Annotated in this window: 101 protein-coding genes, 1 tRNA gene and 4 pseudogenes (1 of these 106 running past the window's edge); 60 read left to right on the top strand and 46 right to left on the bottom strand. The window is 72.6% G+C overall.

Going from position 1 to position 113111, the window contains the following annotated elements; genetic code table 11:
• The 3 genes from ACZ4V6_RS12730 to ACZ4V6_RS12720 all read right to left on the bottom strand — a co-directional run.
• Window positions 1–28, bottom strand: partial view of a class F sortase gene (locus ACZ4V6_RS12730; RefSeq protein ID WP_467825877.1) — the beginning only. The gene continues 380 nt to the left of window position 1, outside the view; 28 of the gene's 408 nt are visible here — the first part of the coding sequence; its start codon is at window positions 26–28; the stop codon falls past the left edge of the window.
• A gap of 220 nt (window positions 29–248) precedes the next feature.
• Window positions 249–1094, bottom strand: coding sequence for a DUF4397 domain-containing protein (locus tag ACZ4V6_RS12725; protein ID WP_467825875.1), 846 nt, complete (start codon window positions 1092–1094; stop codon window positions 249–251).
• Between the two features lie 104 nt (window positions 1095–1198).
• Window positions 1199–1807, bottom strand: a complete 609-nt coding sequence (locus tag ACZ4V6_RS12720) for a sigma-70 family RNA polymerase sigma factor (protein WP_467825873.1) — start codon at window positions 1805–1807, stop codon at window positions 1199–1201.
• Between the two features lie 160 nt (window positions 1808–1967).
• Between ACZ4V6_RS12720 and ACZ4V6_RS12715 the strand changes: the two genes are divergently transcribed.
• The 4 genes from ACZ4V6_RS12715 (at window position 1968) to ACZ4V6_RS12700 (ending at window position 6735) form a co-directional block, all read left to right on the top strand.
• The gene (locus tag ACZ4V6_RS12715; protein ID WP_467825870.1) at window positions 1968–2963 is read left to right on the top strand and encodes a MerR family transcriptional regulator; all 996 of its coding nucleotides are present in this window, start codon (window positions 1968–1970) and stop codon (window positions 2961–2963) included.
• A gap of 282 nt (window positions 2964–3245) precedes the next feature.
• Window positions 3246–4469 carry a lycopene cyclase family protein gene (locus ACZ4V6_RS12710; RefSeq protein WP_467825868.1) on the top strand — a complete coding sequence of 408 codons (1224 nt, stop codon included), beginning with the start codon at window positions 3246–3248 and terminating at the stop codon, window positions 4467–4469.
• Entirely contained in the window at window positions 4466–5200 is a 735-nt protein-coding gene (locus tag ACZ4V6_RS12705; protein WP_467825866.1) for a methyltransferase domain-containing protein, read from the top strand. The genes ACZ4V6_RS12710 and ACZ4V6_RS12705 overlap by 4 nt, the downstream gene beginning before the upstream one ends.
• Window positions 5197–6735 carry an FAD-dependent oxidoreductase gene (locus ACZ4V6_RS12700; RefSeq protein ID WP_467825863.1) on the top strand — a complete coding sequence of 513 codons (1539 nt, stop codon included), beginning with the start codon at window positions 5197–5199 and terminating at the stop codon, window positions 6733–6735. Before ACZ4V6_RS12705 ends, ACZ4V6_RS12700 begins: the two co-directional genes overlap by 4 nt.
• Window positions 6736–7458: 723 nt before the next feature.
• Here ACZ4V6_RS12700 and ACZ4V6_RS12695 read toward each other — a convergent pair.
• The 6 genes from ACZ4V6_RS12695 to ACZ4V6_RS12670 form a co-directional block, all read right to left on the bottom strand.
• The gene (locus tag ACZ4V6_RS12695; protein WP_467825861.1) at window positions 7459–8466 is read right to left on the bottom strand and encodes a DUF5914 domain-containing protein; all 1008 of its coding nucleotides are present in this window, start codon (window positions 8464–8466) and stop codon (window positions 7459–7461) included.
• Window positions 8463–9461, bottom strand: a complete 999-nt coding sequence (locus ACZ4V6_RS12690) for a phytoene/squalene synthase family protein (RefSeq protein WP_467825859.1) — start codon at window positions 9459–9461, stop codon at window positions 8463–8465. Before ACZ4V6_RS12690 ends, ACZ4V6_RS12695 begins: the two co-directional genes overlap by 4 nt.
• Window positions 9448–11022, bottom strand: coding sequence for a phytoene desaturase family protein (crtI, locus tag ACZ4V6_RS12685; protein ID WP_467825856.1), 1575 nt, complete (start codon window positions 11020–11022; stop codon window positions 9448–9450). Before crtI ends, ACZ4V6_RS12690 begins: the two co-directional genes overlap by 14 nt.
• Window positions 11019–12164 carry a polyprenyl synthetase family protein gene (locus ACZ4V6_RS12680; RefSeq protein WP_467825853.1) on the bottom strand — a complete coding sequence of 382 codons (1146 nt, stop codon included), beginning with the start codon at window positions 12162–12164 and terminating at the stop codon, window positions 11019–11021. The genes crtI and ACZ4V6_RS12680 overlap by 4 nt, the downstream gene beginning before the upstream one ends.
• Window positions 12165–12609: 445 nt before the next feature.
• Window positions 12610–14184, bottom strand: coding sequence for an SDR family oxidoreductase (locus ACZ4V6_RS12675; RefSeq protein WP_467825851.1), 1575 nt, complete (start codon window positions 14182–14184; stop codon window positions 12610–12612).
• A gap of 434 nt (window positions 14185–14618) precedes the next feature.
• Window positions 14619–15509 (bottom strand): SDR family oxidoreductase, encoded by an 891-nt coding sequence (locus ACZ4V6_RS12670; RefSeq protein WP_467825848.1) that lies wholly within the window; start codon window positions 15507–15509, stop codon window positions 14619–14621.
• A gap of 225 nt (window positions 15510–15734) precedes the next feature.
• Between ACZ4V6_RS12670 and ACZ4V6_RS12665 the strand changes: the two genes are divergently transcribed.
• Together ACZ4V6_RS12665 and ACZ4V6_RS12660 are read left to right on the top strand one after the other, a co-directional pair.
• A complete protein-coding gene (locus tag ACZ4V6_RS12665; protein WP_467825846.1) occupies window positions 15735–17582 on the top strand; it encodes a GmrSD restriction endonuclease domain-containing protein in 1848 nt (615 codons plus the stop codon).
• Between the two features lie 67 nt (window positions 17583–17649).
• Window positions 17650–18279: a hypothetical protein gene (locus ACZ4V6_RS12660; protein ID WP_467825842.1), complete on the top strand. Its 630-nt coding sequence runs from the start codon at window positions 17650–17652 to the stop codon at window positions 18277–18279.
• Window positions 18280–18310: 31 nt separating this feature from the next.
• Here ACZ4V6_RS12660 and ACZ4V6_RS12655 read toward each other — a convergent pair.
• Together ACZ4V6_RS12655 and ACZ4V6_RS12650 are read right to left on the bottom strand one after the other, a co-directional pair.
• A pseudogene (locus ACZ4V6_RS12655) lies at window positions 18311–18637 on the bottom strand (DNA-binding protein); the annotation flags it as partial.
• Window positions 18609–18719 (bottom strand): annotated as a pseudogene (locus ACZ4V6_RS12650) (CopG family transcriptional regulator); the annotation flags it as partial. The pseudogenes ACZ4V6_RS12655 and ACZ4V6_RS12650, both read right to left, overlap by 29 nt.
• On the opposite strand from ACZ4V6_RS12650, the gene ACZ4V6_RS12645 reads away from it, so the two are divergent.
• Entirely contained in the window at window positions 18700–19443 is a 744-nt protein-coding gene (locus ACZ4V6_RS12645; RefSeq protein WP_467825839.1) for a DUF6083 domain-containing protein, read from the top strand. The pseudogene ACZ4V6_RS12650 and the gene ACZ4V6_RS12645 overlap by 20 nt on opposite strands.
• 556 nt (window positions 19444–19999) lie before the next feature.
• Here the strand turns inward: ACZ4V6_RS12645 and ACZ4V6_RS12640 are convergent.
• Window positions 20000–20071, bottom strand: a tRNA-Arg gene (locus ACZ4V6_RS12640).
• A gap of 162 nt (window positions 20072–20233) precedes the next feature.
• Here ACZ4V6_RS12640 and ACZ4V6_RS12635 point away from each other — a divergent pair.
• From ACZ4V6_RS12635 to ACZ4V6_RS12515, 25 genes are all read left to right on the top strand, one after another.
• Window positions 20234–20737, top strand: coding sequence for a response regulator (locus ACZ4V6_RS12635; RefSeq protein WP_467826487.1), 504 nt, complete (start codon window positions 20234–20236; stop codon window positions 20735–20737).
• Window positions 20738–20830: 93 nt separating this feature from the next.
• Window positions 20831–21895 carry an ArgS-related anticodon-binding protein NrtL gene (gene nrtL, locus ACZ4V6_RS12630; protein WP_467825837.1) on the top strand — a complete coding sequence of 355 codons (1065 nt, stop codon included), beginning with the start codon at window positions 20831–20833 and terminating at the stop codon, window positions 21893–21895.
• Window positions 21896–21913: 18 nt separating this feature from the next.
• Window positions 21914–23305, top strand: coding sequence for a diaminopimelate decarboxylase (gene lysA / locus ACZ4V6_RS12625; RefSeq protein ID WP_467825834.1), 1392 nt, complete (start codon window positions 21914–21916; stop codon window positions 23303–23305).
• Between the two features lie 150 nt (window positions 23306–23455).
• Window positions 23456–24748: a homoserine dehydrogenase gene (locus ACZ4V6_RS12620; RefSeq protein ID WP_077796619.1), complete on the top strand. Its 1293-nt coding sequence runs from the start codon at window positions 23456–23458 to the stop codon at window positions 24746–24748.
• A 6-nt stretch (window positions 24749–24754) separates the two neighbouring features.
• Window positions 24755–25813 carry a threonine synthase gene (gene thrC, locus ACZ4V6_RS12615; protein WP_467825832.1) on the top strand — a complete coding sequence of 353 codons (1059 nt, stop codon included), beginning with the start codon at window positions 24755–24757 and terminating at the stop codon, window positions 25811–25813.
• A gap of 390 nt (window positions 25814–26203) precedes the next feature.
• Window positions 26204–27133, top strand: coding sequence for a homoserine kinase (gene thrB, locus ACZ4V6_RS12610; RefSeq protein WP_467825830.1), 930 nt, complete (start codon window positions 26204–26206; stop codon window positions 27131–27133).
• 409 nt (window positions 27134–27542) lie between these two features.
• Window positions 27543–29600: a transcription termination factor Rho gene (rho, locus tag ACZ4V6_RS12605; protein ID WP_467825828.1), complete on the top strand. Its 2058-nt coding sequence runs from the start codon at window positions 27543–27545 to the stop codon at window positions 29598–29600.
• 451 nt (window positions 29601–30051) lie between these two features.
• Entirely contained in the window at window positions 30052–31197 is a 1146-nt protein-coding gene (locus ACZ4V6_RS12600) for an LCP family protein (protein WP_467825825.1), read from the top strand.
• Window positions 31198–31362: 165 nt separating this feature from the next.
• Window positions 31363–31587, top strand: a complete 225-nt coding sequence (gene rpmE / locus ACZ4V6_RS12595) for a 50S ribosomal protein L31 (protein WP_019326867.1) — start codon at window positions 31363–31365, stop codon at window positions 31585–31587.
• Window positions 31588–31693: 106 nt separating this feature from the next.
• Window positions 31694–32770, top strand: coding sequence for a peptide chain release factor 1 (gene prfA / locus ACZ4V6_RS12590; protein WP_467825822.1), 1077 nt, complete (start codon window positions 31694–31696; stop codon window positions 32768–32770).
• A 51-nt stretch (window positions 32771–32821) separates the two neighbouring features.
• Window positions 32822–33667 (top strand): peptide chain release factor N(5)-glutamine methyltransferase, encoded by an 846-nt coding sequence (prmC, locus tag ACZ4V6_RS12585; RefSeq protein ID WP_467825820.1) that lies wholly within the window; start codon window positions 32822–32824, stop codon window positions 33665–33667.
• Window positions 33668–33717: 50 nt separating this feature from the next.
• Window positions 33718–34365 carry an L-threonylcarbamoyladenylate synthase gene (locus ACZ4V6_RS12580; protein WP_467825817.1) on the top strand — a complete coding sequence of 216 codons (648 nt, stop codon included), beginning with the start codon at window positions 33718–33720 and terminating at the stop codon, window positions 34363–34365.
• On the top strand, window positions 34362–35039 hold the full coding sequence (locus ACZ4V6_RS12575) for an arsenate reductase/protein-tyrosine-phosphatase family protein (protein WP_467825815.1): 678 nt from the start codon (window positions 34362–34364) through the stop codon (window positions 35037–35039). Before ACZ4V6_RS12580 ends, ACZ4V6_RS12575 begins: the two co-directional genes overlap by 4 nt.
• A 126-nt stretch (window positions 35040–35165) precedes the next feature.
• A complete protein-coding gene (locus ACZ4V6_RS12570; protein ID WP_467825813.1) occupies window positions 35166–36419 on the top strand; it encodes a serine hydroxymethyltransferase in 1254 nt (417 codons plus the stop codon).
• A gap of 130 nt (window positions 36420–36549) precedes the next feature.
• Window positions 36550–37845 carry an MraY family glycosyltransferase gene (locus ACZ4V6_RS12565; protein ID WP_467825810.1) on the top strand — a complete coding sequence of 432 codons (1296 nt, stop codon included), beginning with the start codon at window positions 36550–36552 and terminating at the stop codon, window positions 37843–37845.
• A 287-nt stretch (window positions 37846–38132) separates the two neighbouring features.
• Window positions 38133–38567, top strand: coding sequence for a hypothetical protein (locus ACZ4V6_RS12560; protein WP_467825808.1), 435 nt, complete (start codon window positions 38133–38135; stop codon window positions 38565–38567).
• 225 nt (window positions 38568–38792) lie between these two features.
• Entirely contained in the window at window positions 38793–39614 is an 822-nt protein-coding gene (gene atpB, locus ACZ4V6_RS12555; RefSeq protein ID WP_467825806.1) for a F0F1 ATP synthase subunit A, read from the top strand.
• Window positions 39615–39688: 74 nt separating this feature from the next.
• Entirely contained in the window at window positions 39689–39919 is a 231-nt protein-coding gene (gene atpE, locus ACZ4V6_RS12550; protein WP_024884520.1) for an ATP synthase F0 subunit C, read from the top strand.
• A 41-nt stretch (window positions 39920–39960) separates the two neighbouring features.
• Window positions 39961–40515, top strand: coding sequence for a F0F1 ATP synthase subunit B (locus tag ACZ4V6_RS12545; RefSeq protein WP_467825803.1), 555 nt, complete (start codon window positions 39961–39963; stop codon window positions 40513–40515).
• Complete coding sequence (locus ACZ4V6_RS12540; RefSeq protein WP_467825800.1) at window positions 40512–41327, top strand: F0F1 ATP synthase subunit delta; 816 nt, start codon at window positions 40512–40514, stop codon at window positions 41325–41327. The genes ACZ4V6_RS12545 and ACZ4V6_RS12540 overlap by 4 nt, the downstream gene beginning before the upstream one ends.
• A gap of 155 nt (window positions 41328–41482) precedes the next feature.
• Window positions 41483–43072: a F0F1 ATP synthase subunit alpha gene (gene atpA, locus ACZ4V6_RS12535; RefSeq protein WP_467825798.1), complete on the top strand. Its 1590-nt coding sequence runs from the start codon at window positions 41483–41485 to the stop codon at window positions 43070–43072.
• 21 nt (window positions 43073–43093) lie between these two features.
• The gene (locus tag ACZ4V6_RS12530; protein WP_467825795.1) at window positions 43094–44011 is read left to right on the top strand and encodes a F0F1 ATP synthase subunit gamma; all 918 of its coding nucleotides are present in this window, start codon (window positions 43094–43096) and stop codon (window positions 44009–44011) included.
• Window positions 44011–45459, top strand: a complete 1449-nt coding sequence (atpD, locus tag ACZ4V6_RS12525; RefSeq protein WP_077796636.1) for a F0F1 ATP synthase subunit beta — start codon at window positions 44011–44013, stop codon at window positions 45457–45459. Before ACZ4V6_RS12530 ends, atpD begins: the two co-directional genes overlap by 1 nt.
• A 130-nt stretch (window positions 45460–45589) precedes the next feature.
• Window positions 45590–45964 carry a F0F1 ATP synthase subunit epsilon gene (locus ACZ4V6_RS12520; RefSeq protein ID WP_019326852.1) on the top strand — a complete coding sequence of 125 codons (375 nt, stop codon included), beginning with the start codon at window positions 45590–45592 and terminating at the stop codon, window positions 45962–45964.
• A gap of 129 nt (window positions 45965–46093) precedes the next feature.
• A complete protein-coding gene (locus tag ACZ4V6_RS12515; RefSeq protein WP_467825792.1) occupies window positions 46094–46543 on the top strand; it encodes a DUF2550 domain-containing protein in 450 nt (149 codons plus the stop codon).
• On the opposite strand, the pseudogene ACZ4V6_RS12510 reads toward ACZ4V6_RS12515, so the two are convergent.
• Window positions 46530–46850: pseudogene (locus ACZ4V6_RS12510) on the bottom strand (glycosyl hydrolase family 18 protein); the annotation flags it as partial. The gene ACZ4V6_RS12515 and the pseudogene ACZ4V6_RS12510 sit on opposite strands and share 14 nt — an antisense overlap.
• Before the next feature lies 1 nt (window position 46851).
• On the opposite strand from ACZ4V6_RS12510, the pseudogene ACZ4V6_RS12505 reads away from it, so the two are divergent.
• Window positions 46852–46926 (top strand): annotated as a pseudogene (locus tag ACZ4V6_RS12505) (DUF2550 domain-containing protein); the annotation flags it as partial.
• Between the two features lie 13 nt (window positions 46927–46939).
• Here the strand turns inward: ACZ4V6_RS12505 and ACZ4V6_RS12500 are convergent.
• From ACZ4V6_RS12500 to ACZ4V6_RS12490, 3 genes are all read right to left on the bottom strand, one after another.
• On the bottom strand, window positions 46940–48769 hold the full coding sequence (locus ACZ4V6_RS12500) for a glycosyl hydrolase family 18 protein (protein ID WP_467825790.1): 1830 nt from the start codon (window positions 48767–48769) through the stop codon (window positions 46940–46942).
• Window positions 48770–48892: 123 nt separating this feature from the next.
• On the bottom strand, window positions 48893–49534 hold the full coding sequence (locus ACZ4V6_RS12495) for a response regulator (RefSeq protein WP_467825787.1): 642 nt from the start codon (window positions 49532–49534) through the stop codon (window positions 48893–48895).
• Complete coding sequence (locus ACZ4V6_RS12490; RefSeq protein WP_467825785.1) at window positions 49531–50724, bottom strand: sensor histidine kinase; 1194 nt, start codon at window positions 50722–50724, stop codon at window positions 49531–49533. The genes ACZ4V6_RS12495 and ACZ4V6_RS12490 overlap by 4 nt, the downstream gene beginning before the upstream one ends.
• A 152-nt stretch (window positions 50725–50876) precedes the next feature.
• Between ACZ4V6_RS12490 and ACZ4V6_RS12485 the strand changes: the two genes are divergently transcribed.
• Both ACZ4V6_RS12485 and ACZ4V6_RS12480 read left to right on the top strand, forming a co-directional pair.
• Entirely contained in the window at window positions 50877–51461 is a 585-nt protein-coding gene (locus ACZ4V6_RS12485; protein ID WP_467825783.1) for a hypothetical protein, read from the top strand.
• Complete coding sequence (locus ACZ4V6_RS12480) at window positions 51458–51646, top strand: DUF5708 family protein (protein WP_467825782.1); 189 nt, start codon at window positions 51458–51460, stop codon at window positions 51644–51646. Before ACZ4V6_RS12485 ends, ACZ4V6_RS12480 begins: the two co-directional genes overlap by 4 nt.
• Here the strand turns inward: ACZ4V6_RS12480 and ACZ4V6_RS12475 are convergent.
• From ACZ4V6_RS12475 to ACZ4V6_RS12465, 3 genes are read right to left on the bottom strand one after another with little or no spacing between them, the layout of a single operon-like run.
• Window positions 51643–52215 (bottom strand): cob(I)yrinic acid a,c-diamide adenosyltransferase, encoded by a 573-nt coding sequence (locus tag ACZ4V6_RS12475; protein ID WP_467825779.1) that lies wholly within the window; start codon window positions 52213–52215, stop codon window positions 51643–51645. The genes ACZ4V6_RS12480 and ACZ4V6_RS12475 overlap by 4 nt on opposite strands.
• 13 nt (window positions 52216–52228) lie before the next feature.
• The gene (locus tag ACZ4V6_RS12470; protein ID WP_467825776.1) at window positions 52229–52978 is read right to left on the bottom strand and encodes an ABC transporter permease; all 750 of its coding nucleotides are present in this window, start codon (window positions 52976–52978) and stop codon (window positions 52229–52231) included.
• A 24-nt stretch (window positions 52979–53002) separates the two neighbouring features.
• On the bottom strand, window positions 53003–53785 hold the full coding sequence (locus ACZ4V6_RS12465; protein ID WP_467825773.1) for an ATP-binding cassette domain-containing protein: 783 nt from the start codon (window positions 53783–53785) through the stop codon (window positions 53003–53005).
• A 79-nt stretch (window positions 53786–53864) separates the two neighbouring features.
• On the opposite strand from ACZ4V6_RS12465, the gene ACZ4V6_RS12460 reads away from it, so the two are divergent.
• From ACZ4V6_RS12460 to ACZ4V6_RS12445, 4 genes are all read left to right on the top strand, one after another.
• Window positions 53865–54506: a TetR/AcrR family transcriptional regulator gene (locus tag ACZ4V6_RS12460; RefSeq protein ID WP_467825771.1), complete on the top strand. Its 642-nt coding sequence runs from the start codon at window positions 53865–53867 to the stop codon at window positions 54504–54506.
• A 136-nt stretch (window positions 54507–54642) separates the two neighbouring features.
• Window positions 54643–55491 (top strand): 3-hydroxyacyl-CoA dehydrogenase family protein, encoded by an 849-nt coding sequence (locus tag ACZ4V6_RS12455; RefSeq protein ID WP_467825769.1) that lies wholly within the window; start codon window positions 54643–54645, stop codon window positions 55489–55491.
• A 203-nt stretch (window positions 55492–55694) separates the two neighbouring features.
• Complete coding sequence (locus ACZ4V6_RS12450; protein ID WP_003973611.1) at window positions 55695–56018, top strand: STAS domain-containing protein; 324 nt, start codon at window positions 55695–55697, stop codon at window positions 56016–56018.
• Between the two features lie 273 nt (window positions 56019–56291).
• Entirely contained in the window at window positions 56292–58937 is a 2646-nt protein-coding gene (locus ACZ4V6_RS12445) for an ATP-binding protein (protein ID WP_467825766.1), read from the top strand.
• Window positions 58938–59015: 78 nt separating this feature from the next.
• On the opposite strand, the gene nucS is transcribed toward ACZ4V6_RS12445, so the two are convergent.
• On the bottom strand, window positions 59016–59687 hold the full coding sequence (gene nucS / locus ACZ4V6_RS12440) for an endonuclease NucS (protein WP_467825763.1): 672 nt from the start codon (window positions 59685–59687) through the stop codon (window positions 59016–59018).
• Window positions 59688–59967: 280 nt separating this feature from the next.
• On the opposite strand from nucS, the gene ACZ4V6_RS12435 reads away from it, so the two are divergent.
• Window positions 59968–60360, top strand: coding sequence for an SCO5389 family protein (locus ACZ4V6_RS12435; protein ID WP_077796651.1), 393 nt, complete (start codon window positions 59968–59970; stop codon window positions 60358–60360).
• A gap of 112 nt (window positions 60361–60472) precedes the next feature.
• On the opposite strand, the gene ACZ4V6_RS12430 is transcribed toward ACZ4V6_RS12435, so the two are convergent.
• Window positions 60473–61501: an LLM class flavin-dependent oxidoreductase gene (locus ACZ4V6_RS12430; RefSeq protein ID WP_467825760.1), complete on the bottom strand. Its 1029-nt coding sequence runs from the start codon at window positions 61499–61501 to the stop codon at window positions 60473–60475.
• A gap of 201 nt (window positions 61502–61702) precedes the next feature.
• On the opposite strand from ACZ4V6_RS12430, the gene ACZ4V6_RS12425 reads away from it, so the two are divergent.
• Window positions 61703–62035, top strand: a complete 333-nt coding sequence (locus tag ACZ4V6_RS12425) for an ATP/GTP-binding protein (RefSeq protein ID WP_467825758.1) — start codon at window positions 61703–61705, stop codon at window positions 62033–62035.
• 7 nt (window positions 62036–62042) lie between these two features.
• Here the strand turns inward: ACZ4V6_RS12425 and ACZ4V6_RS12420 are convergent, their stop codons facing one another.
• From ACZ4V6_RS12420 to mce, 7 genes are all read right to left on the bottom strand, one after another.
• Window positions 62043–62912 (bottom strand): ABC transporter permease, encoded by an 870-nt coding sequence (locus ACZ4V6_RS12420; RefSeq protein ID WP_467825755.1) that lies wholly within the window; start codon window positions 62910–62912, stop codon window positions 62043–62045.
• Window positions 62909–64177, bottom strand: a complete 1269-nt coding sequence (locus ACZ4V6_RS12415; RefSeq protein ID WP_467825753.1) for an ABC transporter ATP-binding protein — start codon at window positions 64175–64177, stop codon at window positions 62909–62911. The genes ACZ4V6_RS12420 and ACZ4V6_RS12415 overlap by 4 nt, the downstream gene beginning before the upstream one ends.
• Window positions 64178–64304: 127 nt before the next feature.
• Complete coding sequence (locus ACZ4V6_RS12410; protein WP_467825750.1) at window positions 64305–65081, bottom strand: ABC transporter permease; 777 nt, start codon at window positions 65079–65081, stop codon at window positions 64305–64307.
• Entirely contained in the window at window positions 65078–66070 is a 993-nt protein-coding gene (locus tag ACZ4V6_RS12405; protein ID WP_467825748.1) for an ABC transporter ATP-binding protein, read from the bottom strand. Before ACZ4V6_RS12405 ends, ACZ4V6_RS12410 begins: the two co-directional genes overlap by 4 nt.
• A 97-nt stretch (window positions 66071–66167) precedes the next feature.
• Entirely contained in the window at window positions 66168–67103 is a 936-nt protein-coding gene (locus ACZ4V6_RS12400; protein ID WP_467825745.1) for a cellulose-binding protein, read from the bottom strand.
• Between the two features lie 207 nt (window positions 67104–67310).
• Complete coding sequence (gene scy / locus ACZ4V6_RS12395; protein ID WP_467825743.1) at window positions 67311–71258, bottom strand: polarized growth protein Scy; 3948 nt, start codon at window positions 71256–71258, stop codon at window positions 67311–67313.
• A gap of 235 nt (window positions 71259–71493) precedes the next feature.
• Window positions 71494–71934 (bottom strand): methylmalonyl-CoA epimerase, encoded by a 441-nt coding sequence (gene mce, locus ACZ4V6_RS12390; protein ID WP_059301486.1) that lies wholly within the window; start codon window positions 71932–71934, stop codon window positions 71494–71496.
• A 149-nt stretch (window positions 71935–72083) separates the two neighbouring features.
• On the opposite strand from mce, the gene ACZ4V6_RS12385 reads away from it, so the two are divergent.
• From ACZ4V6_RS12385 to ACZ4V6_RS12375, 3 genes are all read left to right on the top strand, one after another.
• Window positions 72084–73289 (top strand): acetyl-CoA C-acetyltransferase, encoded by a 1206-nt coding sequence (locus tag ACZ4V6_RS12385; protein WP_467825740.1) that lies wholly within the window; start codon window positions 72084–72086, stop codon window positions 73287–73289.
• A 44-nt stretch (window positions 73290–73333) separates the two neighbouring features.
• On the top strand, window positions 73334–74290 hold the full coding sequence (gene meaB, locus ACZ4V6_RS12380) for a methylmalonyl Co-A mutase-associated GTPase MeaB (protein WP_467825738.1): 957 nt from the start codon (window positions 73334–73336) through the stop codon (window positions 74288–74290).
• Window positions 74291–74462: 172 nt separating this feature from the next.
• Window positions 74463–75773: an MFS transporter gene (locus ACZ4V6_RS12375; RefSeq protein ID WP_467825737.1), complete on the top strand. Its 1311-nt coding sequence runs from the start codon at window positions 74463–74465 to the stop codon at window positions 75771–75773.
• On the opposite strand, the gene ACZ4V6_RS12370 is transcribed toward ACZ4V6_RS12375, so the two are convergent.
• Complete coding sequence (locus ACZ4V6_RS12370) at window positions 75698–76381, bottom strand: PepSY domain-containing protein (RefSeq protein ID WP_467825734.1); 684 nt, start codon at window positions 76379–76381, stop codon at window positions 75698–75700. The genes ACZ4V6_RS12375 and ACZ4V6_RS12370 overlap by 76 nt on opposite strands.
• A gap of 125 nt (window positions 76382–76506) precedes the next feature.
• Between ACZ4V6_RS12370 and ACZ4V6_RS12365 the strand changes: the two genes are divergently transcribed.
• Window positions 76507–77172: a response regulator transcription factor gene (locus ACZ4V6_RS12365; RefSeq protein WP_467825733.1), complete on the top strand. Its 666-nt coding sequence runs from the start codon at window positions 76507–76509 to the stop codon at window positions 77170–77172.
• The gene (locus ACZ4V6_RS12360) at window positions 77169–78590 is read left to right on the top strand and encodes an ATP-binding protein (RefSeq protein ID WP_467825730.1); all 1422 of its coding nucleotides are present in this window, start codon (window positions 77169–77171) and stop codon (window positions 78588–78590) included. Before ACZ4V6_RS12365 ends, ACZ4V6_RS12360 begins: the two co-directional genes overlap by 4 nt.
• 24 nt (window positions 78591–78614) lie before the next feature.
• On the opposite strand, the gene ACZ4V6_RS12355 is transcribed toward ACZ4V6_RS12360, so the two are convergent.
• From ACZ4V6_RS12355 to ACZ4V6_RS12340, 4 genes are all read right to left on the bottom strand, one after another.
• Window positions 78615–79091 (bottom strand): MarR family winged helix-turn-helix transcriptional regulator, encoded by a 477-nt coding sequence (locus tag ACZ4V6_RS12355; protein ID WP_467825727.1) that lies wholly within the window; start codon window positions 79089–79091, stop codon window positions 78615–78617.
• Window positions 79092–79193: 102 nt separating this feature from the next.
• Complete coding sequence (locus tag ACZ4V6_RS12350) at window positions 79194–79970, bottom strand: AIM24 family protein (RefSeq protein WP_467825724.1); 777 nt, start codon at window positions 79968–79970, stop codon at window positions 79194–79196.
• Window positions 79967–80617, bottom strand: coding sequence for an AIM24 family protein (locus tag ACZ4V6_RS12345; RefSeq protein ID WP_467825722.1), 651 nt, complete (start codon window positions 80615–80617; stop codon window positions 79967–79969). Before ACZ4V6_RS12345 ends, ACZ4V6_RS12350 begins: the two co-directional genes overlap by 4 nt.
• A gap of 1 nt (window position 80618) precedes the next feature.
• Complete coding sequence (locus ACZ4V6_RS12340; protein ID WP_467826485.1) at window positions 80619–81251, bottom strand: AIM24 family protein; 633 nt, start codon at window positions 81249–81251, stop codon at window positions 80619–80621.
• Window positions 81252–81478: 227 nt separating this feature from the next.
• Here ACZ4V6_RS12340 and ACZ4V6_RS12335 point away from each other — a divergent pair, with 227 nt between their 5' ends.
• The 5 genes from ACZ4V6_RS12335 to ACZ4V6_RS12315 all read left to right on the top strand — a co-directional run bounded on the left by ACZ4V6_RS12335 (window position 81479) and on the right by ACZ4V6_RS12315 (window position 84871).
• A complete protein-coding gene (locus ACZ4V6_RS12335) occupies window positions 81479–81823 on the top strand; it encodes a DUF3817 domain-containing protein (protein ID WP_467825719.1) in 345 nt (114 codons plus the stop codon).
• Window positions 81820–82113 (top strand): MTH1187 family thiamine-binding protein, encoded by a 294-nt coding sequence (locus ACZ4V6_RS12330; RefSeq protein ID WP_030187368.1) that lies wholly within the window; start codon window positions 81820–81822, stop codon window positions 82111–82113. Before ACZ4V6_RS12335 ends, ACZ4V6_RS12330 begins: the two co-directional genes overlap by 4 nt.
• 77 nt (window positions 82114–82190) lie before the next feature.
• Window positions 82191–82700 carry a MarR family winged helix-turn-helix transcriptional regulator gene (locus ACZ4V6_RS12325; protein WP_467825716.1) on the top strand — a complete coding sequence of 170 codons (510 nt, stop codon included), beginning with the start codon at window positions 82191–82193 and terminating at the stop codon, window positions 82698–82700.
• 56 nt (window positions 82701–82756) lie between these two features.
• Window positions 82757–83095, top strand: coding sequence for a DUF3817 domain-containing protein (locus tag ACZ4V6_RS12320; protein ID WP_467825714.1), 339 nt, complete (start codon window positions 82757–82759; stop codon window positions 83093–83095).
• A 75-nt stretch (window positions 83096–83170) separates the two neighbouring features.
• A complete protein-coding gene (locus ACZ4V6_RS12315) occupies window positions 83171–84871 on the top strand; it encodes an acyl-CoA mutase large subunit family protein (RefSeq protein ID WP_467825712.1) in 1701 nt (566 codons plus the stop codon).
• A 30-nt stretch (window positions 84872–84901) separates the two neighbouring features.
• Here the strand turns inward: ACZ4V6_RS12315 and ACZ4V6_RS12310 are convergent, their stop codons facing one another.
• Window positions 84902–85543 carry a TetR/AcrR family transcriptional regulator gene (locus ACZ4V6_RS12310; protein WP_467825709.1) on the bottom strand — a complete coding sequence of 214 codons (642 nt, stop codon included), beginning with the start codon at window positions 85541–85543 and terminating at the stop codon, window positions 84902–84904.
• A 250-nt stretch (window positions 85544–85793) separates the two neighbouring features.
• Here ACZ4V6_RS12310 and ACZ4V6_RS12305 point away from each other — a divergent pair, with 250 nt between their 5' ends.
• From ACZ4V6_RS12305 to ACZ4V6_RS12290, 4 genes are all read left to right on the top strand, one after another.
• Window positions 85794–86771 (top strand): tetratricopeptide repeat protein, encoded by a 978-nt coding sequence (locus ACZ4V6_RS12305; protein WP_467825706.1) that lies wholly within the window; start codon window positions 85794–85796, stop codon window positions 86769–86771.
• 654 nt (window positions 86772–87425) lie between these two features.
• Window positions 87426–88058 carry a DUF6230 family protein gene (locus tag ACZ4V6_RS12300; RefSeq protein ID WP_361574547.1) on the top strand — a complete coding sequence of 211 codons (633 nt, stop codon included), beginning with the start codon at window positions 87426–87428 and terminating at the stop codon, window positions 88056–88058.
• Window positions 88059–88175: 117 nt separating this feature from the next.
• Window positions 88176–88781 (top strand): DUF6114 domain-containing protein, encoded by a 606-nt coding sequence (locus ACZ4V6_RS12295; RefSeq protein ID WP_467825702.1) that lies wholly within the window; start codon window positions 88176–88178, stop codon window positions 88779–88781.
• Complete coding sequence (locus tag ACZ4V6_RS12290; RefSeq protein ID WP_467825699.1) at window positions 88771–90210, top strand: hypothetical protein; 1440 nt, start codon at window positions 88771–88773, stop codon at window positions 90208–90210. The genes ACZ4V6_RS12295 and ACZ4V6_RS12290 overlap by 11 nt, the downstream gene beginning before the upstream one ends.
• Window positions 90211–90299: 89 nt before the next feature.
• On the opposite strand, the gene pyk is transcribed toward ACZ4V6_RS12290, so the two are convergent.
• From pyk to pta, 3 genes are all read right to left on the bottom strand, one after another.
• Entirely contained in the window at window positions 90300–91730 is a 1431-nt protein-coding gene (gene pyk / locus ACZ4V6_RS12285) for a pyruvate kinase (protein WP_467825697.1), read from the bottom strand.
• 73 nt (window positions 91731–91803) lie between these two features.
• Window positions 91804–93021 (bottom strand): acetate kinase, encoded by a 1218-nt coding sequence (locus ACZ4V6_RS12280; protein ID WP_467825695.1) that lies wholly within the window; start codon window positions 93019–93021, stop codon window positions 91804–91806.
• A complete protein-coding gene (gene pta, locus ACZ4V6_RS12275) occupies window positions 93018–95111 on the bottom strand; it encodes a phosphate acetyltransferase (RefSeq protein WP_467825692.1) in 2094 nt (697 codons plus the stop codon). Before pta ends, ACZ4V6_RS12280 begins: the two co-directional genes overlap by 4 nt.
• 255 nt (window positions 95112–95366) lie before the next feature.
• Here pta and ACZ4V6_RS12270 point away from each other — a divergent pair, with 255 nt between their 5' ends.
• Window positions 95367–96392 (top strand): ATP-dependent 6-phosphofructokinase, encoded by a 1026-nt coding sequence (locus ACZ4V6_RS12270; protein WP_467825689.1) that lies wholly within the window; start codon window positions 95367–95369, stop codon window positions 96390–96392.
• 25 nt (window positions 96393–96417) lie between these two features.
• Here the strand turns inward: ACZ4V6_RS12270 and ACZ4V6_RS12265 are convergent, their stop codons facing one another.
• The 6 genes from ACZ4V6_RS12265 to ACZ4V6_RS12240 form a co-directional block, all read right to left on the bottom strand.
• On the bottom strand, window positions 96418–97134 hold the full coding sequence (locus ACZ4V6_RS12265; protein WP_467825686.1) for a helix-turn-helix domain-containing protein: 717 nt from the start codon (window positions 97132–97134) through the stop codon (window positions 96418–96420).
• A 90-nt stretch (window positions 97135–97224) separates the two neighbouring features.
• Window positions 97225–98073 (bottom strand): carbohydrate ABC transporter permease, encoded by an 849-nt coding sequence (locus ACZ4V6_RS12260; protein ID WP_467825684.1) that lies wholly within the window; start codon window positions 98071–98073, stop codon window positions 97225–97227.
• Between the two features lie 6 nt (window positions 98074–98079).
• Window positions 98080–99024 carry a carbohydrate ABC transporter permease gene (locus ACZ4V6_RS12255; protein ID WP_467825682.1) on the bottom strand — a complete coding sequence of 315 codons (945 nt, stop codon included), beginning with the start codon at window positions 99022–99024 and terminating at the stop codon, window positions 98080–98082.
• A complete protein-coding gene (locus ACZ4V6_RS12250; protein ID WP_467825679.1) occupies window positions 99021–100391 on the bottom strand; it encodes an extracellular solute-binding protein in 1371 nt (456 codons plus the stop codon). The genes ACZ4V6_RS12255 and ACZ4V6_RS12250 overlap by 4 nt, the downstream gene beginning before the upstream one ends.
• Before the next feature lie 109 nt (window positions 100392–100500).
• A complete protein-coding gene (locus ACZ4V6_RS12245; protein WP_467825677.1) occupies window positions 100501–101199 on the bottom strand; it encodes a response regulator in 699 nt (232 codons plus the stop codon).
• The gene (locus ACZ4V6_RS12240; RefSeq protein ID WP_467825674.1) at window positions 101196–102863 is read right to left on the bottom strand and encodes a sensor histidine kinase; all 1668 of its coding nucleotides are present in this window, start codon (window positions 102861–102863) and stop codon (window positions 101196–101198) included. Before ACZ4V6_RS12240 ends, ACZ4V6_RS12245 begins: the two co-directional genes overlap by 4 nt.
• A gap of 124 nt (window positions 102864–102987) precedes the next feature.
• Here ACZ4V6_RS12240 and ACZ4V6_RS12235 point away from each other — a divergent pair, with 124 nt between their 5' ends.
• From ACZ4V6_RS12235 to ACZ4V6_RS12220, 4 genes are all read left to right on the top strand, one after another.
• Window positions 102988–104400, top strand: coding sequence for a cation:dicarboxylate symporter family transporter (locus ACZ4V6_RS12235; RefSeq protein WP_467826483.1), 1413 nt, complete (start codon window positions 102988–102990; stop codon window positions 104398–104400).
• Window positions 104401–104513: 113 nt separating this feature from the next.
• Window positions 104514–104942 carry a MerR family transcriptional regulator gene (locus ACZ4V6_RS12230; protein WP_467825671.1) on the top strand — a complete coding sequence of 143 codons (429 nt, stop codon included), beginning with the start codon at window positions 104514–104516 and terminating at the stop codon, window positions 104940–104942.
• Window positions 104939–105271 carry a thioredoxin family protein gene (locus tag ACZ4V6_RS12225; RefSeq protein ID WP_467825669.1) on the top strand — a complete coding sequence of 111 codons (333 nt, stop codon included), beginning with the start codon at window positions 104939–104941 and terminating at the stop codon, window positions 105269–105271. Before ACZ4V6_RS12230 ends, ACZ4V6_RS12225 begins: the two co-directional genes overlap by 4 nt.
• Before the next feature lie 121 nt (window positions 105272–105392).
• A complete protein-coding gene (locus ACZ4V6_RS12220; protein WP_467825666.1) occupies window positions 105393–107660 on the top strand; it encodes a HelD family protein in 2268 nt (755 codons plus the stop codon).
• 3 nt (window positions 107661–107663) lie between these two features.
• Here the strand turns inward: ACZ4V6_RS12220 and glgB are convergent, their stop codons facing one another.
• From glgB to treS, 3 genes are all read right to left on the bottom strand, one after another.
• Window positions 107664–110231, bottom strand: coding sequence for a 1,4-alpha-glucan branching enzyme (gene glgB / locus ACZ4V6_RS12215; protein ID WP_467825664.1), 2568 nt, complete (start codon window positions 110229–110231; stop codon window positions 107664–107666).
• A 40-nt stretch (window positions 110232–110271) separates the two neighbouring features.
• The gene (locus ACZ4V6_RS12210; protein ID WP_467825661.1) at window positions 110272–111678 is read right to left on the bottom strand and encodes a maltokinase N-terminal cap-like domain-containing protein; all 1407 of its coding nucleotides are present in this window, start codon (window positions 111676–111678) and stop codon (window positions 110272–110274) included.
• A gap of 88 nt (window positions 111679–111766) precedes the next feature.
• Window positions 111767–113111, bottom strand: a 1345-nt coding sequence (gene treS, locus ACZ4V6_RS12205; RefSeq protein WP_467825659.1) for a maltose alpha-D-glucosyltransferase, incomplete at its 5' end; no start/stop codon positions are given.

Here is a 113111-nt window from a genome sequence, read left to right as displayed (position 1 = left end):
CCGGGCGGACCGGGGCGTCGAGGCCCACGGAGGGCACCAGGACGCGCCGGGGAGGACTCGTGCGCGGTGGGGGAGTGGAACGCGCCGGGCCTGCACGGGAGGGCCCCTCGGACGCGGCGGCGGGAGCGGCCCGGGCCGGCCCGAAGTCGCGCGGTGACGGCTGCGGTGGCGACGGGGCGGCGCCGAACGCGACGGCCGCCGCGAGGGCGGCGGCCGCCACGACGGGACCGGTGGGCCGCCGTGCCGCGTCAGTCACGCCGGCCCGCGGCCCGGCGGATCACCAGCACGCCCGTGAGGGTGACCACGCCGGTCGCCGCCGCCCAGGCCTGCCACTGGTCCGAGGAGTTGGTGAAGGCCGCGGCCGCGGCGGCGCCGCCGCCCGCGTGCACGCCCTTCGGCGCCGACTCCATGCCGCTGAGCGTCTGGGTCGCCGGCGCGAGGTTCTTGTCGGCCGCGCTGCCCCAGGCGTAGACGATGGTGTCCGCGCCCTCCTCGAGCCGGAGGTCCGCGGGGCCGATCGCCACGGTGTCGGTGCCGGCCGGCACCACCTCGGCCGAGACCGTGCCGGCGTCGACCACGGCGGTGTCCTGGTCGGGGTTCTCCAGCCCCGTGAAGACGGTCCGGCCGTCCGCCCGGACGTCCACGGCCGGTGCGGCGGCGACGTGGCGCACCGTCAGCCGCGCCTTGCCGGCGTCGACCTGGGAGACGTCGTCGACGAAGGACGTCAGTTCGGGCTCGCCGTCGGCGGAGAGGTGGGCGGCGATCGTGGCGTTCGCTCCTGCCGGCACCTTGATCTGCTTCTCGGCGGCCGGGGTGCCGCCGGGGCCCTGGCCGGCCGGGAAGACCTCGATGTCGTAGGTGCCGGCGTCCAGCGGCCGCGGATCGGTCACCGTGCCGGGTTCGAAGCCGCTCAGCAGCTTGTCGCCGTTGGCGTAGACGTCGGCGGTCAGTCCGGGGACGCCGTGGAAGACCGACACCTCGGCGGTGTCGCCGCCGGCGGCCGAGGGGGCGGCCACGACGGGGGCTGCGACGGTGAGCACGAGGGCGCAGGCACCGGCCGACGCGCCGAGGACGAGGGGGGTCCGGGTGGCCATGGGAATCATCCCTCCGTGGCGGCTGCGTCGTTCGCGCAGTCTCGTCAGTGGTTCGTGCGCGGGCGCCGTCGCGGATGCGCGCGGCGGCGCCCGCCGTGCGGTGCCTACGCCGCGTCCTCGTCGGCGCGGCCCCGTCCGACGGCCTCGCGCAGCCGGAGCAGGCCGCGCCGGGTGTGGCTCTTGACGGTGCCGAGGGGCAGGCCGGTGCGCTCGGCGATCTGGGCCTGGGTGAGGTCCTGGTAGAAGGCCAGGCACAGCACCTCGCGCTGGCCGTGCGGCAGCCGGGACAGCGCGTCGACCAGGAGCACGCGGTCCAGGACCTCGTCCGGCGCGCCGTCGTCGTGCCGATGCGCGTCGGCGTCGTGCCCGGCGGTGTCGGTCAGGGTGAGGCGTCTGGTCCGGGCGGCGAGCGCGTCGACGATCTTGCGGCGGGTGATGCCGACCAGCCAGCCGCCGAGCGGTCCCTGCTCGGGACGGTAGCCGCTCCGTCCGCGCCAGGCGCCGAGGAAGACCTGCTGGGTCACGTCCTCCGCCTCGTGCGCGTCGCCGAGCGAGCGCGTGGCCATGCCGTGCACGAGCGAGCCCCAGCGCCGGTACACGGCCGCGAAGGCGTGTTCGTCGGCGGCGAGCAGGCCACGGGCGAGTTCCTCCTCGTACCGGGTCTCCTGCGCGGCGGGAGCGGGAGCGCCGGTGCGCCGGGTGTTCGTGGCCATGACCTGTTCCTCCTGCCGTCTGCGCCGAACGTGGCGGAGGGCCGCCCGCGAAGCGGGTGGCGACGGCGCGTGCGCCGTCGCCACCGGCTCGTGCGGTCCACTCTTCCGATGTGAAACGACGCAGGCAACATGCGTCGCTTGTGCGTCGTATGCTGGGGCCGTGGACGGAAACGGCGAGGCCGACGCGGCGGGCGCGGGACCCGGCGGAGGGCTGACCACGGGAGAGGTGGCGCGGCGTCTGGGGGTGGCGCCGACGACGGTGCGGTCCTGGGACCGCCGCTACGGCCTCGGCCCGGCCGCCCGCACCGACGGCCGGCACCGCCGCTGGACCGCCGGGGACGTGGCCCGGCTGGAACGGATGTGCGCCCTGACGGCCACCGGACTGCCACCGGCCGAGGCCGCACGCCTGGCCCTCGGCGGGGCGGACGCCGGCACGCCCCCGCCCGCGGCGGGCGGCGCCCCCGTCGCGCCGCCCGCGGCCCGGGCGCGCAGCCGGGCCGCGACGGGGCTGCGGCTCGGTGACGCGCGCCAGGAGTGCAAGGGGATCGCCCGCGCGGCCCTGCGCCTGGACGCGACCGCCCTCGACGAGCTGCTGAGCGGCGTGATCGAGGAGTACGGCCTGGTCGCCGCCTGGACGGAGGTGATCGTGCCGACGCTCCAGGCGGTCGGCCGCAAGTGGGAGAGCTCCGGAGAGAGGTACGTCGAGGTCGAGCACTTCCTGTCCTGGCACGTCTCCGGCGCGCTGCGGCGCCACACGCCCCGGGCGCCGGCCGGTCCTCCCGGCGCCGTCACCGTGCTCGCCTGCGTCCCCGCCGAGAACCACACGCTGCCGCTCGAGGTGCTGGCCGCCGTACTGGCCGAACGGGGCCTGCCCGTGCGGATGTTCGGCGGCTCGCTGCCCGTGGAGTCCCTCGTGGCCGCGGTCCGCAGGACCGGGCCGGCCGCGGTGGCCCTGTGGGCGCAGTCCCGGACCACGGCCAGCCGGCCGCTGGCCCAGTACATCGCGGCGCTCGAGTGGGGGGTGCGCGGCGCCCGCAGGAGGCCGGTCGTGCTCACCCTCGGACCCGGCTGGGCCGGACAGACCTCGCCCGGATCGCCGCACCCTCCCGGGCTGGCGGAGGCCGTGGCCGTGATCGAGTCCGTCGTCCGCGGGTGAGGCGACGCCGTCGCCGGGTACGCGCGCCCGGTGGCGTTCCGCCCGCCGCACGGGACGCGCCCCGGTGGACGCCGTGCGCACGCGGCGATCCGGCATCCGGGTGAGAGCCGGCCGGATCGCGGAAGCCGCATCCGGCGGCGCCCGGCACGGGGAACAGACGATGAGGACGGACAGCCGGTGACCTTCCAGCGAGGGGGAGCGAAGAGTGGACCTCACGGAGCCGGAGACCGGCCCGCCGCGCACCGCCCCGGACGGGGCCCCCGTCGGTGAACGGCGCGTCGGGTGAGCCGGCGCCCCCGCACCGCCGCGGAGCCGTGCGACGTGGTCATCGTCGGCGGCGGCGCGGCCGGACTCAGCCTGGCCCTCCGGCTCACCGCCCCCGCCTCCCCCGCCGTCACCCTCGTGGAGGCCCCCGACGGACCGCTGCGCCCCGGCGAGCGGACCTGGTGCTACTGGGACCACGGCACCGACGACCTCGACGAGGCGGTCAGCGCCTCCTGGGCCAGGCTCCGGGTGCACGGCGCCGACGGCCGTGCGGTCACCGTGCACCCGGAGCCGCTGACCTACCGCATGCTCCGGTCCACGGACTTCGAACGGCTCGTGCACTCCCGCCTCGCCCGCTCCCCGCACGTACGGGTGCTGCGCGCGACGGCCGACACGGTGCGCAACACGGCCGGCGGCGCGGAGGTGCGGTGCACGGACCCCGACGGGCGGCCCCTGACACTGCGGGCGCGGCACGTCTTCGACTCCCGGCCCGGACGCACGCTCCCCCCGGCCCGCACGCGGCTCCTCCAGCACTTCCGCGGCTGGTTCGTGCACACGGCCACGGACCGGTTCGACCCCGGCACGGCCGACCTGATGGACTTCCGGGTGCCGCAGCCCCGCCACGGGCTCGCCTTCGGCTACGTCCTGCCCACGGCGCCCGACCGCGCCCTCGTCGAGTACACCGAGTTCTCCCGCACACCGCTGACCACCGGGGCGTACGAGGCGGCGCTCGCCCACTACTGCCGCGACGTCCTGCGGCTCGGCGCGTTCACGGTCGAGTCGGCGGAGCAGGGGGTCATCCCCATGACCGACGCCCGCTTCGCCCGGCGCGTCGGACCGGCCGTCCACCGCATCGGCACCGCCGGCGGCGCCACCCGCCCAGCGACCGGCTACACCTTCGCCGCCGTCCAGCGGCAGAGCCGCGCCATCGCCGCCGCCCTGCACGCCGGGCACGCGGACGTCCCCCCGCCGCACGGCCGGCGGGCCCTCGCGATGGACGCCGTGATGCTGCGGGCCCTGGACACCGGACGCATCGACGGGCCCCGCTTCTTCACCGGCCTGTTCCGCCGCGTCCCGCCCGAACGCCTGCTGCGCTTCCTCGACGGCGACACCACCCCCTGGGAGGAATGGAGCATCGGCCTGCGCACCCCCGTGGGCCCCATGCTCCGCACCGCCGTCGAACTGCCCTTCCTGCCCCGCCGCCCGCCGCCCGCCCCACGAACCGGAGAAGGCCACCGATGACACTGCTGCGCGACCACGACCTGGCACGCGCCTTCGACCACGCCTCCCACACCTACGACCGCCTCACGGCCCTCAACCCCGGCTACCGCACCGGCCTGCTGCGCTCGGCCCGCCGCCTGCGGCTGCCCCGGGCCGGGGCCGGCCTGCACGTGCTGGACCTCGGCTGCGGCACCGGCGCGTCCACCGCGGCCCTCCTGCGGGCCGCGCCGCGCGCCCGCATCACGGCCGTCGACGCCTCCGCCGGAATGCTGCGCCGCGCCCTGGCCAAGCCGTGGCCCGAGCGCGTGCGGTTCCGGCACCTGACCGCCGAAGAGGCCACGACGACGGACGAGGGACCGTACGACGCCGTGTTCGCCGCCTACCTGTTCCGCAACGTCACCGACCCCGACAAGGTCCTCGGCGCCGTCCGCTCGCTGCTGCGGCCGGGCGGGCGGCTCGCCGTCCACGAGTACAGCCTCAGCGGCTCGGCCGCCCACCGCGCCCTGTGGACGACGGTGTGCCACGGCGTGATCATCCCCGCGGGCACCCTGAGCGGCGACCGCGCCCTCTACCGGCACCTGTGGCGCAGCGTCCTCGACTTCGACACCGCCCCCGCCTTCACCGGGCGCCTGGCCGGCGCCGGCTTCACCGGCGTCCGCGTCGTCCCCGTCGCGGGATGGCAGACCGGCATCGTGCACACCTTCACGGCACGCAACGGCACCGCCGGCCCGGCCGCGGAGGACGCCCGATGACCGCCCGCCGCGGCCGCGACCGCAAGGCCGAGATCCTCACGCCCCCGCCGGGCCGGGCCCGCTTCGCCCCCGGCGACGCGCCCCGGGTCGCCGTGGCCGGCGGCGGCATCGCCGGCCTCGCGGCGGCGACCCTGCTGGCCGAGCGGGGCGCCCGCGTGACCCTCCACGAGCGCGAGGAGTCGCTGGGCGGACGCCTCGCCGGCTGGCCCACCCGGCTCTCCGACGGGACCGGGGTGACCATGAGCCGCGGCTTCCACGCCTTCTTCCGCCAGTACTACAACCTGCGCGGCCTGCTGCGGCGCACCGATCCCGGCCTCGACCGCCTCCGCCCGCTGCCCGACTACCCGCTGCGGCACAGCGGCGGACTGACCGACAGCTTCGCCCGCGTCCCGCGCACCCCGCCCCTCAGCGCGCTCGGCTTCGTCGCCCTCAGCCCCACCTTCGGCTGGCGCGACCTCGCCGGCATGGACGCCCGCGCCGCCCTGCCGCTCCTCGACGTCCGCGTACCGCAGGTCTACGAACGCTTCGACGGCACCAGCGCCACGGACTTCCTGGAACGCGTCCGCTTCCCCGAGGCCGCCCACCACCTGGCCTTCGAGGTGTTCTCCCGCAGCTTCTTCGCCGACCCGCGCGAACTGTCCGCCGCGGAACTGCTGCTGATGTTCCACATCTACTTCCTCGGCTCCGCCGAGGGCCTGCTCTTCGACGTCCCCGACGAGCCCTTCCCGCAGGCCCTCTGGGAGCCCCTCGGCGACTACCTCCGGCGCCTCGGCGCCGACATCCGCACCGGTACGCCCGTGCGCGGTGTTCACCCCGACGACGACGGGGGCGTCCAGGTGCGCACGGACGGCACCCTGGAGCGGTACGACGCCGCGGTCCTCGCCCTCGACCCCGGGGCCCTGCGCGGCGTGATCGCCGCGTCCCCCGACCTCGGCACCGAGACCTGGCGGGACGACGTCGCCGCCCTGACCACCGCACCGCCCTTCCTGGTCTCCCGGCTGTGGCTGGACCGGCCGGTCCGCGCCGACCGCCCCGGCTTCCTCGGCACCAGCGGCTACGACGGCCTGGACAACGTCAGCGTCCTCGACCGCTACGAGGGCGAGGCCGCCCGCTGGGCCGCCCGCACCGGCGGCTCCGTCGTCGAACTGCACGCCTACGCCGTCGCCGCCGGATCGGCGCCCCGGACGGTGCAGAACCGCCTCGTCGACAGCCTGCACCGGGTGTACCCGGAGACCCGGCGGGCCCGGATCGTGGACATCCGGCACGAGTGGCGCGCCGACTGCCCGTTCTTCCCCGTCGGCTCCCACGCCCGGCGGCCCACCGTCGCCACACCCCACCCGAAGGTGACCCTGGCCGGCGACGCGATCCGCAGCGACCTGCCCGTGGCCCTGATGGAACGCGCGGCCACCACCGGGTTCCTGGCGGCCGGACGCCTCCTCGCGGACTGGGGCGTACGCGGCCAGACCCTGTGGACGGTGCCCCGGGCCGGCCGGTCCGCGGCGCTGCGCGCCCTCGGCGGCATCGGCACCGGCTGAACACCGCCCCCGCGCGCCTGCGGGCACCGGGACCGGCTGATCCCCGCCCTTCGCCCTCAGCGGTCCCGGGACGGGGTCGGGCCGTCTCCGTCCCCCAGTGGCAGCGGACCGGCTGAGCACGTCCCCGCGCCCTCTGCGGCGTCGGGAGCGACTGGCCACCGCCCCCGCGCGCCTGCGGGCGCCGGGACCGGCTGATCCCCGCCCTTCGCCCTCAGCGGTCCCGGGACGGGGTCGGGCCGTCCCCGTGCCCCCCCGGTGGCAGCGGACCGGCTGAGCACGTCCCCGTGCCCTCTGCGGCGTCGGGAGCGACTGGCCACCGCCCCCGCGCGCCTGCGGGCGCCGGGACCGGCTGATCCCCGCCCTTCGCCCTCAGCGGTCCCGGGACGGGGTCGGGCCGTCTCCGTCCCCCAGTGGCAGCGGACCGGCTGAGCACGTCCCCGTGCCCTCTGCGGCGTCGGGAGCGACTGGCCACCGCCCCCGCGCGCCTGCGGGCACCGGGACCGGCTGATCCCCGCCCTTCGCCCTCAGCGGTCCCGGGACGGGGTCGGGCCGTCCCCGTGCCCCCCCGGTGGCAGCGGACCGGCTGAGCACGTCCCCGTGCCCTCTGCGGCGTCGGGAGCGACTGGCCACCGCCCCCGCGCGCCCCTGCGGCAGCGGGAGTGGCTGGGCACCGCCCCGTGTCCTCAGCGACACCGGGACGGGCTGCGCACCGTCCCCGCGTCCTCAGCCGGGGAAGCGGCCCGTGCCGCGCAGCGCCCAGCGCCGCTCCGCGTACGCGAGGTCGTCGCGCCACAGCCGGCCGGCGGTCCGGCGCATCAGCGGTCGCAGCACGGGCGCCGCGGCCCGCGCCAGGGCGAAGCCGCGCCGGTCCGAGGCGGCGACGACCGCCTCCACGACGGCGGTCCGGGGCCGGCCGGCGCCCGCGGCCGTCAGCGGCGTGGCGTGGGTCTCCACCACCGACGTACGGCCCTCCCCCTCGGTGATGCGCATGACGACCGTGCGGGGCCCGGGCGCGGTGAACTCCGCCCGCACCGGCACCACCAGACGGTCCGTCACCCGGAAGGAGACGTCGACGACGAAGACGTCGTCGTCCTCGCCCCGCGGCGGCCGGGCGACGGACAGGTCGACGAACGAGTAGGGGTGGAACCAGGAGCCGTGCCACGGGTCGAGCCGGTTGGCGACCACGTCCTCCGGCTCGCACCGCCCGACGGCCGTGAAGACGGCGTCCACCCCGCTGCCCGCGGCCGGCCGCGCCGGGACCACGGGGAGGTCCGTCGGCTCCTCACCGCCCACCGCGTCCAGCCGCACCCACACCAGCACCCCGTCGTCGTGCACCGGGTAGGGGTCCCACCCGGCGAACGGCCCCCCCTCCAGGGCCAGTCCGTGCCAGTGACACACCAGCGTCCCGCACACCACCCGGCTGTCCCGCAGGGGGGCGCCGAGGTGCGGACAGACCCCGGGGCCCGCCCGCAGCCCGCCGGTGTCCGTCCGCCACAGCACGACCTCCTCACCGCCCACCGTCCTGCCGAAGGGCCGGCCGCCGGCGCGCACCTCGCGGGAGGAGCCCACCACGAACCAGTTGCCCGACGGACGGGCCGAGGCCCGCTTCAGCGCCTCGGCGATCAGCGCCGGACGGGCCTGACGCCAGGTCGGCGTCTGCTGCGCCCAGTCCGACCGGCGGCGTCGCCGCAGCGGCGGTGTCCAGCGGGCCCGGTCAGGCCGGTCACTCATCCCACGGATCCCTTCGTCTCGAGCGGGGCGGCGTCCGGACGCGGCGCCCGGCCTCCGGTGCGGGCCGCGCGCCGGCGCGCGACGGCGATCTGCACGGCCCCGGCCGCCGCCACGGCCGCGCGGCGCCGGCGCGGCACCACCGCCCGGCGGTGCAGGACCGCGTACCCCTGGTCCGCGATGGCGTCCAGGATGCCGCCGTAGAGGGCGAACGCCGTCGCGATGCAGGGGCGCGTGCGCGGGTCGAGCATGGGGATGCCCGCCTCCGCGGCCCGGTACTCGCTCCTCGCCAGGGCCTCCGCGGCGACGAGGGCCGCCCGCACGCGCGGGTCGTCGCGGCCCGTGCGCCGGCTCCACTCCAGCAGCGGCCGGTCCACGCCGTGGGCGGCGAGCAGGTCCGCCGGCAGGTAGATCCGGCCCCGGTCCAGGTCCTCGCCGACGTCCCGCAGGAAGTTGGTGAGCTGGAAGGCCACCCCGAGGGCCGCCGCGTGCGGCGCGGCCTCCTCGCGGGGGACGACCGTCCCCAGCACGGGCAGCATCTGGAGCCCGATCACCGCGGCCGAACCGTGCATGTAGCCCCGCAGGTCGGCATAGGTCGGATAGTCCGTGACGTGCAGGTCGCTGCGCATCGAGGCCATGAAGTCCGCGAACAGCCCGGGCTCGATCGCGTACCGCTCGGCGGTGTCGGCCACCGCCCGCACCACGGGCTCGTCGCCCGCACCGGTGCGCAGCCCGCGGGCGAGGTCGCCCTCCAGACGCCGCAGCAGCCGGTCGCGTTCCGCGGGCGTCCGGTCCCGGCCGAGGTCGTCCACGATGTCGTCCGCCCAGCGGGCGAACCCGTACAGGGCGTGCACGGCCGGCCGCCGCTCCACCGGGAGCAGGCGGGTGGCCAGGAAGTAGCTCTTGCCGTGGCGGGCGTTGAGCCTGCGGCACGCGGAGTAGGCGGCACGCAGGGCGGGGTCGGTGATGCCCGCGGCGTCCAGTTCACGTCGCGTCATGCGTGCCCTCCGCGGTCGGGGCGAGGGTCCGGGCGCCGTGCCGCGCCGGACGGACGGGGGCGCGACGGGCGGCGGCGGTCCCGCCTCCGGTCACGCGGGCGGCGGCGAGCTTGCCGCTGATCAGCACCGTCGGCACGCCCACGCCGGGGGTGGTGCCGCAGCCCGCCAGCACCACGTTCTCCAGGCCGCGCACCAGGTTGCGCGGGCGGAACGGGCCGGTCTGGGCGAAGGTGTGGGAGACCGAGAAGGGGCTGCCCGCCGCGTGCCCCTGCGCCGCCCAGTCCAGGGGCGTCACCAGCAGCTCCTCCTCGACGCTCGCCGCGAAGCCGTCCAGACCGCGGCGCTCCAGCTCCGCGACCAGGCCGTCGCGGTAGCGCGGCCCCAGGTCCCGCCACTCGGCGCCGGAGGGGCCCACGTCGGTGTTCGGGCACGGCGCCAGGACGTAGTGCAGGTGCCGGCCGGGCGGCGCCAGGCCGGGGTCGTGCGCCGTCGGCCGGGTGATCAGCAGGGAGGGATCGCTCATCAGCCGTCCCGAACGGGTCAGCTCGTCGAAGGTGCGCTCCCAGGCGGCGCCGAAGGACAGGGTGTGGTGGGCGAGACCGGGCCAGGTGCGGTCGGTCCCGGCGTGCAGGATCACGGCGGACGGGGAGTGCCGCAGCCGCACCGGGCGCCGGGGCGCGCGGCCCATGAGCGCGTGCGCCGCGGGCAGTTCGCAGGTCAGCACCACCGCGTCGCAGGCGAGGCGCTCACCCGACGCCAGGCGCACCGCGCGGACCCGGCCCCCCGACCGCTCCAGCGACGTCACCTCCGCCGACCAGCGGAACTCCGCGCCCGCCGCGCCCGCCGCGTCCGCCATCCCCCGGGGCAGCGCGTACATGCCGCCCTTGGGGAACCACACACCGGCCACCGTGTCCATGTAGGCGATCACCGCGTACGCCGCGAGGGCCCTGGCCGGGGCCACTCCGGCGTACAGGGCCTGGAAGGAGAAGACGCGGCGCAGCCGGGGATCGGTGAGGAAGCGGCCGATGCGCCGGTCCAGCCGCCCGAAACCGCCCAGCGCCGCCAGCCGCGCCAGATCCGGGTGCAGCAGCTGGAAGGGGGAGTCGAAGTTCGTGTCGATGAAGCGCCGCATCTGCGCCCGGTACAGCCGCTCCAGCCACTCCCGCAGCCTCCGGTAGCCGGCCGCCTCCGCCGCCCCCGCGAACCGCTCGACCTCGGCCTCCATCGCCTCGCCGTCGGTGTGCACGTCGAGCGCGGCGCCGTCCGCGAACGACGCCCGGTACGCGGGGTGCAGGGCCGTCAGCTCCACGTGCCGGTGCAGGCTGTCGCCCACGGCGGCGAACGCCTCGTCGGCCAGGTGCGGCATGGTCAGGACCGTGGGCCCGGTGTCCACCTCGTAGCCGCCCAGCCGCACCCGGCCCGCCCGGCCGCCCGGCCCGGGATCCCGTTCGACGACCGTCACGCGGCGGCCGGCGCCCAGCAGGTGCAGCGCGCAGGCGAGTCCGGACAGCCCGGCGCCCACCACCACCACGTGGTCCGTGGCGCCCGGCACGGTCCTCACGCCGCCTCCCCGGTGCGCCGCGGCGCGGTCCCGGCCGCCCGTTCCACCAGCGCCGCGAACTCCCGCCGCACCGGCGGCGGGGCACCGGTCCCCTCGAAGTGCCGCAGGCTCGCCGAGGCCAGCTCCGAGATCCTGGACTCGACGACGGCCCGGGCGCCCGTGCGCTCCAGCGCGGCCCGCATCCGGCGCACCGTGTCGTCGCCGGACGCGGCGGACCCGCCCGGGGCGAGCGCCTCCGCGGCCTCCCGGTCACCGGACGCACCGGCCAGCCGGGAGCCGACGGCGAGCAGGCAGGTGAGCTTGCGGGTGCGCAGGTCGTCGTCGGCCGGCTTGCCCGTCACGGCCGGGTCGCCGAAGGCGCCGAGGAGGTCGTCGCGGAGCTGGAAGGCGAGCCCCGCACACCGCCCCGCGGAGCGCAGGGCGTCCAGGACCGGGCCCTCGGCCCCGGCCAGGGACGCACCCAGGGCCAGCGGCCGCTCCACGGTGTAGAGGGCGCTCTTGAGGGTGGCGATGGTCATCGCCTCCTCCACACCGGACGCGCCCGTGGCCTGCGCGTGGATGTCCCGGTACTGCCCGGCGACCATCTCGGTCCGCATCGCCTGCCACTCCCGGTGCAGCCGCGGGCCGTGCGGCGAGCCCAGCGCCGTCTCCGTCATCAGGTCGTCCGCCCAGGCCAGCGCGAGGTCACCGGCGAGCACCGCCCCGGAGACCGCGAACGCCTCGGGCGAGCCCGTCATGCGCGCGGCCTCGTGCATGCGGGCGAGGTCCACGTGCACCGCCGGCGCGCCGCGGCGCAGCGGCGACCCGTCCATCACGTCGTCGTGGATGAGGGCGCACGCCTGCACCAGTTCGAGGGCCGCGCCCGTGCGCAGCACCGCCGTGGCGTCCCCCGCCCCGCCCGCGGCACGCCACCCGCACCACGCGAACGCCGTGCGCAGCCGCTTCCCGCCCCGCAGCACCAGCGCCGCGACCCGGCCCGCGACGTCACGGGCGAACACCGGATCGGTGTCCCGGGCCCGTCCCAGCGCGTCGTCGAGGAGGCGTCCCAGCTCCGCCTCGACGGCCCGGGCCGCGTCGCGCGCCGTCCGTGGACCGTCGGCCCGTCCGACCTGTTCGGCCACCGTGGGCCGCAGTCCCAGCATGCACAACCCCTTGTCGCTCTCGATCACCCGCACAGCAGTGCTTCGGCTGAGTGCCCTTCTATGGATGCGCCGATCCCCGTCACGCGGACGGGTCGCCGGGGCGAGGGTCACTCCACCGGCCCAGCAGCAGACACCTCATGGCGGTGCGTCACCCCGCCTCCGACCCGCTCGACGTACTCGGCGGGGCCGAGCAGGACGGGGCCGGGCGGGGGGCGACAGCGGGCCGTGGCTCATCACCGGGCCGGCGGCGGGCACGGCGTCCCCGCAGGGGCCGGAGGCCGCCGGCCGGTGGGCGAGGAACCGCTCGAGCGCCGCCCGCGCCCCGGCACGGGTCGCCGGTGCCGTGGCCCGGGTCCCGCCGGCCCCCGGCATGACGTGTCCCTCCCTTCCCGTCGCCACCGCGGCCGCACCCGGACGGGACGTGCGCGCCGGCGCCGGAGGTCCTTCACCGCCGGAGGTCCTTCACCGGGCGGCCGCGCCCGGTGCGGCCGGCGCGCCGTGTCCGGCCGTGCGCGCTCATGCCCTTGGCGGCGGCCTGCGCGATGTTGCGGGCCATCCCGCCGAAGACGACGGCGTGGAACGGCGACACGCTCCACCAGTAGGCGTGGCCGAGCAGTCCCCGCGGGTGGAACAGCGCGCGCTGGCGGTACCGGGTGCGGCCGTCGTCGTCCGTCTCGGCGTACATCTCCAGCCAGGCCAAACCGGGCAGCCGCATCTCGGCCCGCAGCCGCAGCAGCCGGCCCGGCTCGATCTCCTCGACCCGCCAGAAGTCCAGCGAGTCACCGACCCGCAGGCGCTCGGCGTCACGCCGGCCGCGGCGCAGGCCGACCCCGCCGACGAACCGGTCCAGCCACCCCCGCACCGCCCAGGCGAGCGGGAAGGAGTACCAGCCGTTGTCGCCGCCGATGCCCTCGATCACCTTCCACAGCGCGGTGCGGGACGCCTCGACCGTCAGCTCCCGGTCGTCCTGGTACAGGCTGCCGCCGGCCCAGTCGGGGTCGGTGGGCAGCGGGTCGCTGGGCGCGCCGGGCACGGAGGCCGACGACCACCGGGTGTCCACCTGGGCCTGCCGGACCCTGCGCAGGGCCAGCCCCAGGGCCTCGTCGAAGGGCAGCGGCCGCCCCGGCGGGTCGGGCACGTACCGGGCGATGTCGTGCTCGTGGCACACCACCTCGTGGCGCAGCGACTCCGTCAGCGGCCGGGCGATGGACGCGGGCACCGGGGTGACGAGGCCGACCCAGTGGCTGGAGAGCCGCGGGGTGAGGACCGGCACGGGCACGATGACCCGGTGCCGGAGCCCGGCGACGACGGCGTAGCGGCGCATCATCTCCCGGTAGGTCAGCACGTCCGGCCCCCCGATGTCGAAGGCGCGGTCGACGTCGGCCGGCATGGTCGCCGAACCGGCCAGGTAGCGCAGCACGTCGCGGACCCCGATCGGCTGGATCCGCGTGTGCACCCAGCTGGGGGTCACCATGACGGGCAGGCGCTCGGTCAGGTACCGCAGCATCTCGAACGACGCCGACCCCGACCCGATGACGACCGCCGCCCGCAGCACCGTGGCGGGCACCGGGCCGTCGAGGAAGATGCGCCCCACCTCCGCCCGGGAGCGCAGGTGCGGCGAGAGGGCACGCTCGGGCACCCCCCGCGGGATGAGACCGCCCAGGTAGACGATCCGCCGCACCCCGGCGGCGTGCGCCTGCTCGGCGAAGACCCGCGCGGCGCGACGGTCCGTGTCCTCGAACCCGGAGCCGGTCCCCAGCGCGTGCACCAGGTAGTAGGCGACGTCCACGCCGCGCATGGCACCGGCGACGGAATCGGCGTCCGTGACGTCGCCGCGCACCGCCTCGACGTCCCGGGACCAGGGGTGGTCGCGGAGCTTGCCGGGGGAGCGGGCCAGGCAGCGCACCCGGTGACCGGCCTCCAGGAGCTCGGGCACCAGCCGCCCGCCGATGTAGCCGGAGGCGCCGGTGACCAGGCACAGCAGTCCTTCGCCGCTCCGCGGACCCTCAGTGGCTGCCACGGGTGCTCCTTTCACGGGGGTGGTTCTCCGGGTGCGGTTTTCCCGGGGGTGGTGCTTCGGATCCGGTCCTTCCGGTCCCGGTCCTTCCGGTCCCGGTCCTTCCGGTCCCGGTCCTTCCGGCCCTGGTCCTTCCGGCCCTGGTCCTTCCGGTCCCGGTCCTTCCGGGAGCCGGTTCTCACGGGGCGGTGCGAACCGCGCGTCGGTCCGATCATCGCCGCGCCGGTGCGCCCCCGCCCGCCGTGCTCAGCCGGCCGGCGGCGCCGAGGGGAGGACGCGAACCGCCCGGCCCGACCGCCGTCGCCGGTGGAGGCGGACGGGCCGGCCGTCCACGCCACCACTTCACCGCCCGCCGGCCCGACGGATGCACCCGCCACCCGGACGCCCGGCCCGGCCCGGCCCCGGACACGCCGCGGCGTGCCCCTGGACCAAGCGGGTTAACCGCGCCCGGGGCGGGAGGCCCCCCGGCCGTCCCGGCCACCGGCACCGAGCAGACCCGTCGCCCGGAACGGTTCGGCCGCGTCCAGCCGGGGCAGCTCACGCCGCGACAGCATCGTCACCACCGAGGGCATCGCGGCACGGACCACCTGGCCCGCCCACAGCCAGCGAGGCACGTACACCGAGGGGCGGCGCCGCTCGACCGCGGTGACCAGCCGGCCCGCCACGTACTCCACGGGGTACATCCTGCGCGCCGGCGGCGGCATGTGACCGCGCAGCTCACGCAGCACCGGGTGGGCGTCGGCGTCACGGACCATGTCGGTGTCGGTCCAGTTGATGTAGGCGACGCCGACACCCACACGCCGGTGCGCCACCTCGGCCCGCAGGGCGTGCGCGAACGACTCGACGCCCGCCTTCGAAGCGCAGTACGCGCTCATCATCGGCGCCGCGCCGATGGAGGCCAGCGAGGCGACCTGGAGGAAGTACCCGGACGTGTCGAACAGGTCCCCGAGGAACGTCCGGGCGGTCGCGGCACTGCCCACCAGGTTCACCTCGACCACCCGCCGCCACACGGCGGGGTCGGACTCGGCGAACGGGCCGCCCTCGGCCACCCCCGCGTTGGCGACCACCACGGACACGGGCCCGAGCCGCGCCCGGACGTCCGCCCCCGCCCGGGCCAGCGCCCGGTCGTCCGTGACGTCGGCCTCCCAGCACCCGCCGACCCCCGGCAGCGAGTCCTGCACCAGCCGGAGCGTCCGCTCCGTGCGCCCCAGCAGCGCCACCTTCGCCCCGCGCGCGGACAGCTCCCGCGCCAACGCGGCCCCCAGCCCGCGGGCCGCCCCGGTCACGACGGCGGTCCTCCCGCGCAGCGGACTCTCGCTGACCGGCATCCGACGGCTCCTCTCCGGGGCGGCGTCCGTCCTGCTCAGCGTAAGCACGGGCGACCGGCCCCGCACGCCACCGAAATGATCGAAAAGGGACCCCGGGACGCGGCGCATCGGGCAGGGTGGAAGTCGCACCCGACGGCGCCGGGCGGGGGCGTCACCGCAGCCGACGAGCGGCCCGTCCCGGTGACCGAGCGCCGGCGGACGCGTTGTGCTGCACAAGGAGGAGATGTGGCGACCGAGACGTTCAGTATCGACAAGCGGCCCCTGCGGGACCTGCTGCGGCAGATCGAGGCGGGGAAGATCCAGTTGCCGGAGTTCCAGCGCGGCTGGGTCTGGCCCTGGCCCAACATCGCGAGTCTGCTGGCCTCGGTGTCCCTCAACTACCCGGTCGGCACGGTGATGCTGCTCAAGGGCGGCGGGGACGTCCGCTTCAAGTACCGGCCGATCGAGGGAGCGGCCCCCGGCGAGCAGGCGCAGCCGGAGTCACTGGTCCTCGACGGCCAGCAGCGCCTCACCTCGCTGTTCCAGTCGCTCGCGATGGACAGCCCCGTCGACACCCAGGACGAGCGCAAGCGCAGGGTGGGCGGCTGGTTCTACGTCGACATGGTCAAGGCCCTCGACGAGAACGAGGACCGGGAGGACGCGATCCGCTTCATCCCGTCCACGCGCAAGGTGGTCAACTTCCGCGGCGAGGTCGTGGAGGACTACTCGACACCGGAGTCGGAGTACAACCACCGCCTCTTCCCGCTGCGGAGCCTCTTCGACAACTCCTGGGGCGACGGCTACGCCCGCCACTGGGGCTTCGCACCGGAGGCGATGGAACTCTGGTACGGCTTCCGGGACGGCTTCATCCTCCCCTTCGAGCTGTACCACTTCCCGGTCATCGAACTCGGCAAGGACACCCCGCGCCAGGCCGTGTGCCAGGTCTTCGAGAAGGTCAACACGGGCGGAGTCACCCTCACCGTCTTCGAGTTGCTCACCGCGACGTACGCCGCCGACGAGTTCGACCTGCGTCGGCACTGGGACGAGTGCCGCGCCGCCTGGGAGGCACCCGAGTACGCCATCCTGCGGGAGGTCTCCAACACCGACTTCCTCCAGGCGGTCACCCTCCTCGCCACCGCCGAGCGCCGCCGGCAGGAGGAGGAGGCCGGCACGGACGAGGAACGCCTGCCGCGCATCGGCTGCAAGCGCAAGGACATGCTCGTGCTGAGCCTGGAGGACTACCGGCGCTACGCCCCCGGCGTCGTCGCCGGCTTCAAGGCCGCAGCGAAGTTCCTGCGCCAGCAGTTCGTCTTCGACACCCGCTTCCTCCCGTACGGAACCCAGCTCATCCCCCTGGCGGCGGTCTTCGCCCTCGCCGGCAAGGACGCGGAGACCGCCGGAGCACAGGAGAAGCTGGCCCGCTGGTACTGGTGCGGCGTCTTCGGCGAGCTCTACGGCGGCACGACCGAGACCCGCTTCAACCTCGACCTCCCCGACGTCGTCGAATGGATCCGCGGATCGTCCCGCGAACCCCGGACCGTCACGCAGGCCCAGTTCGCGGCGAGCCGTCTGCTGACCCTGCGGACCCGGCAGAGCGCCGCGTACAAGGGCATCTACGCCCTCCTGCTCAAAGCGGGCGCTGCGGACTGGCGGACGGGGGAGAAGGCGGAGGTCAGCGTCTACTTCGACGAGGCGATGGACATCCACCACATCTTCCCGCAGGCCTGGTGCCAGAAGAACGGCCACGACCGCTCCGTCTACAACTCCATCGTCAACAAGACCCCGTTGACCGCACGCACCAACCGCATCATCGGCGGCCACGCCCCGTCCGAGTACCTGCACCGCCTCGCCAAGGCCGCCGAGACCAGCCCGGAGGGCGTCGAACAGCGCATCAGGACCCACCTGGCGGACCCCGCCCTGATGCGAGCCGACGACTTCGACGCCTTCTTCGAGCAACGGCGCAAGGTGCTCCAGGACCACATCGCCGCGGCGATGGGCAAGCCGGTGGTGGACGACCACATCCCGGGCCAGCGCACGGAGACGGACCGGACCACCGGCACAACGGTCGTGACGGCCACCGCCGACAGCAACTGACGGCCACGGTCCCGGCGTTGCCGGCACGGCAATGCCATGCCGGCAACGCCGGTGATGGGGTGACCCGGTGCAACCGTCGCTTCCCCGGTCCCCGTCCGGACCCAGCGGACCGTACGCCCCACACCCCCGGGCGGGCGCCCCGGACCCGGCACACCCGCCGTACGCGCACCCTGCGTACACCCAGCCGTCGCCCCGGCCCGCCGCCCCGCCGCCGGCGGAGCTGTCCGCCCTGTGGGAGCCCGGCCCTCCGCGCTCGAAGGCCGGACGACGCTTCCGCTTCGCCCTGACGGTGCTGTACTTCCCGTTCCACGTGGTGCTGTGGCTGGCCATCACGGCCTTCGTGGTGGCCTACGGCCTGGTGATGGAGGTCGTCTGCGGAATCCTCCCCTTCCTCGAACGCCCGGTACTGAGCCTCCTGGACCGGACGATCGGCCTCTTCCCCGCCCGCCCCCGCTGGTGGACGTCCTGGGGTGAACTCCGACGCGAGGACGATCCGGCCTTCCACCGGGAGCGCATAGAGAAGCAGCTCCGGAAGCAGAAGCCCGAACGGCGCACGACGCTCGTCAGAACCCACCGGCACCGCTGCGTCGGAGCCCGCGGCCTCCTGGAGATCGCGACCCCGCACGGCTGGACCCTCAGCGAGGGGGCACCGGCCCGGCTGCGCGAGGGGATCGAACTGTCCCGCACGACACGCTGACGCACCCGGTCCGCTGCCGGGCGCTCGGTCGGACCGTGATCACGGCGACACGCCCGCTGCACAGCGCCGCGATGTCCTCGGGGCCGGAGGCGGGGACCGTGACGGGGCCGGGCGCGGACAGCGCGTCGACGGCGCACCCGTGGCCGTGGGGGCCGGCGTCGGAGAGGAGTGCGGTGGCGTCCCGGGCGATCGACTCGGTGACCGGCTCGACGACGAGGCGGGAAAGGACCCACTCCGGCGCCGGGCGTTCGATCCGGGGGCGAACTGCTTCCACGAGGGTGGCTGTGGAAGTGACCACGCGTAGGCCGCCGGCGCGGGCCGGAGCGAGCCAACCGGTCACTGTGCGGTCCCGCAGCACGGGCCTCGGCCACGTAGGCGGACGACCCCGAAGGGCCGCCGTGGGCTCCGGCGGCTTCGGCGATGTCACGCGGCATGGTGATCGAGTACTTGCCGGGGTCTCGCCCATGCCGCTCGTCCTCCCGGCCGTCCTCCCGCGGTCACCGGCCTTCCCGTCCGCATGGACCAGGGCCCCGGGGGCCCCGCCGCATCTCGGCCGCGCGTCGTCGGCCGTTGGTCGCCGACCGCACCTGCCGCGTCGCGCCCCGTATCGCCAGTGGACCGCTGCCCCAGGGGTTCCGTCCGGTTCGCGCCCTACGCGTGGGCTGTCGGACTGGCGACCCTCACGGTATGGGGCTTTCGGAGAGGGAACCGCGGCGGCTGAGTGCTGGGCAGTCCCGTTGCCCTGACTGCGGTCTGCCGCAGGACCGGGTGCCGACACTCGATCAGGACTGGGTCCTGCTGGAGCCGGACATGAATCCACTGGCCCATACGGTGCCGGCGGAGCACCGGTGGATCGAGCTGTCCGACGGGCGGGCGACGGTCTACGGGGTGTGCCCGCCGGACCAGTTCCAGCGGTGCCGCGTCGAGCACCGCCTCGCCTGCCCCGCGCAGCCTCTGCCGGACCTGTGGCCGTGGTTGACGTCCCTACGGGGGGAGAACGCGCGACAAATGGAGCGGCAGAACGATCCGGAGCGGCCTCCGCCCCCCGAGGGGTGGCCGGACGCCGGCCCCACCGTCGGAACCCTCTCGATGATCGATCCAGAAACTTTCCCCAAGCCTATTGACTCGGCAGATAGCCTGCCTAACCTGATTAATAAGCCATAACACCGAAAGAGCCACAAAGTCGATGAGGACGTCTAGTCGGCGGAGTGACTTGGACAGGATGTGGTCCAGGCCCCCGGCAAGCCGGCGCGATACCGGAGCGACAGTGACGACTGAAGCCCCAGGACACGTGCAGCACTACCGGGGACTGTTTTTTGCCCTCACGGCCTTCCCCGGCACGGTCGGGTCACGGCGCGAAGGCTGCACCACGACCATGAAGCCGCCCGTCCGGCTCCCTCGCTGCGGACGGCCCGTGCCGTGGACGTACGGAGATCGAGGTCGGTGGCGGCCCACCGCAGGCGTCCTGGGCTGCTGGAGGCGGCCACCACGTCACCCTGCGCGCGTCCTGCTCAGAGCGTCCCGAGTACCAGGCCCCCGGTTGTCCGGAGGCCTTCCTGTTTCCCGGGCCCACCTGCGCCGATGCCTCAAGATCCCGTCCAGGCCTTCTCCACGGACCCCGACATACGCCCGCTCCGAGCGGCACACGCCTGCACATACGCGAAGACCCCGGCCTCAGCGTTTCCGCTGGTGACGGGGTCTTCGGGCACCTCATACAGGGTGCCCCCGGCAGGATTCGAACCTGCGCACACGGCTCCGGAGGCCGTTGCTCTATCCCCTGAGCTACGGGGGCGTGTCGGCCGGGGAGCTGTTGCTCGCGGCGACGGGTAGAACACTACCAGCTCGTCCGGGGTGGTCATGAACGGGTTTCCCTCCCGGCGTCCCGCTCCGCCGACGGCGCAGGCGGAGTGCCGGTGTCGGGCGGCGGGGGCGATGTCCCCCGCGTGGGGTGGAAGTGGGGAAAACCCGGACGCGGCAGCCGGTCCGGACCTACTCTCGAGTTGTGCCTAGGGCGTCTGGCCGAGTTCTTGTTGTGGACGACAACAAGGTCATCCGGCAGCTGATCAGGGTCAATCTCGAGCTGGAGGGCTTCGAGGTCGTGACCGCGGCCGATGGTGTCGAATGTCTGGAAGTGATCCATCAGGTGCGGCCCGACGCCGTCACGCTGGACGTGGTCATGCCACGGTTGGACGGGCTCCGGACCGCCGCACGGCTGCGTGCGGATCCCCGGACCCGGGACCTTCCCCTCGCCATCGTCAGCGCCACCTCCCAGTACGAGGTCGGCGCCGGAGGCGAAGGTGTCGCCGGTGCCGATGGTGGTGTCGATGCCTTTCTGCCCAAGCCCTTCGAGCCCGCCGAGCTCGTCGCCCTCGTACGGCAGTTGGTCGAGGGACGGAGCGGTGTCCGCGGAGGCGCCGGGGAGAGCGAGGCGTCCGCTCAGGCCGAGTCGGCCGGGTAGTCGGTCCGTGCGTTCCCCCGTGGACCGTCCACATCCCGGGACTGCGGTAAACGGGTTCGCCTACCCACCCCCCTCCTCCCCTACGCTTGACCCGTGACCCCCGTAGAGCTCTCCCGCACCGTGCTGCACGCGGTGCGTCGCGCCGTCGACGCGGGTGAGCTCCGGGTGGCCGTTCCCGCGCGGGCCGCGGTCGCTCCGCCGGGGCCCGGGGGGTGCGGCGACTACGCCACCAACATCGCCCTCCAGCTCGCCCGGCCGGCCGGGCAGCCCCCTCGCCGGGTCGCCGAGGTGCTGCGGCCGTATCTCGTCGACGTCGACGGCATCGAGGACGTCGTCCTCACCGGGCCCGGGTTCCTCAACATCAGTCTCCACGGCGCCGCCCCCGCCGCCCTCGTCGAGGAGATCCTGCGGCGCGGCACCCGCTACGGGTACGCCGGCGGACCCGGCGGGTCCGCCGGCCGGGCCGTGCAGCTGCACTGCCCCCACGACCTCCGTGCCGTCGTCGTCGCCGAGGCCGCCGCCCGCATCCTCCGCTCCCAGGGCGCCCTCGTGCGGACGAGCTGCGCGGCCGCCCTCGACCCCGGGTGGACCGCCGCCCTCGGTGTCCGCGTCGACGCCGCCGGGCCCGCGCCCGCGGAGCTCGCCGTGAACGTCCGGCCCGTCCCCGCCCCCGACGATCCCGGCCCCCTGCGCCTCGGTCGCGACGCCGGCCGCTGGGCCCTGCTCCACCCCGCCCCCCACGACCGGCCCCGGACCGGCGGCGAGCACCTCGTCCAGCGCGAGGGGAACCCGCTCTTCCGCGTCCGGTACGCCCACGCCCGCACCCGCGCGCTCACCCGGAACGCCGCCGACCTGGGGTTCACCGCCGAGCCCGCCCCCCTCGTGGCCGAGTCCGCCCCCCAGGGCCTCCTCACCGCCCTCGCCGACCACCCCCGTGTCCTCGCCGCCGCGGCCGAGCACCGTGCCCCCGACCGGCTCGCCCGGCACCTCGTCGCCGTCGCCGACGCCGCGCTGCCCCTCCTGCCGGCCGTGCTCCCGCGCGGGGCGGAGAAACCCTCGGCCGCCCACCGCGCCCGGCTCGCGCTCGCCGAAGCCGCCGGGGCGGTGCTGGCCGGCGGCCTGTCCCTGCTCGGTATCGACGCACCCGACCATCTCTGAGAGAGCCCTGAAGACGCCATGAGCCGTTCCGCACACCCTGCCGGGCCCCGTCACGCCGACGTCCTCCCCGAGGGGCACTACACCGCGCCCCCCGCCGACCTCAACGCCCTCGACCCCAAGGTCTGGGCCCAGACCGTCACCCGCGACGCCGACGGTGCCGTCACCGTCGGCGGGATCCCCGTGACGCGGCTCGCCGAGGAGTACGGCACCCCCGCCTACGTCCTCGACGAGGCCGACTTCCGGTCCCGGGCACGGGCCTGGCGCACCGCCTTCGGCGCCGACGCCGACGTCTTCTACGCGGGCAAGGCCTTCCTGTCCCGGGCCGTGGTGCGGTGGCTGGACGAGGAGGGGCTGAACCTCGACGTGTGTTCCGGAGGCGAACTCGCCACCGCGCTCTCCGCCGGGATGCCGGCCGAGCGCATCGCCTTCCACGGCAACAACAAGAGCGTGCCGGAGATCCGGCGGGCCGTCGAGGCCGGGGTGGGGCGGATCGTGCTCGACTCCTTCCAGGAGATCGTCCGCGTCGCCCACATCGCGCAGGAGCTCGGCAGGCGCCAGCGCGTGCAGATCCGTATCACCGTCGGCGTCGAGGCCCACACGCACGAGTTCATCGCCACCGCCCACGAGGACCAGAAGTTCGGCATCCCGCTGGCCGGGGGGCAGGCCGCCGAGGCCGTGCGGCGGGCGCTGCAGCTCGACGGGCTGGAGGTCATCGGGATCCACTCCCACATCGGGTCGCAGATCTTCGACATGTCGGGCTTCGAGGTCGCCGCGCACCGCGTCGTCGGGCTGCTCAGGGACATCCGCGACGAGCACGGGGTCGAGCTGCCCGAGATCGACCTCGGCGGCGGGCTCGGGATCGCGTACACCAGCGACGACGACCCCCGCGAGCCGCACGAGATCGCCAAGGCGCTCACCGAGATCGTCACCAGGGAGTGCGAGGCCGCCCGGCTCACCACCCCGCGCATCTCCGTCGAGCCCGGGCGGGCCATCGTCGGGCCCACCGCCTTCACGCTCTACGAGGTCGGCACCGTCAAGCCGCTGGAGGGGCTGCGCACGTACGTCTCCGTCGACGGCGGCATGTCGGACAACATCCGCACCGCGCTGTACGACGCCGAGTACAGCGTCGCCCTCGTCTCCCGCACCTCCGACGCGGAGCCCATGCTCGTCCGGGTCGTCGGCAAGCACTGCGAGAGCGGTGACATCGTGGTCAAGGACGCCTTCCTGCCGGGCGACCTGGCACCCGGTGACCTCATCGCCGTGCCCGCCACCGGGGCGTACTGCCGGTCCATGGCCAGCAACTACAACCACGTGCTGCGGCCGCCCGTCGTCGCCGTGCGCGACGGTGAGGCACGCGTCATCGTCCGGCGGGAGACCGAGGAGGACCTGCTCCGGCTCGACGTCGGATGAGCGGCACGGCGGGCCCGGCGGAAAAGATCTTCCGCCGGGCCGTCCTGCGAAAATGAAATAAATGTCTCACGATCCGGACGAAACGCAGAAAGTCCCGTCCGGTGCGTGAGACTGGTCCCACCGTAGAAGGTATGAAGGAAACGAGGTCGGATGATGCGTACGCGTCCGCTGAAGGTGGCGCTGCTGGGCTGTGGAGTGGTCGGCTCAGAGGTGGCGCGCATCATGACGACGCACGCCGACGACCTCGCCGCCCGCATCGGGGCCCCGGTGGAGCTCGCCGGGGTCGCCGTACGCCGGCCCGACAGGGTGCGTGAGGGCATCGACCCCGCCCTGGTCACCACCGACGCCACCGCCCTCGTCAAGCGCGGGGACATCGACGTGGTCGTCGAGGTCATCGGCGGCATCGAGCCCGCCCGGACCCTCATCACCACCGCCTTCGAGCACGGCGCCTCCGTCGTCTCCGCCAACAAGGCCCTCCTCGCCCAGGACGGCGCCGCCCTGCACGCCGCGGCGGACGCGAACGGCAAGGACCTCTACTACGAGGCCGCCGTCGCCGGCGCCATCCCGCTGATCCGCCCGCTGCGCGAGTCCCTCGCCGGCGACAAGGTCAACCGGGTGCTCGGCATCGTCAACGGGACGACCAACTTCATCCTCGACGCCATGGACACCACCGGCGCCGGGTACCAGGAGGCCCTCGACGAGGCCACCGCCCTCGGGTACGCCGAGGCCGACCCGACCGCCGACGTCGAGGGTTTCGACGCCGCCGCCAAGGCCGCCATCCTCGCCGGGATCGCCTTCCACACGCGCGTGCGCCTCGACGACGTCCACCGCGAGGGCATGACCGAGGTCACCGCCGCCGACTTCGCCTCCGCCAAGGAGATGGGCTGCACCATCAAGCTGCTCGCCATCTGCGAGCGGGCCGCGGACGGGGCGTCGGTCACCGCGCGCGTGCACCCCGCGATGATCCCGCTCAGCCATCCGCTGGCGAGCGTGCGCGGGGCCTACAACGCCGTCTTCGTGGAGTCCGAGGCCGCCGGACAGCTCATGTTCTACGGGCCCGGCGCCGGCGGTGCGCCGACCGCGTCCGCCGTGCTCGGCGACCTCGTCGCCGTCTGCCGCAACCGGATCGGCGGCGCCACCGGACCCGGCGAGTCCGCCTATGCCGCACTGCCCGTCTCGCCGATGGGCGACGTCGTCACGCGCTACCACATCAGCCTCGACGTCGCCGACAAACCGGGCGTCCTCGCCCAGGTGGCGACCGTGTTCGCCGAGCACGGTGTCTCCATCGACACCGTGAGGCAGTCGGGCAAGGACGGCGAGGCCTCCCTCGTCGTCGTCACCCACCGAGCGTCCGACGCCGCCCTCGGCGGCACCGTCGAGGCGCTGCGCAAGCTCGACACCGTGCGGGGTGTCGCCAGCATCATGCGGGTTGAAGGAGAGTAACCAGCAATGACCCACCAGTGGCGCGGAATCATCGAGGAGTACCGGGACAGGCTGCCGGTCTCCGACAGCACGCCGGTCGTGACGCTCCGTGAGGGCGGCACGCCGCTCGTGCCCGCGCAGGTGCTCTCCGAGCGCACGGGCTGCGAGGTCCACCTCAAGGTGGAGGGTGCGAACCCGACCGGGTCCTTCAAGGACCGCGGCATGACCATGGCCATCAGCAAGGCCAAGGAGGAGGGCGCGCAGGCCGTCATCTGCGCCTCCACCGGCAACACCTCCGCCTCCGCCGCCGCGTACGGCGTGCGGGCCGGGATGGTCTCCGCCGTCCTCGTGCCGCAGGGCAAGATCGCGCTCGGCAAGATGGGCCAGGCCCTCGTGCACGGCGCGAAGATCCTCCAGGTCGACGGCAACTTCGACGACTGCCTCACGCTCGCTCGCGCGCTGAGCGACAACTACCCGGTGGCGCTGGTCAATTCGGTCAACCCGGTGCGTATCGAGGGGCAGAAGACGGCCGCCTTCGAGATCGTGGACATGCTCGGCGACGCGCCCGACATCCACGTCCTGCCGGTGGGCAACGCGGGCAACATCACCGCGTACTGGAAGGGCTACAAGGAGTACGCCGCCGACAAGGTCAGCACCAGGACGCCCCGCATGTGGGGCTTCCAGGCATCCGGCAGCGCCCCGATCGTGCGCGGCGAGGTCGTCAAGGACCCGTCGACCATCGCCACCGCCATCCGCATCGGCAACCCCGCCTCGTGGGACTTCGCGCTCGCCGCGCGGGACGAGTCCGGCGGTGCCATCGACGAGGTGACGGACCGTGAGATCCTGCGCGCCTACCGGCTGTTGGCCTCCCAGGAGGGCGTCTTCGTCGAGCCCGCGTCCGCCGCGTCGGTGGCCGGTCTGCTGAAGGCCGCCGAGCAGGGCAGGGTCGACCCGGGGCAGCGCATCGTGTGCACCGTCACCGGAAACGGGCTGAAGGACCCGGACTGGGCCGTCGCCGGCGCCCCCCAGCCCGTCACCGTCCCGGTCGACGCGGCCACCGCGGCCGAGCGTCTCGGCCTCGTCTGAGAACGCGCCCGGCCCCTCACCGGCCGGGTCCCCGGGGGCGGGGCGGTCCCGGCCGCCCCGCCGACGGAGGAACGCGCCTTTCCCACCGGCGCGAACGGGCGTAAGCGACGCCCAGCCGGGAAAGCCCTTCACGGGGGGTGCACAGGGGGCTTACGACACGCATCGTGCGCCTCCTGTGCGCCCTATGTCGCCACAGAACCTTCCTTCGATAGGCTGTACCGAACCCGCCCGCCGCATATGCCGCGGTGCCGCGCTGTCTCCGCGGTCGGCAAGCGGCAGCGGTCCGGTCGCCCGTTCGGCAGGAAGCGGCGGCCCGAGGGTCCTGTTCGTCACCGAATGCCGATCGAACGACATTCGACAACCACGCAGCTCAAGGAGAGTCATCGAGCGATGGCCGGTCCCGCCTTCCGCGCCGCCGCCGTCCGGGTGCGCGTCCCCGCCACCAGCGCCAACCTCGGCCCGGGCTTCGACGCCCTCGGCCTCGCGCTGGGCTTGTACGACGACGTGGTCGTCCGGGTGGCCGACTCCGGGCTGCACATCGACATCGCGGGTGAGGGCAGCGAGACGCTGCCGCGCGACGAGAAGCACCTCCTCGTACGCTCCCTGCGCACCGCCTTCGACCTCCTCGGCGGGCAGCCGCGCGGCCTGGAGATCGTCTGCGCCAACCGCATCCCGCACGGCCGCGGTCTCGGCTCCTCCTCCGCCGCCATCTGCGCCGGCATCGTCGCCGCCCGCGCGGTGACCATAGGCGGCGAGGCCCGCCTCGACGACGCCGCGCTGCTCGACCTGGCCACCGAGATCGAGGGCCACCCCGACAACGTGGCGGCCTGTCTGCTGGGCGGCTTCACCCTGTCGTGGATGGAGGCCGGCGCCGCCCGGGCGATCAGGATGGAGCCCGCCGATTCCATCGTTCCGGTGGTTTTCGTACCCGGGAAGCCGGTCCTGACGGAGACCGCGCGCGGTCTGCTCCCGCGCACCGTGCCGCACGTCGACGCCGCCGCCAACGCGGGCCGGGCCGCCCTGCTCGTCGAGGCCCTGACCAGGCGCCCCGAGCTGCTGCTGCCGGCCACCGAGGACCGCCTCCACCAGGAGTACCGCGCGCCGGCCATGCCGGAGAGCGCCGCACTGGTGGAGCGGCTGCGCGGCGACGGCATCCCGGCGGTCATCTCCGGTGCCGGCCCCACGGTGATGGCGCTGGCCGACGCCGGCACGGCCGACAAGGTCGAGGCGCTGGCGGGCGAGGACTGGGCGGCCAACCGGCTGAGCCTGGACCAGCAGGGCGCCGTCGTCCTGCCACTGGCGACCTCCGGCGACATCTAGACGCGTGCGGTTGCCGATTCGAGAGGGGGAATGTTTGTTGGATCCGGTAGTGTTAATCTCAAGTCTGCACCCGACCCCACCATGGCGAGGTGCCTCGTGTCCCCGTCCGGGACAGACATTCTTCCGGGAGCCCCCCAAGCCGCATTGTGTGCTCGACGTCGTACGTCATCGGTACGGCCGACACGGACACTGAGCGGCCCGCCGGGCACGCTCCGGAACCGGTGCGACCACACCGCGTGACACAGACACTGGGTGCCACGGTCAGGGGGAGCGCCATCACCAGATATTTCTTCCGCCGTTTCGGCGGACCACCGCCCCGGCACGGTTCACACAGCAAGGACCGAAGCCGGACAGCACAACCGGTCGCCGAGCCAGACAGGCCGACGTCCGCTCCAGGGAAGGACCCTTCGTGAGCGACACCACCGATCTGATGGGCGCACGTGTCGAGGAGACCGCTGCCGCGCCCGCCACGGACGCCTCCGCGCCTGCCACCGGTGCCGGCTCCCGGCGGCGCCGTGGTACCGGCCTCGAGGGCATGGTGCTGGCCGAGCTGCAGCAGGTCGCCTCGGGCCTCGGCATCAGGGGCACCGCGCGGATGCGCAAGAGCCAGCTGATCGAGGTCATCAAGGAGGCGCAGGCCGCGGGGGGCGCCCCCGCCAAGGCCGCGCCCGCCGCGGACGCCGCCGGCGAGACCAAGCCGAAGCGCCGCGCCACCTCCCGGGCCCGTACGGGCGACGAGAGCGCCGCCGCCGAGAAGCCTGAGAAGGCCGAGAAGGCGGGCAAGGCCGAGAAGAGGACGGACAAGACGGCCGCCGACAAGGCCGTGGCCCAGCAGCAGATCGAGATTCCCGGTCAGCCCTCCCCGAAGGCGTCGGCCACCGCCGACCAGTCGGGCGCCCCCTCCGACGACGCCCCCTCCGAGCGCCGCCGCCGCCGGGCCACCGCCGACGCCGGAAGCCCGGCCGCCGCCGACACGGCCGCCGCCGAGGTCAGGAGCGAGCAGAGGAACGACTCCTCCGCGCAGCAGCAGTCCCAGGGCCAGCAGCAGGGCGACGGGCGGGGCGACGCCGGTGACGGCGAGGGCCGCCGCCGCGACCGCCGCGACCGCGGGCGCGACCGCGACCGCCGCAACAAGGGCGACGACCAGCAGCAGAACCAGGGCGGCGGTCAGCGCCAGCAGCAGGGCGGCGGACGCCAGGACCGCCAGCAGCAGGACGACGGCTACGACGATGACGGCAGCGGCCGCCGGGGCCGTCGCGGCCGCTACCGCGACCGCCGGGGCCGCCGCGGGCGCGACGAGATCCAGGAGCCGCAGATCAACGAGGACGACGTCCTCATCCCGGTCGCCGGCATCCTCGACATCCTCGACAACTACGCGTTCATCCGGACCTCCGGCTACCTGCCCGGTCCCAACGACGTGTACGTCTCCCTCGCCCAGGTCCGCAAGAACGGCCTGCGCAAGGGCGACCACATCACCGGTGCGGTGCGGCAGCCGAAGGAGGGCGAGCGGCGCGAGAAGTTCAACGCGCTGGTCCGCCTGGACTCCGTCAACGGCATGGCGCCCGAACACGGCCGCGGGCGGCCGGAGTTCAACAAGCTGACGCCGCTGTACCCGCAGGACCGCCTCCGCCTGGAGACGGACCCCGGCGTCCTCACCACCCGCATCATCGACCTCGTCTCGCCCATCGGCAAGGGCCAGCGCGGTCTGATCGTGGCCCCGCCGAAGACCGGCAAGACCATGATCATGCAGGCGGTCGCCAACGCGATCACCCACAACAACCCCGAGTGCCACCTGATGGTCGTCCTCGTCGACGAGCGTCCGGAAGAGGTCACCGACATGCAGCGGTCGGTGAAGGGCGAGGTCATCTCCTCGACCTTCGACCGCCCGGCCGAGGACCACACCACGGTCGCCGAGCTCGCCATCGAGCGCGCCAAGCGCCTGGTGGAGCTGGGTCACGACGTCGTCGTGCTGCTCGACTCGATCACGCGTCTGGGCCGTGCGTACAACCTCGCCGCCCCCGCCTCCGGCCGCATCCTGTCCGGTGGTGTCGACTCGACCGCCCTGTACCCGCCGAAGCGCTTCTTCGGCGCGGCCCGCAACATCGAGGACGGCGGCTCGCTGACCATCCTCGCCACCGCCCTGGTGGACACCGGGTCCCGCATGGACGAGGTGATCTTCGAGGAGTTCAAGGGCACCGGCAACATGGAGCTCAAGCTCGACCGGAAGCTCGCCGACAAGCGCATCTTCCCGGCGGTGGACGTGGACGCGTCCGGCACCCGCAAGGAGGAGATCCTGCTCGGCAGCGACGAGCTGGCCATCGTCTGGAAGCTGCGCCGGGTGCTGCACGCGCTCGACTCGCAGCAGGCGATCGAACTGCTCCTCGACAAGATGAAGCAGACCAAGTCGAACGCCGAGTTCCTGCTGCAGATCCAGAAGACGACCCCGGCGCCGGGCAACGGCGACTGACGTCCTCGCACCGCCACAGGGCCGCCCCCGTCACACCCGTGACGGGGGCGGCCCTGTGCGTTGCCCCGCGCAGGCCCACGGCCCCGGCCCCGCAGGTGCCCGTCCGGCGTCCGGACGGGCACGGAGCACGGGAGCACGCACCTGCACGCCGGGTGCCGGCGGGGCCGGCACCGCGATCTTCGCCACAGCCGTGAGCACCGTCGGCGGTTTCGGCCGGCACGGCACCGCCGGCCGAAACCGCAGGTGGCCGCGGGCACCGCGGCCGGCGCGGACACGCTCCGTGCCCGGCGCGCCACACGTCGGGCACAGGGCGCTGTGCGACCCTGTCCCGAGTTCCGCCGTCCGCCGCACGGAGGGACGATGGTGGGGCACCGGCGGCGAACCGCCGGAGCCGCACCGACCCGACCCTGAGCACAGGGGGCAATCCGACCGGACGAGAACCGAGGAGCACATGTCCGCCGAGAGCATGCCGGATCCCGCCATACCCGGCCCCGGGGAGCCCCGCGTCGACGGACCCCGCCACCGGGGCAAGGGGCGCCGCCGCAAGCCCCGTGACAGACGGCGCAGGGCGCTGCTCGCCATGGCCTGGACCGCCGCGGGCATCGTGGTCCTGGGCGGCACCGGCGCCGGGGTCCTGTACTTCAAGCTCAACGGCAACCTCACGAGCGTCGACATCGACCAGGCCCTCGGTGCCGACCGGCCCGAGAAGGCCGACGACGGCTCCGAGAACATCCTCGTGCTCGGCTCGGACACCCGCTCCGGCGGCAACGAGCAGCTCGGCGGCGGCTCCGACGACGGCACCGCCCGCTCCGACACGGCGATGATCGTGCACGTCCACAAGGGCCACAAGAAGGCCAGCGTGGTCTCCGTCCCCCGCGACACCCTCGTCGACCGGCCCGAGTGCACCAGCACCGACGGCGACGAGCACCCCGCCGCGACCGACGTGATGTTCAACTCCGCCTACTCCACCGGCGGCGCCGCCTGCGCCGTGAAGACCGTGGAGTCGCTCAGCGGGCTGCGCATGGACCACTACCTCGAGGTCGACTTCAGCGGCTTCCAGCAGCTCATCGACGACCTCGGCGGCGTCGAGGTCACCACGACCACGGCCATCGAGGACCCCGACAGCCACCTCGACCTGAAGGCCGGCCCCCACCGGCTCGACGGCGAGCAGTCCCTCGGCCTGGTCCGCACCCGGCACGGTGTCGGCGACGGCTCCGACCTGGGCCGCATCCAGCTCCAGCAGGCCTTCGTCAAGGCCCTGGTCCACCAGGTCGAGGACATCGGCCTGCTCGGCAACCCCAAGAAGCTGTACGACATCGCCGACACCGCCACCAAGACCGTCACCACCGACTCCGACCTGGGCTCGGTGAACTCCCTGATGTCCTTCGCGAGCGGCCTGAAGGGCATCGGCCCCGACGGCATGCACATGGTCACCATGCCGGTGGTCTACGACCCCGCCGACGGCAACCGCGTCCTCGTCGAGGAGGCCAAGGCCCGGCAGGTGTGGGACGCGCTGAGGAGCGACCGGCCGATCCCGGCGAGCGCGACCGAGGACACCGCCACCGGCGAGGCCGGGGACGTCGTGTCGGCGTCCTGAGCCGCCCGGCGCCCCGACGGCGCCCGACGGCACCCGGGAATAGATCCCCCCGCCCCCCGGTTTTGGGAGATGCGGCCGGTCCTGGCAGACTGGTACGTCGGCCCCGGTTCACGCTCCCGCATCCCGCGGCGGCGACCCGGAGCCCTCCCGAACCTAGGAGACACCTTGAAGCGCGACATCCACCCCGAGTACGTCGAGACGCAGGTCAGCTGCACCTGTGGCGCGTCGTTCACCACCCGCAGCACCATCGAGTCCGGCACCATCCGGGCCGAGGTCTGCTCCGAGTGCCACCCGTTCTACACGGGCAAGCAGAAGATCCTCGACACCGGTGGCCGCGTGGCCCGCTTCGAGGCCCGCTTCGGCAAGGCTGCCGCCGGCTCCAAGAAGTAGCGAGCCCCAATCGCCGGTCCACGGCCGCGACCCCAGCCGGGGGAGCGCCGGGACCGGCGTTTTTGGTCGCCCGTCTTCCCTTTCACCGCAGTAGCAGGAGCCCAAGATGTTCGAGGCCGTCGAGGAACTCGTCGCCGAGCACGCCGACCTGGAGAAGAAGCTCGCCGACCCGTCGGTCCACTCCGACCAGGCCAACGCGCGCAAGCTGAACAAGCGTTACGCCGAGCTCACCCCGATCGTCGCCACGTACCGCTCCTGGAGGCAGACCGGCGACGACATCGAGACCGCGCGCGAACTGGCCGCCGACGACCCGGACTTCGCCGCCGAGGTCAAGGAACTGGACAAGCAGCGCGAGGAGCTCACCGAGAAGCTGCGCCTGCTGCTCGTCCCGCGCGACCCCAGCGACGACAAGGACGTCATCCTGGAGATCAAGGCCGGTGCGGGCGGCGACGAGTCGGCGCTGTTCGCCGGCGACCTGCTGCGCATGTACCTGCGCTACGCCGAGCGGGTCGGCTGGAAGACCGAGATCATCGACGCCACCGAGTCCGAGCTGGGCGGCTACAAGGACGTCCAGGTCGCCGTGAAGACCAAGGGCGGCCAGGGCGCCACCGAGCCCGGCCAGGGCGTCTGGGCGCGCCTGAAGTACGAGGGCGGCGTGCACCGCGTGCAGCGGGTGCCGGCCACCGAGTCCCAGGGCCGCATCCACACCTCCGCGGCCGGCGTGCTGGTCACGCCCGAGGCCGAGGAGATCGACGTCGAGATCAACCCCAACGACCTGCGCATCGACGTCTACCGGTCCTCCGGCCCCGGCGGCCAGTCCGTCAACACCACCGACTCCGCCGTGCGCATCACGCACATCCCGACCGGAGTCGTCGCCTCCTGCCAGAACGAGAAGAGCCAGCTGCAGAACAAGGAGCAGGCGATGCGTATCCTGCGCTCCAGGCTGCTCGCGGCGGCGCAGGAGGAGGCGGAGAGGGAGGCCGCGGACGCCCGGCGCAGCCAGGTCCGCACCGTCGACCGCTCCGAGAAGATCCGCACGTACAACTTCCCGGAGAACCGCATCTCGGACCACCGCGTCGGCTTCAAGGCGTACAACCTGGACCAGGTCCTGGACGGCGACCTCGACCCGGTGATCCAGGCCTGCGTCGACGCGGACTCGGCGGCCAAGCTGGCCGCCGCGTAAGCACCGCCGCCCCACCCGCACCGGACCACAGCTCAGCCCCGGAGGACCAGCGTGAACCTGCTGCTCATGGAGGTGGCCCAGGCCACCCAGCGGCTGGCCGACGCCGGCGTGCCCTCGCCGCGCACCGACGCGGAGGAGCTCGCCGCGTATCTGCACGGCGTCAAGCGGGGCGAGCTGCACACCGTGCCGGACGCCGACTTCGACGCCCGGTACTGGGAGGTCGTCGCCCGCCGCGAGGCGCGCGAGCCGCTCCAGCACATCACCGGCCGCGCCTACTTCCGCTACCTGGAGCTCCAGGTCGGCCCCGGCGTCTTCGTGCCCCGCCCCGAGACCGAGTCCGTCGTCGGCTGGGCCATAGACGCCGTGCGCGCCATGGACGTCGTCGAGCCGTGCATCGTCGACCTGTGCACCGGCTCGGGCGCCATCGCGCTCGCGCTCGCCCAGGAGGTGCCGCGCTCGCGCGTGCACGCCGTGGAGCTGTCCGAGGACGCCCTGGTGTGGACCCGCAAGAACATGGAGGGGTCCAGGGTCGACCTGCGCCAGGGCGACGCCCTGACCGCCTTCCCGGACCTCGACGGTCAGGTCGACCTGGTCGTCTCCAACCCGCCGTACATCCCGCTCACCGAGTGGGAGTACGTCGCCCCCGAGGCCCGCGACCACGATCCCCAGATGGCCCTGTTCTCCGGCGAGGACGGCCTGGACCTGATCCGCGGCCTGGAGCGCACCGCGCACCGCCTGCTGCGCCCCGGCGGGGTCGTCGTCATCGAGCACGCCGACACCCAGGGCGGCCAGGTGCCGTGGATCTTCACCGAGGAGCGGGGCTGGGCCGACGCGGCCGACCACCCCGACCTCAACAACCGCCCCCGCTTCGCGACCGCCCGCAGGGCGATGCCGTGAACAGCCCGACGACCCCGACCCCGCAGTACGTGTACGAGGAGGCCCGCTAAATGGCTCGGCGATACGACACCAACGACGCGACCGACCGTGTGACCGGTCTGCGTGAGGCCGCGTCCGCCGTCCGCCGTGGCGAGCTCGTGGTGCTGCCCACGGACACGGTGTACGGCATCGGCGCCGACGCGTTCTCGGCGGAGGCCGTCGGCGACCTGCTGGAGGCCAAGGGCCGGGGCCGCAACATGCCCAGTCCCGTCCTGATCGGGTCCCCGAACACCCTGCACGGCCTGGTCACCGACTTCTCCGAGAAGGCCTGGGAGCTGGTCGACGCCTTCTGGCCGGGCGCGCTGACCCTCGTCGCCAAGCACCAGCCGTCGCTCCAGTGGGACCTCGGCGAGACCCGCGGCACGGTCGCCGTGCGGATGCCGCTGCACCCCGTCGCCATCGAGCTGCTCACCGAGTTCGGCCCCATGGCCGTCTCCTCCGCCAACCTGACCGGCCACCCGGCGCCGGAGGACTGCGACGCCGCGCAGGAGATGCTCGGGGACTCCGTCTCCGTGTACCTCGACGGCGGTCCGACCCCCGGCAACGTCCCCTCGTCCATCGTCGACGTCACCCGCGAGGTGCCCGTGCTGCTGCGCGCGGGCGCGCTGTCGGCGGAGGAGCTGCGCAAGGTGGTACCCGACCTCGAGGTGGCGAATTGACGGCCCCTGAGACGGGGCGTGGCATAGGCGTCGGGGAACGCGCCGCGGAGGTGACGACGACGTTCGGCTTCCCCCGCGACAGCTTCCGCATCCTCCACGTCAGCACGGGCAACGTCTGCCGCTCGCCCATCACCGAGCGGCTGACCCGGCATTTCGTGACGGAGCGGCTGGGCGTCCTGGGCGGCGGCCTCATCGTGGAGAGCGCGGGCACCTGGGGCCACGAGGGCGCGCCCATGGAGGCGAACGCGGAGACGGTCCTGGCGGAGTTCGGGGCGGACGCGGCCGGCTTCACCGGGCGCGAGCTGCTCGACGAGCACGTGATCCGCGCCGACCTGGTGCTGACCGCGACGCGGGACCACCGGGCGCAGGTCATCTCCATGGGGCACTCGGCGGGGCTGCGCACCTTCACGCTCAAGGAGTTCACCCGTCTGGTGAACGCCATCGACCCCGCGACCCTGCCGTCCCTGGACGAGGGCGTGGTCGCGCGCGCGCGTGCGCTGGTGCGCGCGGCGGCCGCTCTGCGCGGGTGGCTCCTGGCGCCGACGGCGGAGGCGGACGAGGTGTACGACCCGTACGGGGCGCCGCTGCCGTTCTTCCGGTCGATCGGGGACGAGATACACCAGGCGCTGGACCCGGTGGTCACGGCGCTGACCGGGGTCGCCGCGCGGACGTGAGCGACGGCTCACGCGGCGGGGGCGGCCACCCACGGCCGGGCGCCGTATCGCGGAAACTCGGGCGCTTCGGACTTTCCGGGCCTACATTGGTCGTACGTCACCGTCGACGCACGCCCGGAGCGCACCATGTCGGTCACCCACGCCCTCGAGGCCGATGACAGCACGCTCGGCGTCCTGCTGCGGCAGGACCCCGAACTGGCCGAGATCCTGCTCGCCGAACGCCGTCGGCAGTCGACGACGCTCCAGCTGATCGCCGCCGAGAACTTCATGTCCCCCGCCGTGCTGGCCGCCCTCGGCTCCCCGCTCGCCAACAAGTACGCCGAGGGCTACCCGGGCGCCCGGCACCACGGTGGCTGCGAGATCGTCGACGTGGCCGAGCGGCTCGCCGTCGAGCGGGCCCGGGAGCTGTTCGGCGCCGAGCACGCCAACGTGCAGCCCCACTCCGGCTCCTCCGCCGTGCTCGCCGCCTACGCCGCGCTGCTGCGCCCCGGCGACACGGTCCTCGCGCTCGGCCTGCCGCACGGCGGCCACCTCACCCACGGCTCGCCCGCCAACTTCTCCGGCCGCTGGTTCGACTTCGTCGGCTACGGCGTCGACGCGGAGACCGGGCTCGTCGACCACGACCAGGTGCGCACCCTGGCCCGCACGCACCGGCCCAAGGCGATCGTCTGCGGGTCCATCGCCTACCCCCGCCACCTGGACCACGCCTTCTTCCGCGACGTCGCCGACGAGGTCGGCGCCTACCTGATCGCGGACGCCGCGCACCCGATCGGCCTGGTGGCCGGGGGAGCGGCGCCCAGTCCGGTGCCGTACGCCGACATCGTCTGCGCCACCACGCACAAGGTGCTGCGCGGACCGCGCGGCGGCATGATCCTGTGCGGGAGCGAACTGGCCGAGCGGGTCGACCGGGCCGTCTTCCCGTTCACGCAGGGCGGCGCCCAGATGCACACCATCGCCGCGAAGGCCGTCGCGTTCGGCGAGGCGCGGACGCCGGCCTTCGCCGCGTACGCCCGTCGGGTGGTCGCCAACGCCCGCGTCCTCGCCGCCCGCCTGGCCGCCGAGGGCCTCGTCGTCACCACCGGCGGCACCGACACCCACCTGATCACCGCCGACCCCGCCCCGCTCGGCGTCGACGGCAGGACGGCGCGGGGACGGCTGGCGGCGGCCGGGATCGTGCTGGACTGCTGCGCGCTGCCGCACGCGGACGCCCGGGGTCTGCGCCTGGGCACCGCGGCGCTGACGACGCAGGGCATGGGGGAGCGGGAGATGGGGACGGTGGCCACGCTGCTCGCGGGGGTGCTGCGGGGTGCCACGGACCCCACCGCGGCACGGGACGTCGTACGGGACCTGGCCGCGCGGTTCCCGCCGTATCCGGAGTGAGGCGGGGTAGGCGCACACCTGTGCACAGCCGTCCGTGCAACCATCGTCGCTACCCGGAAGTCCTCACACGTATGCGTGCGTCGCTAGGGTGTGGGGCTGGGAATGGCCAGCGAGACCTGTGGGGAAGCCCGTGCGTGAATACCTGCTGACGCTCTGCGTCACGGCCGCGGTGACGTATCTGCTGACGGGGCCGGTACGGAAGTTCGCGATCGTGGCGGGGGCGATGCCGGAGATCCGGGCGCGTGACGTGCACCGGGAACCCACTCCGCGGCTCGGCGGGATCGCCATGTTCTTCGGACTGTGCGCCGGCCTGCTGGTCGCGGACCACCTCACCAACCTCGGTGAGGTCTTCGAGAAGTCCAACGAACCGCGGGCCCTGCTCTCCGGCGCCGCCCTGATCTGGCTGATCGGCGTCCTGGACGACAAGTTCGAGATCGACGCCCTGATCAAGCTGGGCGGCCAGATGATCGCCGCCGGCGTGATGGTGGTGCAGGGTCTGACCATCCTGTGGATCCCGGTGCCGGGCGTGGGCAACGTGGCGCTGACCCAGGGGCAGGGCACCCTGCTCACCGTCGCGCTGGTGGTCATCACCATCAACGCCGTGAACTTCGTGGACGGCCTGGACGGCCTGGCGGCGGGCATGGTGTGCATCGCCGCGTGCGCGTTCTTCCTGTACGCCTACCGCATCTGGTTCGGCTACAACATCGAGGCGGCGGCCCCCGCCACGCTCTTCGCGGTGATCCTCATGGGCATGTGCCTGGGCTTCCTGCCGCACAACATGCACCCCGCCCGCATCTTCATGGGCGACTCCGGCTCGATGCTGATCGGCCTGGTGCTGGCCGCCGGCGCCATCTCGGTGACCGGCCAGGTCGACCCGGACGCCATGCGGCTCTTCTCCGGCTCCGAGCGCAACACCGTGCACCAGATGATGCCGGTCTACATCCCGCTGCTGATGCCGCTGACCATCATCGCCATCCCGGCCGCCGACCTGATCCTGGCGATCGTCCGGCGCACCTGGCGCGGCCAGTCGCCGTTCGCCGCGGACCGCGGGCACCTGCACCACCGCCTGCTGGAGATCGGGCACTCCCACAGCCGCGCGGTGCTGATCATGTACTTCTGGTCGGCGCTGATCGCCTTCGGCGCGCTCGCCTACTCCGTCAACGCGGCGTCGATGTGGATCGTGCTGGGCGTCGTCTTCCTCAGTGCGGTCGGCCTGGTGCTGCTCCTGCTGCCGCGCTTCACCCCCCGCGCCCCGCGCTGGGCCGAGCGCTTCGTGCCGCCGCGCTACCGGCGCCGCAGGGTGGCCGCGGGTGCGCCGGCCGCCGCGGAGGAGGCGGGGGACGGGGAGGGCCGTGTCCCGGTCTCCGTCGGCGTCTCGGGTGCCAACGGCGCCACCGCCGTCGGTCCCCGCTCGGGCGCAAGGTAAGAATCTGACTAGAGCATTGCCAACTCGTGGGGGAGTAAAGCTCCCCAATATCAGACAAAGCGGTGCGGTAATTGCACACACGCGCACCGTCACTCTCATGTGTGACAGCCAGCACACCCCCAGGTAAAGACCTCATCAAATAGTTTGTGATACGGTTCACGAGAACCCCCGGGTAGAGCCTAAGGACCGTAGTGCGACGGTCTCTTGGCCGTCAGGACTCCGTTCGGCCCGGGGCTACGCTCGTCCATGACGACACACTGCCCCCTGTGAAAAGCGGAGTTGCCGCCATGCCGTCCAATGACGCCCGGATCTTGCTTCAGGCTGCCGTGCCCACGGCTGCCGTCGGCGCTGTAGCCGCCGCCGTCAGCGCTGTGGTCGCCGGCGGCAAGGGAGCGGTCGGAGCCGTCGTCGCGACCGTGGTGGCGATGCTCTTCATGGGCATCGGTCTCTACGTCCTGCAGCGCACCGCCAAATCGCTTCCGCACCTTTTCCAGGCGATGGGCCTGATGCTCTACGCGGCACAGATCCTGCTGCTGTTCGTCTTCCTCGCCGTCTTCAAGAACACGACGCTGTTCAACCCCCGGTCCTTCGCGATCACTCTGGTCGCCGTCACGCTGGCATGGATCGCGGCGCAGACGCGGGCCCACATGAAGTCCAAGATTCTGTACGTCGAGCCCGAGTCGACGGGCAGAAAGCCCGAAAAGACGGGTCACTCGTCGTGAGGGGTAGGGCCGGGATAAAGAGGCATGTGAAGTCCTGCTATCGTCCGGTGCCAACTGCGGCATCGCGGGCGCGGGCATCCCAGCTGACGCCTGTTCCATCGCGAGGCGAGATGCCCCACAGCCGCCCCCACATCCGTAACACCAGTCCCGTGCCGAACAGCGGCCCCGCGCCGCGCCGACACAACGAGGTTGCCGTATCCATGCGCCACGCTGAAGGAGCCCGCGGTGAGTGCTGACCCGACGCAGGTGCTCGCCTTCGAGACCGACTGCCACATCTTCGACGGCTGTGGCTTCCCGGCTCCCGGCCTGCACTCGTTCCTGTTCGAGCCCCTCTGGGGCGACGCGGACAGCAACCTGTACTTCAACAAGCCGATGCTGCTGGCCCTGCTCGGCTCGATCGTCATCGTCGGCTTCTTCTGGGCCGCCTTCCGTAAGCCGAAGGTCGTTCCGGGCAAGCTGCAGATGGTCGCCGAGACCGGATACGACTTCATCCGGCGAGGTGTCGTCTACGAGACCATCGGCAAGAAGGAAGGAGAGAAGTACGTCCCTCTGGTCGTCTCGCTCTTCTTCTTCATCTGGATGATGAACCTCTGGTCGATTATTCCGGTCGCCCAGTTCCCGGTGACGTCGATCATCGCCTACCCGGCGGTCATGGCGGCCATCGTCTACATCCTGTGGGTCTCGCTGACGTTCAAGCGGCACGGCTTCGTCGGCTTCTTCAAGAACGTCACGGGCTACGACAAGTCCCTCGGCCCGGTGCTGCCGCTGGCCATGCTCATCGAGTTCTTCTCGAACCTGCTGGTGCGGCCCTTCACGCACGCCGTGCGTCTCTTCGCGAACATGTTCGCGGGCCACACCCTGCTGCTGCTCTTCACGATCGCCAGCTGGTACCTGCTGAACGGCGTCGGCATCGCCTACGCGGGCGTCAGCTTCATCATGACGATCGTCATGACGGCCTTCGAACTTTTCATCCAGGCACTTCAGGCGTACGTCTTCGTGCTCCTCACGTGCACGTACATCCAGGGCGCGCTCGCCGAACACCACTGAGTGCCCCCGCATCACACCCCCTGATCGTCCGGTGGCCAACCCCCACCGGTCCGTAAAGAAAAGGAAGAACTGGCATGTCCCAGACCCTTGCCGCTGTTTCCGGCTCGCTCGGCTCCATCGGTTACGGCCTCGCTGCCATCGGCCCCGGCGTCGGCGTCGGCATCATCTTCGGTAACGGCACCCAGGCCCTGGCTCGTCAGCCCGAGGCGGCCGGCCTGATCCGCGCCAACCAGATTCTGGGCTTCGCCTTCTGTGAGGCGCTCGCCCTGATCGGTCTGGTCATGCCGTTCGTCTACGGCAAGTAATCGCGGATCGACTTCCCGCCGACTAGACGAAAGGCAAACCCATGAGCCCGATGCTCCAGATCGCGGCCGAGGAGATGGAGAATCCCCTCGTCCCGCCGATCCCCGAGCTCGTCATCGGCCTGATCGCCTTCGTCATCGTCTTCGGCTTCCTCGCCTGGAAGCTCCTCCCGAACATCAACAAGGTTCTGGAAGAGCGTCGCGAGGCCATCGAGGGCGGTATCGAGAAGGCCGAGGCCGCGCAGACCGAGGCCCAGAGCGTCCTTGAGCAGTACAAGGCCCAGCTCGCCGAGGCCCGGCACGAGGCCGCGCGCCTGCGCCAGGAGGCGCAGGAGCAGGGCGCCACGCTCATCGCCGAGATGCGCGCGGAAGGCCAGCGGCAGCGTGAGGAGATCATCGCCGCCGGTCACGCCCAGATCCAGGCCGACCGCAAGGCCGCCGCGTCCGCGCTGCGCCAGGACGTCGGCAAGCTGGCCACCGAGCTGGCCGGCAAGCTCGTCGGCGAGTCCCTCGAGGACCACGCCCGGCAGAGCCGTGTGATCGACCGCTTCCTCGACGAGCTGGACGACAAGGCGACGAAGGCCGAGGCCACGCGATGAACGGAGCGAGCCGCGAGGCCCTCGCCGCCGCACGTGAGCGTCTCGACGCGCTGACGGACTCCACGTCCGTGGACGCCGGCTCGCTCGCCGACGAGCTGGCCTCCGTCACCGCGCTGCTCCACCGCGAGGTGTCGCTGCGTCGGGTCCTGACCGACCCGGCGCAGGCCGGCGAGGCCAAGGCCGAACTGGCCCAGCGCCTCCTGGGCACCCAGATCAGCGGCCCCGCCGTCGACCTGGTGGCCGGCATGGTGCGCTCCCGCTGGTCGCAGTCCCGCGACCTGGTGGACGCGCTGGAGGAGCTGGCGAACACCGCCGACCTCACCGCCGCGCAGAAGCGCGGCCGGCTCGACAACGTCGAGGACGAGCTGTTCCGGTTCGGCCGGATCGTCGCCTCGAACACCGAGCTGCGCGCCGCGCTGACCAACCGGTCGGCCACCACCTCGGCCAAGGGCGAGCTGCTGCGCAGCCTGCTCGGCGGCCGGGCGGAGCGGGCCACCGAGCGTCTGGTGACGCGCCTTGTCACCGCGCCGCGGGGACGTAGCCTGGAGTCGGGACTCGAGTCCCTGTCCAAGCTCGCCGCCGACCGGCGGGACCGGATGGTCGCCGTCGTCACCTCGGCGGTGCCGCTGAGCGACACGCAGAAGCAGCGCCTCGGCGCCGCCCTCGCGAAGATCTACGGCCGTCCGATGCACCTCAACCTCGACGTGGACCCCGAGGTCCTCGGCGGGATCCGGGTGCAGGTCGGTGACGAGGTCATCAACGGCTCCATCGCGGACCGTCTGGAGGAAGCCGGCCGCCGCCTGGCGAGCTGACGTCTCCGCGCGACAACAGCACAACAAGCAGTACGTACTTACGACGGCCCTGGTTGGGCCGTGCAGAGGATTCACCTCTTACTGGGGGGAGTCCCGACTCGTGGAATACCCCCCAAGTGAAACTTCGGGCCCAACAAGGAGAGCAGGGAACTCAGATGGCGGAGCTCACGATCCGGCCGGAGGAGATCCGGGACGCACTGGAGAACTTCGTCCAGTCGTACAAGCCGGACGCGGCCTCGCGCGAGGAGGTCGGTACGGTCACCCTTGCCGGCGACGGCATCGCGAAGGTCGAGGGTCTTCCCTCGGCCATGGCCAACGAACTGCTGAAGTTCGAGGACGGCACCCTCGGCCTCGCCCTCAACCTCGAGGAGCGCGAGATCGGTGCCATCGTCCTCGGTGAGTTCAGCGGCATCGAGGAGGGTCAGCCGGTCTCGCGTACCGGTGAGGTCCTCTCCGTGGCCGTCGGCGAGGGCTACCTCGGCCGCGTCGTCGACCCGCTCGGCAACCCGATCGACGGCCTCGGCGAGATCGAGACCACCGGTCGCCGCGCCCTCGAGCTGCAGGCCCCCACGGTCATGCAGCGCAAGTCGGTGCACGAGCCGATGGAGACGGGCTACAAGGCCGTCGACGCCATGACCCCGATCGGCCGCGGTCAGCGTCAGCTGATCATCGGCGACCGCCAGACCGGCAAGACCGCCCTGGCCGTCGACACGATCATCAACCAGCGCGACAACTGGCGCACCGGCGACCCGAACAAGCAGGTCCGCTGCATCTACGTCGCCATCGGCCAGAAGGGCTCCACCATCGCGTCGGTCCGCCGCGCGCTGGAGGAGAACGGCGCGCTGGAGTACACGACCATCGTGGCCGCCCCGGCGTCCGACCCGGCCGGCTTCAAGTACCTGGCGCCGTACACCGGCTCGGCCATCGGCCAGCAGTGGATGTACGAGGGCAAGCACGTCCTGATCATCTTCGACGACCTGTCGAAGCAGGCCGACGCCTACCGCGCCGTGTCGCTGCTGCTGCGCCGCCCGCCGGGCCGCGAGGCCTACCCGGGTGACGTCTTCTACCTGCACTCCCGTCTGCTGGAGCGCTGCGCGAAGCTCTCCGACGACATGGGCGCCGGTTCGATGACGGGTCTGCCGATCGTCGAGACCAAGGCCAACGACGTCTCGGCGTTCATCCCGACCAACGTCATCTCCATCACCGACGGCCAGTGCTTCCTGGAGTCCGACCTGTTCAACGCCGGCCAGCGTCCGGCCCTGAACGTCGGTATCTCGGTCTCCCGCGTCGGTGGCTCCGCCCAGCACAAGGCCATGAAGCAGGTCTCCGGCCGTCTGCGCGTGGACCTCGCCCAGTTCCGTGAGCTGGAGGCGTTCGCCGCCTTCGGTTCCGACCTGGACGCCGCCTCGAAGGCGCAGCTGGAGCGCGGTCAGCGCATGGTCGAGCTGCTGAAGCAGGACCAGTACCAGCCGATGTCCACCGAGGACCAGGTCGTCTCCGTCTGGGCCGGCACCACCGGCAAGATGGACGAGGTGCCCGTCGCCGACATCCGCCGCTTCGAGAAGGAGCTGCTGGAGTACCTGCACCGCCAGGAGCAGGGCCTCATGACCTCCATCCGCGAGGGCGGCAAGATGTCCGACGACACCCTGCAGGCCGTCGCCGAGGCGATCGCGGCGTTCAAGAAGCAGTTCGAGACCTCGGACGGCAAGCTGCTCGGCGAGGACGCCCCGTCCGCCGCCAAGTGACGTAAGGAAGGGACCTGACTCATGGGAGCCCAGCTCCGGGTCTACAAGCGTCGCATCCGATCCGTCACCGCGACCAAGAAGATCACCAAGGCGATGGAGATGATCGCCGCCTCGCGCGTCGTCAAGGCGCAGCGCAAGGTGGCGGCCTCCACGCCGTACGCGCAGGAACTGACCCGCGCGGTCACGGCGGTCGGCACCGGTTCGAACACGAAGCACCCGCTGACCACCGAGGCGGACAACCCGACCCGTGCCGCGGTCCTGCTCCTCACGAGCGACCGCGGCCTGGCCGGCGCCTTCAACTCCAACGCCATCAAGGCGGCGGAGCAGCTGACCGAGCGCCTCGAGCGCGAGGGCAAGCAGGTCGAGACGTACATCGTCGGCCGGCGCGGTCTGGCCCACTACAACTTCCGTGAGCGCAAGGTCGCGGAGTCGTTCACGGGCTTCACCGACGAGCCGACGTACGCGGACGCCAAGAAGGTCGCGGCGCCGCTGATCGAGGCCATCGAGAAGGAGACGGCCGAGGGCGGCGTGGACGAGCTCCACATCGTCTACACCGAGTTCGTCTCGATGATGACGCAGACGGCGGTCGGCTCCCGGCTGCTGCCGCTGCGCCTCGAAGAGGTCGCGCAGGAGTCGGCGGCGAAGGACGAGATCCTCCCGCTGTACGACTTCGAGCCGTCGGCGGAGGACGTCCTCGACGCCCTGCTGCCGCGCTACGTCGAGAGCCGCATCTACAACGCGCTGCTCCAGTCGGCCGCTTCCAAGCACGCCGCCACGCGGCGCGCGATGAAGTCGGCCACCGACAACGCGGGCGAGCTGATCAACACGCTCTCCCGTCTTGCCAACGCGGCCCGCCAGGCCGAAATCACCCAGGAAATCAGCGAGATCGTCGGTGGCGCGAGCGCACTGGCCGACGCGACCGCGGGGAGTGACAACTAATGACCACCACTGTTGAGCCGACCGCTGCGTCGGGCGTGGCCACCGGCCGCGTCGCGCGGGTCATCGGCCCGGTCGTCGACGTGGAGTTCCCCGTCGACGCGATGCCGGACATCTACAACGCCCTCCACGTCGAGGTCGCCGACCCGGCGCAGGCGGGCGAGCTCAAGACGCTGACCCTGGAGGTCGCCCAGCACCTGGGTGACGGCCTGGTCCGCACCATCTCCATGCAGCCCACCGACGGCCTGGTCCGCCAGGCCCCGGTGACCGACACGGGCACGGCCATCTCCGTCCCCGTCGGCGACTTCACCAAGGGCAAGGTGTTCAACACCCTCGGTGAGGTGCTGAACGTCGACGAGCAGTACACCGGTGAGCGCTGGCCGATCCACCGCAAGGCGCCCAACTTCGACGAGCTCGAGTCGAAGACCGAGATGTTCGAGACCGGCGTCAAGGTCATCGACCTGCTGACCCCGTACGTCAAGGGCGGCAAGATCGGTCTGTTCGGCGGCGCCGGCGTCGGCAAGACGGTGCTCATCCAGGAGATGATCTACCGCGTCGCCAACAACCACGACGGTGTCTCCGTGTTCGCCGGTGTCGGTGAGCGCACCCGTGAGGGCAACGACCTCATCGACGAGATGAGCGAGTCGGGCGTCATCGACAAGACCGCGCTGGTCTTCGGCCAGATGGACGAGCCCCCGGGCACCCGTCTGCGCGTGGCCCTCGCCGGCCTGACCATGGCGGAGTACTTCCGCGATGTGCAGAAGCAGGACGTGCTGTTCTTCATCGACAACATCTTCCGCTTCACCCAGGCCGGCTCCGAGGTGTCGACCCTGCTCGGCCGCATGCCCTCCGCGGTGGGCTACCAGCCGAACCTGGCCGACGAGATGGGTCTCCTCCAGGAGCGCATCACCTCGACCCGTGGTCACTCGATCACCTCGATGCAGGCGATCTACGTCCCCGCGGACGACCTGACCGACCCGGCCCCGGCCACCACCTTCGCCCACCTCGACGCGACGACGGTTCTGTCCCGTCCGATCTCCGAGAAGGGCATCTACCCGGCCGTGGACCCGCTGGACTCGACGTCCCGCATCCTCGACCCGCGGTACATCGCGGCGGACCACTACCAGGCCGCGATGCGCGTGAAGAACATCCTGCAGAAGTACAAGGACCTGCAGGACATCATCGCGATCCTCGGTATCGACGAGCTCGGCGAGGAGGACAAGCTCGTCGTCCACCGTGCCCGTCGCGTGGAGCGCTTCCTGTCCCAGAACACCCACGTCGCCAAGCAGTTCACCGGCGTGGACGGTTCGGACGTGCCGCTGGACGAGTCGATCGCCGCGTTCAACGCGATCTGCGACGGCGAGTACGACCACTTCCCGGAGCAGGCGTTCTTCATGTGCGGTGGCATCGAGGACCTGAAGAAGAACGCCAAGGAGCTCGGCGTCTCCTGAGCCCCGCGCTCATCGTGAGCCCCACGGCTCACACCGGAGGGGGCGGGCACGTCCCGCCCCCTCCGGCACGCCCCTTAGACTTGTAACCAACACCCGGCTCCCCCGCCGGGTGGTGACCCGAGGAGCCACCTTGGCTGCTGAGCTGCACGTCGCGCTGGTCGCGGCCGACCGAGAGGTCTGGTCCGGCGAGGCCACCCTGGTCGTCGCGCGCACCACGTCCGGCGACATCGGCGTCATGCCCGGTCACCAGCCGCTGCTCGGTGTGCTGGAGTCGGGCCCGGTGACCATCCGTACGAGTGACGGTGGGACGGTCGTCGCCGCGGTGCACGGCGGATTCATCTCGTTCGCAGACAACAAGCTGTCGCTGCTGGCCGAGATCGCCGAGCTGTCGGACGAGATCGACGTCCAGCGCGCGGAGCGCGAGCTGGAGCGCGCGAAGGCGGAGGGCGACGCCCACGCCGAGCGCCGCGCCGACGTCCGGCTGCGCGCGGCGGCGGGGCGCTGACCCACGGCGCTGTGCTATGACGTCACTCAGCCGCGGCTGGGACCGGAGCGATCCGGACCCGGCCGCGGCTGAGGCAGATCAGGGTGATTTTTCCGTTCCGTTACCTAGGAGACGAGGAGGTCGGTGCCGATGGTCCTCGCTCTGACCGTGTGCGGAATTGTCGTCGCCCTGGTGGTGGTCGGACTGTTCGTCTTCGGTCTGCGCCGCAGACTGATCCAGCGTTCCGGCGGCACCTTCGACTGTTCCCTGCGCTGGGACGCGCCCGAGGAGGGCGGCGACAGCGGCGGCAAGGGCTGGGCCTACGGCGTGGCCCGCTACAACGGCGACCGGGTCGAGTGGTACCGCGTCTTCTCGTACTCCCCGCGCCCGCGCCGGATCCTGGAGCGCGCGTCGATCGAGGTGGCCGGCCGCCGTCTCCCGGACGGGGAGGAGGAGCTGGCGCTGCTCTCCGACTCCGTCGTCCTGACCTGTCTGCACCGGGGCACCCGGCTCGAACTGGCGATGAGCGAAGACGCGCTGACCGGATTTCTCGCGTGGCTGGAAGCAGCCCCGCCCGGTCAGCGCGTCAACGTCGCTTAGGTGATCTCCTGGTCTGCTTCAGACCGCTGTCGATGGCGCTCACGAGCTCGCCGTTCGAGGTGTCTCCGCTGAACTCCCAGAAGAAGGCACCGCCGAGACCCTGCTGGTTGGCCCAGCCCATCTTGGACTTGATGGTCGCCGGGGTGTCGTAGGACCACCAGTTGGTGCCGCAGTGGGCGTACGCGGTGCCGGCGATGGTGCCGGTGGCCGGGCAGCTGGCCTTGAGGACCTTGTAGTCCTCGATGCCCGCCTCGTAGGTGCCCTGCGCCGGGCCGGTCGCGGTGCCGCCCGGGGCGGCCTGCGTGACGAGCGAAGACGCGCTGACCGGATTTCTCGCGTGGCTGGAAGCAGCCCCGCCCGGTCAGCGCGTCAACGTCGCTTAGGTGATCTTCCGGTCTACTTCAGACCGCTGTCGATGGCGCTCACGAGCTCGCCGTTCGAGGTGTCTCCGCTGAACTCCCAGAAGAAGGCACCGCCGAGACCCTGCTGGTTGGCCCAGCCCATCTTGGACTTGATGGTCGCCGGGGTGTCGTAGGACCACCAGTTGGTGCCGCAGTGGGCGTACGCGGTGCCGGCGATGGTGCCGGTGGCCGGGCAGCTGGCCTTGAGGACCTTGTAGTCCTCGATGCCCGCCTCGTACGTGCCCTGCGCCGGGCCGGTCGCGGTGCCGCCCGGGGCGGCCTGCGTGACGCCGGTCCAGCCGCGGCCGTAGAAGCCGATGCCGAGCAGCAGCTTGCCGGCCGGGACACCCGCCGCCTTGAACTTGGCGATCGCGTCGGCGGAGTTGAAGCCCTGCTGCGGAATGCCGGAGTACGAGGTCAGCGGCGAGTGGGGAGCGGTCGGACCGTTCTTCTCCCAGGCGCCGAAGAAGTCGTACGTCATCACGTTGTACCAGTCGATGTACTGCGCGGCCGGGCCGTAGTCGGCGGCCTCGATCTTGCCGCCGGCCGAGGCGTCGGCGGTGGTGGCCGCGGTGACCAGGTCCTTGCCGAACTCGGCGCGCATGGCCTTCATCATGGAGCTGAAGGCGTTCTTGGTGCTGGTCGTGTCACAGCTCAGACCACAGGCGTTCGGGTACTCCCAGTCCAGGTCGATGCCGTCGAAGACGTCGGCCCAGCGCGGGTCCTCGACCAGGTCGTGGCAGGACTTGGCGAAGGCGGCCGGGTTCTTCACGGCGTCGGGGAAGCCGCCGGACCAGGTCCAGCCGCCGAAGGACCAGATGACCTTGATGTGCGGGTACTTGGCCTTCAGCTTGCGCAGCTGGTTGAAGTTGCCGCGCAGCGGCTGGTCCCAGGTGTCGGCGACGCCGTCGACGGACTGGTCGGCGGTGTACGCCTTGTCGTAGTCGGCGTAGGCGTCACCGATGGTGCACTTGCCGCCCTGGACGTTGCCGAACGCGTAGTTGATGTGCGTGATCTTCTCGGCGGTGCCGGAGGTGACCAGGTTCTTCACGTGGTAGTTGCGCCCGTAGACGCCCCAGTTGGTGAAGTAGCCGAGCTTGACCTTGTCGCCGCCGCCCGGGTTGCCGCCGTCGCCGCCGCCGGTGGTGCGGATCTTGACGGAGCCGCTGACCGGACCGGTCTGGTCGGCGGTGTCGCGGGCCTGGACGGTGTACGAGTAGTCGGTGCCCTTGGTGAGGCCGGTGTCCGTGTACGTGGTGCCGGTCACGGTGGCGACCTTGGCGCCGTCGCGCAGGACGTCGTAGTTCTTGACGCCCTTGTCGTCGGTCGCGGCCGACCAGGACAGCTTCACCGAGGTGTCGGTGATGTTCGAGGCGGTCGGGGTGCCGGGGGCGGAGGGGGCCGCGTCGCCGGGGACCTCCGGGCCGCCGTCGCAGCTGCCGCCGTTGAGCTTGCAGTTGGACGGGGAGCCGGGACCGCTGCCGTTGAAGCCGAAGGAGACCGAGGCGCCGGGGGCGAGCGTCCCGTTCCAGCCGACGTTCTTGGCGGTCCAGTGGTCGGCGGAGTTGGTGACCGTGGCGTCCCAGGCCGAGGTGACCTTGGTGCCCGAGGGGAAGTCCCACTCGACGGTCCAGGAGTTGATGGTCGTCGTGCCCGTGTTCTTCACGGTCCAGCTGCCGCCGAAGCCCGTGCCCCAGTCCGACGTCTTGGTGAAGGTGGCGGTGGCACTCGTGGCCGCCTGGGCCGGACTGGCGAGACCGACCAGTCCGGCGAGGGGGAGAGCCAGGGTCGCGGCCAGGGCCGCGGCTCGGTGTCTGAAGCGCATGCTGCGCCTCCTTATGTGGGGAAGATGTTGTGAGCATGACTGAGCCTCACGCTCGCAGTGCCGCGAGAATAGGAAGGTCTGGACCAGAGGTCAATAGGTCTGGACCATTGCTCGCGAGAGCGGTCAGAGACCCAACTCCTGGGCGAGGACCGCCGCCTGCACCCGGCTGCGCAGCTCCAGCTTCCCCAGCAGGCGGCTGACGTGCGTCTTCACCGTGGCCTCGGCCATGTCCAGGCGCGTGGCGATCGCGGCGTTGGACAGTCCCTCGCCGAGACAGGACAGGACCTCGCGTTCCCGTCGGGTCAGACTCCCGAGGACGGCCGGGTCGGCGGTGGTCCCCCGGGCCGGCCGCGCCGCGAACTCGGCGAGCAGGCGCCGGGTGACGGCCGGGGCGACGATCCCCTCGCCGCCCGCCACCGTGCGCACGGCGTCGATCAGGTCCTTCGCCTCCGTGTTCTTCAGCAGGAACCCGGCGGCGCCCGCCCTGAGCGCCCCGAAGACGTACTCGTCGAGGTCGAAGGTGGTCAGCACGAGCACGTCGGCCAGCCCTTCGCCGACCACCTGCCGGGTCGCCGACACCCCGTCCAGACGCGGCATCTGCACGTCCATCAGGACCAGGTCGGGGCGCAGCTCGCGGGCCAGCGCCACCGCCCGCTCGCCGTCCCCGGCCTCGCCGACCACCTCGATGTCCGGGGCGCTGCCCAGGATGAGCACCAGTCCCGCGCGGACGGCGGACTGGTCCTCGGCGACGAGGACGCGGATCATGCGGGACCTCCTTCGGTCAGGGGCAGGGTGGTGTGGACGGTCCAGACCTTCGCGCCGGCCGCCGGTCCGGGTCCGGGCCCGGCCTCGAACGTGCCGTGCAGCAGCGCGGCCCGCTCCCGCATGCCGACCAGACCGGCGCCCGAGCCGGGGGCGCGCGGCGCGTCCCGGTCACCGTACGGGCTGGTGACGCGGACGCGCAGCAGGCCCCCGTCGCGGGTGACGGACACCCCGACCGGCCCCGGCGACGCGTGCTTCAGCGCGTTGGTCAGCGACTCCTGCACGATGCGGTACGCGGCCAGCTCGACCGGCGCGGGAACGCCCTCGCCGGGCGCCGCCTCCAGGGTGACGTCGAGGCCGTTGGCGCGGGCGCCGTCGACCAGGGCGGCGAGGCCGTCGAGGGTGGGCGCGGCGGCCGGCGCGGTGTCGCCGCCGGTGTCCCGCAGGATGCCGATCAGCCGCCGCATCTCGGCCAGCCCCTCGACGCTGTTCTCCCGGATCACGCCCAGGGCCTGCCGGGTGGTCGCCGGATCGTCCAGGGACAGGGCGGCCGTGGAGTGGATGGCGATCGCGGAGAGGTGGTTGGCGACCATGTCGTGCAACTCGCGGGCCATCCGCGACCGTTCCGCGTTCACCGCCTGCACGCGGTCCCTCTCGGCCAGCAGCGCGGTCTGCTCGGCGCGCAGCCGGGCCGCGTCGGCGGCCTCGCGGTGGCTGCGCACGATCAGGCCGGTGGACGCGGGCGCGAACGACACGATCCCGACGGCGACACCGATCAGCAGTGCCTCGGGCACCCGCCACAGCGCGAACGGCACGATCGTGCCGGCCACCGTGAGCAGCCCGGTGATCCACGGGATGCGGCGGGCCGAGGCGGGCGGACCGTAGAGCACGGCGGCGTACATCAGGTCCGTGTACATGATCACCGTGACCAAGCTGCCCTGCGTGAGGGTGTCCCCGGCCAGCGCGGCCGTGCCGATCAGCAGGCCGGTGCGCGGCGCGGCCCGGCGCAGCAGCTCGCAGCCCGCCGTGACGGCGAGCGGGACCAGCAGCGGCCAGCGGCCGTCGAACAGCACGATCGGCTCGTCGGCCGGCCGCACGCCCAGGCCGATGCCCCACAGCAGCAGTCCGCCGAGCAGGCCGGCCGACGCGGCGTACACGTCGAAGCGGCGCGGGCGGGGCAGTCGCGGGGCCATGCCACCATCCAACACGGCCCGCGCCCGGCCCGCCTGGTCCCCGGGAACGGTCCGGTACTGCATCTTTCGATGTACCGCGGATTCGTCACCGGCGACGACGAGCCCGGCGGATTCCCACGGGAGCCTGGAAGGGCGAACGAAGGGAGTGCGTCGTGGTCGTCGCGTTGATCATCGCCTGCGAGGTCGGCTTCTGGGTGCTGCTGGCGCTCGGGCTGGCCGCCCGCTACCTGCTGAGGTGGCGCCGCACCAGTGTGGTCCTGCTGCTGTGCGAGCCGCTCCTGGAACTGGTGCTGTTCGCCGTGACGGCGGTCGACCTGAAGAACGGCGCCGAGCCGGGCTGGGAGCACGGCCTGGCCGCGCTGTACATCGGTTACACCGTCGCGTACGGCCACTACACGATCCGCTGGCTCGACGGCCACGCCGCCCACCGCCTGGGCGGCGGCCCGCCACCGGTCAAGCCCCCGCGCCACGGCAGGGCCCGGGCCGCCCACGAGGGCCGGCTGTGGCTGCGCACCCTGCTGGGCGCGGCCGTGGCGTGCGCGCTCCTGCAGGGCGCGGTCTGGTACGTCGGCGACGAGGGCGACGTCTCGTCCCTGCACGCCTTCCAGTGGGCGGCGGTCAGGGCGGCCGGCATCCACGGCCTGGTGGCGCTCGGCTATCTGGTCCGGCCGAAGAAGGCCCCGGCCGGGACGCCGGAGGCCACGGCCGGACGGCAGAAGCAGGAGGCGCACCGGTGAACCGGGCGTCGAGGCATCTGCTGGAGGGTGTCGTCACCCTGCTCGCCGGACTGGCCCTGTGGCTGTTCACCGGTGACGTGGAGGTCCCCGTCGTCACCCCGGCCAAGGTCGGGATCGTGCTGATGTGCGTCGGCGGCGCGCAGACCGCACGGGGCGTGTACGGGTCCGCGCGCCGGTCGTCCTAGCGTTCCCCGCCCGGCACCCACAGCACGTCGCCGACCTCCTTGTTGGCGACGCGCGCCAGGATGAAGAGCAGGTCGGAGAGGCGGTTGAGGTAGGTCGCGGTGAGCGGGTTCATCGTCTCGCCGTGGACCTCCAGCGCCGCCCACGTCGAGCGCTCGGCCCGCCGGACCACCGTGCACGCCTGGTGCAGCAGGGCCGCGCCGGGGGTGCCGCCGGGCAGGATGAAGGAGCGCAGCTTCTCCACCTCGGCCAGGAAGCGGTCGCAGTCCGCCTCCAGCTTGTCGACGTAGAACTGCTCGACCCGCAGCGGCGGGTACTCCGGGTCCTCCACCACCGGCGTCGACAGGTCCGCGCCCACGTCGAACAGGTCGTTCTGGACGCGGACGAGGACCTTCACGACCTCCTCGTGCAGGCCGCCGAGGGCGATCGCCGTGCCGATCACCGCGTTGGCCTCGTTGGCGTCGGCGTAGGCGGAGATCCTGAGGTCGGTCTTGGGGACCCGGCTCATGTCGCCGAGGGCGGTGGTGCCCTGGTCTCCGGTCCGGGTGTAGATGCGCGTCAGGTTGACCATGGGGTCAGCGTAGTTACGCCCCGGCGGTCCGGAAGACGCGTGTGCCCACCGTCACGGCCATCGCGGTGAGGGCCACGGCGACGAGGGAGCCGTACAGCACGTGCGCCGTCGCGTAGTGGCCGACGTAGGCGTCCCGCACCGCGTCGACCAGATAGCGGAACGGCATCAGGTGCGACAGCACGTCCAGCCACACCGGCCCCAGCGTCATCGGGAGCATCAGGCCGGACAGCAGCATCGAGGGCATCGTCAGCGCGTTGACCGTGGGCCCGAACTCCTGGGGCGTACGGACCTTCATCGCGAGCGCGTACGACAGCGACGCCAGCGAGACCGTGAGCAGCGTGACGAACGCGAAGCCGATCAGCACGCCGGGCAGCGGCGCGCGCAGGCCCATGACCACGGCCGCCAGCACCAGCAGCACCGCCTGGAAGGCGAAGACGGTGGCGTCCCGCAGGACCCGCCCCAGGAGCAGCGCGAGCCGGCTGACGGGCGTGACGCGCATGCGTTCGACCACCCCCTGGCCGTTCTCGATGATGAGCGAGAACCCGGCGAAGGAGGCCCCGAACAGGCCGAGTTGCAGCAGCAGGCCGGGGACCAGCACCTGCCAGGAGCTGCCCTGCCCGCCGAGCGGCAGGCCGGTCAGCAGCGGGCCGAAGAAGAGCAGGTACAACAGCGGCATCAGGACGCCGAAGAGCAGCGCGAAGCGGGAGCGCAGGGACTGGCGCAGATAGCGGCCGTAGACGAGGCCGGTGTCGTGGAGCAGCATCGGGGGTCCTCGGTTCCTCGGGGGCTATACGGCTACGGGCGCGGAGTCCGCGGGTGCGGCGCCGCGGCCGGTGATGGCGAGGAAGGTGTCCTGGAGCGAGGCGTCGAGCGAGCCGCCGTGCTCCAGCTTCAGGGCGCCGGGGGTGCCCTCGGCGGCCACCACGCCCCGGTCGACGACGACCAGGCGGTCGGAGAGCGCGTCGGCCTCGTCGAGGTAGTGGGTGGTCAGGAAGACGGTGGTGCCGTGCTCGTCGCGCAGCCGGCGCACCAGGTCCCACAGGCCGGCCCGGCTGCCCGGGTCCAGGCCGGTCGTCGGCTCGTCCAGGAAGAGCACCACGGGGCGGTGGGTGAGCGCCATCGCGATGTCCAGCCGCCGTCGCTGGCCCCCGGAGAGCGCACCGCACTTGCGGTCGAGCAGCCCGTCCAGGTCCAGGTCCCGGGCCAGTTCCTCGGCGCGCCCGGCCGCCCGCGCCCTCGGCAGGCGGTACAGGCGGCCCTGGGTGACCAGCTCCTCCCGCACGGTGACCTGCGGATCCACGCCGCCCGACTGGGCCACGTACCCGCAGGCCCGGCGCACTCCGGCGGGGTCGGTCGCCAGGTCGTGGCCCGCGACGGTGGCGGCGCCGCCGGTGGGGGCGAGCAGCGTCGTGAGCATCCGGAGGGTCGTGGTCTTGCCGGCGCCGTTGGGGCCCAGGAAACCGAGGATCTCGCCCTCGCGGACGGTCAGGTCGATGCCGCGCACGGCCTCGACCGGGCCCTGTCTCGTCGTGAAGGTACGGGCCAGACCGGCCGCACTGATGACTGCCATGCGCCCAGAAAAACAGAGTCACTGAATTTTTGCAATGACACCAAGTTTTGGGCGGCTCCAGCGAAGCTAGGATGCGGACATGGCCGAGGGACTCAGGGAGCGGAAGAAGCGGCAGACCCGGCAGTACATCTCGGATGTCGCCACGGGCCTGTTCCTGGAACGCGGCTTCGAGGCCGTGACGGTGGCGGAGGTCGCGGACGCCGCGAACGTCTCCGTCAACACCGTCTACAACTACTTCCCGGCCAAGGAGGACCTCTTCCTCGACCGCTCCAAGGGGGTGGTCGACCGGCTCTCCCGCTGGGTGCGCGGGCGGCGCGACGGGGAGTCGGCGGCACGGGCCGTGCTGCGGGAACTGCGCGAGGAGGTCGAGTCGGTCTCGCCCCGGATCGGCCTCATGGACGGATACGCGCGCTTCATGGGGGTCGTCCACTCCTCGCCCGCGCTGCGTTCCCGGCTCTGGGCGATCGCCCAGGAGGTGCAGGACGACCTCGAGCGCACCCTGCGCGAGGAGACCGGCACCCCGGACGACGACCCCGTCCCCTCACTGATGGCCGGACAGATCGGCTGGCTGCACGGCACCGTGATGACGGCCATCGGCCGCCGCATGACGGCCGGCGGGAGACCCACCGAGGTGTCCCGCGACATCCTCGTGCTGCTCGACGAGATGGAGGAGCTGTTGAGCGACAGGGTGCTCAACTACGCCGTCCGGGGCGCGGACTGACACCCGGACGGCACACCCCGGTGTGACGTCCGTCATTTGAGACGTGACGCGCGTTACTAACCGGTCACACAGCGGCTCCCGCCCGATAATCTCCGGCCGAGAGGACACAAACGGCCTGTATCAGGGGAGTCGCACAGTGGCACGGAAGCTCGCCGTCATCGGAGCGGGACTCATGGGGTCCGGCATCGCCCAGGTCTCCGCGCAGGCGGGCTGGGACGTCGTCCTGCGCGACGTGACCGACGAGGCGCTCCGACGGGGGACCGACGGCATCAAGGCCTCGTACGACAAGTTCGTCGCCAAGGGCAAGCTGGCCGCGGCCGACGCCGAGGCCGCCCTCGCCCGCATCACCGCGACCACCGACCTCGACGCCGCCGCCGACGCGGACGTCGTCGTCGAGGCCGTCTTCGAGAAGCTGGAGGTCAAGCACGAGATCTTCCGCGCCCTCGACAAGCTGGTGAAGGACGGGGCGATCCTCGCGTCCAACACCTCCGCCATCCCGATCACCAAGATCGCGGCCGTGACGGAACGCCCCGAGCGGGTCGTCGGCACGCACTTCTTCTCGCCGGTCCCCATGATGCAGCTGTGCGAGCTGGTGCGCGGCTACAAGACCAGCGACGAAACGCTCGCCACCGCTCGTGAGTTCGCCGAGTCCACCGGCAAGACGTGCATCGTCGTCAACCGCGACGTCGCCGGCTTCGTGACGACCCGTCTCATCTCCGCCCTCGTCGTCGAGGCCGCGAAGCTGTACGAGTCGGGCGTCGCCACCGCCGAGGACATCGACCTCGCCTGCAAGCTGGGCTTCGGCCACGCCATGGGGCCGCTGGCCACCGCCGACCTGACGGGCGTCGACATCCTGCTGCACGCCACGAGCAACATCTACACCGAGTCCCAGGACGAGAAGTTCGCCCCGCCGGAGCTGATGCGCCGGATGGTGGACGCCGGTGACATCGGGCGCAAGAGCGGGCAGGGCTTCTACAAGCACTGAGTCCGCACCGAGTCCGCCCCCGGCCCGGGGAACATCACACGCCGGGGTGAATTCGGTATCGGTTCGCTCACGGACGGCAACCTCCGACCGTTTCGGCCGGTCAGAGGTTGCACGACCTGATATCGCCGAGAGACCACCTCGCGGGACGGGAGACCACCCGTGGGACACATCGCCGAGCACGAGACGCACGCCGGGGAGCGCATATGCACATCAGGGGCGACCACGTCGAGCTGGTCGTCGGGGGCCGCCTCGACGTCCGCAGCGCGGCGGACGCCCGTACGGTCCTGCACTCGGCCGTCGACGACGGAGTCGGCGACCTGGTCCTGGACCTGTCCGAGCTGGACTCCTGGGACGCCACCGGACTCGGGGTGATCATGGGGGCCCACCGGCGGGCCGGCCGCTGCGGCCGGCGCCTGGTGCTGCGCGGCGTACCGCCGCAGATGCAGCGCCTGCTGGTGGCCACCCGGCTGCACAGGATCCTGGCCATCGAGGGCGGCATCGGCGTGGAGACCCTGCCCAGGGTGTGACGCCCCGGCCGCGGAACGCTCCGCCGCGAGGATCCGGGCCCCGTCCGGCAAAACGCCCGACGCACGCAATCCTCATGAGACCGTGACCTCTCGGACGGGTCGGCACCCCGGACTGTCGGAGATACTGAGTGAAGGTTTAGGGTCTGGCTGCCCGCCGCATCGCAACCCACTGGCGGGCCCGGACCAGAAGCGACAGCGCGGTGTGCGGCAAGGCCGGGAGGGGCGGTCCCGACCGGGGACCCGGCACACGACGCTTTTGGGGGGCTTGGACCTATGGACCCGAACAACCGGGGACCCGAGGAGCACGGCCACGACGGCAGCACGCCGCGCCCGCGCCCGTCCAGGGATCCCCTCACACCCGACTTCGGACAGCACGCGCCCGCGCTCGCCCGCACCGTGCAGCTCGTCTCCGGCGACCTCCTGCTCACCGTCAACCCCGTCGACGGCAGCGAGATCGAGGTCTGCCCGCCCGCCGAGCGCCCCGCCCGTCCGGAGAAGCTCACCGCGGCCGAACGCGCCGAGCTGGACCGCGCCGCCCGGCCGCCCGCCCCGCCGGGACCGACGCGGCCCGCACTCGGGCTGCTGGCCCGCCAGGACGAACGCGAACGCCTGGCCCGGCTGCTCGCCCGCGGCCGTTCGGTGCGCCTGACCGGCCCCGCCGGCTCCGGCCGGACCAGCCTCCTCGACGTCGTCGCCGAGGACTGCGCCGGCCTCGCGCCCGACGGCGTCGTCCGCCTCAGCGGCTTCCGCCGCACGGCCGACGACCTGCTGTACGACCTCTTCCACGCCGTGTACCGCGCCCCCCTGCACCGGCCGGAACGGGAGGAACTGCTCGACCTCGTCCGCGAGGTCGGCGCGGTCGTCGTGCTGGACGACGCGGAGTTCGGCGGCGCCGCCCTCGACGAGCTGCTCGACGCCACCCCCGAGTGCGCCTTCCTCGTCGCCGCGACGCCGGACGTGCCCGCCCCCTCGGCCGGCTCCGCCGTCGAGGAGGTCTTCCTCACCGGCCTGGACCGCTCGGACGGCGTGGAGCTGCTGGAGCGCGCCGCCCGACGGCCCCTCACCGACGAGGAGGGCAACTGGGCCGGCGATCTGTGGTTCGAGTCCGAGGGCCTGCCCCTGCGGTTCGTGCAGGCCGGTGCGCTGCTGCGCCGGCGCGACCGGCTGCGGGCCGGCGCCGGCGCCGTCGACGAGTTCGGCGTCCTCGCCGACGCCCGCCCGGCCGACGACACGCCCTACGACGCCGCCGAGGGCGACGAGGTCCCCCTGCCGTCCGTCGGCGAGGCCGCCGCGCCCGCGCCGCTGCTCGCCTCCCGGCTGAGCGCCTCGGCCCGCGCCACCCTGGAGTTCGCCGTCGCCCTCGGCGGCGAGGTGCCGCACCAGGCGCACCTGCCCGCGCTGGTCGGCGACACCCACGCGGACGCCGCCCTCGGCGAGCTGGCCGACTGCGGACTGGTCTCGCCGGTCGGCTCCCGCTACCGGCTCGCCGCCGGGGTGCTCGCCCAGCTGGAGAGCGCCGGGTACGCCGAGGACGCGCGGGAGAAGGCGTCGGCCACCGCCCGGCACTACGCCTGGTGGGCCGGGCATCCCTCGGTCACCCCCGAGCGCGTGTGCGCCGAGGCCGACGCCGTACTGGCCGCCCTCGCCGCGCTGGCCCCGGCGACGGCCCCGTCCGGGGACGACGAGGAGAGCCCCGCCGTCCAGCTGGCCCGCACCGCGGCCCCCGCGTTCGCCGCCGGGCTGCACTGGAGCGCCTGGGAACGGGCGCTGCGCTCCGGCGCCGAGGCCTCCCGGCTCGCCGGTGACGTCGCCGAACAGGCCTACTTCCACCACGAGCTCGGCGTCCTCGCGCTGTGCGAGGGGCAGCTCGACCGGGCCCGCGCCGAGCTGGAGGCGTCCATCGGGCTGCGCGGCGCGCTCTCCGACAAGCGCGGCGCCGTCTCGGGCCGCCGTGCCCTCGCCCTGGTGGCGGACCGCTCCGGGGACGTCCCCGGCCCGGCTGGTGCCGTGGTCACCGCTCCCGGGGCCGTCGGCGCCGGACCCGGCGCCGCCTTCGGCCCGACCGCGGCCGAGGAGGTGCCCGACGCCCGGCACGAGGAGTCGGCGTCGCCGCCGGCCGGTGTGCCCGCGCCCTTCCCGCCGCTCCAGCCGTCCCCGCAGTCCCCGACGCTCGTCGTCCGCCGGGACCCGTCCCCGGGGCCCTCCCGCAGGACCGCGGGCGGCATCAAGGGCCTCGCGCGGCGCAATCTGGTGGCCGCCGGCGCGGGCGCGCTGCTCGTCGCCGTGCTCGGCACGGTGGTGACGCTGGGCGCCACCTCCGAGAACGACGCGGGCACGCCCTCCGAACAGGTCGGCGTCAACCCGTCCGCCAGCCAGGGCGTCGACGACGGAAGCCTGGGCGCCGACCGGCCGGAGGACGACGACAACGACTCCGCGGACACCGGTGAGGCGACCGCCCGGCCGACCGACCCCGGCCCGGACGGCACCCTCGGCACCTCCGACGACCCGACGCCCACCGAGTCGGGCCGGCCGTCGGGCAGCCCCAGCGGCAGCGACGGGTCCGGCCGCCCCAGCGGCACCGACGACCCGAGCGGCCCGGGCGACCCGGACGGACCGGGCGAACCGACGAAGACGCAGCCGCCGACGTCGTCCGGGCCGCCCACGTCGTCCAGGCCGCCGGCCTCGTCCGAGCCGCCCACCGATCCGCCGTCCCAGACGCCCACGACCGACCCGCCCTCCGAGTCGCCGACGACGGCGCCGTCCTCGCCGTCGACCCCGGAGACCTCCAACAGCGCGACCGGCCCCGGCACCACCCCGACCACCGCGAGCGCTCCGGTCAGCGGCCCCGCCACCGCGACGCGGAGCAGCACCGCGACCGGCGGCACGGGGACCGCTGCGGCGACCGGGCAGATCGTCTGAGGCGGCGCGACGCGCGAGGGGCCGGGTCCGCGTCACGGACCCGGCCCCTCGCGCACGCGGGCTTCACGCCCGCACCGTTCAGAACAGCCGGAGCTTGTCGTCCTCGATGCCGCGCAGGGCGTCGTAGTCCAAGACCGTGCAGCCGATGCCGCGGTCGGTGGCGAGGACGCGCGCCTGGGGCTTGATCTCCTGGGCCGCGAAGACGCCGCGGACCGGGGCGAGGTGGGGATCGCGGTTCAGCAGCTCCAGATAGCGGGTGAGCTGCTCCACGCCGTCGATCTCGCCCCGCCGCTTGATCTCGACGGCGACGGTCCTCCCGTCGGCGTCCCGGCACAGGATGTCGACCGGCCCGATGGCCGTCGGGTACTCGCGGCGGATCAGGGTGTAGCCCTCGCCGAGGGTCTCGATGCGGTCGGCGAGCAGCTCCTGGAGGTGCGCTTCCACACCGTCCTTGATCAGTCCGGGGTCCACGCCCAGCTCGTGCGAGGAGTCGTGGAGGATCTCCTCCATCGTGATGATGAGCTTCTCGCCCGCCTTGTTGACGACGGTCCACACACCCGCATCGTCACCGGAGCCCTCCTTGAGGGTGCACGGAGGCGACATCCAGTTCAGGGGCTTGTAGGCCCGGTCGTCGGCATGGATCGAGACGCTGCCGTCCGCCTTGACCAGAATCAGCCGCGGGGCCGAGGGGAGGTGGGCGGTGAGCCGTCCGGCGTAGTCGACGGAGCAGCGGGCAATGACGAGACGCATGGTCGGCAACGCTACTCGACGCGCCCCTCCCGACGCGATTCGCCTCCGCTCCCGGCGCCCGGCGGAACGCCCCGCTTCTCCCAATGGTCCCGTGTTGCGCACTGGCCGATTGTGCACGTACCGGATGGTGCCCATCTGGGCATTCTCCTGGTGCGGCCCCGATCGGTTGCTTACGGTATTGAACGGGAGGTCGCGAGGCGTGTACGCAGCGTGTTCGACATCGCGCGCTCCCTTCACTGTCCGGCAACCCCTGCTGGTCGGGGGTGCGAGAGGAGTACCCATGTCGCTCGACGTCTCACCGGCCCTACTCGAAAAGGCCGAGCGAGGCGAGGTCGACGAAGCAGAATTCGTCGACTGCGTCCGGACCTCCCTGCCCTACGCGTGGGAGATGATCAGCTCCCTGGTGGCACAGCTGAAGGTCGACGGCGGAGCCTTCGCCGACAACCAGACGCCCCCGCCGGACGAGCAGGCACGTGGTCAGCTGCTGCGTGCGCTCGCGAGTGACGCCATACGCGGTGCACTGCAGCGGCACTTCGGGGTGCGGCTGGCCTTCCAGAACTGCCACCGGGTGGCGGTGTTCCCGTTGGACTCCTCCGTCGACGAGACGCTGGCCCGTTTCACCTCGGTGCGCAGCCAAGTGCTGAACCAGTCGCCCGAGTTCCGCGACTGCTGACGCGACGGTCGTCCGCTTGCCGCTCCGTACGCGGGAGGTGCAGTTCGTACCGGAGCGGCAGGCTTCCCGCCCGGCCCTTCGCGGGCGCCGGGCGTCCGCCCCCCGGGACCGCTCAGCGGAGCCGGGGGAGCACCTCGGTCCCGAGGCGCCGCACGTTCTCCTCGGTCGCCGCGAGGTCGCCGGAGCCCTCGACGAGCAGCGCGAAGCGGGAGATGCCGGTCCGCTCGCTGGTCGCCGCGAGCCGGTCCGCGCACAGCCGGGGCGTGCCCACCGGGTGCAGTCCGCAGAGCAGCTCGGTGTACGCCAGCGGGTCGCGCATCTGCCGGGCGCGGCCGTCCACCGTGACATGGGCGCCCAGCCCCTGCCGCAGCCAGCCCGGCATCGCCTTGAGCAGCGTCTCCGCCGCGTCGGCGTGCCGGTCCGCGATCTGGCAGACGCCGGCCGAGACATGGGCCGCGCCGCGGACCTCCGCGTCCGGACGCCCGGCGGCGCGGGCGTGCCGCCGCCACTGGGCGACCATCTCCGCCTTCTCCTCGTCCCCGACGTGCATCCCGAGCAGCATCGGCAGTCCCCGCTCGGCCGCCGTGCGCACGCTCGCCGGGGAGGTGCAGGCCACCACGACCTCCGGTCCCGGGACCTCCGACAGGGCCTCCGAGGGGCGCGGGACGACGGGCACCTCGCGAAACCGGAAGCGGTCCCCCGAGGCGGCGACGGACGGTTCGCGCAGCCAGCGCACCAGCAGGTCGAGTGACTCCGGGAACCCCCTCTCGTACGCCTCCAGGCCCGCGCCGAACACCTCCAGGTCGACCCACGGGCCGCCGCGGCCCACACCCAGCGAGAACCGGCCGCCGCTCGTGACGTGCAACAGCGCCGCCTGCTCGCCGAGCGCCACCGGATGGACGGTGGGCAGCACGCTGACCGCCGTGCCGACCCGGATGCGGCGGGTGCGGCCCAGCAGCAGCGCGGCCAGGGTCACGGCCGACGGACACGTGCCGTACGGCACGAAGTGGTGCTCGGCCAGCCAGACCGTGTCGAGTCCCGACTCCTCGGCGACCTCGGCCGAGCGGACCGCGCGGTGCAGCGCCTCTCCCTGGCCCTGGCCCGGGAACTGGGCGCCCAGCACGAAACTTCCAACGCGCATTGCTCTTCCTGCTTCCTCGGCTCCGACGCGGAGCTCCCCCACAGGGCATAACCACCCGACACGTGCCGAGGACACGGTCGGGCGAGGGGATTTGCGGATTGTCTGCGGAATCCGCCGTCGAGGGAGGTCCGAGGGCGCTTCGCCCGTGCCGCGTAGGCTGGACGTGGTCCGTACCCCCTGTATAGCTCCGTGAGGTGTCCTGTGTCCCCGCGTCGCAACCGCCCCAAGGGAGCCGGCATGTCCGGCCGGAGCGCCGAGGACGACGGCCCGGGCCGCTACGGCGGCTGGCAGTCGTCGGAGAGCTGGCGGGGCGAGGACTGGAGCGTACGGCACGTGGCCGGCGCGAGCGCGCAGGGCAAGTCCTACCGCTGCCCGGGCTGCGACCAGCTGATCCCGGACGGCGTCCCGCACGTGGTGGCCTGGCCGGCGCACGCGGGCGTCGACGACCGCCGGCACTGGCACAAGTCCTGCTGGAACGCGAAGGACCGCCGCACCACGAAGGTGCAGCGGTCCCGCAACGCGCCGAGGTTCTGAGCGCCGGTCAGACGTCCCGCTTCCGCAGCAGGGCGGAGGCGGCAGCGAACACGACGGCCGTCACACCGAGCATGATCCACAGCGGGTCCCAGCCGGACGGGCCGGACTCCGTGAGCGAGTTGGTGTAGAAGACGCTCATCTGGTTCGGGATCGAGTACTCGAACAGCGCGTCGCGCACGTCCTCCAGGGACTGCGAGAACATGAACAGGGCGATCACCAGCGGCGCCAGCACGGCCCCGATCATGATGGTGATCGCGCCCGCCGAGTGCCGGATGACGGAGCCGACGGCGAGCGAGAGCAGTCCCAGCAGCGCGATGTAGAGCGAGACGCCCACGGTGCCCTTCAGCCACTCCTCGCCGGTGGGCGACACCGCACCGTGGTCCTCCAGCAGGGCCACGTGCAGCAGGGCGACGAGCGTCGTGGACACCAGCGTCACCACGAACGCGACCAGGAAGAAGACGATCGCCTTCGCGGCGAGCACCCGGCCGCGGCTGGGGCAGGCGGTCATCGTCGTGCGGATCATGCCGGTGCCGTACTCCGAGGCCGTGGTCAGCACGCCGAGCGTGATGACGCACATGCTGCCGAGCAGCAGGCCGAAGAAACCGAGGCTGAGCGCGTTCTCGCCGGACGCGTCCGTGGCGGAGTTCGCCACCACCACACCGGTCAGCAGGCCGATGCCGAGGACCAGCAGGACGAACACGCCCAGCGTCCACATCGTCGAGCGCACCGACCTGATCTTGGTCCACTCGGAGGCCAGCGCGTGCCCGAGGTGCGTGCGCACCACCGGGATCGGCGAGGTGTAGGCGGGGTACGGCGAACCGGGCGCCGCCTGCCACTCGGGCGCGGTCTGCGGCATCGGGGGCTGGGGCGTGCTCATCGGGCGTCCTCGGACTCGGTCGGGTCGGTGACGGGCGCGGGGGCGGGGGCAGCGGCCGGGGGAGTGGCAGCGGCCGGGGGAGTGACGGGGGCCGGGGGAGTGGCGGGGGCCGACGGGGCCTGCGCGTAGGGGTTGTCCGACGGCGTGCCCGCCGGGGGCGCGCCGGGAGCGGCGGCCGGGGCGCCGTAGGGGCCCGCGGGGGCCTCGACCGGCGGGCCCTGCGGCGCGGGCCGGCCGCCCGGCCGGGGCGGCGGCGGGGCGTACCAGCCGGGCTGGCCCTGTCCGGGCACCGGCATCGGAGGCTGCGCGCCGGGCGGCAGCGGCTGCTGGAGCCCGGCCTTCTGGTCGGCGGTCGACCGGTAGTCGACGGCGCCCTGCGTCATCCGCATGTACGCCTCCTCCAGCGAGGCCTGGTGCGGCGACAGCTCCCACAGCCGTACGCCGGACTCGTGCGCGATGTCGCTGATCCGCGGCAGCGCCAGTCCGGTCACCCGCAGCGCCCCGTCCTGCTCGGGCAGCACGTGACCGCCCGCCTCGGTGAGCGCGGAGGTCAGCTTCTCGCGCAGCTGCGGTTCGGTGTCCGGCGTGCGCACCCGGGCGAAGTCGGCGGAGTTCGCCGAGATGAAGTCCTTGACGCTCATGTCGGCGAGGAGCTGGCCGCGCCCGATGACGATCAGGTGGTCGGCGGTCAGCGCCATCTCGCTCATCAGGTGCGAGGAGACGAAGACCGTGCGGCCCTCCGCCGCGAGCGCCTTCATCAGGTTGCGCACCCAGTGGATGCCCTCGGGGTCGAGGCCGTTGACCGGCTCGTCGAACAGCAGCACCTGGGGGTCGCCGAGCAGCGCGGCGGCGATGCCGAGCCGCTGGCCCATGCCGAGGGAGAAGCCCTTGGAGCGCCGCTTGGCCACGTCCTGCAGGCCGACCACGCCGAGCACCTCGTCCACGCGCCGGGCCGGGATGCCGGAGAGCTGGGCCAGGCTCAGCAGGTGGTTGCGGGCGGAGCGGCCGCCGTGCACGGCCTTGGCGTCGAGCAGGGCGCCGACCTGGCGGGGGGCGTTGGGGAGCCTGCGGTACGGGTGGCCGCCGATCGTCACGTGTCCCGCGGTCGGATTGTCCAGGCCGAGGATCATGCGCATCGTCGTCGACTTGCCGGAGCCGTTGGGGCCGAGGAAGCCGGTCACGGCGCCGGGCCGCACCCGGAAGGACAGGTTGTACACAGCGGTCTTGTCGCCGTAGCGCTTGGTCAGGCCGACTGCCTCGATCATGCTCCGCACCCATCGAAAGGTTCAGGACAGCGGGGCACACGCCCCCGTAAGGATTAGGAGGATATCGAGGCGCTGACGGTTCCCTTCAAGTCCGGGTAAAAAAACCGGCCGCCCCGGACGGCACCTCCTAGGCGTCCCGCCGCTTCAGCACGAGGTAGCCTCCGGCGAGCGCCGCCACCACCCACAGCACCATGATCCCCAGGCCGCCCCAGGGGCCGTACGGGGTGTCGTCGTCGATCGGCGGCACCACCTGCATGATCTTGCTGCCGGCCTGGTCGGGCAGGAACCGGCCCACCTTCTTGGTCGCGTCGACGTTGCCGAGGATGTTGGAGATCAGGAAGAAGAACGGCATCAGGATGCCGAGCGACAGCATCGGTGAGCGCAGCATCGCGGCGACGCCCATCGAGAACACCGCGATGAGGGTCATGTAGAGGCCGCCGCCGATGACCGCCCGCAGCACGCCCGGGTCGCCGATCGACGCCTTGAGGTCGCCGAGCATCGCCTGCCCGAGGAAGAAGGCGACGAAGCTGGTGACCATGGAGACGACCAGGGCGAGACCCGTGGCCACGGCTACCTTGCTGAACAGGAAGGTGCCGCGCTGCGGCACGGCCGCCAGCGAGGTGCGGATCATGCCGGAGCTGTACTCGTTCGCCACCACCAGCACCCCGAACACGATCATCGCCAGCTGACCGAGGCTCATCCCGGCGAAGCTGATGAAGGTCGGGTCGAAGGAGAGCCGGTCCCGCTCGCCCATGTCGCCGAACTCGTTCTTCGACAGGGCCGAGATCAGCATGCCGAGGGCGACGGTGACGACCACGGCCAGGGACAGCGTCCACACCGTGGACGCCACCGACCGGATCTTGGTCCACTCGGACCGGACGACCTGTGCCGTGGCCGTGCTCATCGCTGCCTCCCGTCGCTGCCCCACTGCTGTGCCCGCCGCCCGTCCTGCGGCACCCCCTGTCGCGGCGGCGCCGCCGACGGCTGCCCGTCGTGCGCGTGGTACTCCACCGACTCCGCCGTCAGCCGCATGAACGCCTCCTCCAGCGAGGCCCGTTGCGGGCTCAGCTCGTGCAGCACGATCCGGCTGCGCGCCGCCAGCTCGCCGATGGCCTCCGACTTGTCGCCGTCGACCTCCAGGACCTCGGCGCCGCTCTCGACGACCGTGATCCCGGCCTCGTGCAGCACGTCGAGCAGCCGCTCCCGCTGCGGGGTGCGGATCCGGACGTAACCGCGCGAGTTCTCCTCGATGAACTCGGCCATCGAGGTGTCCGCCAGCAGCCTGCCCTGGCCGATGACGACCAGGTGGTCGGCGGTCAGCGCCATCTCGCTCATCAGGTGGGAGGAGACGAAGACCGTACGGCCCTGGGCGGCCAGCGTCTTCATCAGACTGCGGATCCAGTGGATGCCCTCGGGGTCCAGGCCGTTGACCGGCTCGTCGAACATCAGGATCCGCGGGTCGCCGAGCAGCGCGGCGGCGATGCCGAGCCGCTGGCCCATGCCGAGGGAGAAACCCTTGGCCTTCTTCTTCGCGACCGCCGCCAGACCGACGGTGTCCAGCACCTCGTGCACCCGGCGGGCCGGGATCCCGTTGGCCTGCGCCAGGCACAGCAGGTGGTTGTAGGCACTGCGCCCGCCGTGCATCGCCTTGGCGTCCAGCAGGGCGCCGACGTACGTGAGCGGGTCCCTCAACTGGTCGTAGCGGCGCCCGTCGATCCGGACGTCTCCGGCGGTGGGCCGGTCCAGCCCCAGCACCATCCGCATGGTGGTCGACTTGCCCGCACCGTTCGGCCCGAGGAAACCGGTGATGACGCCGGGTCTGACGGTGAACGTGAGGTTCTCGACCGCCACTTTCTCGCCGTACCGCTTGGTCAGCCCCTCGAGCTCGATCATGCGGCCCACGCTAGAACGGGACGAAGCCCCCTGCCACCCCAGTGACAGAGGGCTTCGCCCGTGTTCTGCTCCTGTTCGGCCGGACCGCGTCCCGCCGTCAGCGGGACTGCTGGGCCGGCACCCCGCGGGAGACCGGCTCGTCCTCGGACGGCGTACCGGCGGCGGCCACCGCGGCGCCCGTCAGGGTCGCCAGCATCTCGCGCACGTTGGTCAGCTGCGCGTTGATGGAGTCGCGGCGGTTGGTCAGGGCGGCGAGCTCGCGCTCCGACTCGGAACGGATGCGGTCGGCCTTGGCGTTGGCGTCGGCCACGATGTCCTCGGCCTGGCGCTGCGCCGTCTCGACGGTCTGGCGGGCGCGGCGCTCGGCGTCCGTGCGCAGCTTCTCGGCCTCCAGGCGCAGCTGCTCCGCGCGGTGCTCGATCTCCGCGAGCCGCTTCTCGGCCTTGGCCTGACGGGAGGCCAGGTCGCGCTCGGACTGCTCCCGGCGCTTGGCCAGGTTCGTCTCGAAGTCGGCGGCGGCCTGGGCGGCCTTGGCGCGGGTCTCCTCGAAGAGCGCGTCCGCCTCCTCACGCTTGGACTGCGCGTCCTTCTGCGCCTCGGCCCGCAGCTGCGTCGCGTCGCCCTTGGCCTTCTCGACGATCCGGACGCCCTCGTCCTCGGCCTTGGCCTTGCGCTCCGCGGCGTACGACTCGGCGTCGTTGCGCACCTGCTGGGCTGCCGACTCGGCCAGCTCGCGGTGCTGCTCGGCGGCGCGCCGGGCCTCTTCCCGCAGGTCCTTCGCCTCCTCCTCGGCGAGGCGCAGGATCTTCTCGACCCGGGCACCGAGACCGGCGTACGACGGCTCGGCGTCGTTGACCTGGGCCTGGGCGTTCTGGGTCTCGAGGTGGAGCTCCTCGATGCGCTTTTCCAGAGCGGTGATGCGGGACAGGGCGCTGTCACGGTCGGAGACGAGCTTGGAGATGCGTTCGTCCACCTGAGCGCGGTCGTACCCACGCCGCACAAGCTCGAAGCCGTAGGGGGAAGTGTCGCTCATGGGGTTCCTGTCGAAAGAGACCGGGTGAGGTGATAGAGGGAATCCTAGGCGTCATTGCGGTGTGTCATCGAGCGGATGCGTGTTTGATCTGGAGAATGACACCTCTTTTGAGTGGCTAACCTGCGGACGGCTTGCCAAACTTCAGGTCAAAGGCCAGGACGGCGACGCGTCAGAGCCTTCCAGGAGACACGGAATCCTTCCCCGGCGCTACCCGTCCGACGACTTGCCACCCGAACGGGGGGCGCCGACCGTCGCGCCGGCCTTGACCCCGTTGTCCTTGCCGCCGGCCGGGGCCTCGAAGGACTCCAGCGCCTCCAGCACGTCCTGCACCCGGGAGATCTCGGCGTTGATGTCCTCGCGGCGCCGCACCAGCACCTCCAGCTCGCGCTTGCCCTCCTCGACCGTGCGCCGGGCCTCGCGGACCGCCTCGGCCTTGAGCTCCTCGGCCTCCCGGACCAGCGAGGCCTTCTTCTGCTCGGCCTCCTTCAGCAGGCCCTCGGCCTTCTTGACGGCGGCGATGCGCACCTTGCCGGCCTCGGAGTTGGCCTCCGACACCAGCTCCTTGGCCTTCGCCTCGGCCTTGGCGAGCTGCTCCTCGGCGGCCTTGACGAGCGCGTCGCAGCGGTCGCCGGCCGACTTCATCGTCTCGGCGGCCTCGCGGCGGGCCCGCTCGTGCAGCTCCTCGATCTCGGAGGTGAGGCGCCGGCGCAGCTCCTCCGCGCGCTCCCGGATGGCCGTCGCGTCCCGCCGGGCGCCGACGAGCAGCTCGTCCGCGTCCGTACGGGCCTTCTCCACCCGGGTGTTGCCCTCGACCGTCGCCTCGGCGACGATCCGGTCGGCCTCCGCGCGGGCCGCGCCGACCATCGTGTCGGCCTGCGACTCGGCGTCCGCGGTGGTCTTCTGCGCCTGCTGCCGGGCCTCGGCGAGCAGCTTGTCGGCCTCCGCCGTGGTCTCCGTGATGAGCGTGTCGACCTGCTCGGCCGCCTCCGAACGCCGCTTGTTGGCGTCCTTGCGGGCCTCGTCCAGGGTGCGCTCGGCCTCCTCGCGGGCGGCCGTCGTGACCCGTTCGGCCTCCTCCTCCGCCCGGGCCTTGAGCCGCTCCGCCTCGGAGCGGATCCGCTCGGCGTGCTGCTGCGCGGAGCCGACCGCCTCGGCGGCCTCGGCCCGCAGCCGCTCCGCCTCGCCGGTGGCCTCCGACAGGATCTGCTCGGCCTGGGCGCTCGCCTCGGTCCGGACCCGGTCGGCCTCGGCGACCGACTCCGTGCGCAGCCGCTCCGCCTCGTCGGCCGCCTCGGTGCGGACGCGGTCCGCCTCCGCGGCCGTCTCGGCGCGGACGCGGTCGGTCTCGGCGGCCGTCTCCGTGGTGAGCCGCTCCGCCTCGGAGCGCGCCTCGGTGATCAGGGTGTCGGCCTGCGTCGCCGCGTCCGACCGGATGCGGTTGGCGTCCTCGCGGGCGTCCGCCCGGGTGCGCGCCGCCGCCTGCTCGGCCTCCGCGATGGTGTCCGAGGCCTCCGTGCGCACCCGCTGGGCGTGCTCGGCGACGTCCGACCGGATCCGCTCGGCCTCCGACATCGCCTCGGACATCGTCCGCTCGGCCAGCGCCTTGGCGGCCTCCGACTCCTCCTGCGCCTCGCGGCGCAGCCGGCCGGCGTCCTCGCTCGCCCGCTCCCGCTCCGCGTAGGCGTCGGCGCGGACCCGGTCCGCCTCCTCCTCGGCCTCGCGCCTGGTGCGCTCCGCCGCGTGCTCCGCGGCGCTGCGCAGTCCGGTGATCTCCTCCTGGGCCTGCTCGTGCAGTCCGGCGACCGACTCCCGCACCTGCTGCGCGTGCTGCTCGGCGGCCGACACCATCTCGGTCGCGCGCCGGTCGGCCTCCTCGACGAGCCGGGTCGCCTCCGCCTGCGCGTCCTCCACGCGCTTGCGCGCCGAGGCCAGCAGTTCCTCGCTCTGCTCGCGGGCCCGCTCGCGCTCCTGGTCAGCCTCCTGCCGGGCGGAGCCCAGCAGCTCCTCGGCCTCGCGGCGGCGCCGGGCGGCCTCCTCCTGGGCGGCGGCCAGCGTCTCCGACGCCTCCGCGGCGATGCGCTCGGCGGCGGCCTGCGCCTCCGCCCGGACCCGGTCCGCGCTCTCCTGCGCCTCCGACTTCAGCCGCTCCGCCTCGCTCGCGGCCTCCGAGCGCAGCCGTACGGCGACGGCCTCACCCTCCGCGCGGAACGCGGCGGCGTCGGCGGCGGCCTCGGTGCGCAGCCGCTCGGCCTCCGTCTCGGCCTGCTGCTGCAGGGCGCGGATGCGCTCCGCGGCCTCCGTGCGCAGCCGCTCGCTCTCCTCGGCGGCCTCGCGGCGGATCCGCGCGCCCTCCTCACGGGCCTCCGTCAGCGCCTGCTCGGCGGCGCCGCGGCGCTCCTCCACCTCGGCGTGCAGCCGCGTCAGCTCCTCGGCGGCCTCCGCCTGCCGGGCCTCGACGGCGCGCTCGGTCTCCTCGCGCAGCTCGCGGGCGGCGCGCTCGGCCTCCGCCCGGAGCTCCTCGGCGCGTTCGGCGGCCTCCGTCCGGTGCCGCTCGGCCTCGGCGCGGGTGCGCTCCAGCGTCTCCTCGGCCTGGCGGCGCAGGGACGTCGCCCGCTCGATCGCCTCGGTGCGGACCTTCTCGCTGTCCGCGGTGGCGCTCTGCCGCAGCTCGTCGGCGTCCGCCTTGGCCTTGGCGAGCAGCTCCTCGGCGGTCTTCGCCGCCTCCTCGATCTGCGCCACGGCCTCCTTGCGGGCCTCGGCGCGGATCTTCTCGCCCTCGGCGACCGCGTCGGCGCGCAGCTGCTCGGCCTCGCCGCGCAGCCGGCGCGCCTCCTCCTGCAGCTCGACCGTCTTGGCGCGGTACTCCTTGGTGTCGTCCTTCGCCGCGCCCTTGAGCTCCTCGGCGATGTCGTGCGCCTCGGCCCGCAGCCGGTCCGCCTCCGCCTCGGCCTCGCGGCGGATCCGCTCGGCCTCCTCGGTGGCGGCCTTCGTGGTCCGCTTGGCCTCCTCGGACGCCTTGTTCAGCACGTCCTCGGCGGTCTTGGCGGCCTTGGACAGCTGGGTGGCCGACTCCTCGGCGCTGACCGTACGGGCCTTCTCGGCGGCCTCGGTGACGATCTTCTCGGCCTCGGCGCGGGCGTCCGCGACCAGCTGCTCGGCCTCGGCCCTGGTGGTCTCGGCGTCCTTCGTGGCCTCGCTGACCAGCCGGGCGACCTGCTCCTTGGCGGTGCGGGTGCGTTGCTCGTTGGCCGACTCGGCGCTCGCGAGGGCCTTGGCCGCGGACTCCTTGGCCTCGGCGACCAGCTTCTCCGCCTCGGTCTGCGCCTTGCGCAGCGCCTCCTCGGCCTCGCTCATGCGCTGCTCGGCGGTCCGGCTCAGCTCCTGGGCCCGCCGGCGCGCGGCCTCCGACTCGCTCGCCGTGGAGCTGCGCAGCTGCTCGGCGTGGTCGGTGGCCTCCTGTGCCTGCGTGGAGGCGGCGTTCAGCAGCCGTTCGGCGTCCGCGCGGGCGCGGCGCAGGATCTGCTCGGCCTCGGCGCGCGCGGTCTCGGCGTCGCTCTGCAGCCGCTGCCGGGCCTCGGAGGTCAGCCGTTCGGCCTCCGCGCGGGCCGCGGCCAGGGCCTGCTCGGCCTCGGCGCGGGACTCGTCGAGCAGCCGGCGGGCCTGCTGCTCGGTGCGGGCGCGCAGCTGCTCCGCCCACGCCACGTTCTCGTTGACGTGCGACTCGACGGTCTGCCGGCGCTCGGCCAGCTCCTGGTCGAGCTGCTGGCGCCGGGTCACCGCCTCCTGGTGCAGCTCGGCCTGGAGCCGGGCGGCCTGCTCGGCGTGCTCCTGGAGGATGCGCTGGGTCTGCGCGCGGGCCTGGCTGAGCTCGCGCTCGGCGTCCGCGCGCAGCTGGTCGGCCTGCACCTGCGCGTTGCGCAGCAACTGCTCGGCCTGGTACCCGATGTCGCCGCCGTCGAAGGCGGGCCGGGACATGATGGTGCGCCGCGCCTCGTGCAGCTTGGCGCGCAGCACCTCGACCTGGTAGCCGAGGTCCTCGGCGTGCTGGATCGCCTTTTCCCGCTCGGTCCTCAGCCGCTTCATCTCGGCCTCGAACCGAGAGAGGTGGTCGACGTCAGCCGCCGGCTCTCGCTCCTGGCTCTCGTAGCCCCGCACTGCGCGGTCCCATCCGTCCCCTGGTCGCAAATCCCTTAGAACGGGCTCCGTCCGTCCACCGAACGGGGCCCCCGGGGGAATGGTGTCAGATCAACGGCGGAGCTTGGGCTGCTGCCCCGTCCCTCGCCCCCCGAAACACGGACCCCGGCGGTCCCGGCGCCGGTGACGACAGGACCGGGTCACCCTGGACTGAGCGGCGACCGCACCCAACCCTACCGGCCCTTATGTACGGGGGTCAGTGCTCAGGTGACTCAACGGCCGCCGAAGTGACCAGTTCCGTCAGGACGCCGTGGCAGTCCTTGGGGTGCAGGAAGGTGATCCGCGATCCCATGGATCCGCGCCGGGGCTCGTCGTACAGCACGCGCACGCCCTTCCCGCGGATGTCCGCGGCGTCCGCGTCGACGTCCGCCGTGCCGAACGCGATGTGGTGGACGCCCTCCCCGTTCTTCGCCAGCCACTTGCCCACCGCGGAGTCCTCCCGGGTCGGCTCCAGCAGCTGGAGGTACGACGCGCCGCCGTCCGACGTATCGTTGATCTTGAGCATGGCCTCGCGCACGCCCTGTTCCTCGTTGACCTCGGTGTGGAACACCTCGAAGCCGTAGGTGGCACGGTAGAACTCGACGGTCGCGTCGAGGTCGTGGCAGGCGATTCCGATGTGGTCGATTCGCGTCAGCATGGATTCAGTGCAGCGCTCCTGGAGTGGTTGCGCAACGTGCGGGCGATCACACCGACAGCACGGTGACGGGCGGGATACCGCTCAGTACATTCGAGTAAACCCTCGTTCACTCCTCGGCCTGTGCGGGCCGGAAAAGGGGATCGCAGCTCATGTCTTCTGCAACGAACGGCACGACCTCCGTCATCGTCGCGGGTGCCCGCACCCCGATGGGGCGGCTGCTCGGCTCGCTGAAGTCCTTCTCCGGGGCCGACCTCGGCGGCTTCGCGATCAAGGCCGCCCTGGACCGCGCGGGCATCGGCGGCGACGAGGTCCAGTACGTGATCATGGGTCAGGTGCTCCAGGCCGGCGCCGGCCAGATCCCCGCCCGCCAGGCCGCCGTCAAGGCCGGCATCCCCATGAACGTCCCGGCGCTCACCATCAACAAGGTGTGCCTCTCCGGCCTCGACGCCATCGCCCTCGCCGACCAGCTGATTCGCGCCGGCGAATTCGACATCGTGGTCGCCGGCGGCCAGGAGTCCATGACCAACGCCCCGCACCTGCTGCCCGGGTCCCGCGAGGGCCACAAGTACGGCGCGGTCCAGATGATCGACGCCATGGCGCACGACGGCCTGACCGACTCCTTCGAGAACATCGCCATGGGCGAGTCGACGGAGAAGCACAACACCCGCCTCGGCATCACCCGTCCGGAGCAGGACGAGATCGCCGCCCTGTCCCACCAGCGCGCCGCCGCCGCCCAGAAGAACGGCGTCTTCGAGGCCGAGATCACCCCGGTCGAGATCCCGCAGCGCAAGGGCGACCCGGTGCTGTTCAGCAAGGACGAGGGCATCCGCGGCGACACCACCGCCGAGTCCCTCGGCAAGCTGCGTCCGGCCTTCGCCAAGGACGGCACGATCACCGCCGGCTCCTCCTCGCAGATCTCCGACGGCGCGGCGGCCGTGGTCGTCATGAGCAAGGCCAAGGCCCAGGAGCTCGGCCTGGAGTGGATCGCCGAGATCGGCGCCCACGGCAACGTGGCCGGCCCCGACAACTCTTTGCAGTCGCAGCCGTCCAACGCCATCCGGCACGCCCTGAAGAAGGAGGGCCTGGAGGTCGGCGACCTCGACCTGATCGAGATCAACGAGGCGTTCGCGGCCGTCGCCGTGCAGTCGATGAAGGACCTCGGCGTGTCCACCGAAAAGGTGAACGTCAACGGCGGCGCCATCGCCCTGGGTCACCCCATCGGCATGTCCGGCGCCCGGCTCGTCCTGCACCTGGCGCTGGAGCTCAAGCGGCGCGGCGGCGGCGTCGGCGCGGCGGCGCTGTGCGGCGGCGGCGGTCAGGGTGACGCGCTGATCGTCCGGGTACCCAAGGCCTGACACCCCCTTCTCCTCACGTACGCGCTACTCGGAACGGAGCTGTGATGCAGGACGTCTCCTCGCTGGTCGCCCAGGCCAGGGAAGGCCGGCCGCGGGCCGTGGCCCGGCTGATCTCCCTGGTGGAGGGGGCGTCCCCGCAGCTCAGGGAGGTCATGGCGGCCCTCGCGCCGCTCACCGGGGGCGCGTACGTGGTGGGCCTGACGGGCTCACCGGGCGTCGGCAAGTCGACGTCCACCTCGGCGCTGGTCACGGCCTACCGCAAGCAGGGCAGGCGGGTCGGCGTCCTGGCCGTCGACCCGTCCTCGCCGTTCTCCGGCGGCGCCCTGCTCGGCGACCGGGTCCGCATGTCGGAGCACGCCTCCGACCCCGGCGTCTACATCCGCTCCATGGCCACCCGCGGCCACCTCGGCGGCCTCGCCTGGGCCGCGCCGCAGGCCATCCGCGTGCTGGACGCGGCGGGCTGCGACGTGATCCTCGTCGAGACCGTCGGCGTCGGCCAGTCCGAGGTCGAGATCGCCTCGCAGGCCGACACCTCCGTCGTCCTCCTCGCCCCCGGCATGGGCGACGGCATCCAGGCCGCCAAGGCCGGGATCCTGGAGATCGGCGACGTCTACGTCGTCAACAAGGCCGACCGCGACGGCGCGGACGCCACCGCCCGCGAGCTGAACCACATGCTGGGCCTCGGCGAGGCCCGCGCCGCCGGCGACTGGCGCCCGCCCATCGTCAAGACCGTCGCCGCGCGCGGCGAGGGCGTCGACGAGGTCGTGGAGGCCCTGGAGAAGCACCGCGCCTGGATGGAGGAGCGGGACGTGCTGGCCGAGCGCCGCCGGGCCCGCGCCGCCCGAGAGGTCGAGACGATCGCCGTCACCACCCTGCGCGAACGCATCGGCGACCTCCACGGCGACCGGCGCCTGGGCGCACTGGCCGAACGCATCGTGGCCGGCGAGCTGGACCCCTACCGCGCCGCGGACGAACTGGTGGCCGGGCTGACGCAGGGCTGACCCGCGGCCTTCGCGCGGACCGGAGAAGAGAGGGCCGGTCCGCGCGCCGCGCTGCTATCTTGACGCGCGTGTTCCTCCTCTTGGCGTAGGGCCCGCCCCGCACGCGACCGCCGCATCCGGCCGTCGCGGCCTTCGGCGTCCCCTCGTCGCCTCCCCCTTGAGGAACCTTCGTGTGTCCACGCCTCCTCCGCGGCCCTCCTACGCCGCCGTCCTGCGCGTCCCCCATGCCCGCCGCACCTTCGCGGCCGCCCTCGTCGGGCGGCTGTCGTACGGCACGGTCGGCCTCGCCCTGATGCTCTCCGTGGCCCGGGCCACCGGGTCGTACGCCGTGGCCGGCACGGTCATGGCCCTGTTCGGCGCGACGGGTGTCCTCCTGTCCCCCTACCGCGCCGGCCTGGTCGACCGGTACGGCCCGCGCCGTGCCCTGCTCCCCATGGCCCTGCTGTACGCCGCCCTGCTGTGCACGCTGGCGGCGGCCTGCGCACACCCGGGCACGCCCGCGGCCGTCCTCGCGGGGACCGCCGCCCTCACCGGAGCCTGCACGCCCCCGCTCGGCCCCACGATGCGGGCGGTGTGGGCCGGGCTGCTGCCCGACCGGCGGATGCTCCAGCGCGCCTACGGCCTGGACGGCGTCGCCGAGGAACTGCTCTTCGTCTCGGGCCCGCTCCTGGTCGGCGTGGTCGTCGGCGTGGCCCCGCCGGCCGCCGGTCTGCTGCTCAGCGCGGTGCTGGTGGCGACGGGCACCCTCGCCTTCGCCACGTCGCCGGCGGCGGGCGCGCCGCGGACGGCGGGTGACGCGAAGGAGGACGCCGGCCGGGCGGGAGCGGGGCACGCCCGCGCCCTGCTGCAACCCGTCGTGGTCACCGCGGGCGTCGGGGTCGCGGTGAGCGCCGTGGAACTCCTGGTCGTCGCCTTCGCCGGGCAGCACGGCCTCGGGGGCGACACCGCCGGCTGGGTGCTCGCGGCGCTGTCGGCGGGCAGCGCGGTCGGCGGCCTGGTCAACGGCGCCGTCGGCTGGAGCTCGTCCGCCCGCGCCCGGCTCCCGTTCCTCGCGGCCGGCTTCGGCCTCTGCCTGGCCGCGGCCGGCTTCGCCCCCGGCGTCGCGACCCTGGCCGCCGCCGTCGCCTGCGCGGGGCTGTTCGTGGCACCGGCGCTGACGACGGCGTACCTGATCGCCGACGAGAGCGTGCCGCCCGGTTTCCGGAACCGGGCGGGCGCCTGGGTCAACGCCGCCGTGAACGCCGGGATGTCCGCCGGTGCGGCGACGGTGGGCCTGCTGGTCGAACGGCTGTCGCTGCCGGTGTGCTTCGCGCTGTCCGGCGCGGTCGCCGTGGCGGTGGCGCTGGTGCCGGGGAGCCGCCGCGGCCGGACCGACGGGCGGCCGGGCCGGCGGACGGCCGGGGCCGCTCAGTCGTCGTCCGGGCCGGAGGCCTCCGTGTCCGAGTCGTCCGAGTCGTCCGAGTCGTCCGCGTCGCCCGAGTGAGGGCCGTGCGAGCGGTCGGCCGTGACCTCGCCGCTCCTCGGGTCGACGCGCCAGTCCCGCTCGGCCTCGCCGGAAGCGCGGGTCTCGACCTCCCAGGCGGTCCTGCCGTCGCCGTAGTGGCCGTCCTCGTCCAGCTCCACGGAGATCACCGTGCCGTGCCCGGCCGCGGCCTTCGCGGCGTCGGCGGCGTCCACGGACGTGCCCTTCAGCGCGGCCCGCACCTCGGCGGTGCCGTCCTCGTCGTCCGTCTCCGAGCCGAGGACCTCGCCGGTGCCCGGGTGGACGCGGACGCTGTGCCGGGTCCCGTCGCCGGCGAGGACGTCGACCTCCCAGGCCGTGCGCTCCCCGTCGTCGCCGTCCCCGTCGTCCAGTTCGGCGGAGACGGCGGTGCCCGGCGCCTCCCGCAGGGCCGAGGCGACGGCGTCGGCCGCCGTCACCCCGACCGGGGTCACGCGGGCGCCGCCGTCGCCCTCCCGGCCGTTCGCGCCGTCGTCCGCCCGACGTGCCGTGCCCGGGTCGTCGTCCCCCGAGGTCGCCAGGGCCGTCGCCGCACCGCCTCCGAGCAGTGCGGCGGCGGTGACGGCGGCGATCACGATGTTGCGCTTCATGCGGGTGCCTCCCGAGTCGTTCGCTGTCGCTTCGTTGCGACGTCCCCACTGTCACCGACCGAGGCTGAGGGCAGCCTGAAACCGTCTGAAGGGATCTTCAGGATGCTTCTGGGACCCTTGTCGCCATGCGTCTGTTGATCGTCGAGGACGAGAAGCGCCTCGCCCTGTCGCTCGCCAGGGGCCTGACCGCCGAGGGCTACGCCGTGGACGTCGTCCACGACGGGCGGGAGGGGCTGCACCGGGCGTCCGGGGGCACGTACGACCTCGTCGTCCTCGACATCATGCTGCCCGGCCTCAACGGCTACCGGATCTGCGCCGCCCTGCGCGCCGCCGGGCACGACGTGCCGATCCTCATGCTCACCGCCAAGGACGGCGAGTACGACGAGGCGGAGGGCCTGGACACGGGCGCCGACGACTACCTCACCAAGCCCTTCTCGTACGTCGTCCTCGTCGCCCGCGTGAAGGCGCTGCTGCGGCGGGCCCAGGGCGCCGGGGTCCCGCCCGTGCACGTCCACGGGGACCTCAAGGTCGACACCGCCGCCCGCCGGGTGTTCCTCGGCGGGAGCGAGGTCGTCCTGACCGCCAAGGAGTTCGCCGTCCTGGAGGAGCTCGTGGTGCGGGCCGGGCAGGTCGTGTCCAAGGCGGAGATCCTGGAGCACGTCTGGGACTTCGCCTACGACGGGGACCCCAACATCGTCGAGGTGTACGTCAGCGCGCTGCGGCGCAAGCTGCGCGCCGGGCTCATCCGGACCGTGCGCGGCGCCGGGTACCGGCTGGAAGGCGGGCGGTGAGCCGGCTCCTCGGCTCCGTCCGGGCCCGCGCGACCCTCGCCGCCACCCTCGTCGTGGCCGTCGCCCTCGTCGCGGCCGGCACCGCCGTCCTGCTGTCCCTGCGCTCCAACCTGCTCGGCGAGGCCGGCACCCAGGCGGAACGCTCCGCGCGGGAGGTGGCGGCCGAGCTCTCCGTCGGGACGCCGTACCGCGACCTGTCGCTGGACGTCGACGACCGGCCGGTGCAGGTCGTCGACGAGGACGGCGGGCTGGTCGCCGTCAGTGAGGACCTGGAGCGGATCAGCGGCACCGGCGTCGGCGCGGTGGAACCGGTGCCGGCCGCCACGGGGGAGCGCGGGGGCGACGACCACGGGGACGACGGTGACGACGGCTCCGGCGAGTCCCTCGAACCCGGCGAGATCGGCGAGCGGACCACCGTCGGCGACGGGTCCGCGACGATCGACGGCGACACGGAGGACTACCGGTTCGCCGCCGTGACCGTCGAGACCCGGGACAGGGGCCGGCTCACCGTCTACGCCGGTGCCCCGCTGTCCGCCGAGCACGGCGCCGTCGACACCGCGCTGACCGTCATGCTGATCGGCTTCCCGGCGCTGCTCGCGGTCGTGGCGTGGGTGACCTGGCTGGTCACCCGGCGCGCGCTGCGCCCGGTGGAGGGCATCCGCCGGGAGATGGCCGCGATCACCGCCAGCGAGGACCTCGCCCGGCGCGTCCCCGTGCCGGACACCCACGACGAGGTCGCCCGGCTCGCCACGACGACCAACGAGACGCTGGCCGCCCTGGAGAGCTCGGTGGAGCGGCAGCGGCGGTTCGTCGCCGACGCCTCGCACGAGCTGCGCAGCCCGATCGCCTCGCTGCGCACCCAGCTGGAGGTGGCCGCCGCCCATCCCGGACTGCTCGACCTGGACGGCGCGGTCGAGGACACCATGCGGCTTCAGCGGCTCGCCGCCGACCTGTTGCTGCTGGCCAGGCTGGACGCGGGGGAGCGGCCCGCCGACGCGCGGGTCGACCTCGCCGCGCTGGCGCGCGCCCGGGCGGAGGGCCGGGCCGGGGTGAGCGTGCGGGCCGAGGACGCCGTGGCGGTCGCCGGCTCGCGGGGCCAGCTGGAGCGGGTGCTGGCCAATCTGCTCGACAACGCCCGGCGGCACGCCCGCTCGGCGGTGGAGGTGTCGGTGCGCCGCGACGGTGACGTGGCGGTGGTCGCGGTGGCCGACGACGGGGAGGGTGTGCCGGCGGCCGACCGGGAGCGGATCTTCGAACGGTTCGTGCGGCTCGACGCCGCCCGCAGCCGCGACGACGGCGGGGCCGGTCTGGGGCTGGCCATCGCCCGTGACGTCGCCGTGCGGCACGGCGGCACGCTCACGGTCCGCGACGCGCCGGCGGGCGGAGCCCTGTTCGAACTCCGCCTGCCGGTCACCTAGGGCACGTCCGGGAACCGCCCGGGCTCAGGGGCGTCCCCGCTGGCCGCGCAGGTGCTCGGCGACGGGCCTGAGCGCCTTGTCGAGCTCCGCCAGGGCCTCGGGCGTCAGCAGGTCGATGAAGTGCCGGCGCACGGACGCCACGTGGTGCGGCGCGACCTTCCGCATCGTCTCCAGACCGTGCTCGGTGAGGACGGCGTAGAGCCCGCGGCGGTCGGACTCGCAGTTCTCCCGCCGGACCAGGTTCGCGTTCTCCATGCGCGTGATCTGGTGGGAGAGGCGGCTCTTGGACTGCAGGGTGGCGGAGGCGAGATCGCTCATCCGCATCCTGTCGTCCTCGGACTCGGAGAGGTTCACCAGGATTTCGTAGTCGTTCATCGTCAGGCCGAAGGGCTGCAGGTCCTTCTCGAGCTGGTGCGCCAACAGCCTGTTGACCTCCAGGTGGGTGCGCCAAGCACACTGCTCCGTATCGGTCAGCCAGCGGGTGGCCGTCTCGGTCTCCATGAATGAAGTCTACCTAAGAAGTTGAAAGGCGAACTAATGAGGGGTGTCGTGTGACGGTGACGGGTGCGCACGCGTTCGACGTCACACTCCGCAGATTACCGCTCACAGCCCGAAGCGGCGCTGGAGGTCTCCCAGCTGTCCGGGAAGCCCCGGTACCCCCGGCCGGCCTCCCGGAGTCCCCTGCGCACCGCCGCCGGGCACGCCCGCCTGCTGCGGAGCGCTCCCCGTGGCCTGCTCCGCCATCAGCGCCTCGCTCGACTGCAGCAGCACCGTCCCCGCCCCCACGAACTCGAACTGGTGCTCCTCCCCGGAGGCGCCGCCCAGGCCCGTCATCGCACGTAGACCGCCCAGCAGGCCGGTCATGTACCCGTGGTCGTAGTGATGGCAGGGCGAGGGGCAGTCGGCCCAGCCGACCAGTGCCTGCGGGTCCACCCGGATCGGGGGTTCCACGAACACCACCGGACCGTTCGACGCGGCCACGAACTTCCCGGTCCCGAGCAGGGTGAGGAAACCCGGCACGATCGACTGCTTGAGGGCGAGACTTGGCTGAAAAGCGAGCAGGTTGCCCGAGCGAATGGTCAGATTGCCGTCCTCCAGGTCGTACGAGTTCACGTCGAAGGCCCGGTCGGCGAGGAGCATCTTGCCCGAGCCCTCGGCGACGACCCAGTCGCTCGCGTGCAGAGGCGAATGGAAGGCCGTGCGCACCAGCCGGTCCAGCCGGCCGTGCCCGATCCCGTTGAACTCGATCGTCCCGTAGTAGGCGATCATCTTCCCCTTCTGCAGGAACCACCGGCTCCCCGCCAGCTCCACGCAGAAGGTGTACGCGTTGACGTTGTCGTCGGCCGGCAGCGTCGCCGGGTCGTGGGGGACGGTGCTCACAGCTTCTCCTCCGAGGCCTGGACGTACACCGTGCCGTTGCCGCTCAGCTCCAGCTGGAACGCCTCGCCGGAGCCGCGTCCCACCATGTCCCGCCAGCCCAGCGCCGTGGACAGCCTGTTGCGGAGGTCCCCGTGGTGGGCGACGTAGGCCTGCGGGTCGACGTGCACCGTCCGGTGCGGGGTGACGGGCACCTCGAAGACGCCCCCGTGGGCCATCACCGCCACCGCGCCGTGCCCCCGGAGGGTGGTCGTGAACAGCCCCTGGCCGCTGACCTGCCCGCGCACCATGCCCATGACCCCGCCCTGCGCGCCCAGGAACACCGTGCCCTGCTCCAGGGTGCCCTCGAAGGCGAGGAGGCGGTCCGCCTCGACGTACAGCGTGTCGCCGGAGAGGTGGACGACCTGCACGTGGTGGCCGCCGTGCCCGAAGAACACCGTGCCGTCGCCCTCGACGGTCATCAGCGGGGTGTCCTCGTTCGCCACCCGGCGGCCGATCATCGACATGACGCCGCCCTGGCCGCCGGTCAGGTTCGGGGTGAAGGAGACGTCCCCCTGGTACGCGAGCATCGCGCCGCGCTGACTGAACAGCCGCTGCCCGGGCGCCACGGTCGCCCGGACCATCTTGGAGTTCACTTCCTCGAAGGCCATGTCACACGTCCCCCGCGATCGTGTTCCGCTCGCTCGGCTGCACGTACACCAGCCCGTCGCCCTCGAAACGGATCTGGAAGGCCTCCCCGCCGCCCTCGCCGAGCAGCGTGCGGAAGGTCACACCCGACTGGAAGGACTGCCGCAGCTTGCCCTGGTGCGCGACGTACGCCCCCGGGTCGACGGTGAGCGGGTACTGCGCGCTGACCCGCAGCGCCACCGCCGGACCGTCCGACATGATCGCCGCCTGTCCGTGCCCCTCGATCGTCGTGGTGAACAGCCCGTTGCCCTGCGCGGCGCCGCGGGTCCCGGTGAAGCCGGTGCCCGTGCGCAGCCCGGCGTCGGCCGCCAGGAAGTTGCTCGACTCGACGTACAGCGTGTCGCCCCGGAGCCCCACCAGGGTGATCTCCGAGGCCCGGTCCGCGAACCAGCAGGTCCCCCGCCCCCTCACCTCCATCACCGTCATCTGCTCGCCGGTGAGCCGCCGGGTCACCATCCCCCGGATGCCCTCACCGCCGCCGCTCAGCTTCTTGAAGGCCATCTCCCCGTCGTACGCGACCATCGAGCCGTTCTTCGCCCTCACGGCGTCCCCGGTCATGTCGACGGCGAGCACCTTGCTGCCCTGGAGTCGGAACATCGCCACGAACGAGAACGTAGCGGCCGGGCGGTCCGGTGGACAGATCCCCGGGGCGGAGGTCACCCCCCGATCCCCGCCCCAGGGCGCCGGTGCGCCCGCGGTCCCGACCCCCTGGCCCGGGCGTGGCGCGGGTTTGTCACAATGGACGGGCGCTTGTGAGTGTGTTCACAAACCGCCCTGCTCATCGACCGATCCCTCCTCCACCCCTCTCCCACCGAAGGTGACCCGTGGACCTCAAGACCGCCACCGCCCTCCGCCGCCTCCGCCTGGTCTCGGGCCCCGAGGCGATCTCGTTCCTCCTGCTGCTCGTCTGCTCGGTGCTGAAGCGGACCACGGACTTCAACGCGGTGCCGGTGATGGGCATGATCCACGGCGTGCTGTTCGTGCTGTACCTGGTCTTCTGGGCGGACGCGTGGAACCGTGCCAAGTGGCCGCTGAAGACCGCCGCCCTCTACTTCGTCCTCTCGGTCCTGCCGACCGGCGGCTTCTTCGCCGAGCGCAGGCTCAAGCGCGAGGCCGAGAACGCGGTCATCGCCTCGCGCGCCCGTCAGGAAGGGATCGTCAACGCATGATCGTCGCCTTTTCCGTGACGCCGCTGGGCGTCGGCGAGGACGTCGGGGAGTACGTGGCCGACGCGGTGCGGGTGGTCCGCGAGTCGGGGCTGCCGAACCGCACCGACGCGATGTTCACGTCCGTCGAGGGCGAGTGGGACGAGGTCATGGACGTCGTCCGGCGCGCCGTCGCCGCCGTCGAGGCGCGGGCGCCGCGGGTCTCCCTGGTCCTCAAGGCGGACATCCGCCCCGGCGTGACGGACGGCCTCACGTCCAAGGTCGAGACGGTGGAGCGCCACCTCGCCGGATGACACGGCCGGCGGGGCGGTGGTATCGAAGGGCGAGACGGGGCTGACCGGCATATGACCGGCCGGTAAGGTCTGGTGCCGTGCCGAAGCCCCTCAGCCTCTCCTTCGATCCCATCGCCCGCGCCGACGAACTCTGGAAGCAGCGCTGGGGCGGCGTCCCCTCCATGGCCGCGATCACCTCGATCATGCGCGCCCACCAGATCCTGCTGGCCGAGGTCGACGCGGTGGTCAAGCCCTACGGGCTGACGTTCGCGCGCTACGAGGCGCTGGTGCTGCTCACCTTCTCCAAGTCGGGCGAGCTGCCGATGTCCAAGATCGGCGAGCGGCTCATGGTGCACCCCACCTCCGTGACCAACACCGTCGACCGCCTGGTCCGCTCCGGCCTGGTCGACAAGCGCCCCAACCCCAACGACGGCCGCGGCACGCTCGCCAGCATCACCGACAAGGGCCGCGAGGTCGTCGAGTCGGCCACCCGCGACCTCATGGCCATGGACTTCGGCCTGAGCGCGTACGACGCGGAGGAGTGCGGCGAGATCTTCGCGATGCTCAGGCCCCTGCGGGTGGCGGCGGGGGACTTCCAGGGGGAGTGAGCGTGTCGGCGGGCCCGCCGGAAGATCGCCCGAAACGGGTGGTTACGCTCGTAGGCATGAAAAAGAGCGTGCTGACCCGCTACCGCGTCATGGCGTACGTCACCGGTGTGCTGCTGATCGCCCTGTGCCTGGGCATGATCGCCAAGTACGCCCTGGAACTGGACGGCGCCGCCGACTTCACCCGGGTCGTCAGCATCGCCCACGGCTGGCTGTACGTCATCTACCTCGTCTTCGCCTTCGACCTGGGCTCCAAGGCGAAGTGGCCGGTCAAGAAGCAGCTCTGGGTGCTGCTCGCGGGGACCGTCCCGACGGCGGCCTTCTTCGTGGAGCGGAGGATCAGCCGGGAGCTGGACGCCAAGGTCGCCGGGGCCGCGCCGGCGGCCGCCAAGGCCTGACCCCACCGCCGTACGGACCCCCGTTCGGCGGACCTCCATCGACATTTACTTGGACGTCCTAGTAAATTCGAGGGTATGGACACTGACGCCATAGAGGAAGGCCGCCGTCGGTGGCAGGCTCGGTACGACGCCTCGCGCAAGCGGGACGCCGACTTCACCACGCTCTCCGGGGACCCCGTGGAGCCGGTGTACGGGCCCCGGGACGGGGACAGGTACGAGGGGTTCGAGCGGATCGGGTGGCCGGGGGAGTTCCCCTTCACCCGGGGGTTGTATCCCACCGGCTACCGAGGGCGGACGTGGACCATCCGGCAGTTCGCCGGGTTCGGGAACGCCGAGCAGACCAACGAGCGGTACAAGATGATCCTCCGGAACGGGGGCGGGGGACTGTCCGTCGCGTTCGACATGCCGACGCTGATGGGCCGCGACTCCGACGACCCGCGCTCGCTCGGCGAGGTCGGGCACTGCGGGGTGGCCATCGACTCGGCCGCCGACATGGAGGTGCTGTTCAAGGACATCCCGCTCGGGGACGTGACGACCTCCATGACGATCAGCGGGCCCGCCGTGCCCGTGTTCTGCATGTACCTCGTCGCCGCCGAGCGCCAGGGCGTCGACGCGTCCGTGCTCAACGGCACGCTCCAGACGGACATCTTCAAGGAGTACATCGCCCAGAAGGAGTGGCTCTTCCAGCCCGAGCCGCACCTGCGCCTCATCGGCGACCTGATGGAGTACTGCGCGGCCGGCATCCCCGCCTACAAGCCGCTCTCCGTCTCCGGGTACCACATCCGCGAGGCCGGGGCGACGGCCGCGCAGGAGCTGGCGTACACGCTGGCCGACGGCTTCGGGTACGTCGAGCTGGGGCTCAGCCGCGGGCTGGACGTGGACGTGTTCGCGCCGGGGCTGTCCTTCTTCTTCGACGCCCACGTCGACTTCTTCGAGGAGATCGCCAAGTTCCGCGCGGCCCGGCGCATCTGGGCCCGCTGGATGCGGGACGTGTACGGGGCGAGGAGCGAGAAGGCGCAGTGGCTGCGGTTCCACACCCAGACCGCCGGTGTCTCGCTGACCGCGCAGCAGCCCTACAACAACGTCGTGCGGACCGCCGTGGAGGCGCTGGCCGCCGTGCTCGGCGGGACCAACTCCCTGCACACCAACGCCCTGGACGAGACCCTCGCCCTGCCCAGCGAGCAGGCCGCCGAGATCGCCCTGCGGACCCAGCAGGTGCTGATGGAGGAGACCGGCGTCGCCAACGTCGCCGACCCGCTGGGCGGTTCCTGGTTCGTCGAGCAGCTCACGGACCGGATCGAGGCGGACGCCGAGAAGATCTTCGAGCAGATCAGGGAGCGCGGGCTCAGGGCCCACCCCGACGGGCAGCACCCCATCGGGCCGATGACCTCCGGCATCCTGCGCGGCATCGAGGACGGCTGGTTCACCGGCGAGATCGCCGAGTCCGCCTTCCGCCACCAGCAGGCCCTGGAGAAGGGCGACAAGAAGGTCGTCGGCGTCAACGCCCACACCGGCTCCGTCACCGGCGACCTGGAGATCCTGCGGGTCAGCCACGAGGTCGAGCGCGAGCAGGTGCGGGTGCTGGGCGAGCGCAGGGCGGCCCGGGACGACGCGGCCGTGCGCTCCGCGCTGGAGGCGATGCTCGCCGCGGCACGGTCCGGCGGGAACATGATCGGGCCGATGCTGGACGCCGTGCGGGCCGAGGCGACGCTCGGCGAGATCTGCGGGGTGCTGCGGGAGGAGTGGGGCGTCTACACGGAACCGGCGGGTTTCTAGGCGCCCGCGCCCGCCGTCCGGCTCGGAGGGTCAGGGGGCGGGGTCCGGCGGCTCGGCCGGCCGAGCCGTCAGACCCCACAGCAGTATCCGCGTCAGGCTCCGCACCCACTCCCCGTCGGCCGGTTCCGCGCTGACCAGGGTGCGGTGGACCACCGCGCCCGCCACCACGTCGAAGATGAGGTCCGCCGTGCGGGCGGCCTCCGCCGGGCCGGCCTCGGCGGGCAGTTCGCCGCGGGCCTGGGCGCGGGCCCTGCCGGCCAGTACCAGGCGCTTCTGCCGGTCGACGATGGAGCCGCGGATGCGTTCGCGCAGCGCGTCGTCCCGCGTGGCCTCGGCCACCACCGCCATCAGCCCGCTCCTGGCCTCCGGCCGGGCCAGGATCGCCGCGAACTGCAGCACCACTCCCTCGATGTCGGCGGCCAGGCAACCGCGGTCGGGCAGTTCGAGTTCGTCGAAGAGCTCCGCCACCGCGTCCACGACCAGCTCGTTCTTGCCCGCCCAGCGGCGGTAGAGGGTCGTCTTGGCAACCCCGGCCCGCGTCGCGACGTCTCCCAGGGTGAGTTTCGACCAGCCGAGGTCCACCAGGGCCGCCCGGGTCGCGGCCAGGATGGCGGCGTCCGCCGCGGCACTGCGCGGGCGCCCGGTGCGGCCGGCGGGGGTGCTGCTCTGCATGTCCCGACCATAACCGGCGTGTCTCCGGCGGCCGGCCGTGAGGGAGATCACCGGATCGGGGTGTTCCGACGGCCCGTCATGGCATTACGCTACGACTCGTAGCGAAAGCACGGGTACGCCCGTGCCCGAGCGACGACCACGGGCGCAGGGTGGGGACCCGGCGCCGCACGACCCGTGCCGACGGCACACGTCAGGGCGGGCTTTCACGCCGCTTTTCACACGCGCGCGCAGGACAGGGGAGGATAGACCCATGCAGCCACGGAACATGTCCATGAGCGGGGTCGTCGACCTCGCCGCGGTGAAGGCGGCCCAGGAGGCCAAGGCGAAGGCGGAGCAGGCGCGCGCCGAGGCGGCCCGGCACGGCGGTGCGGGGGGCGTCTCCCCGGCCGATCTCGTCATCGACGTCGACGAGGCCCGCTTCGAGAGCGACGTCCTGCAGCGGTCCACCGAGGTCCCGGTCGTCATCGACTTCTGGGCCGAGTGGTGCGAGCCCTGCAAGCAGTTGAGCCCCGTCCTGGAGCGGCTCGCCGTCGAGTACAACGGGCGCTTCCTCCTCGCCAAGATCGACGTCGACGCCAACCAGATGCTGATGCAGCAGTTCGGTGTCCAGGGCATCCCGGCCGTGTTCGCGGTCGTGGCCGGACAGGCGCTGCCGCTCTTCCAGGGCGCCGCCGGCGAGGCGCAGATCCGTCAGACCCTGGACCAGCTGGTGCAGGTCGCCGAGCAGCGCTTCGGCCTGACCGGCCTCGTCGTCGACCCGGAGGCGGAGCCGGGCGCGGACCGGGCCGCCGCCCCCGAGCGTCCGGCCGGACCGCACGACGCGGCTCTGGAGGCCGCCGTGCAGGCGCTGGACGCCGGCGACCTGGCCGGCGCCGTCCGCGCATACAAGAACGTGCTCGGTGACGACCCGGGCAACACGGAGGCCAAACTGGGCCTCGCCCAGGCCGAGTTGCTCCAGCGCGTCCAGGACGCCGACCCGCAGCGGGTCCGTCGGGACGCGGCGGACAAGCCGGACGACGCGCAGGCGCAGATCGCCGCCGCCGACCTGGACCTGGTGGGCGGGCACGTGGAGGACGCCTTCGGCCGGCTCATCGACACGGTACGCCGCACGGCCGGGGACGACCGGGACGCCGTACGGGTGCGCCTGCTGGAGCTGTTCGAGGTGGTCGGCGCCGACGATCCGCGGGTGACCGCGGCGCGCAGGGCACTGGCCCGGGCCCTGTTCTAGAGGGCGCTTCCGGGCTCCTCCGCCGGGTGGTCGCCGACCGCCCGGCCGGGTGGTGCCCGAGTGGGAGAACTGCCGACGAGACGTCAGTGCGGCCGCGCTTTGCCAAATCTTGGTAATCGCGGCCGCTGTTACTGCCAGTAAGTCACAGGCGCCGTTCTGTCGGGCTCTGTCCGGCTGTCCATCGTTTCGTCCCTCCTTCATGGCACACCCAGCGTCGCCGTCCGGGGCCGATGTGTCGTTCCACGGTTATCCCCCCGTTACTAGTGAGTAACGAACCCCCTTGTGCCGACGGCGAGAATGCACCACGATCGGCGACGCTCGGTCCATTCCCGTACCCCGAAAGCCAGTCGGGTCGCGGGGGTTCCTGGGTCCCCACCGAGCAGGGCCGGCGGCAGTGACGCCGGCTCTTGGGCAGGGGGGTCTTCACCCAGCCGGTGAAGCCTGTCCAGCAGGGTTGTGCGTGATGTGTGTCAGGCGCGACCAGTGGTTGTCGCTCGGGGGTGATCGCCGGTGATTCGGGCGCGTGGTACGTGCCGCCGAGCGCGGGCGCTCTCCTTCCCGAGGACGTAGCACTTCTCCCATCCCTGCCAGGCCGAGCCGCCGATCCGGGGGGCGGGCCGAGGCCAGGAGATGTACGTCCGAGAAGGAGGAAATATGGAGTCCCAGGTGCGTGGCGGGACCAGATGGAAGCGGTTCGCCGTCGTCATGGTGCCCAGCGTGGCCGCGACGGCCGCGATAGGCGTGGCGCTGGCGCAGGGCGCCCTGGCCGCGTCGTTCAGCGTCTCCGGCCAGTCGTTCAAGGTGACGGCGGAGCAGCTCGACGGTACGGGCTTCGTCCAGTACGGAGCGATCGACTCGGGTTACACGCTCGACGGGCAGAAGACGGCTCACCCCGTCGCCGTCTCGGCGTTCAAGTCCGCGTCGATCAAGGGCATGTGCCAGTCCGTGGTCACCCCGGACATCCCGCTCATCGGCTCGGTCAGCCTCATGCTGAAGGCCGGCGGCGGCGGCAAGGCGGTCGAGGCCGAGAACCTGTACATCGACGTCGAGCAGCTCGAGGCCGATGCCACGTTCCGCGGCATCGACATCGGCGTCGCGGCCAAGGACGCCGCCAAGGGTCCGGGCATCAAGAAGGGCGACACCGCGAACCCGTACGGGTTCTCGCAGCAGGCCGACTCGGTCACACTGACCGGTGTGAAGCAGACGGCGTGGGCGACCACCGCCGGAACCTTCAAGCTCAGCGGCCTGAAGATGTCGCTGTCCAAGGGTGTCAAGGAGTGCTACTAAGCACTCGCTGACGGGCGGGGGAGCCGATGGCGCCCCCGCCCGTCCACTCTCCGGGCGCGCTGTCCCGCGCGGCCCACATCTCCACCACAGCAAAGCCGTACCAGGGAGCTGTTTTCCATGAGCGCCGAGACTCCTGCCGCATCCGGCCAGTTCGCCCGCCGGAGGCTGCAGTTCCGTGCCTGGCGAGGCGCGCGGCCGTTCTGGGCCGGTCTGTTCGTCGCCCTCGGCGGCCTCCCCATCGCCTACTTCCCGTACGCGAACCTCCAGATCGGCCACCTGACGCTGGCGATGGCCACCACCGCGGGCGCCGGATCCCTGATCATCGGTGTCCTGCTGGTCGTCCTGGGCGTCAGCCTGTGGTTCCAGAAGCACGTCCGGGTCTTCGCGGGCGTGGCGGCGATCCTGCTGGCGCTGGTGTCCATCCCCGTGTCCAACCTCGGTGGTTTCCTCATCGGCTTCCTGCTCGCGCTGATCGGTGGAGCGATGGCCGTGTCGTGGGTGCCGGGTCAGCCGCCGCAGGCCGAGCCGCCGTCGGAGAGCAGGGGAACGGGCGGCGCGCCCGAGGGAGTGGTCCCCGGCATCCCGGTGCCCGACGCCACGGTGCACAACGCCGCGGCGCCCGGCACCACGGTGCCGCAGCCGCGGGACGGCGGGGAAGAGCCGAACGATCTGTCAGGAACGAGCCCGGCCAACGGGGCGAACGGGAGGCACAGTGCCGGCTGACGAGGTGTCCCGCGGGACCGACGTGGAGGCGTCCCGTGTGAGAACCGGGCCGCGCCACGCGGCACCCAAGAAGCCGTTGTTCACCAGGTTCCACATGCCGGCCGGGAAGGCGATAGCCCTGGCGGCGATGCCCACGGCGGTCCTCATGGGGATGGGGTTCACGCCGACGCTGGCCCTCGCCGACGGCAACGACGCGGCGCCGCCGTCGAACAGCCTGACGGCCGACGAGTACAAGGACTGCGTGGCGGCCCTCGAGGACGCCGAGAAGGGCTCGTCACAGTCCCCCACGCCGTCGCCCTCGGCGACCGACGGGGCGGACGAGGAGAAGGCCGGCGACAAGGCCGACGACAAGGGCGACGCGACGGAGCCGGAACCGGCGGCCTCCGGTGACGCGGGCCAGGACAGCGGCAAGGGCGCCGACGAGGGCGCCGGTTCGACCTCTTCGCCGGATTCAGGTTCCGACGACGAGGCCGAGCCCGCACCCTCCGCGACCCCCGAGGCGCAGAGCCGGGAGGAGGCGTCCGGCGCCGGGACCCCGACGCCCTCGCCGTCCGCGGGCGAGAGCGAGAGCGGCGGCGTGCTGAAGGACCTCGGCGACGCCATCGGGGGCATCCTCACCGGCGGCAGGGCCGAGCAGGACCCGAGCCCCACGCCCACCCCCTCGGCGTCCGCGAGCGCCGGCGGAGGTACCGGAGGGAGCACCGCGAAGGACGCCTCCGGCACCGTGGAGGACACGGTCGAGAAGGCCACCGACACGGTGGAGGACGCCACCGGCACGGCGAAGGACGCCGCGCAGGGCGCCACCGACGCGGCGGCCGGGGCGGCCGGGGACGCCGGGAAGACGGCGGACGAGTCCGTCGACGAGGCCGCAGAGGAGGCGGAGGAGGCGGAGGAGACCGGGGAGGCCACCGCCTCGCCCGGCCCCGAGGCCTCCGAGAGCGCCGGCACGGACGTGGACGACTGCCCGGTCGCCACGGACGCCGAGGGCGGCGTCGACAACAAGGTGCCGCTGCCGGACGACCCCTGGTACCTGAACGCCAGCTCACTGCTGCTCAAGGGCGCCTCGTACAAGGGCATCGTCGAGGTCAGGACGGCCAACGGCTCCACCAAGAAGGTGCTGAAGTACGTCGTCTCGAACGGCACCGACATCGGCGACCTGCACCAGACGGTGAAGGACGAGCAGTCCGGCAAGACCTACCACGTGCAGGCGGCCAAGGGCTCGACGTCCACGATCCGCGAGGGCGAGACCGTGATGTACACCGAGAGCATCTCGGGCAACCTGCTCGGGCTGATCCCGATCACCTTCGACCCGGAGAACCCGCCGCCGCTGGACATCCCGCTGATCTACTTCACCAAGGTGACGGTCGTCCAGGCCGGCCAGTTCGGCGGCACGCTGCACATCCCCGGGCTGCACCAGTTCACCACCTGAGCGCACCCACGAGCCGCTTCGGGAGCCGCACGGCGACGAGGGCGCCCCCCGTCCGCAGGGGGCGCCCTCGTCGTGTACCGCGGGGGGCGTCAGGCGCGGCGCGACTCGCCGAGGTGGTGCACCCGGACCATGTTGGTGGTGCCGGGCACGCCGGGGGGCGAGCCGGCGGTGATCACGACGATGTCGCCGTCGTTGAAGCGGCCGAGCTTCACCATCTCCTGGTCCACCAGCTCGACCATCTCGTCCGTGCTGTTGACGAACGGCACCACGTGCGGCTCCACGCCCCAGCTGAGCGCCAGCTGGTTGCGGGTGGACTCGTCGGTGGTGAAGGCGAGGATGGGCTGGGTCGCGCGGTAGCGGGACAGGCGGCGCGCGGTGTCGCCGGACTGGGTGAAGGCCACCAGGCCCTTGCCGCCGAGGAAGTCGGCGATCTCGGCGGCGGCACGGGCCACCGAACCGCCCTGCGTGCGCGGCTTCTTGCCCGGCACCAGCGGCTGCAGGCCCTTGGAGAGCAGCTCCTGCTCGGCCGCCGTGACGATCTTCGACATCGTCTTGACGGTCTCGATCGGGTACGCGCCCACGGACGACTCGGCCGACAGCATGACCGCGTCCGCGCCGTCCAGGATCGCGTTGGCGACGTCGGAGGCCTCGGCGCGGGTCGGCCGGGAGTTGGTGATCATCGACTCCATCATCTGGGTCGCCACGATCACCGGCTTGGCGTTGCGCCGGCACAGCTCGATCAGGCGCTTCTGCACCATGGGGACCTTCTCGAGCGGGTACTCGACGGCCAGGTCGCCGCGGGCCACCATGACGGCGTCGAACGCCATCACGACGTCCTCCATGTTGTCCACCGCCTGCGGCTTCTCCACCTTGGCGATGACGGGGACCCGGCGGCCCTCCTCGTCCATCACGCGGTGGACGTCGGCGACGTCCTTGGCGTCCCGGACGAAGGAGAGGGCGACCATGTCGCAGCCCATGCGCAGCGCGAAGCGGAGGTCCTCGACGTCCTTCTCGGACAGCGCGGGCACGTTCACCGCCGCGCCGGGCAGGTTGATGCCCTTGTGGTCGGAGATGACGCCGCCCTCGATGACGATCGTCCGCACCCGGGGGCCCTCGACCTCGGTGACCTTCAGCTCGACGTTGCCGTCGTTGATGAGGATCTGGTCGCCCTTGGCCACGTCGCCGGGCAGGCCCTTGTACGTCGTGCCGCAGATCGTCCGGTCGCCCGGCACGTCCTCGGTGGTGATGGTGAACTCGTCACCGCGCACCAGCTCGACGGGGCCCTCGGCGAAGGTCTCCAGACGGATCTTGGGGCCCTGCAGGTCGGCGAGGACACCGATGGCCCTGCCGGTCTCCTTGGCGGCGGCCCGGACGCGGTCATAACGCCCCTGGTGCTCGGCGTGGGTGCCGTGGCTGAAGTTGAAGCGGGCCACGTTCATGCCGGCTTCGATCAGGGCGACGAGCTGCTCGTGGGAGTCGACCGCGGGGCCGAGAGTACAGACGATTTTCGAACGGCGCATGGGGCGATCCTATCGGTTTGTTTCGCTGCGGAATATTCCGTCTGGCGGAAAATACAAAAGGGCGGGATGCCGCTCAGGTGAGATTCCCCGAACCATTTACCAGCGCGTAGGTTTGTGTCGCGATCTCCATTTCCTCGTCGGTCGGCACCACGGCCACCGCCACCCGTGCGGACGCGGGCGAGATCAGCCGCGCCCGGTCGCCGCGCGCGGCGTTCAGGTCCGCGTCGACCGCCAGGCCCAGTCCTTCCAGGCCCGCCACGGCGGCCTCCCGCACCGGCGCCGCGTTCTCCCCGACCCCGGCCGTGAAGGCGACCGCGTCCACCCGCCCGAGAACGGCGTAATAGGCGCCGATGTACTTCTTCAACCGGTGAATGTAGATGTCGAAGGCGAGCCGCGCCTCTTCGTCTCCCGCGTCGATCCGGCGCCGGATCTCCCGCATGTCGTTGTCCCCGCACAGCCCGAACAGGCCGCTCCTCTTGTTGAGGAGAGTGTCGATCTCGTCCGTGGACATTCCGCCGACGCGATCCAAATGGAAGATGACCGCCGGGTCCAGGTCTCCCGACCGCGTACCCATCACCAGCCCTTCCAAAGGCGTCATCCCCATGGACGTGTCCACGCACCGGCCGCCCTCGACCGCCGAGGCCGAGGCGCCGTTGCCGAGGTGGAGCACGATGACGTTGACCTCCGACGGGGCCTTGCCCAGCAGGCGCGCCGTCTCCCGGGAGACGTACGCGTGCGAGGTGCCGTGGAAGCCGTAGCGGCGGATGCGGTGCCGGTCGGCGATCCTCGGGTCGATCGCGTAACGCGCCGCGGCCTCCGGGATCGTCGTGTGGAACGCCGTGTCGAAGACCGCCACCTGGGGCAGGTCGGGACGGAGCGCCCGGGCGGTGCGGATGCCGGTGAGGTTGGCCGGGTTGTGCAGCGGCGCCACCGGGACCAGCCGCTCGATCTCGGTGAGCACGGAGTCGTCCACGAGGGTGGGTTCGGTGAAGAAGATGCCGCCGTGCACCACCCGGTGCCCGATCGCGGCCAGCTCCGGGGAGTCCAGGCCCAGACCGTCCCGGGCCAGTTCCCCGGCGACCGCCTTCAGGGCGGCCTCGTGGTCGGCGATCGGTCCGTTCTGCTCGCGGGTGTCGCCGTCGGCCACGCGGGTGTGCTTCAGCCGGGAGGTCCGCTCGCCGATCCGCTCGACCAGCCCCACCGCCAGCCGGCTGCCGTCGTGCATGTCGAGCAGCTGGTACTTCACCGACGACGAGCCGGAGTTGAGGACGAGGACTCGCGTCGCGCTCACAGGTCGGACACCTTTTCGCTCGGGGACTGCTGGGCCTGGATCGCCGTGATGGCGACGGTGTTGACGATGTCCTGGACGAGTGCGCCCCGGGACAGGTCGTTGACCGGCTTGCGCAGGCCCTGGAGGACCGGGCCGACGGCGATGGCGCCGGCCGAGCGCTGCACGGCCTTGTAGGTGTTGTTGCCGGTGTTCAGGTCGGGGAAGATCAGCACGCTGGCCTGCCCGGCGACCTCGGAGCCGGGCAGCTTGGTCGCGGCGACCGACGGCTCGACGGCGGCGTCGTACTGGATCGGTCCCTCGATCCTCAGGTCGGGGCGGCGCGAGCGGACCAGCCCGGTCGCCTCGCGCACCTTGTCGACGTCCGCGCCGGAACCGGACGTGCCGGTCGAGTACGACAGCATGGCGATGCGCGGATCCACGCCGAACTGCGCCGCCGTGGACGCCGACTGCGTCGCGATGTCGGCGAGCTGCTCGGCGTCCGGGTCCGGGTTGACCGCGCAGTCGCCGTAGACGAGGACCTTGTCGGCCAGGCACATGAAGAAGACCGAGGAGACGATCGACGCCTCCGGCTTGGTTTTGATGATCTCGAAGGCCGGGCGGATGGTCGCCGCCGTCGAGTGCACCGACCCCGACACCATGCCGTCGGCCAGCCCCTCCTGCACCATCAGCGTGCCGAAGTAGTTGACGTCGGACACGACGTCGTACGCCAGCTCCACGGTGACGCCCTTGTGGGCGCGCAGGGCCGCGTACTTCTCCGCGAAGGAGTCGCGCAGCTCGGACACCGCCGGGTCGATCAGCTGGGCGGCGCCGAGGTCGATGCCGAGGTCGGCGGCCTTCTTGCGGATCTGCTCCACGTTGCCGAGCAGCGTCAGCTCGCACACGCCCCGGCGCAGCAGCACCTCCGCCGCGTGCAGCACCCGCTCCTCGGTGCCCTCCGGGAGGACGACCCGGCGCAGGTCCGAGCGGGCCTGCTCCAGCAGCTTGTGCTCGAACATCATCGGGGTGACGCGGTCGCTGCTCGGCGCGGAGACCCGCTTGCTGAGGTCGGCGGTGTCGACGTACCGCTCGAAGAGACCGAGGGCGGTCTCCGCCTTGCGCGGGGTGGCCGCGTTGAGCTTGCCCTCCAGGGAGAACAGCTGCTCGGCGGTGGGGAAGCTGTTGCCGGTCACCGCGAGCACCGGCGTGCCCGGGGCGAGACGGGCGGCGAGGGTGAGGATGCCCTCGCCCGGCACCTCGTTCAGGGTCAGCAGCAGACCGGCTATCGGCGGGGTGCCGGCGCTGTGCGCGGCCAGCGTGCCGATCACCAGGTCGGCCCGGTCGCCGGGCGTGATGACCAGGCAGCCGGGGGTCAGCGCGGTCAGCAGGTTGGGCAGCATCGCCCCGCCGAAGACGAAGTCCAGCGCGTCGCGGGCGAGCCCCGAGTCGTCCCCGAGGACCACCCGCGCGCCGAGGGAGTGCGCGATCTGGGAGACGGTCGGCGCCGACAGCGCGGGCTCGTCGGGCACCACCCAGCAGGGCACCGGCAGCCGGTTCGCCAGCCGCTCGGCGATCTCGTCCCGGTCCTCGCGGGCGACCCGGTTGGTCACCATGGCCAGGACGTCGCAGCCCAGCCCGTCGTAGGCGCGGAAGGCGTTGACCGTCTCGGCGAGCACCGACTCGGCCGTCTGCTTGCGCCCGCCCACGACCGGGAGGACCGAGGCGCCGAACTCGTTGGCGAGCCGCGCGTTCAGCGACAGCTCGTCCGGGAGCTGGGTGCCGGCGAAGTCGGTGCCGAGGACGAGGACGACGTCGTAGTCCCGGGCGACCAGGTGGAACCGCTCGACCAGCGCGGACACCAGCTCGTCCGTGCCCTGCTCGGCCTGGAGCGCGGACGCCTCCTGGTAGTCCAGGCCGTAGACCGTCGCCGGGTCCTGCGAGAGCCGGTAGCGGGCGCGCAGCAGCTCGAAGAGCCGGTCGGGCCCGTCGTGGACCAGGGGACGGAAGACGCCGACCCGGTCGACCTGCCGGGTCAGGAGCTCCATGACCCCCAGTTCGACGACCTGACGGCCGTCGCCGCGGTCGATACCGGTCACGTACACGCTGCGCGTCACGCGTGCTCTCCGTTTCGTCTCGGTCTCGTCTCGGTGCGGTTGTCCGGCGGCGGCCGTCCCCATGCACAAAGATCACCCACCGGAGTGAGCGGAACCCTCTTGACAGTACCCCTCCCCACGGATAAGGCGCCCGTCAGTGAACCCTGCCGGAGGGCGGCTAGGGTGCCGCCCGTAAGGAAGCGGCATCCCCCCGGGGGACGTGAAAGAATCGGACATGGCTCACCGGTGTCCACAGCGAGCAGGAGACACAGCACGATGCGTATCGGAGTCCTCACCGCAGGCGGCGACTGCCCCGGGCTGAACGCAGTGATCCGGTCGGTCGTGCACCGAGCGGTCGACAACTACGGCGACGAGGTCATCGGCTTCGAGGACGGCTACGCGGGCCTGCTCGACGGCCGTTACCGCGCCCTCGACCTGAACGCGGTCAGCGGCATCCTGGCGCGCGGCGGCACGATCCTCGGCTCCTCCCGGCTGGAGCGCGACCGGCTCCGCGAGGCCTGCGAGAACGCGGGCGACATGATCCAGAGCTTCGGCATCGACGCGCTGATCCCGATCGGCGGCGAGGGCACGCTGACGGCGGCCCGGATGCTGTCCGACGCGGGTCTGCCCGTGGTCGGCGTGCCCAAGACGATCGACAACGACATCTCCTCCACCGACCGCACCTTCGGCTTCGACACGGCGGTCGGCGTGGCGACGGAGGCGATGGACCGCCTCAAGACCACCGCCGAGTCCCACCAGCGCGTGATGGTCGTCGAGGTCATGGGCCGGCACGCCGGCTGGATCGCCCTCGAGTCCGGCATGGCCGCCGGTGCCCACGGCATCTGCCTGCCCGAACGGCCCTTCGACCCCGCCGACCTGGTCAAGATGGTCGAGGAGCGGTTCGCCCGCGGCAAGAAGTTCGCCGTCGTCTGCGTCGCCGAGGGGGCCCACCCCGTCGAGGGCTCCATGGACTACGGCAAGGGCGAGATCGACAAGTTCGGCCACGAGCGCTTCCAGGGCATCGGCACGGCGCTGGCGTACGAGCTGGAGCGCAGGCTCGGCAAGGAGGCCAAGCCGGTCATCCTCGGCCACGTCCAGCGCGGTGGTGTGCCCACCGCGTACGACAGGGTGCTCGCCACCCGCTTCGGCTGGCACGCGGTCGAGGCCGCGCACCGGGGCGAGTTCGGCCGGATGACCGCGCTGCGCGGCACGGACGTCGTCATGGTGCCGCTGGCCGAGGCCGTCACCGAGCTGAAGACGGTGCCGAAGGACCGCATGGACGAGGCCGAGTCGGTCTTCTAGCCGGGGCGGGACGGCCGGCCGCGCCTCACTCGGTGTGCTTGCGGACCACCGTCCAGAAGTGCTCCACGATCCGGTCGAGGTAGTCGCGGCCGGCCGCGCTGGAGTCGCCGCGGCCACCGCCCCAGCTGAGCGTGGCGACCATGTGCCCCTGGTAGTCCTGGTGCAGTTCCTGGAGCACCTCCTCCAGGATCCGCCGGTCCAGCGGGGCGATCTTGGAGACCGGGCGGACGTACCCCTGCCAGCGGGTGTTCACCGCGCTGCGCAGCAGGTCGGCGAGTTTCGCGTCGCGCCCCGTGACGGTCACGAAGTCGGGCAGCTCGAGACCGAGCACGTCGGCGAGCGCGGACGACTGGCGGTCGGTGCCGCGCCAGTCGTCCTTCTCCTCCATCTTCAGATAGGCGTCCGGGCCGAGCCCCACGGCACGCGCCACGTCCTCGGGGGCGAGTCCGCGGGCGATGCGGTGCTCGCGCAGGGTCCGCGGGCGGCCGATGAGTTCGCCGGGCGAGCACCACAGCACGCCCGCGAGGGCCGTGAGCTCGGGGTTGGCGGGGGAGGCCAGCCCCCGCTCCCAGGCGACGACGAGGTCGGGGGTGACGTACGGCAGCCCGTACGACACCCGCATGCCGTGGGCGACGTGCTCGGGCCCCATGCCGAGGGCGGCACGCAGGCGGCGGGCGGCGAGGGCGTTGAACGGGGGACCCGGCTGGCCCGGGTGAGGTGAGGGTCGGCGCACGGGCCACACCGTAGGGGGCCGGGGCCGACTTGACTACGGGCTGTTCACCCAGCGATACGGATCGTACGAACCTACGGGTCCGGGCGGCGGCCGGCCCGTTCATCCCTTGACCGCCCCGCCCAGCGCGAAGCCGCCGCCGAGCCGCCGGGAGATCAGCACGTACAGCAGGACCACCGGCGTCGAGTAGACGACGGAGAACGCCGCCAGCTGCCCGTACGCCACCATGCCCCGGTTGCCGAAGAAGTCGTTGATGCTCACCGACGCCGGCATCCGGTCCGGGGTGAGCAGCAGCATGAAGGGGACGAAGAAGTTCCCCCACATCATCACGAACGAGAACACCGTCACCACCGCCACCCCCGGACCCGTCAGCGGCAGCACGATCCGCAGCAGCGACTGGAACGAGGACGCGCCGTCCGTCCACGCCGCCTCCTCCAGTTCCCTCGGCACTCCGTCCATGAAGTTCTTCATCAGCCAGATGGCGAACGGCAGGTGGGACGCGGCGAAGAAGAAGACGGTGCCCTGCGGGGTGTCGATCAGGTTCACCCGTACGAACAGCGCGTAGACCGGCACCATGATCGCCGTGATGGGCAGGCTGGTCGCGAACAGGACCGTCAGCAGGAACGGCCGGTTCAGCCGGGACCGGAAACGGGACAGCGGATACGCCGCGAGCGCCGCGCACACCACCGTCAGCGCCGTCGCGCCGCCGCACAGCACCAGACTGTTGAGCAGCGGCGTGAAGGTGATGTCGTCGGTGAGGACCGCGTCGAAGTTGTCCAGGGTGAGGCCGTCGGGAGCCTTCACCCGCAGGCTCGCGTGCGGGTCGAGGGCGGACAGCACCACCCACGCCAGCGGCAGCACGAAGGCGGCGGCGGCCACCAGCAGCCCGGCGTCGGCGGCCAGCCGTCGTCGCGTACGACGGGAGGCGGACGTGCGTGTCGTGCGGGCCATGGGCGGTCAGACCTCCGTCCGCAGCAGGCGCAGGTACACGACCGAGAACAGCGAGCCGATCAGCAACAGCAGCAGCGCCACCGCCGTGCCGTAGCCGATCAGGCTGTTCTGGAAGGCCTGTTCGTACATGAACAGCGGCAGTGTCCGGCTCCGGCCGCCCGGGCCGCCGCGCGTCATCACCCAGATCAGGCCGAACACCGACAGGGTCTGGAGGGTGTTGAGCATGAGGTTGGTGCCGATGGAGCGGCGGATCATCGGCAGCGTGATGTGCCACATGCGGCGCCAGCCGCTCGCCCCGTCCACCTCGGCGGCCTCGGTGACCTCCTTCGGGATCTCGTCCAGCGCGGCCGAGTACACCAGCATCGAGAACGCCGTGCCCCGCCAGACGTTGGCGAAGGACACCGCCAGGATCGGCAGCGTGAACAGCCAGTTCTGGGAGGGCAGATGGAGCCGGTCCAGGATGGCGTTGAGGGTGCCCTCGCGGCGGAAGAAGGCGTAGAGCAGGAAGCCCGCCACCACCTCCGGCAGCACCCACGCCGTGACGACGATGCCGCCGGTGAGCGTACGGACCGGTTTCGAGGCCCGCCGCATCAGCGAGGCCAGCGCCAGCCCCAGGGTGTTCTGCCCGATCAGCGACGACAGCACCGTGAAGACCAGCGTCAGCCACACGGCGTCGAGGAACGCCTCGTCCCGGAAGGCCCGGCGGAAGTTGTCGAACCCGACGAAGGACTCCTCGGCCTGCCCGGTCAGCTGGAGGTCGGTGAAGGCGATGACGACGCAGTAGGCGATCGGGCCGGCGAGGAAGAGCAGCAGCAGGACGACGGCGGGGGAGACGGGCAGGGCCCGGACCAGGGAGCGCCGCACGGCGCCGGGCCGGCGGGCCGGGGCGGCGCCGGGCGGGACCTCGCGGACCTTCTCCGGGCCCGTGTGCCGCGGCGCGGCCGCGGTCACCTGCGGACCACCTGGCCGTCGGTGGCCTCCTTCAGCGCCTCGTCGTAGCCGCGCGCCGCCTCCTCGACCGACAGGTCACCGGTCGTCACGCCCTCCATGGCCTCCTGGATCGCGACGGACACCTTGGGATACGCCGGGTAGGCGGGCCGGTAGTGGGTGCCGGCGACCAGGTCGGTGAAGAACTCGGTGCCGGGCTGGGCCCGGACGTACGCGGGGTCGTCCGCGACGTCCTCGCGGACCGCGATGCCGGAGTTGGCGACGCACCACTTCTGCGCGTTGGCCTTGGTCTGCATCGTCTTGACGAACTCGAAGGCCAGGTCGGGGTTGGCCGCCTTGGCGGGGATCGCCCAGGTCCAGCCGCCGGACATGCTCACCTTGCCGGGCGCCTGACCGTGCTGGGTGGGCATGGCCGCGAGCCCCAGCTCCTTCGACCACTCGGGCCACTCGTGGCCGCTGCCCTCCAGCCAGTCCTGCGGCAGCCAGGAGCCGTCCAGGGCGATGCCGAGCTTGCCCTGGGGGAGGAGCTCGCCGCGGACCGTGGTGGCGAAGTTGGGGTCGAGCGCGTCGGACACCTCGGGGCCGAGCTTCTCCTCGTAGACCGTCTCGACGAACGCGAGGGAGTCCTTGAAGCCCTGCCCCGCCGCGATCCACTTCTTGCTGCCCTTGTCGTACAGCGGGTCGGTGGTCCCGTCGTTCGTGCCGTACAGCAGCATCTCGAAGCCCTGCATGGTGGCGGCCTCGCCGGCGGGCTTGCCCGTGTACACGTTGAGCGGGGTGACGCCGGGGACCTTCTCCTTGATGGCGCGGGCCGCCGAGAGCACGTCGTCCCAGGTCCTCGGCTGCCAGTCGGCGGGCAGACCGGCCTTGGCGAAGACGTCCTTGCTGAACCACAGCCCGCGGGTGTCGGTGCCGTCCGGGACGCCGTACGTCTTGCCGTCCTCGCCCCTGGCCGCCGCCTTCGCGGTGTCGATGAACCTGTCCCAGTCCTGCCACTTGGCGAGGTAGGCGTCGAGCGGCTTCAAGTACCCGCTGGTGATGTCGGAGTTGATGAGGAAGGTGTCCTCGTAGACCAGGTCCGGCGCGGTCTTGGGGGAGCGCAGCATCTGCTGCACCTTGGTGTAGTACTCCGAGTCCGGGGCCTTGATCGGGACGAGCTCGACCTTCTTGCCCGGGTGGGCCTTCTCGAACTGCTTCTCGATGTCGGCGAGATAGGTGTCCATTACCTTGACTGAGTTGTCCGTCGACTGCTTGAAGGAGACCTTCACCGTGTCCGGATCGCTGCCGGAGCCGCTCGAGCAGGCGGCGAGTGCGGTGGAGGCGAGCGCGGTCAGGGTGACGAGAGAGGTGAACCGGACGGTGGGACGCACGGGCGACGACCTCCTGCTGGCGCACGACGTTGTGGCCGGGACGGCTGCCCGGCGAACGTAAGAGGGGCGGTCCGGCCGGGTCAATGCGTGTGCCGTGGATTACCTGTGTTCATCGGCCCCGCTCGGTCCCCCGGACCCACCGGTACACCAACTCCGGCCGCCCCACCTGCCCGTACAGCGGACTCCGCCGCGCCCGGCCGGTCTCCACCAGGTGCTCCAGGTACCGGCGGGCGGTGATGCGCGAGATGCCCACCGCCTCGGCCACCCCGGCCGCCGTGAGGCCCTCCTGCGCGCCCCGCAGGGCGCCGGTCACCCGCTCCAGCGTGGGTGCGCTCAGGCCCTTGGGCAGTGCCGCCGGGCCAGGAGCCCGCAGCGCGGCCAGGGCCCGGTCCACCTCGTCCTGGCCGCTCGCCTCCCCGGCGGCGCCCCGGAACTCGGCGTACCGCACCAGCCGGTCCCGCAGGGTGGCGAAGGTGAACGGCTTCAGCACGTACTGCACAACGCCCAGCGACACCCCCTCCCGCACGACCGCCAGGTCCCGGGCCGACGTCACCGCTATCACGTCGGCCTGATGCCCGGCCGCCCGCAGCGAACGGGCCAGCTGGAGCCCGTGCACGTCCGGCAGGTGCAGGTCGAGCAGGATCAGGTCGACCGGCGTGCGGTCCAGCAGGCGCCGCGCCTGAGCGCCCGAGTGCGCCGTGCCGACGGCGGTGAACCCCGGCACCCGGCCGACGTACATCACGTGCGCGTCGGCGGCGACGGGGTCGTCCTCGACGACGAGGACGCGGATGGGCTGCTCGGCGGTCATACGGATCCTCCGGGCCCCGTCCCACCCGTCAGGGCGTCCGGCGCCGGGCCGCGGCCCCCGTCGCCGGCCAGCGGCAGGCGGGCCTCGAAGCGGGCGCCGCCGCCCTCGGCCCCGGCCACCGCGAGGCTGCCCCCGTGCCGGTGCACCGCCTGCCGGACCAGGGCCAGCCCCAGGCCCCGCCCGCCCTCACCGGCCGGCTTGGTCGTGAAGCCCCGCTGGAAGAGCAGGCCGGCATGGGCCGGGTCGACGCCCGCGCCGGTGTCCGACACCCGCAGCACCAGCTCCGGGCCGTCCCCGGCCGTGTCGGTGTACGCCGCCACCGTCACCCGCGAGGGCACCCGGCCCTGGGCCGCGTCCACCGCGTTGTCGATCAGGTTGCCCAGGATCGTCACCAGGTCCCGGGCGGGCAGGGACGGGGGCAGCAGCCCGTCGTCCAGCCGGCTCTCCCGCGACACCACCAGTTCCACTCCCCGCTCGTTCGCCTGCGCCGTCTTGCCCAGCAGCAGCGCGGCCAGCACCGGCTCGCTCACCGCCGCCACCACCTGGTCGGTGAGCGCCTGCGCCAGCTCCAGCTCGGCCGTCGCGAAGTCCACCGCCTCCTCGGCGCGCCCCAGCTCGATCAGCGAGACGACCGTGTGCAGCCGGTTGGCGGCCTCGTGCGCCTGCGAGCGCAGCGCCTGCGTGAAGCCGCGCTCGGTGTCCAGCTCGCCCATCAGCGACTGGAGCTCGGTGACGTCCCGCAGGGTCACCACCGTGCCCCGGCGCTCACCGCCCGAGACCGGCGAGGTGTTCACCACCAGCACCCGCTCGGCCGTCAGGTGCACCTCGTCCACCCGCGGCTCCGACGAGAGCAGCGCCCCCGTCAGCGGCGCCGGCAGCCCGAGGTCGGCGACCGACGTGCCCACCACGTCGCCGCCCACGCCGAGCAGCTCCCGTCCGCCGTCGTTGATCAGCGCGACACGGTACTGCCAGTCCAGCATCAGCAGCCCCTCCCGTACCGCGTGCAGCGCCGCCTGATGGTAGTCGTGCATGCGGCTCAGCTCGGCCGCGTTCATGCCGTGGGTGTGCCGCCGCAGCCGCGCGTTGATCACGTACGTGCCGACCGCGCCGAGCACCAGGGCGCCGGCCGCGACCAGGAGGAGCGCCGTGACCTGCTCCTGCACCCGCTTGCTGATCTCCTCGACCTTGATCCCGGCGCTGACCAGGCCGACGACCCGGCCGTCGTCCCGCACGGGGGTGACCGCCCGGACCGACGGGCCCAGCGTCCCCGTGTAGGTCTCGGTGAAGGTCTCGCCGCGCTGCGCGCGCTCGATGTGGCCCTGGAAGCGGTGGCCGATCTGCCCCGGGTCGGGATGGGTCCATCGGATGCCCTGCGGGGTCATGATCGTGACGAAGTCGACGTCGGTGTCCCGCATGACGCGTACCGCGTACGGCTGGAGCCGCGCCGTCGGGTCGGCGGTGCCGATGGCCTCCGGCACGGACGGCGAGTCGGCGATCGACAGCGCCACCGACCTGGCCTGACGGCCCGCCGCCTCCTCGGCCTGGTCCCGGTCGCCGAGGTAGGTGAACAGCGCGTACCCGGCGACGACGACCGCTATCAGCACGGCCTGCATCGCGAAGAGCTGGCCGGCCAGGCTGCGGGGTCTCGGGACGCTGAGGGGCATGCCGTCAGTCTCCCTCCTGTCTGAATGTGAACTAAATGAACGCAAGGGTGACCGCGCTCACAGGAAGGGAGATAGTCGCCGCATCCCCGAACCGAACCGCCCGGACGTGAGCCGCACGCCGGTGATGCCGACGACGTCGTCAAGGAGGGCCGCCGTGACAGCCGATACGGCACCTGCCGCACCCCCCGCCAAGCGGGACCGCACGCACTACCTCTACATCGCGGTGATCGTCGCGGTGGCCCTCGGCATCGCCGTCGGCCTGATCGCGCCCGACTTCGCGGTCGAGCTGAAGCCGATCGGCACCGGCTTCGTGAACCTGATCAAGATGATGATCTCGCCGATCATCTTCTGCACGATCGTGCTGGGCATCGGTTCGGTGCGCAAGGCCGCCAAGGTCGGCGCGGTGGGCGGCATCGCCCTCGCCTACTTCATGGTGATGTCGCTGGTCGCCCTGGCGATCGGCCTGATCGTCGGCAACATCCTGGACCCGGGCACCGGCCTCGCGGTCACCGACGCCGTCAAGGAGACCGGTCACGCGCAGGTCGACGCCGAGGCCAAGGACACCACCGAGTTCCTGCTCGGCATCATCCCGACCACGATCGTGTCGGCGTTCACCGAGGGCGAGGTCCTGCAGACCCTGCTGATCGCGCTGCTCTGCGGCTTCGCGCTCCAGGCGATGGGCAAGGCCGGCCGGCCCGTGCTGCGCGGCGTCGAGCACATCCAGCGCCTGGTCTTCCGGGTCCTCGCCATGATCATGTGGGCGGCGCCGGTCGGCGCGTTCGGCGCGATGGCGGCGGTGACCGGTTCGGCCGGTGTGGACGCCCTGAAGAGCCTGGCCGTGCTGATGCTCGGGTTCTACGTCACCTGCATCCTGTTCGTCATCGTGGTGCTGGGCGCCCTGCTGAAGATCTGCACCGGCGTGAACGCGCTCGCGCTCTTCAAGTACCTGGGCCGCGAGTTCCTGCTGATCCTGTCCACGTCCTCCTCGGAGTCGGCGCTGCCCCGTCTCATCGCCAAGATGGAGCACCTGGGCGTCAGCAAGCCGGTGGTCGGCATCACCGTCCCGACCGGCTACTCCTTCAACCTCGACGGCACCATGATCTACATGACCATGGCCTCGCTGTTCATCGCCGACGCCATGGGCACGCCGATGTCGATCGGTGAGCAGATCCCGCTGCTGCTGTTCCTGTTCGTCGCCTCCAAGGGCGCCGCCGGTGTCACCGGCGCGGGCCTCGCGACGCTGGCCGGTGGTCTCCAGTCGCACAAGCCCGCCCTGGTGGACGGCATCGGCCTGATCGTCGGCATCGACCGCTTCATGAGCGAGGCCCGCGCCCTGACCAACTTCGCGGGCAACGCGGTGGCCACCGTCCTGATCGGTACCTGGACCAAGGAGATCGACAAGGAGCGGGTCGCCGAGGTGCTGGCCGGGCGGGTCCCGTTCGACGAGCGGACGCTCCTCGACGACGGCCACGGCGGTGACGACACCCCCGCGCCCCTGCCCGAGCAGGGCGGCGAGAAGGAGCTGGCGAAGGCCTGACGCCCGCTCCGCACAGACCCCGGGCGGCTGAGGGCTCCCCCCGTTGCTCAGCCGCCCGGCCCTTTCCTTCCCTCCTTGCCTTGACGTCCGCGTCAAGGCTTACGTTCGTCCCCATGCGAATCGGTGAACTGGCCGCACGCGCCGGGACCACGACGCGGACGCTGCGGTACTACGAATCGCGCGGGCTGCTGCCCGCGCGGCGGGACGCCCACGGGCACCGGACCTACGACGAGCGCGACGTGAAGCTGCTGGAGCAGATCAGGACGCTGCGCGACTTCGGGTTCGACCTGGAGGAGACCCGGCCCTTCGTGGAGTGCCTGCGGGCCGGTCACCCGGAAGGGGACTCGTGCCCGGCGTCGCTCGCGGTCTACCGCCGCAAGCTGGCGGAGCTGGACGCGCTGATCGGCGAGCTGCGGGGCGTGCGCGCGACGGTCGCGGACCAGCTGGCGCGCGCGGAGGCGGCGCGGGACGGGCTGGCCACCGAGGCGCTGGTTCCGGGGGGCCCGGAGCCCGAATGCGAACTGGGAGGGCGAGGACTGTGAGCGCAGCGAGTGGTGTGGTGGAGGTGACCGACGCGACCTTCGCGGAGGAGGTCATCGGGGCGGGGATGCCGGTGCTGGTGGAGTTCACCGCGGACTGGTGCCCGCCGTGCCGGCAGATGGCCCCGGTGCTCGGAGCCCTGGCCGCGGAGGAGGCGGACCGGCTCCGGGTGGTCCAGCTGAACGTCGACGCGAACCCGGAGACGACCAACGCCTACAAGGTGCTGTCGATGCCGACGTTCATGGTGTTCCGGGACGGCGAGCCGGTGAAGGCGATGGTGGGCGCCCGGCCCAAGCGTCGGCTGCTGGAGGAGCTGTCCGACGTGCTGTGATCCGGAGACGACAGAAGAAATCCCCCGAGTGCAATTGCGCTCGGGGGATTTCTTTGCGTATATTCGATGATTCGTGACTTCGGGAAAAGGGCGTCACGAAGAAGTTCACTGAGCACAGTATATGCGGGCGGGAGTGGCATTGTCAAACAAAGAATTTCCGGACGACGAATTGCTGCACGAACAGGAATTCATCGACGGGCTGTACGCGCGGGTGGACGCGCTGCGCGGCGACACCGAGGTCTCGGTCACGGACGCGCTCGCGCAGGGCAACACCCCCATGCAGGCCAGACTGGAGCGGGACATCCTGGTCGCCGAGCGCTCCGGGCTGCTCGCCGCGCTCAACGCGGTGGACGGCTCCCTGTGCTTCGGCCGGATCGACCTCGCCTCCGGGGAGGGCCACCACATCGGCCGCATCGGCCTGCGCGCCGACGACGCCGAACGCACCCCGGTCCTGATCGACTGGCGGGCCGACGTCGCCCGCCCCTTCTACCTGGCGACCGGTCACACCCCGATGGGCCTGCGCCGCCGCCGGCACATCGCGAGCGAGGGCCGCCGCGTCACCGCCCTGCACGACGAGATCCTCGACCTCGGCGACGAGAGGCGCACCGGCCACGAGGACCCGTCGGGCGACGCCGTGCTGCTCGCCGCGCTGAACTCCGCGCGCACCGGCCGCATGGGCGACATCGTGCAGACCATCCAGGCCGACCAGGACCGCATCATCCGCGCCCCGCACCGCGGCGTGCTGGTCGTCGAGGGCGGCCCCGGCACCGGCAAGACCGCCGTCGCCCTGCACCGCGCCGCCTACCTGCTCTACGAGCACCGCGAACTGCTCGCCAAGCGCGCCGTCCTCATCGTCGGCCCCAACCCGGCCTTCCTCGGCTACATCGGCGAGGTCCTGCCCTCCCTGGGCGAGACCGGGGTGCTCCTCGCGACCGTCGGCGAGCTGTTCCCCGGCGTGAGGGCCACCGCGACGGACACCCCCGAGGCGGCCGCGGTGAAGGGCCGGGCCGCCATGGCCGACGTCCTCGCCGAGGTGGTCCGCGACCGGCAGGCGCTGCCCGACCCGGTCATCGCGATCGAGCACGACCGCGACGTCCTCCTGCTCGACGACGGCCTGGTCGACGTCGCCCGCGAGCGCACCCGTGCCACGGGACTGCCCCACAACGCGGCCCGCGAGCACTTCGAGGGCCACATCCTCAACACCCTCACCGACATGGTCGCCGAACGCATCGGCACCGACCCCTACGACGGCACCAACCTCCTCGACCCCAGCGACATCACCCAGATCCGCGACGAACTCGCCGAGAACCCCGAGGTCTGGGCCGCCGTCGACCGGCTCTGGCCCCGGCTCACCCCGCAGCGCCTCGTCGCCGACTTCCTCGCCGCACCGGAGGCCTTCCTCACCGCCGAGGACGCCGCCGCCGTGCGCCGCCCGGTGACCCGGCACTGGACCGTCGCCGACGTCCCCCTGCTGGACGAGGCGGCCGAACTGCTCGGCGTGGACGACCGGATCGCCCGCACCCGCGCCGAACGCGAGCGGGAGGAGCAGATCGCCTACGCGCAGGGCGTGCTGGACGTGTCGTACGCGTCCCGGACCTACGAGTTCGAGGACAAGGACGAGGAGGAGGCCGAGGTCCTGCTCGCGCACGACATCATCGACGCCGAGCGGTTCGCCGAACGCCAGGAGGAGGAGGACCACCGCAGCGCCGCCGAGCGCGCCGCGGCCGACCGCACCTGGGCGTTCGGGCACATCATCGTCGACGAGGCGCAGGAGCTGTCCCCGATGGCGTGGCGGCTGCTGATGCGCCGCTGCCCGACCCGCTCCATGACCCTGGTCGGCGACCCGGCGCAGACCGCGGAGGCGGCCGGCGTCGGCTCCTGGTCGGAGATCCTCCACCCCTACGTCGAGGACCGCTGGGAGCACACCCGTCTCGGCGTCAACTACCGCACCCCGGCCGAGATCATGGTCCTGGCGGCGGCCGTCGTCCGCGCCCGGCACCCGGAGTTCGCCCCGCCGAGCTCGGTGCGCTCCACGGGCGTGCGCCCCTGGATCCGCGCCGCCGACGACCTCCCGGCCGCCGTCGCCGAGGCTGCCCGGGAGCTGACCCCCGACGAGGGCCGCCTCGCCGTCATCGCCCCGCGCGAGCTGCACCGGGTGCTCGCGGCCCGGCTCGACGGCGTCACGGCGGGTGCCGAGCCCGACCTGACCCGGTCCGTCGTCCTTCTCGACCCGCGTCAGTCCAAGGGCCTGGAGTTCGACTCCGTCCTGGTCGTCGAGCCCGGCCGCTACGGCACGAGCGACCTCTACGTGGCCCTCACCCGGGCCACCCAGCGGCTCGGCGTCCTGCACAGCGAACCGCTGCCGAAGGGCCTGGCGGACGCGGCCTGAGCGTCAGGCCGGACGCAGCCACACCGTCGCCAGGGGCGGCAGGGTCAGCCGGATGCTCGCCGGCCGGCCGTGCCACCCCTGCGGCTCGGGCTTCACCGGGCCGGGGTTGCCCACGCCGCCGCCGCCGTAGCGGGCGGCGTCGGTGTTGAGGACCTCGTGCCAGGCGGGCACCTCGTCGGGGACGCCGAGCCGGTAGTCGGAGCGGACGACCGGCGCGAAGTTGGACACCGCCAGCAGCGGGGCGCCGTCCGCGTCGCACCGCAGGAACGCGAGGACGTTGTCCTCGGCGGCGTCCCCGACCACCCACGAGAAACCGGCGGGGTGGGTGTCCCGCTGCCACAGCGCGGGCGTGTCCCGGTAGACGGTGTTCAGATCGCGGACCAGGTCCAGCACGCCCCGGTGGTCGGCCGCCGCCCCGTACTGCGGATCGAGCAGCCACCAGTCGGGGCCGCGCTCCTCGGACCACTCGGCGCCCTGCGCGAACTCCTGGCCCATGAACAGCAGCTGCTTGCCGGGGTGGGCCCACATGAAGCCCAGGTACGCCCGCTCGTTCGCCCGCTGCTGCCACCAGTCGCCCGGCATCTTCGACACCAGCGACTTCTTGCCGTGCACCACCTCGTCGTGCGATATCGGCAGCACGTAGTTCTCGCTGTACGCGTACACCATGGAGAAGGTCATCTCGCCGTGGTGGTACTTGCGGTGCACCGGCTCGTGGCTCATGTACTCCAGCGAGTCGTGCATCCAGCCCATGTTCCACTTCAGCCCGAAACCGAGCCCGCCGAAGCCGCTGGGCCCCTTGTGGTGCGTGGCCCGCGTGACCCCGTCCCAGGCCGTGGACTCCTCGGCGACGGTCACCACGCCCGGCACCCGCCGGTACACCGTGGCGTTCATCTCCTGGAGGAACGCCACCGCGTCCAGGTTCTCCCGGCCGCCGTGCTCGTTGGGCGTCCACTGGCCCGGCTCGCGCGAGTAGTCCAGGTACAGCATCGAGGCGACCGCGTCCACGCGCAGCCCGTCGATGTGGAACTCCTCGCACCAGTACACGGCGTTGGCGACGAGGAAGTTGCGCACCTCGCGGCGCCCGAAGTCGAACTCCAGCGTCCCCCAGTCCGGGTGCGCGGCCCTGAGCGGATCGGAGTGCTCGTACAGCGGACGTCCGTCGAACTCGGCCAGCGCCCAGTCGTCGCGCGGGAAGTGCGCCGGCACCCAGTCCATCAGGACGCCGATGCCGGCCCGGTGCAGCCGGTCGACCAGGTACTTGAAGTCGTCGGGCTCGCCGAGCCGGGCCGTGGGTGCGTAGAAACCGGTGACCTGGTAGCCCCACGAGCCGCCGAAGGGGTGCTCGGCGACCGGCATCAGCTCGACGTGCGTGAAGCCGAGGTCCTTGACGTACGCGGGCAGTTGCTCCGCCAGCTCGCGGTACGACAGTCCCGGACGCCAGGACGGCAGGTGGACCTCGTACACCGACATCGGGGCCTCGTGCGCGGGTACGCCGGCGCGTGCGGCCAGCCACGCGTCGTCGCCCCAGGTGTAGTCCGAGGCGTACACGACGGAGGACGTCGCCGGCGGCACCTCCGTGCGGCGGGCCAGCGGGTCGGCGCGGAAGGTGCGCGAGCCGTCGGGCCGGGTGATCTCGAACTTGTACGGTTCGCCCGCGCCGACGCCGGGCAGGAACACCTCCCACACGCCGGTCCCGCCGAGCGACCGCATGGGGTGGCCGGTGCCGTCCCAGAAGTTGAAGCCGCCGGCGACCCGCACCCCGCGCGCGTTCGGAGCCCACACCGCGAAGCGGGTGCCGGTCACCCCCTGGTGGGTCGTCGGGTGCGCGCCGAGCGCCTGCCACAGCTGCTCGTGCCGGCCCTCGCCGATCAGGTGCAGGTCCAGCTCGCCCAGCGTGGGCAGGAAGCGGTAGGGGTCCTCGGTCTCCTGGACCGTCCCCTCGTAGGCGACGAGGAGCCGGTAGGCGGGGACCTCGTCGAGCGGCAGCAGCCCCGAGAAGAAACCCTCTCCGTCGTGGTGCAGCTCGGCGCGCAACTCCCCGGCCAGCACGGTCACGGCGAGCGCGTACGGCCGGAACACCCGGACGGCGATTCCGCCGGGCACCGGGTGGGCACCGAGCACGGAGTGCGGGTCGTGGTGCGTGCCGGCCAGCAGCCGCTCCCGGTCACCGGCGGCCGGCGCGAGGGCGGCGGGCCCGGCGGGGGCGGGGGTCTTTGTCGCCGCCCCGGCGGTGGTGCGCCTCGGCGCGGGAGCCTTCCCGGCGGCGGTCCTCCTCGCCGCCGGGGCCTTCTTCGCGGTGGCCTTCCCGGCCACGGCCTTCTTGCCGACGGCCTTCCCGGTCACGGTCTTCCTCGTGGCCGCCGTCTTCGCGACCACCTTCTGCGCCGGTGTCTTCTCCGCAGGCGACTTCTTCGCGGCCGTCTCCTTCGCGACCGCCTTCTTCACGGCTTTCCTCGCCGTCTTCTTCACCGCCTTCTGCGCGGGCGTCCTCTCGGCGGCCGCCTTCTGCGCGCTCTTCTCCTCGGCCGTCTTCTTCGGATCCGGACCGCTGGACGGGGGGCGGGGGGTCACGGGCGGAGCCTCCTAGGCGAAGAACGAACGGGAAACGGGGTCACGAGGTGACGCCGGGCCGGTCGGGCGCGGCCAGGCGGCGCACCGCGGACAGGGGGACCGGGAGCCAGTCGGGGCGGTGCCGGGCCTCGTACACCACCTCGTAGACGGCCTTGTCCGTCTCGTAGGCGCGCAGCAGCACGGGGTCGGTGCGCGGGTCGAAGCCGCCGGCCTCCGCGTACCCGGTGCAGTACGCGGCCCGGCAGGTCTCGGCCCAGCCGGGCACCGGGACGTCGGCGGAGTGCGCCGCGTAGTCGAAGGAGCGCAGCATCCCCGCGACGTCCCGCACCGCGGGCTGCGGCATCCGCCGCTCGGCCAGCGGTTTCGCGGGCTCGCCCTCGAAGTCGATCAACGACCACTGCCCGGACGGCGACCGCAGGCACTGCCCGAGGTGCAGGTCGCCGTGGACGCGCTGCGCGGTCCAGGTGCGGCCCTCATCGGCCAGGTCGGCCAGGGCGGTGAAGGCCGTGCGCAGCCCGGGCGCGTACGGCAGCAGGGCCGGCACCGCGTGGACGGCCTCCTCCAGCCGCGCGATCATGCCGTCGACCAGCGGCCGCAGCCGGCTGTGGCCCAGCGTGACCGTCGGCAGCGCGCGGGCCAGGGCGGTGTGCACCTCGGCGGTGGCCCGGCCCAGCGCCCGCGCCTCGGCGGCGAAGTCCTCGCCCTTGGCCAGCTCGCGCAGGGCCAGCTCCCAGCCGTCGGTCGCGCCCTGCACGTACGGCTGGAGCACGCCCAGCACCCAGGTCCGCCCGGCCAGGTCCGCCGTCATCCAGCCCGTGGGCGCCGGCACCCGGGGGCAGCCCGCGCGGGCCAGCGCCAGCGGCAGCTCCAGATCGGGGTTGATCCCGGGCACGATCCGGCGCAACAGCTTGAGGATGAACGTATCTCCGTACACGACCGACGAGTTCGACTGCTCGGCGGTCATCAGGCGCGGCACCAGCCCGGTGCGGATCTCCTGGTCCGGGTCGCGCTCGAAGCGGAGCCCGCCCACGCGGGCCCGGGTGCGCAGCGCCTCCAGGAGCACCTCGGCGGGCCGGGTGTCGTGGAGGGCGTCGTAGACGGTGCGTCCGGCCAGCGGGCCCTCGGTGACGTGGCCGATCAGGGCGGGCGCCAGCCGGGGCGGCAGCGCCTCGCGCACCCCTATCAGGAGTTGGTAGCAGTCGCCCGGCTGCTCGGGGGTGCCGAGGGCCGGAACGGAGGGCTGGTGGGCACGCACCAGCACGTGGAAGAGGCCGAGACGGGCGTCGGCCGGCAGCAGCTCGGTGGCCGCGACCAGCGAGAACCCGGTGACCGGGCGCCCCTTGCCCGCGAACCAGCGCTGCCGCGGCAGCCATTCCCGCAGCAGCGGGTCCAGGGACGCAAGGAGTCCGGGCGGGCTCGTGACGGTGCGTATGACGGCTTCCGACATGGCGTCGCGTCCTTTCCCCGGGTCGACGGGGTGTGAGTGATGCGTGCCCAGGGCGGGGCGGTGGAAACCGACCCGCCCTGGGTCTGGGCTAGGCGGCGTCCTTGCGGAGCCGGAACCAGTAGAAGCCGTGCCCGGCCAGGGTCAGCAGGTACGGCAGCTCCCCGACCGCCGGGAAGCGGACCCCGCCGAACAGCTCGACGGGGTGGCGTCCCTCGAAGGCGCTCAGGTCGAGCTCGGTGGGCTGTGCGAACCGGGAGAAGTTGTGGACGCACAGGACCAGGTCGTCCTCGTACTCGCGCAGGAAGGCCAGGACGGCGGGGTTGGACGAGGGCAGCTCGGTGTACGAGCCCAGGCCGAACGCCACGTTCTGCTTGCGGATCTCGATCATGCGCCGGGTCCAGTGCAGCAGCGAGGACGGCGAGGCCATGGACGCCTCGACGTTCGTCACCTGGTAGCCGTAGACCGGGTCCATGATCGTCGGCAGGTAGAGCCGGCCCGGGTCCGACGACGAGAAGCCGGCGTTGCGGTCCGGGGTCCACTGCATCGGTGTGCGCACCGCGTCGCGGTCGCCGAGCCAGATGTTGTCGCCCATGCCGATCTCGTCGCCGTAGTAGAGGATCGGCGAGCCGGGCAGGGACAGCAGCAGGGCGGTGAACAGTTCGATCTGGTTGCGGTCGTTGTCGAGGAGGGGGGCCAGGCGCCGGCGGATGCCGATGTTGGCGCGCATCCGCGGGTCCTTCGCGTACTCGGCCCACATGTAGTCGCGCTCCTCGTCGGTGACCATCTCCAGGGTCAGCTCGTCGTGGTTGCGCAGGAAGATGCCCCACTGGCAGCCCGACGGGATCGCCGGGGTCTTGGCCAGGATCTCCGAGACCGGGTAGCGCGACTCGCGGCGCACGGCCATGAAGATGCGCGGCATCACCGGGAAGTGGAAGGCCATGTGGCACTCGTCGCCGCCGGCCGCGTAGTCGCCGAAGTAGTCGACCACGTCCTCGGGCCACTGGTTGGCCTCGGCCAGCAGCACCGTGTCCGGGTACTGCGCGTCGATCTCCTTGCGGACGCGCTTGAGGAAGGCGTGCGTGGCCGGGAGGTTCTCGCAGTTGGTGCCCTCCTGCTGGTACAGGTAGGGCACGGCGTCCAGCCGGAAGCCGTCGATGCCGAGGTCCAGCCAGAACTTCAGCGCGGCCAGCATCTCCTCCTGCACCGCGGGGTTCTCGTAGTTCAGGTCCGGCTGGTGGGAGAAGAAGCGGTGCCAGAAGTACTGCTTGCGGACCGGGTCGTACGTCCAGTTCGACGCCTCCGTGTCCACGAAGATGATCCGCGCGTCCTGGAACTGCTTGTCGTCGTCGGCCCAGACGTAGTAGTCGCCGTAGGGGCCGTCGGGGTTCTTCCGCGACTCCTGGAACCACGGGTGCTGGTCGCTGGTGTGGTTC

It is taken from the genome of Streptomyces sp. NPDC029152 (assembly GCF_055564355.1).
Note: the sequence above shows the minus strand (reverse complement) of the source record. Positions and strands in the feature narration are given on the sequence as shown.

Coding starts and splice junctions, on each gene's coding strand:
- ACZ4V6_RS12725 (WP_467825875.1), bottom strand. CDS start 1,094: ATGGCCACCCGGACCCCCCTCGTCCTCGGCGCGTCGGCCGGTGCCTGC.
- ACZ4V6_RS12720 (WP_467825873.1), bottom strand. CDS start 1,807: ATGGCCACGAACACCCGGCGCACCGGCGCTCCCGCTCCCGCCGCGCAG.
- ACZ4V6_RS12705 (WP_467825866.1), top strand. CDS start 4,466: ATGACACTGCTGCGCGACCACGACCTGGCACGCGCCTTCGACCACGCC.
- ACZ4V6_RS12700 (WP_467825863.1), top strand. CDS start 5,197: ATGACCGCCCGCCGCGGCCGCGACCGCAAGGCCGAGATCCTCACGCCC.
- ACZ4V6_RS12695 (WP_467825861.1), bottom strand. CDS start 8,466: ATGAGTGACCGGCCTGACCGGGCCCGCTGGACACCGCCGCTGCGGCGA.
- ACZ4V6_RS12690 (WP_467825859.1), bottom strand. CDS start 9,461: ATGACGCGACGTGAACTGGACGCCGCGGGCATCACCGACCCCGCCCTG.
- ACZ4V6_RS12680 (WP_467825853.1), bottom strand. CDS start 12,164: ATGCTGGGACTGCGGCCCACGGTGGCCGAACAGGTCGGACGGGCCGAC.
- ACZ4V6_RS12670 (WP_467825848.1), bottom strand. CDS start 15,509: ATGCCGGTCAGCGAGAGTCCGCTGCGCGGGAGGACCGCCGTCGTGACC.
- ACZ4V6_RS12645 (WP_467825839.1), top strand. CDS start 18,700: ATGTCACGCGGCATGGTGATCGAGTACTTGCCGGGGTCTCGCCCATGC.
- lysA (WP_467825834.1), top strand. CDS start 21,914: ATGAGCCGTTCCGCACACCCTGCCGGGCCCCGTCACGCCGACGTCCTC.
- ACZ4V6_RS12620 (WP_077796619.1), top strand. CDS start 23,456: ATGATGCGTACGCGTCCGCTGAAGGTGGCGCTGCTGGGCTGTGGAGTG.
- thrC (WP_467825832.1), top strand. CDS start 24,755: ATGACCCACCAGTGGCGCGGAATCATCGAGGAGTACCGGGACAGGCTG.
- thrB (WP_467825830.1), top strand. CDS start 26,204: ATGGCCGGTCCCGCCTTCCGCGCCGCCGCCGTCCGGGTGCGCGTCCCC.
- ACZ4V6_RS12600 (WP_467825825.1), top strand. CDS start 30,052: ATGTCCGCCGAGAGCATGCCGGATCCCGCCATACCCGGCCCCGGGGAG.
- prfA (WP_467825822.1), top strand. CDS start 31,694: ATGTTCGAGGCCGTCGAGGAACTCGTCGCCGAGCACGCCGACCTGGAG.
- ACZ4V6_RS12580 (WP_467825817.1), top strand. CDS start 33,718: ATGGCTCGGCGATACGACACCAACGACGCGACCGACCGTGTGACCGGT.
- ACZ4V6_RS12570 (WP_467825813.1), top strand. CDS start 35,166: ATGTCGGTCACCCACGCCCTCGAGGCCGATGACAGCACGCTCGGCGTC.
- ACZ4V6_RS12560 (WP_467825808.1), top strand. CDS start 38,133: ATGCCGTCCAATGACGCCCGGATCTTGCTTCAGGCTGCCGTGCCCACG.
- atpE (WP_024884520.1), top strand. CDS start 39,689: ATGTCCCAGACCCTTGCCGCTGTTTCCGGCTCGCTCGGCTCCATCGGT.
- ACZ4V6_RS12545 (WP_467825803.1), top strand. CDS start 39,961: ATGAGCCCGATGCTCCAGATCGCGGCCGAGGAGATGGAGAATCCCCTC.
- ACZ4V6_RS12540 (WP_467825800.1), top strand. CDS start 40,512: ATGAACGGAGCGAGCCGCGAGGCCCTCGCCGCCGCACGTGAGCGTCTC.
- atpA (WP_467825798.1), top strand. CDS start 41,483: ATGGCGGAGCTCACGATCCGGCCGGAGGAGATCCGGGACGCACTGGAG.
- ACZ4V6_RS12530 (WP_467825795.1), top strand. CDS start 43,094: ATGGGAGCCCAGCTCCGGGTCTACAAGCGTCGCATCCGATCCGTCACC.
- atpD (WP_077796636.1), top strand. CDS start 44,011: ATGACCACCACTGTTGAGCCGACCGCTGCGTCGGGCGTGGCCACCGGC.
- ACZ4V6_RS12515 (WP_467825792.1), top strand. CDS start 46,094: ATGGTCCTCGCTCTGACCGTGTGCGGAATTGTCGTCGCCCTGGTGGTG.
- ACZ4V6_RS12500 (WP_467825790.1), bottom strand. CDS start 48,769: ATGCGCTTCAGACACCGAGCCGCGGCCCTGGCCGCGACCCTGGCTCTC.
- ACZ4V6_RS12495 (WP_467825787.1), bottom strand. CDS start 49,534: ATGATCCGCGTCCTCGTCGCCGAGGACCAGTCCGCCGTCCGCGCGGGA.
- ACZ4V6_RS12490 (WP_467825785.1), bottom strand. CDS start 50,724: ATGGCCCCGCGACTGCCCCGCCCGCGCCGCTTCGACGTGTACGCCGCG.
- ACZ4V6_RS12475 (WP_467825779.1), bottom strand. CDS start 52,215: ATGGTCAACCTGACGCGCATCTACACCCGGACCGGAGACCAGGGCACC.
- ACZ4V6_RS12470 (WP_467825776.1), bottom strand. CDS start 52,978: ATGCTGCTCCACGACACCGGCCTCGTCTACGGCCGCTATCTGCGCCAG.
- ACZ4V6_RS12465 (WP_467825773.1), bottom strand. CDS start 53,785: ATGGCAGTCATCAGTGCGGCCGGTCTGGCCCGTACCTTCACGACGAGA.
- ACZ4V6_RS12460 (WP_467825771.1), top strand. CDS start 53,865: ATGGCCGAGGGACTCAGGGAGCGGAAGAAGCGGCAGACCCGGCAGTAC.
- ACZ4V6_RS12450 (WP_003973611.1), top strand. CDS start 55,695: ATGCACATCAGGGGCGACCACGTCGAGCTGGTCGTCGGGGGCCGCCTC.
- ACZ4V6_RS12445 (WP_467825766.1), top strand. CDS start 56,292: ATGGACCCGAACAACCGGGGACCCGAGGAGCACGGCCACGACGGCAGC.
- nucS (WP_467825763.1), bottom strand. CDS start 59,687: ATGCGTCTCGTCATTGCCCGCTGCTCCGTCGACTACGCCGGACGGCTC.
- ACZ4V6_RS12435 (WP_077796651.1), top strand. CDS start 59,968: ATGTCGCTCGACGTCTCACCGGCCCTACTCGAAAAGGCCGAGCGAGGC.
- ACZ4V6_RS12430 (WP_467825760.1), bottom strand. CDS start 61,501: ATGCGCGTTGGAAGTTTCGTGCTGGGCGCCCAGTTCCCGGGCCAGGGC.
- ACZ4V6_RS12420 (WP_467825755.1), bottom strand. CDS start 62,912: ATGAGCACGCCCCAGCCCCCGATGCCGCAGACCGCGCCCGAGTGGCAG.
- ACZ4V6_RS12415 (WP_467825753.1), bottom strand. CDS start 64,177: ATGATCGAGGCAGTCGGCCTGACCAAGCGCTACGGCGACAAGACCGCT.
- ACZ4V6_RS12410 (WP_467825750.1), bottom strand. CDS start 65,081: ATGAGCACGGCCACGGCACAGGTCGTCCGGTCCGAGTGGACCAAGATC.
- ACZ4V6_RS12405 (WP_467825748.1), bottom strand. CDS start 66,070: ATGATCGAGCTCGAGGGGCTGACCAAGCGGTACGGCGAGAAAGTGGCG.
- ACZ4V6_RS12400 (WP_467825745.1), bottom strand. CDS start 67,103: ATGAGCGACACTTCCCCCTACGGCTTCGAGCTTGTGCGGCGTGGGTAC.
- mce (WP_059301486.1), bottom strand. CDS start 71,934: ATGCTGACGCGAATCGACCACATCGGAATCGCCTGCCACGACCTCGAC.
- ACZ4V6_RS12385 (WP_467825740.1), top strand. CDS start 72,084: ATGTCTTCTGCAACGAACGGCACGACCTCCGTCATCGTCGCGGGTGCC.
- meaB (WP_467825738.1), top strand. CDS start 73,334: ATGCAGGACGTCTCCTCGCTGGTCGCCCAGGCCAGGGAAGGCCGGCCG.
- ACZ4V6_RS12370 (WP_467825734.1), bottom strand. CDS start 76,381: ATGAAGCGCAACATCGTGATCGCCGCCGTCACCGCCGCCGCACTGCTC.
- ACZ4V6_RS12365 (WP_467825733.1), top strand. CDS start 76,507: ATGCGTCTGTTGATCGTCGAGGACGAGAAGCGCCTCGCCCTGTCGCTC.
- ACZ4V6_RS12355 (WP_467825727.1), bottom strand. CDS start 79,091: ATGGAGACCGAGACGGCCACCCGCTGGCTGACCGATACGGAGCAGTGT.
- ACZ4V6_RS12345 (WP_467825722.1), bottom strand. CDS start 80,617: ATGGCCTTCGAGGAAGTGAACTCCAAGATGGTCCGGGCGACCGTGGCG.
- ACZ4V6_RS12340 (WP_467826485.1), bottom strand. CDS start 81,251: ATGTTCCGACTCCAGGGCAGCAAGGTGCTCGCCGTCGACATGACCGGG.
- ACZ4V6_RS12330 (WP_030187368.1), top strand. CDS start 81,820: ATGATCGTCGCCTTTTCCGTGACGCCGCTGGGCGTCGGCGAGGACGTC.
- ACZ4V6_RS12320 (WP_467825714.1), top strand. CDS start 82,757: ATGAAAAAGAGCGTGCTGACCCGCTACCGCGTCATGGCGTACGTCACC.
- ACZ4V6_RS12315 (WP_467825712.1), top strand. CDS start 83,171: ATGGACACTGACGCCATAGAGGAAGGCCGCCGTCGGTGGCAGGCTCGG.
- ACZ4V6_RS12310 (WP_467825709.1), bottom strand. CDS start 85,543: ATGCAGAGCAGCACCCCCGCCGGCCGCACCGGGCGCCCGCGCAGTGCC.
- ACZ4V6_RS12305 (WP_467825706.1), top strand. CDS start 85,794: ATGCAGCCACGGAACATGTCCATGAGCGGGGTCGTCGACCTCGCCGCG.
- ACZ4V6_RS12300 (WP_361574547.1), top strand. CDS start 87,426: ATGGAGTCCCAGGTGCGTGGCGGGACCAGATGGAAGCGGTTCGCCGTC.
- ACZ4V6_RS12295 (WP_467825702.1), top strand. CDS start 88,176: ATGAGCGCCGAGACTCCTGCCGCATCCGGCCAGTTCGCCCGCCGGAGG.
- pyk (WP_467825697.1), bottom strand. CDS start 91,730: ATGCGCCGTTCGAAAATCGTCTGTACTCTCGGCCCCGCGGTCGACTCC.
- ACZ4V6_RS12270 (WP_467825689.1), top strand. CDS start 95,367: ATGCGTATCGGAGTCCTCACCGCAGGCGGCGACTGCCCCGGGCTGAAC.
- ACZ4V6_RS12260 (WP_467825684.1), bottom strand. CDS start 98,073: ATGGCCCGCACGACACGCACGTCCGCCTCCCGTCGTACGCGACGACGG.
- ACZ4V6_RS12245 (WP_467825677.1), bottom strand. CDS start 101,199: ATGACCGCCGAGCAGCCCATCCGCGTCCTCGTCGTCGAGGACGACCCC.
- ACZ4V6_RS12240 (WP_467825674.1), bottom strand. CDS start 102,863: ATGCCCCTCAGCGTCCCGAGACCCCGCAGCCTGGCCGGCCAGCTCTTC.
- ACZ4V6_RS12235 (WP_467826483.1), top strand. CDS start 102,988: ATGCCGACGACGTCGTCAAGGAGGGCCGCCGTGACAGCCGATACGGCA.
- ACZ4V6_RS12230 (WP_467825671.1), top strand. CDS start 104,514: ATGCGAATCGGTGAACTGGCCGCACGCGCCGGGACCACGACGCGGACG.
- ACZ4V6_RS12220 (WP_467825666.1), top strand. CDS start 105,393: ATGCGGGCGGGAGTGGCATTGTCAAACAAAGAATTTCCGGACGACGAA.
- ACZ4V6_RS12210 (WP_467825661.1), bottom strand. CDS start 111,678: ATGTCGGAAGCCGTCATACGCACCGTCACGAGCCCGCCCGGACTCCTT.